The following is a 108,974-nucleotide window of genomic DNA, read 5'->3' as shown; positions in this document are numbered from 1 at the left end:
GTCGAGCAGGAGGCCCGCGAAGCTGTCCTCGCCCGTCACCGCGCCCACCAGGGCCAGGAGCAGCCCGTCCCGGCCGCGGCTGCGGCATGACACTCTCCGGAGGCGCCCTCAGCCACGTGCACAGGCTGTTCTGGGACGAGCTGGGCATGTGCGCCTGCGGGGACCCGGACACGGCCCGGGTCCTCGTCCGTGACCTCCTCGCCCTGGCCCCGTTCCACGAGCACCCCCGCGCCGAAGTAGTCGCGCTCATCGGCACCGAGGGCGCGTTCCACCTGGTGCTGACCATGCTCGAGAACGTCGGCCTCATCGACCACGGGTTCACGCTCAACGGATCGTGGCTGACCGACAAGGGCCGGTGGTACCTGCAGGCGCTGCAGCAGATCGACGACTGGTCGGTGATCGACGCCGACGGCATCGGCTCCCCGGAGCACGAGTGCACCGACGCGTGCTGGACCGCGGCGGTTTCCGCCCAGCCACCGCTGTAACGAACTCCGGCGGCCGACGTACTACAGGGTGCGGCCGGCTCTCCTCCGTGGCGGAGCCGGACTGAGACTCCGACGCAGGACGCGGGACCGATGGCTGGTCACCGGGTCTGCGCCGGTTGGCCCGCGGTTTGGCCGGGGTCTGGGCATGGGCCCCGGCCAGACCGCGACACAAGCGCCCGGCGCGCTGCACCGTCCCGGTCATGTCCCGCACGCCGCCCCCGCCGCCCCCGCGCTCCCGCGTGGTCCCTCCGGCCCGTGAGCTGCGGAACGGACGTCAGCCCGGCGTCACCTCCCGCGACGCCGCGAACGTCGCCGACATCCTGCTCAGGGCGCCCGCCAGCGCCCGCCGCCACGCCTTCAAGCACGAGATCACCGGCCGGGAGCGCCCCCACGTCCTGCGGGAAGTCCAGCGGGCCACCGGCTCCCTGTACGGACTCTGGCACGACACCCCGTCCGGGTTCATCGAAGACGTGTTGGGGGAGTCCATCTGGAGCCGGCAGCGCGACATCGTCGACGCCGTCCCGTTCCACAAGCGGATCGCGGTCCCCGCCGGCTTCGGTGTCGGCAAGACCTGGATCGCGGGCCGCCTGGTCGCGTGGGCCGGGGCCGTGAACCCGCCCGGGACCATGGTCATCGTCACCACCGCGACCCGCTTCCGGCAGGTCCGCAACCAGCTCTGGCCACACATCCGCAAGACCGTCGCCCGCGCAGGCCTCCCCGGATACTGCGACACCACGCAGTGGAAGATCCCCGACGAGTGGGGCAACGACGTCATCGTCGCCTACGGCTTCACCGCCCCCGAGGGCGACGAGGCCGCCATGCAGGGCATCCACGGCACGCCCAAGCTCCTCATCGTCGTCGACGAGGCCGGAGGTATCGCCCGCGGCATCGGCAACGGCACGAACAACTTGCTGACCGGTGACGCCCGCATGCTGGCGATCGGCAACCCAGCGATGGATGACCCGCGGAGCTGGTTCGAGACCCTCTGCGAGGAAGGCGAAGACCCGGAGGAACCGTCGACGGTCACGATCCCCATCGCCACGTTCGACAGCCCCGCGATCACCAAGGAGCGCGTCCCCTACTGCAACGATTGCGCCACCGGAGTGCCGGCGCACTCGCTCGCGACGCACCTGCCCGACATGGACTGGGTCAACCGCACGGTCCGCGAGTACGGCGACGACCACCCGTACGTGATCGCGAAGGTCCACGCGCGGTTCCCCAAGGGCGGCGGCAACCTGGCCATCCCGACCACCTGGGTCGAGGACGCCCAGAACAACGACGACCCCACCGGTCCCGGCTGGCACCGCCTGTGCGACCTCGGCCTCGAGGGAGAGACCGCCACCCACACCGTGCGGGAAGGCTCCTGGATCCGCCTCGGCGTCGACGTCGCCGCTGACGGAGGCGATGAGTTCACCATCTACCGCGTCGTCGGCGACGCCGTCGAGCACCGCCACCACTCCAGCGGCGCCGACAACGCCAACCAGGTCAAGGTCGCCGAGAAGATCCTCGACGAGATCAAACAGGCGCAGCGCCTGGCCAAGGCGATCGGCTCCCACCACCCGGTGCGCGTCAAGATCGACAAGAACGGCATCGGCCACGGCGCGACGAGCATGCTCGAGGTATGGGGCGAGAACGGCACCCACAAGGCGCAGATCGTCGGCGTCATGGTGTCGGAGTCCCCGCTGCAGGACGACCCGGGCGCCATCATGCGGCCGTACCGCAAACGCGACGAGATGTGGCTCGCCACGCGCGCGCTGCTCCAGCCCGACCCGTCGACGGGCACCGGCCGGCTCCGCCTGCGCGTCGACCGCCACGCCGGCATCCAGCTCTCCACGCCGAAGCTGCTGTCGAACACCGGCGGCTACACCCAGATCGAGTCGAAGAAGGTCATGAAGGCCCGCGGCATGAAAAGCCCCGACCGCGCCGAAGCCGTGCTCCTGGCCCTGTACGAGCCCGAGCCGATCAACCCGCCGCGCCGCCGAGGCCTGCTGAACTAGCGCGCGTCCACCGACTGGACCAGGTCGCAACTCCCGCGCCCACTACATCACTTCCAACAGGTGTACACCCCGGGCCCGCAAAACGGCTGCAAAGCAGGCACACTCTAGGGCTATGAGTCCGTCCGCCCCCCTCCTGGCCGGCGCCCAAGCCGACCGCCCGACGCCCGCCGCGCTGACCGCCGTGCCCTCGCCCGCCACGGCCCTCACCGAGCTGGAGCGCGTCCTCGACGTGTTCCGCACGGTCAACCGCACCGCCAAGGACGTCGTCTCGGACTCCCGCCTGCAGCAGCTCGAATGGGTCGCCACGGAACTGGCCCTCGCCCTACCCCTCGGCCTCACCGAGACCGCCGGCGACTCCCTGGCCGAACTCCTCGCGCCCGCGGCCGTCGACGCCTACCTCCTCCTCGGCCGCGGCGGGCACCTGCGCAGCATGCCCACCGTCTCCACCGACCCCACCAGCGTCGCCGCGTCCGAGCGCATCCGGATCTACTGCCTCGAGGCGCTCGCCCGCCAGGCGAAGCTCCCGTTCGAGACGCCCGCCGTACCGCCGAGCACGCCCCGCCCGACGGTCTCCCCGCAGTTCGCCGAAATGATCACCAAATACCTGGAGGCCGAGGCCGGCAAGTGGCCGTCAGACCGCCGCCCCGACGCCATCGTGCGCGGCCTGGCCATGTGGAGCGTCATGCGCGACACCCTGCCCCGCCTGGGCGAGCTGGAGTCGATGCGCCTGTCCGACCTCGTCCTGACCGACGACACCCGCACGCTGCGCATCATCCGGCAGCCACAGGGCGGACTGCGCGGCCGGATGCCGGAGCCCGAGACCGTGCACCTCAGCGAGGACACCGCCACCCACCTGGCCGAGTGGCTCAAGCTCCGCAAGGTCCTGATCCCCCGCCTGGGCGGGGGCGTGCCCACCCACCTGTGGCTGTCGGTCTACCCCAACCCCGACTCCGGCGTCCCGATCCACCGCCGCGGCATCTCCCGCTGGTACAAGAAGATCGCCGACGCCATCCAGGTCCAGCAGGACGCCCAGGACGTCCCGGAGCACGAACTGGCCCCGACCCGCTGGGAGACGATGCGCCGCACGCTCCTCGCACAGCGCCAGGCAGCCCGAGAACGCGCCTGACGGCCGCCAGGGCGCTGATACCGTCCCCGCATGACCGTTGCCCACGCTCAGGCCCTGGCAGTGCCCCTCACGGCCGCCCAGCAGGACCAGGTGCAGCGCGCCGCAGCGACCGCCGGAAAGAGCGTCGAGGAGTTCATGCTCACCGCGGTCCTCGACGCCGCACAGGATCCGTTCCTCGCCGCCCTCGAGCAGGCCGTCGATACCCTCGTCGCCCGGGACACCGCCCCCATCCGGCACGACTACGCGGCCGACGACGCCCCGTAACGATCGAGTCCGCGTTCCGCACCAGGTCGGCAACGACCGCCGGACATGCCGCATTCGGCCATCAAAGTGCCCACGTGCAAACACTGATGGACTTCTTTCACCGGCACACCGCGTACGCGGACAAGGTCTTCGACCTGGTCAACGCCGGCATCATCGCGCTCATCACGTGGGGACTGACCAAGCGCGCCCAGATCCGCTCCGACCGTGAAGCAGAGAAGGCGCTCCTACGCGTCCAGGCCGATGCGCTGACGATCGCGGCCGGAGACCTGCAGGGAGCCGAAGCGGCCGGCTATCTCCTCTGGGATCGGCCGCTTGAGCAACTCCGGACCATCTTCCTGGCGGGCTTGATCGGGCAGGGACGGCTATTCGGGAAGGGCGGGAGATCCGATTGGCCTGGCATCGCGGCCGGCCTGAGTGATGCCGGAGAGTTCATCGGCAGGGAGCGCCTGGCCGGGAAACAGTTCGCGATGACGCTTCGTGAGCCCGTGATGCGCCTCGCTACAGCCGCTGCGCCCCTGGTACGGCACTCGGACACCGCGGTTGCCACCGCCGCCCAGAAAGTTGTCGCCGTAGCAATCGACACCAAGGACAAGAGGCGCAAGACGCGGATGGACGAGGCGCTCGAGGAGTTCAACCGAGCCGTTCGCAGGTACCTGGAGCCCAGCCCCACCTTGTGGGCCCGGATCCGTAGGCGCACCGAGACAGAGACATCCGCCTGATCACGGGAACACAGAAGGGCCCGATACCGACGGGGGGCAGTATCGGGCCCGCCGTTCACCGTAGCGCGGGAACGACTGTCCTGTGCCAACTACCCTCGCTCCGCTGCCGCGCCCTGAGTGTCAGTGGTGCCCCGTAGGCTCCGCCACATGGGTACCTCTGACAACGAGTACAGGGACTACGACCGTCGCGCCGGCGCCGTCCTGGTCAACCTCTACAACCACTCGAAGGCCGGTGGCGCACACGCCGGAGAAACGGTCACCGCGCCGTACCAGGATCTGCTGGACGCCGCGGAGGCCACATTCCGGTCGGGCATGGAGAGCGGCGACGTGGAGAAGGCCGTGCAGGGCTGGAACGAACTCACCGAGGTGACGGCCCACATCGCGCACGCCAACGCCCGAATCGGCACGCTCCTGTTGGCCACCGCTGTGAACTACCTGGAAGAGACCCCCGAGAACCTGATCGAGCAGGTGTACGTGGAGCTCGAGAAGAACCGCTCCTGACACACAGAAGTGAAACCCGAGGGGCCGCCATCCTGCGATGGCGGCCCCTTGCTGTGACGGTCGGCGGCACCTGCGGCAACTACGCGTCGGCATCCTTCGCATGAAGGGCGCGTTCAGCCGTACGTGCCTGCTCCTGCGCCTCGCGGAGCTGCTCCTTCACCGCGTCCAGCTCATTGCGCAGCTCGTCGACCCGGGTCTCCTGGCCCTCCAGCCGCTTGGTGGTGCGCTCCAGCTCGGACTGCAGGCCGGCACGGACCACCTCGGCCGCATCCTTCGCCGCGCTCACCATGGCCTCAGCGTCCCGGCGTGCCTGCCGCGCGGCCTCATCGGCGGCGCGGGCCCGCTCGTTGGCCTCCTCGGCCTTCGCCTGTGCCTCGTCGACCCGGGCCGCCGCGGACGTCTGCGCGTCCTCCAGCGTTCGGGTCATCTCCGCGACCTGGCGCTCCGCCTCGACCTGCGCCTGCGCTGCGCGGTCCTCGGCCGCCCGGACTTCCTCAGCCGTGAGCGCCCGGATCGCGGCGATCTCGTCGGCCGCGCCCTGGCGGGCAGCGTTGACGTGCACTTCAGTGTCCCGGTTGGCCTGCTCGACGCGCCGCGCGGCGTCCGCGCGCGCCTCCACCACGGAGGCCTGCGCCGCGGCAACCTGCATGTCGGCTGCGGAGGTGATCCGCTCGGTCTCGGCGGCAAACTCCGTGCGGGCGGCCTCCAGCTCCTCCAACATCTGCTCGGCGGCCTGGTCGGCGGCGTCCTTCTCGTTCTCGGCCGCTTCCTTCGCCTGATCTGCGGTGATCCGGCGAGTGCGTTCCTGGTCGGCGCGGGCTTCGGCCTGCGCGACCCGGGTGTGGGCTTCGCTCTCCACCGCCAGCACCTGGGCCTCGGCCGCCTCCGGGTCCGTGACGGTCTGCAGGAGACCGACGTAGCGCTCGAGGTCGGCGCGCAACCCGTCGACCTTGAGGATCACCTGTTCACGAACGTTGACCGCGTCGGCCGCGGAGGCAGTGACGGGCTTGTCGGGGACCAGCTCCTCCACGGCGCCGGCCTTGCCCGCGGACTCGGCCCGACGCTTGGCCCGCCAGGCGGTGCCGGCGTTGTGGTCGTCGCGGGCACAGTATTCCGGCGCCGGCCCCGGGGCAGAGGGGTCCTTCTTCGGCTCTCGCGGTTCCCCGCATCCAGGGAACTTGCACGTCACCTGTGCCGCGCTCGCCCCGGCCGGAGCTTCGGGGGTGGGATCGCTCATGAACTTCGCTCTCCTGGTCGCTGGGGAAGTTCGGTGCCCGAGTTGTACCACATGGATTCGATCCCATTGCATCGCATCACATCTCATCACTGTGATGAGTTGGGATGAGATGTGATGCGATGGGTTGTGCGGCATCCCCGGGACACAAAAACCGCCAGGGACGGTGTCCCTGGCGGGTGTTGGAGACGTCCAACATGGGAGGTCAGGGACGCGCTCCACGAGGGAGCGTCGTCCGTCGGCGGCGCGGCTGTGGAGCTGCGTCGTTCCGTTCGAGAGTCACCTCCTGGTCGTCGACGTCGCGGGCACCACCCGGCCGCGCCTCCAGCAACAGCACCTCCATGTAGACCCGGGCGCCCGGCCCCCGCTTGTTCGGCACCACCGCCACGTTGCCGACCACCACCTCGCCCGAGGCCTGCAGCGCCCGCTCCACCGCAGCCGCGGTCCGCTCCGCCTTGCCCGGGTCGGAGTCCATGAGCCGAATCTGCGACATCAGATCCCCACCTCCGCGGTCGTACGCCGGCGGCCCTGACCCAAGTCCGGTTTGCCGTGCCCGTCTTCGACCCAACGTGCCCGCTCCCACACCGGCTCGGTGCCCTCCGCGATCCGCTGCAGGAGCGCGGCCACGGTGTGGGCGTCGTCGACGGCGGACGCGCTGCGATCCCAGGCGATCGTCCGGATACCGGGCTCGTGGCCCCTGGGCTCGTCGGCGACGGTGGACCACTCATCGCGGGTCCAGGCGAACCAGTGCCGCCACAGGCGCGAGACGTAGGCCGCTTTCTCGCTGCTCTCGCGGTACGGGCTCAACCAGGAGTGGAGGTGGGCGCGTGCACTGCTCAGGTGCTCTCCAGGCGGCGTGACGAGCATGTGCGGGTAGCGGCTGACCGGCCCCATGTCGGTCTCGTGGACGATGCGCTGGCCATCGAGGAGAGCGTCGAGCCGGTCGAGTACGGCCCCACGCTCCACCGTGCCGTACGCCCCGGCCGGGCCCGCGTGCAGCAGCTCCTGGTCGTGGACACGGAGCACGGCGACGGTCTCCGGCTGCGCGTACTCGCCGGGGCCGCCCGCCACCACGACGAGCGCCGCGGCGGGACTGGTGACGATCTCGTGGGCGAACTGCTGGGCACTGGCGTGGTTGGCGTACAGCGCCGCGGCGTACGAGCAGGGCTCGCACCAGCGTCCCCGGCCCAGGGCGTAGTCCCGCTCCGTGCTGCAGCGGCGGCACACGTACTGCAGCGCGCGGGCACGGTCCAGGACCTCGCGCTGCGCCGGCGAGCACGCGCGCTTCTCCACCGCCTCGTCCAGCGGATACAGAGGCGCGTAGGAGTTCCCGTGGTACAGCACCTGCCCGACCGGCGCACCGCCCGGCTTACGTGCCGGGTCCAGGCCTGCGAGCTGCGTCTTGGTGAACAGACCGGCCGGCACGTCAGCCCAGTTGGTGTAGCGCGGCAGTCCAGGGAGCGGTGAAACGTAGGCAGGCACGACAACCTCCAACGGTGAAATCGACTCACCCATATTTAGCCCGCTCCCCGGCGGAAATTCAAGTTATTCAGAACCGCCGCAGGTCGGAATTTGCAGGCCATTAGAAGTGTGCGCGCGAGCCGGAATACTTCTAAGAACGTTCTTACAATTCTCCGGCCTCCGTCGCATCCGGCCGCAGCCAGGGCCCGAAATTTTCCAGCGCCTCCCGGACGATCCGCGGCACTGGAAAGACCTTGTCCACCAGGGCGTCCCGCAGCTCCTGGTCCTCGTCCGACAGATCTAGGCGAGCGAAGGTCAGCCCTCGGTCCTCGAGTTCGGCGAGCGGCCCCTCGCTGACCCGGTACGACGCGGCCCGCATCCTAAGTAGCAGGTCAGACGGCACATCGTAGGCACGCTTCACCAACGTGCCGACGTAGTTCCTGCTCGGCCATCGGCCCGACAGGCTCATGAACTCCTCCTCCCGAGTGGTCAGTGGCGGCCACGGGCCGGCGAGGTCCGGCTCGCTCAGCCGCTGCTCGACCGCGCGCGCCACCAGCACGCCAAGAGGCGGCCACAGCTCACGGCACTGACGCCGAGCCTCCAGCCGAGCATCGACGGGCCGCATTCCCTGGTCCGCCAATTCCCAGGCGCGCTCACTTGCCGCCCGAGAACCCTTCTTCCGGATTGCCGAAAGGCGCGCCGCATGCCTGGCGTCAATGAAAACCGCGTACCTAACTGTGTCCATTACTTACCTCAATTGTAAGAACGTTCTTTCAAATGTTTTGCCGAGGTTGGTGTGTCGTAGGCGAGTGAGAACATCATGCGCGCAGTGCCACAACGTCTCTTCCATCGGCGCTGCAAGAGATGAGAGGCGCACTCGTGGATCACCGCAAGGAATGCCCGCTCTACCCTGTGCACTGGCTCAGGCACGCGGTCGCTGCTGCAGGCCGCGCAACGCAGGACCCGCCAGAGCCGTTCGCCGACAAGGTCTCCGCAGAGGCACTCGTGGACGCCCTCGCGCACTTCGCAGAGTTGAGCGACTGGGAAAGCGTCACGCTGAAGGACATCGCTGTCCACGCCACGTTGATGGACACGCCCACCAATCGCGAGCGCTTCGCGGCGCAATGCCGCTGCCGTAAGGAGGAGTAGCAGTCTGGCTATGCCGGGAGCCCGTCGGAGGTACCGTCGTCGTCCTAGCCGGCGGCCTCCGAGGCTTCATCCAGATTCTCGGGTCCGGCTTGCGGATCTTCGCTGTGGTCGTTCATGAGGGGGCTGTCCTCTCGGGGGCGTACACGGGGATCTTGCTGAACGGGTCGTGCTTGGCGTCCTTGACGGGGCGGACATAGTCGCGGCGCGGGATGGGCGAGCCCTTGGCCCAGCGTCCGGCCTCCTCGAGTTCCTGGTCCGTGGCTTCGGCTTGGGCAAGGTCGGTGGCGCCGCCGGCACGCAGACCGTGGGACGTCACCGGCTGCCCGTTGGTGACCAGCCCGGCCGCTGCGAACCAATGCTTCACCCGCTCGTTGACGACGTGGCCGCGCAGGTAGTCCTCGCGATTGGTAGCCCGAGTGCGTGGCGCGAGCTTCCCGTTTTTCAGCAGGTGCCGGAACAGAGGACCGGTGGTAACGCCTTGTGCCGCGAGATGGGCGAGCCAACGTCGCATCCTGGGAACCAGGTTGAGGTCCGGCCGGTCGTGGAGCGTGATCGTCTGCTCCTCGGTCTTGTGCGTCTTGTCCGCGACCAGCCACACCACGATTCGGTCGTCGAGGACCTTGATGTCCTCGATGTCGAGGTCGACGTCTTCGATGCTTCGCCCGAGGAAGCGATAGCCGAACGCGAACATAGCGGCGTCGCGGATGCCGATCGCCCGGCCGTCTTCCTCGGCCTTGAGCATCATCGGCACCAGGTACGGCATGGTGATGGGGAACGCCTGCTTCCTCCGACTGGCCCGCTTGTTCTTCCGCCGGTAAGCCGCGAGGAGCTGCAGGTACAGGCTGTTGTCCGGCTGCTTGCCCGCAGGCATCGACGTCCGGATCAGGCTCATGTAGTTCCGGATCGTCGACACCTTGAGGTTGCGGTCCATCAGGTGTTGGCCGTACTCCGTGAACGTCGCTGTCGTGCACGGTTTGGCCACCCGCCCGTGCTTCGCACACCAAGCCTCGAATAGGCGCATGGCGGTCTTCCTGGGCGGGGACTCATCGCCACTGCTCTCCTTGAGCGCCGCGGCGGTCTTCTCCGATACGTACAGGTCTCGGTCGGTGTACCTCGGGCCCTGGTCAGCCTCGGTCGGAAGGGCCTGCCCGGGGCGCAGCACGGTGTGCTGGTCGACGAGCGGGCGCCCAGCCGGCATGGGGGCAGTAGGCGCCAGTTCGCCGTCATCGACAAGCTCGGCGTCGACGACCTCGTCGTCGTCCGGGGTCATCACCGCCTTGCTGCTGCTCATGCCGGGGCAGCTTCCTTCTTGGCGGCCCTGTCGAACGACTGCCGGTAGATGTCGAGCAGCATGCCGACCCTAAAGATCAGCTCGTCCGGTGTGGTGTTGGGCGGCATCTGGCCTTCGGTGAGCTGCCTTGCCTGATGCAGGATGGAGCCCAAATTGGGCTGTGTCTTGCTGTAGAGCAGCACGGAAGCGTTCTTGTTCCGGGGAATGCTCGTCGGGAAGTGGCCGACGTCGTGAGCGGCCAGTTCCCTCTCGATTCCCTCGACGATGCGCGCGCCTGCAGCACGCGCGCCGGCCAGGGCGAGCAGCTCGCTGACGTTCCACACGACGTATCCGCCGGAGACACTCAGCATCTCGGGAAGGTTGTCCCATGCGGTTGCGGTCATCGCTCTACTCCTGGGTCGACGGGGGAGGGTTTGGTAAGTGGCACGAATTTGAGGCCGCAGGAGAAGCAGACGCCTACGTCCTCGAGCCGGTCGCTGGCAGTGGCAGCGCCGAGCACGACCACCTTTGCGTAGTCTCGCGACTCATCTCTGCAGATGGGGCAGTCGTCCAGCCCACCGTTATCCACGCCCAGAACGTCGATCAGGTAGTGGGTTGCCAGCTCTGTCGGGGCGTCCCATTTGGCGTTGCAGAACCGACAGCGAAGGTCTGGCTCTCCGACCACTATGGCCATCTGCCTACACGCCGGACAGTGCACCGTGCGGTCGGCGAACTCTCCGACCTCAGCGGCCACGCCATGCATGCGGTCCTTGACGAGGGATTCGATGCGACCGAGGCGTTCCCGGATGCTGTGCATGGTCTGGTCATACTCTTCGCCGAACTGGCTTGAGGCCTCTCGGTCATAAACGAAGCGCTCAATGAAGTCCAGAAGGAAGTTGAGCACGTCGATGGCCTGGCCCTCGATCGCGTACGCCGTGTCCCTATGCCCATAGTGGGTGAAAGCGTTCCTCGTTTTGCCAAGCTTGGTGATGGCTTGGCGGTCAGCCTCGCGGAGGTCGATCCCGGCGATGCCGCTGAGGCGTTCGATGGTCCCGTCCAGGGTCGCGCTGGAAAAGCCGCCGGTGTCAAAGGCCGCTTTAGTCGCCTTCGCCGGGTTGGCAAAGACCAAGCTCCAATGCACTCGAGCAAGCCGAGCCTTAAGCAGCACCTCAGTGGCCGCGTGCAGATGCAGCACTGCGTACTTGAGGTCTCGGTCTCCTGGTGGCGTGTCCTGCGTTAGGTGCGTCACCGCGCTGAGGAGGTAGTCCATCCCGTTACGCACAGGACGAAATTCGACCTCGGGTCGACGTCCCGTCTCCGGCCCGTACGCTGAAGCGTGTCCCTGACGTCCAGCGGGCATCCCCTCTTTCATCGTTCGTCTCCGCTCAGGTCGGCGGTGCCGAACGGGTCGAGGCGCTTGGTCACTGCGATCCAGCTCCCGTCGCGCCGCTGGTACTCCTTGTTCGCGGTCACGTGCCAGCGCACGGGCTTGTCCTGGCCGGCGACGAGGACCATCAGGTACTGGCCCGACGTGTCGACGATCTCGCCCTCCAGGCCGTCGCTGCGGATGTGCCCGCCGATTGCCACGCGCACGCCGTGGCGTTCCTCGAGTGTGTAGTAGCTGCGGATGCGCTCGAGGTCGGCCGTCCGGCGCTGCTGCTCCCAGTACTCGTCTTCCATGCGGTCCTCGCTGATCGGGGGGCTGTCGAAGGCCGTGATGAGGGCCTGGCCGGGCGCTTCCGGGTTCTCGCCTTCCTGGCACAGCGTCTCGGACCAAGCTCGGAGGTCGGTAAGGCTGTCGTGCATCAGGCGGAGGCCTTCCGGTTGACGAGGACGGGGCCGAAGCCGAGCCAGGTGGGGGCGAGGGTGCGCGGGGTTTGCCCGGTCATCGTGGCAGCGGTCCGGATGATGCGGCGGATTCCCTCACGGCGGTCCTCCGGGCTGCGCTCCCCGGCCTGGACGTCGGCGAGAACGGGACGCAGGGCGTAGGCCTGGACGCGGATACGGCCACGCTCGGAGTGCGCGGCATGACGGTCGCCGATGTGCAGCCAGTCCGACGCGTCCAGCCCTGCACCGAGGGCGAGTTGATCGATGCGGTCGCCGAGTGGCTGACCGCCAGCGGTCCAGGCGTACCAGATCCGGGCGCCGCCGTCGGCGCGGTGGAACACGATCCACAGGAACGTCTCGGGCGGATGGTCGTCCAGGAGGCTGTCGACGACGGCCCGCTGCACGGGGGTGGGGTCGCTGCTCGGGGCGACGATGAGCGGCGCATCGAGAGTGCTCGTCCCGGTCACGGTCGCGACTCCGACGACTTGCGCGGCAACTCTTCGCATGACGGCATGTACTCCCCCTGGGGCGTCGGTTGGTGACGGGCACTAGATTACCGACAACAATCACAGTTGTTGTCGGCTACCGCTGGTAACATCGGTACAGTCTTTTTCGAGGGCGGAGAGCACCGCCCGACACCCGAAGCGAAGGGACCGCCCCATGGGCTTTGTGAGCCGCATGGCCGCCGAGGCTCTGGACACCGCAGCCTTGAAGCTCCACACCCGCGGCACGGAAGTTGCGGGCAAGGTCGGGGGCTTCGTCGGGGACGTCGTCGCGAACGCAACCCTCTCGCCCCTGCGCAACCGCATCGACGAGGACTGCACCAACTGCGCCAAGGGGCTCTGCAAGAAGTACTGATCTTCCTCGCCCCGCCCGTCACCCGGCCGGCGGGGCGGTCGTCGTTCCCCACCCAGGACTCGGAAGGACCAGACACATGGCACGGAAGTGGGCCCTCACGGCGGAGAGCCGCACGGGCGACAGGGTCAACGTCATCACCGGCGAGCCCAAGGACACCGTCACCGTCTACGACGAGGCCGACCTCAACCGCCGCGTCGCGGCGGCCGAGACGGATCCGCGCAACCTCGACGTCACCGTTCGCGAGATCCACTGATGGCCGCCGGGGACGAGGCGACACAGGAGGCCGGCCGCGCCCTGGCCGATGCTGCCGCCGCCATCAGGGAGCACGGACCGCTCAGCCCGCAGGCCACCCAGGCGCTCCGGGCCGGAGCGTTCACCGAGATCAACGCCCGCGCTGCAGGCGCCACCTCGGCGGACATCGCCGACGCCATCACCAACGCCCAGAGCTGACGTTTGCCTGTCCTCGTCCGGCGCAGCACGGCCGGGCGGGGGCAGGGAGCCGGAGCAGTGAAGGCCCCCCGCGACACCCCCGGCGGAGAGCACCGCCGGATCCCACCCGAAGGAAGGACACCGCCATGGCGGACCAGCCGCGTTCCCGGAAGACCACTGCTGCCCTGGTCGCGCTCGGTCTGCTGACCGTGGCGTTCCCCGGCATCATGCTGCCGCTGGTCGGCGCCCTCGTCGCCACGGTCGTCGCGGTGGTGGGCTGGGTCATCGGGAACTTCTCCCTCGCGTGCGCCCTCGCAGCCGGTGCCCTCCTGGCCTACGCCTTCCCCATGACCCTTCGGCGTGTGGGGCGTTGGCTATCCCGGGCGTGGGTCGCTTCGGTCACTGCGGTGTTCCCGAAGGCCATCTGACAGCGGGCCGTTCGATCCGTTCGATTCTTCGCCCAGAACGATTCTCCGCTCAACCGACACGACAGGACTACCCGTGCCCGAGACCACAGCCCCCCGTGCAGAAGCCTCCTCTTCTGACCGCGGCCCCAGCGTGACGGTCCCCGTCGACGCCCTGCTCCGATCAACAGTCCTCGACGCTGCTCAACCTCTGGCCTCTGCCCTGGCCGCTCTGTACGGCAGCCCGTTGTGGGCGAAGGCCTCGGACGGGACGAGCATCACCTACTCCGACGGAGGCGTGAAGGTCGTTGCGCCCAAGCACCTCCCGGACGACCAGCGAGAGACCGTCTACGGGCACTTCATCGACGCATTCCAGGCCGCTGGCTGGGGGTTCTCGACCAGACTGAACAGCACCCTGACCTACCGGGTCAGCGTGAGCTTCAACCACCCGACCCTCCTCACCCGCTGACCACACCGCCCCTCGCCGCACGTAGGAGAACCGCGATGTCCGAAGCCCAGTTCGCCGTGATCGTGACCCGCCCCGGCCATGACACCGTCCGCATCGGCCCCTTCGACTTCCGGCACCAGGCCGAGCACGCCACCTGGGACTTCCGGAGCCAGCTCCGCAACACCACCCACCCGGACGGCACCACGATCGACTTCGGCCCGTACGACGAGTCGCTGCCGCACACCTCCCGCACCCCGCGGGACGCCATGGAGTTGGCGCTGCTGATGGACAGCGAGCCCGACGGGGACGGGACCGGCTCGAACTTCCCGGACCTCTTCTCCCGGCTCCACGCGGAGGCCGGCTACGAGGAGGCCGCCCGCCTGTGGAAGAACGCCTGCTCGCTGTACGACTCGTTGCAGGCGGAGGACGTCGAGGTCTGACCGCCAGGACAGGACCGTAAGGCGCCCGATGTGGCGCTATCTCCGGCGGAGAGCACCGCTGGGACTCACCCGAATGGAAGGAACGCCATGCAATCTCGCACGTCCACTGTCCTGGGCACGGTCGCGGCAGGCCTGCTGCTGGCCGGCTGCGCGCACTACCCGGTGGGCCCGTCTGGGAAGGTCGTCGACAAGGACAAGGACTATGTCACCGTCGGGAAGGTCACGAAGACCGAGTATTACCTGACCGTGCGGAAGGCGGACGGCACCGAGCAGCAGTTCCGGGTGGCCAGCAACCACTACGACCGGTGCTTCCGGAACTCGACCTACCCGGCGTGCACCGCGCGCAAGGACCGCGGCTGATGGTGCGCATCACCGCGGCGGAGTACAAGGCGCTGCTGGCCCGTCGGTCGGGGGCGACTGCTTCCCGGCCGGCCGCGGCCGTGAAGCCGAAGAAGGCCCGGGTGCAGGCGCACCCGGGCCTCCCGTCCGTCCCTGAGCCGCCCGACGTGGAGCAGCTCCTCGTCGGCCTGGCCGGCGTCGGCCGTACCTGGACGCTCCTCATGCCGTACCGCGTGGAGCTGCTGACCAGCAACCAGCGCCTGCACCACATGGCCGTGCACCGGCTGCGGTCGGCGCTCCGTGAGGACGCGGCCAAGGTGGCAACGGCGATGCGGCTGCCCCGGCTGGAGCGCGCGGCCGTCTTCTACGTGCTGCACCCACGCCCGGTGAACCGCAAGCGCGACCCGGGCAACTGGGCCCCGACCGCGAAGGCTTACGTCGACGGCTTGGTCACGGACGGCAAGCTGCTGCCGGACGACAGCCACGAGCACCTGCTGGGTCCGAACCCCGTCATGGGGTCGCCCGTCACGACCGGCTACGCCCGCATGACGATGGTCATCGCCGAACTCACCTAACCCTGTGACCTGCAACGACGGCGCAGGTGTAACAGAAATCGAGTTTCGACGTACTGGAGATGGGGGCTCGGTGCCCTCACGACAAAACTGCGCTAGGAGATGCCCCTCCGTGAGCACCATCAACCTGCAGGTCTACGAGCCTGACGGGACGCCCGTCCCTCCGACCGTCAGCCGCGACTGGATCGTGCGGCAGACCCTGGCCGCGTTCGAGCGCGGCAACCACTACGTCGGCCCGGACGCGCTGGACATCCACCTGGCCGACATCGTCGACCAGGCCGCCTGCTCCCTCCTGCGGGACCAGTGGAAGGACGACTTCCCGGTCGCGGCGTACGGCGCCCTGCTGCAGACCATTGCCGCGTTGCGCGCAGTCCTCGGCTACGCGCCATCCCCGACGGCCGTCGACGTCAACGACTGGGCGCGCAGCATCCGCGACGCCTCGAAGGAAGCGGTCGCCGGCCAGCCCGCGGACATCCACGAAGTGCAGATCACCGAGGGCCCACACCGTGGCGTCGTCCTGGCGCTGTGGGGGCCGAAGACGGCGACCCCCGCATCCCTGGCCGGCCCGCAGCTCACGCTGGAACTGCCGATCGTGCGCGGATCCAGCGACAACCTCGAGTTCGGCACCGCCTACTACGTGCGGGCGAAGCGTCCGCCGCACCCCGAGAGCCCTCAGCTGTGGCGATACACGCTCGACCGCGTCCGGGAAGCGCCAGCGGAGGGCATGCGCCCGCACATCCCCGTCCCAGGTACCGAGGAGAGCCAGAAGTGACGACGATGACCACGGGGACGCGCGTTGTGGCTGTCTGCGCCGCGGACAAGGCCGTCGTCCTCTTGTACGGCCGCGGCGTGTACGCCGGCGACTTCCCGAGGCCAGGCTCCGGCAACTGGAGCGTCGAGGACCGCGCCCTGGCGGAAGCCACCATCCGGGAGAGCGACGCCGCCGGCCGGACCCTGGAGGCGACGCGCGAGATCAACGCTCAACTCGTCGCCAGAGGCGAGTCAACGCAGGCTGACGCGGACGCACGGATAGCCAACGCCGAAGTCCACTTCGCGAAGTCGATTGCCGAGCGCGCCGAGGACCTCCTGAGGGGCATGGACCTCAACCCGCGCATCGACCTCGACGCTGGCGGCAGTGTGTGGGGCTGCGAGTGCTGGTGGATGCCTGAGGAGGAGTTCGAGGCCTTCGTACAGGGCCGGACGATCGAGCCGGTGCCGTTTCCACGACGGGCCGGTGAGTGATGGCAACGCTGTCCCCTGTCCGACCGTCGCAGGCCGCGGACGCCGCCCTCGACATGACCTGGGAGACACACCGCCGGTTCCGGCACGGCGCGTTCTCCAAGGCCTGCCCGACCTGTCGGGTTGAGGCCGGGGAGCTGTGCCAGGCCCGCCGTAGCGTGTGCCCGGCCCGCAGGGACGCGTACCGCCAGGAGCAGCAGGCGACCGCCCTGGTCCCCCTCCTCGTGGGGCGTGCCCGATGAGGAGGGGGACCGATAACCCGGCGGGTCTGGTCTACGTCCGGCTGCGGCCGGACGTTGCGGAGGACCTGGTGCTGTCCGTCGGGTTCCCCGTCTTCCCGCCGCCGCTCCCGGGCTGGTCCGTGCGCGTGCGCCGCCAGGTGCCGTGCCCGGCCTGCGGCATGGGGCTTCTCGCCAACACGTGGTCGCTGGGTTCAGGGGCCGCCGTCGTGGGCTCAAGCTGTTTCCGGCACGCGTTCGTCACCCCGCTGCCGGCGTTTCTGCGGCCGGAGGTGGGAAGTTGAGCGCGCTCGCTGTCGAGGCCGCGGCCGTTCCCCCACTGTGGGCCGGCCGGTTGGTGGTGCGCGCCCCCGGCCGCCGGATGCTGCACGTTGCCGTCGAGGGGGCCGTGGCACCCGCGCTGGCTGCGTTCACCGTGCCCCTGGAGTGCTGCCAGGACGTCGAGCGCGCTCCGGGGGTTCGGCCCTGGGACGGGCCCGTGGACGAGGCGAGCATCTGCCCGCCCTGCCTGCGGTCGCTCCGGGGCGAGCCAGAGCCCGAACCGCCCAAGCTCGTTCCCGCCGGCGTTGCCGAGACGCTGCCGGAGCCCGAGGAGGCGCCGGACTCCCGCGGCCGACGGTTGCGGGCGGTCCCGGACCTGCCGACGTACACCCCGGCCGTTCTGCCCGCCTGGCACCGCGGCCGTCCGATCACCTGGTCGCCGTGGAAGAAGGCCCCGGTCATCATCCACCTCTCGGCCCCGTGCGAGTGGTGCGGGGACCTGGGCCCCTGCGAGATGGCCGGAGGTCACCAGGGACACGTGAAGTCCCGCACGGACCCCCTGCGCCGGTACGTCGCCTACCGCTGCCCGCACTGCCAAGAGATGACCGCGTACGAGCAGGTCGGCACGGACCTCAAGGAGATCGCCCACCACAAGTCGCGTGCCCCCAAGGGCAGCGGGAGGAACCGATGACCGACCAGTCCCCACGGCACCCGGTAACCGTCACCTTCGACGTCTCCAAGCCGGTCTGCGTCACCGACCTGGCCACACTCGCCACCGTCGCGCAGGAACTCGCCCACCGCCTTGATGCGGGCACCCTCTTCCTCGGCCAGCAGGTCGTCGACGCGGGCGACCGGTTCACGTTCACCCTCACCGGCACCATCCCGCCTGCACCGGACGAGGACGACCCGTTGACGTACGACATCGGCGTCGCCGAGCACGCCGAGCCCATCGCCCATCACCGCGTCTGACCCACCAGCACCACGAAGGACAGCACCAATGCCCACCTGCACCGCACCCGAGCCCACGACGGACCCCCTCGACCAGATCCTCCACGACGAGATCGCGCTCGTCGTGTGCGGCCGGCGTGAGGGCAAGATGCGCTCCTGCGCACGCTGCGACATCAAAGCCCGAAGCCTCATACAGAGCGCCCAGGCCGACCGGCCCAAGCGCACACAGCGGATCGCGTCGATGATCTGCGGCTCCGAAGTCGGTGGCGCCTGCGACGCCTGCAACGCCAAGGCCAAGGAAATCCTGCAGCTTCTCGGGCTGGAGACCGCATGAACGACAACGACCCCGAGAACCGTTACGGGGTTCCCGACGAGGTCCGCGGCCTGCTCAGTCCCGACGATGTCCGCGAAGTGCTGATCGGCGAGGTCTCCGGACAGGCCCTGCACAAGCGCCTGTCCGGAGAGACGGGAGCGCACGTCATCATGGGAGCGCTCAGCGATACAGCCATCCAGGCCGTGATCGTCCCGCCGCCGCCGACCATCTCCATCCGCGGGACCGACGGCCAACCGCTCATCAGCGTCCATCCCGACGGCCGTCACGAGTTCGGGGAGAACTACGAGCCCGACGACGCGGCCAAAGGGTTCTGGGAGGCCGTAGAGCGCTTCGCACCATCCCCGATGGTCTGGCAGTTCGGCGCACCCCTCACAGCCACCATCAACGCCGAGCTGGCCCGCGGCGAGGCCGCCGACAAGCTGCTCCACAACACGCAGCGCGTCCACGAGGCGGTGCACGCCGCACTCGGCGAGACCCGGCACTGCCCGATGTGCGACCACGCCGCGGAGGCCCGCGCGCTCCTGGAACGGAAGACGCTGTGACCGGCCCCACCGTGCGGACCATCGCCATGAAGGTGGCCCTGCCGGCAGACCTCGCCCGCGAGTGGTTCGGCGTCGACCCGCCCCCGGCCCGACCCGAGCCACTCCCGCCACGCGTGCGGCAACTGATAGCCGCCGCCCGCCCGTTGCTCTCTACACCCCCACCGGCCACACCGGTACAGTGATCGCATAACTGAACAGCCCCTCGGCGGAGAGCACCGCCGGGACCAACCCGAACGAAGGAACCACGGATGCCCTCGCGTACTCCGGCCGCTCCCTGCCGCCGTCTCCCCACGCCCGCCTCGGCGAGGTGAGGTGACGTGACCACAGCAGGATTCACGCCGCCTCGTCACGTCACCTCACCCATCACCAAGACCCCCTCCAAGGGGCGCGCGCTCCGCGCCGCCTCCAGCGTCGGGAACGCGTCGGTCGCCGTGGGCAAGGCCGTATGCCGGGTGTGCGGCCGGCTGCGCTACGAGTTGGCCCCGGCCGCGGCCACGTTCGGGCTCACCTCGCTGTCCTGGCTCCACCACGCCGCCGGCGTCTCGCTGCTCGAGCACGGCGTGTACGGCCTGGCAACCCTCGCGGCCAGTGGCCTGACGTTGGCCGGGCTGAAATTCAAGAGCAAGGCCGCCACCCACCTGGGCATCGGCGGTGCCGTCATGGCCGTCGACACGTGGATCGGCGCCTGGAACGGCCCGTCCATGCCCTCCCTCATCACGGGCGGAGTCGTCCTCATCGGCTCGTACGCGGTCTACGTGCCGTGGCTGGTCAAGGCCCGGCACGAGCGGATCGCCCTGCAGCTCAAGGCCGCGAAGACCGGCGCCATGCCCGAGGGCCTGGGCGTCAACGTCACCCAGGCCGGCGTGACGGGCGACACCAAGGAGGAGACCGCGCTGCGCCGCGGCCTGGTCGCCCTCGGCATCCCCGCACAGGACGTCTCGCAGATCGTGTTCACCGACACCGGCTGGCACGCCCTGGTGACACTGCCGGCCGGGAAGAACACGAGCGCGGAGGCCGTCATCGCCCGGCAGACGCAGCTCGAGGCGAACATGGGCATCGTCGGCACCCTGCGGCTGTCCGTCGGTGCGCAGGCCAACCACCTGATCGTGCGGGTGCAGACCCGCGACCCGCTGGCGGAGACGATCCCGTGGCCCGGTCCGGCCATCACGTCGTGCGCGGAGTGGCTCCCCCTCGGCATGAACCCCGACGGCACCGTGTTCGGGTACGACCCGCTGTACAACCACGTCCTGGTGGCGGGCGCGACGGACAACGGGAAGTCCGGTGTTCTGAACGTCATCCTCGGCAACCTCGCGGCCTGCAAGGATGCGGCGCTGCTCCTCGTCGACATGAAGCCCGGCGCGGTGGAGCTTGGCTCCTGGTCGTCGTGCGCGCGCGCCCTGGCGGACACCCCGGACAAGGCCGCGGCCCTGTTCGACTACGTCCGGCGGGAGATCAAGGAGCGAGGCGAGCTGATGTCGCAGTGGCGCCGTGAGACCGGCGTCCCGGTCCGCAAGTGGGACCCGACCAAGCACGGTCGCCCCGCGCTGTTCATCGTGATCGACGAGCTTGCGGAGCTGATCCGTCGCGCCCCGGAACTGGCCAAGGAACTGGAGTCGCTGAAGCAGATCGCCCGATTCTGCGCGGTCCAGTTCATCGAGGCGACGCAGTCCCCGTCGGCAAGGGTGTTCGGCGACTCCACCGACGCGCGTCAGCAGTACCAGGTGCGCATCGGCCTGGGCGTGACCGAGTCCGTGGCCACGAACCTCATCCTCGGCGCGGGCGCGCACGGTGAGGGATGGCGTCTCACCGACCTGGACATGCCGGGGAAGCTGATGATCGCCTCCCGCGACAAGGACCACCAGAAGCCGATGGAGCGGCGCGGCTACTACCCGTCCGACGCGGACATCGCTGCGACCGTTGCCCGGTACGGCGGGGTCAGCGCGGACGGCGTGCTCATTGAGCCGTCCGCGCCCGTCGACGACCCGGGCCCGCGCGGTGGCGGCCCCGGCGGCGGCACGCCCGTGCCCGTCCCGGACGCGCCCGCCGCCCGGCCGGTGCTGCTGCGCGCTGTACCGACGTACCCCGACGGCTCCCGCATCCCGGACAACCGGCTGGAGCTGTGGGAGGCGCTTCGAGAGGCGGGGGCCGAGGGCCTGACGCTGCAGGAGGCCGTCGCGCAGGGCATCGCCGGGCACCGCACGAGCGTGCAGGGCCCGGTCTCGCAGTGGGTCGCGCAGGGCTGGGTCGACGACTCCGGCAAGCGCGGCCAGGCCAAGACCTACGTGCTGACCGCGACCGCCCACATCCCCGTCCCCGCCACCACAACCGCCACCGAGGAGGACGCATGTCCGGCCAGCCTGTGACCCCGACCCGCGTGTTCCCGGCCGCGGGGCACGTCCCGTACGTCGACGACGTGAACGACCCGATCGTCCATGTCCCGGACCCCTACAACCCGAACCTGTTCATTTCGGTGCGCAGGTCCTCGCTCATGCCGACCGCCCCGACGCCGCCGCGCGAGCCGCAGCCCCTCATCGACCCCCTCGCCGCCCGCATGCTCGGCGGAGGCGTCGGGGCCGGGGCCGCGGGCTGGGGCGCCGGGCAGCTCCTCATCGGTGCCAGCCAGCTCGTCAGCGCGGTCGCCGGCGCGGGCAGCGCGGTCTTCGCGATTGCGCTACTGCTGCTCGTCGCCAAGCTCGCGCCCTCGATCGGCAGCGGGAAGCAGGGGAAGACCGTCAACATCACGAACCACAACCGGCTGTGGGGCAGGTCCTCCACCCGAGCGTGACCGTGACATGCGAGAGGGGCCCCAACCGGTCGGCTGGGGCCCCTCTCGCATGTCCGGCAGGGCATCCAGGTGATAGGGCCCTCCCCCGGTCAGGGAGAGGGCCCCAGGCCCGGCTAGCGGTGCGTCATCCACCACACGAGGAGGACCAGGGCGTAGTCCCCCGCGCGGTGAGAAGCGCCGGTAAAAGCGGCCCGGATCATGTCCTCGCGGTGCTTCTGTACGCGCTTGCGAATGCGGGACGACTGCCTGCGCAGCCATTCCTGCAGCCGGTATTGCAGCAGCGTCCAAAGGTTGCGCACGTGCAACCGTGTGCGCTTATATTGCTCGAAGTTCACTGATTGTCACTCTCCTAGGAGATCGGATCGGTGGGCAGAGACGAAGGAAGGTCTGGTCAGGTCAACCGGTCGCGAGCCGGCTGACTGGGCCTTTCTTCGTGAAGCATGAGCCTAGGCGATGACCAGGCCCGTTACGGCATCTGATGGCTGTTCACCATCGACGCAGTGAAGCAGGGTTGGCGGCCCCTTTCTTTACTCGCCACCTCCAAACGACCTGGGTAAATCCGAGGTCACGCACCTCTCCGCGAACGCGTTTAGAGCAGTTCTCTGGGGCCTGTGACTCTTCTCACGTCCCACGGCAAAAGCCCTGAGAAAAACACTGGGCGCTACGGTTTGGCCATGGATAACCAGGTGCCTTACGTAGGCGGCCCCTTCGACGGCGGCCACACCGCCGACACGTTCATCGACAGCGTCGAGATCCGCCGAGGCGGGAGCAACGAGTCCGGCCGGTACGTTCTCAGCACAGACACAGACGGCTCACAGGCTTACAACTGGGAGCCCTCCCAGTAGGCTCGCCCAGCGCCCAACATTGGCGGGTGCATGGGGATTTGGGGCGGGGAGCCATGACAACGACGACACGACGGACATCACTTGCGTTCCACTGGATCAGCGAGGACCCAACCGGACACCAGACGACAGCCCCGTGGCTGATCCTGGGGGATGACGGCCTGCAGGACACGCCGCCGGCCCGGTACTGGCCCAGGGCCGTGCGCGCGGCCGGCATCAACCCCAGCTCGGACGACCTGGTGTACCAGCCGAAGCGCGCGCGTGCCGTCCTTGGCGAGAACACGGTCACCGTGCACCTGAACGACGTGCGGACGACCGCCGCGGTGCCGGCCGAATGGTCCAAGCTCGTCCTGGAGCAGCTCCGCGTCATCCTGGTCGTGGCCTACGAGCCGCTCTCCAAGAGCACACCGATCCCGGACCTGGTCGCTCAGCTCATGGCGAGTCAACGGTGCGTCGGCGCGGTCATCGAGGCGGTCAAGCCCCGGCTCTGAGCACCCTGAACGCACGTAGCGCCGCTCCGCAGGTCTCGACCTCCTGCAGAGCGGCGCTGTGCAATTCTGCCCTGCTGGGCGTGGCCGCGGCTACCGCTTCCACGAGCAGGCCCGCACGGTGCGCCTACGCCAGCCGCATGTGGTACAGCATGAGCAGCGCTGCGGCGGCGTTGGAGGCCTTCACCTCTCCGCGCATGACGAGGTCCGGGATGTCCTTGAGCGGAACCCACTCGCGGCGCTCAGACTCGAATGCGTCTTCCGGGTCGCCAACGTAGTCGGCGCCCTCAGCCCAGTAGATGTGATGACGGGCGTCCGAGAGTCCGTTGGAGGGCTCGACGGTCATCAGGTGCCGGAGCGGGCCGGGGCGCCACCCGGTCTCTTCGAGCATCTCGCGGGCGGCTGCCGCCTCGATGTCCTCGCCGTCCTCAACAACGCCGGCGGGCAGCTCCCAACCCCAGGAGTCGGGGATGAAGCGATGCCGCCAAAGGAGCAGCACTTCATTGTTCTCGTTGACGGCCGTGGCCAGGGCCACGGGTCGCTGCCGGATCAGATAGTGGTCCAGGTGCCGGCCGTCAGGCAGCTCCACGTCGGCGAGGTTCACCCGTAGCCACGGGTTCTCGTACACGGTGTGCTCGCCCAGGTTCTTCCATACGGACACGGCCCTGCCGCCTTTCGTGCTCGTCGTCCCGGCAGTATTCCAGCCAGGGCTACAGAGGCACGCGCAAGGTCTCCTCGATGAGTTCCGCGGCGTCCCGCGCATCCCGGCCGCCACTGCCGGCCAGCGTCTTGCGGACGGACACCAGCCGGTCACGTAGCCGGTGGGACTCCATACCGCGTGCCTCCTCCACCATCCTGACTGCTGTGGCGGAGGCCAATTCCACTTCGCCTCCTCGGACCTGCGCGGTTGTGAGGGTCGCCAGGCGGTGAACACGGCCGCGCGCGTGCGCCTGCATGCGGACGGCCTCGAGCGCATACTCCTGCGCGGGCGTCGTGTCCCCGAGGCTCATCAGAGCTTCGGCAAGCTGCGCCTCTACAAGTCCGGGCTGGACGTACCCGGTCTCGGCAGGTTCGTTGTCTCTGCTGATCGTCTGCGCGGCTTGCTCGGCGAGGCGCATGCAGCGGTGGGCACTTGCGTCGTCTCCCATACGGGCAAAGGCCTTGGCCTGCATGGCGTAGATGTCGGTGGCGAGGGCGGGTGAGATGTGCGGACCGGCCGTTCGCAGGCCCGCCTCGGCGAAGGCAACGGCCTGCCGGTACTCGCGCATGAAGATCGACTGGTTCACCAGGAGCGCGACGACGTAGCCACCGAACGCGCAGTCCCCACTGGCCTTGGCCAGGCGTAGCGCCTGGTGGAAGTACCGCTGAGCGAGGCCTTGGGCGTTGCTGTCGTAGCTGCAGATCCCAGCGACCGCGACCAGGCCCCCGACGGCGCGGTAGAGGGTGCGGCCAGTGGCGTCGGAGTACGACCCCCGGAGCAGAGGGGCCGTCTCCGCGTTGAGGAACCGGACGACGCGGGCCCTGGTCGCAACCCCGCCCGCCTTTCGGTACATCTGCTCGTAGTGGGTTCGCGCCGAGCGGAGAACCTCGACGTCCGACTGTCCGACCCTATGCGTGCCGAGCCTCGACACGTCGGTGTCCTCGGGCGGGTTCTCCCACTCCCATACCGGGGCCACGGCCGGAAGGCCCGTTATGGCTGCCGCCTGCTGCACTCCGGGCCGCTGATGCTGGTCTCCGCGCCATAAGGCCGTCGATCGATCGATGAAGCCGGTCAGTTCGCTGCTGGTGGTCATGGCGGCGCTGGCCTGGCCCATGCCGATGTCGTCATGGGTGATGGGCCGCTGCAGTCGTTCGCTGAGGACGTCGCAGATCAGATCAGGCGTGATGCCGCGTGGCCGTTGGCCGTTGAGCCAGCGGATAACGGAGGCGTGGTCGTAGCGCGTGGCCTTCCCACGCGCCTGCGCAGCCTGGTTGACCCGCGCGGCAAGCCCGGCACGAGACATGCCTGCCTCGTCCATCAGCGCGTCAAGCAGGGTGTTTGGCTCCATATTGCCCCCGAATCGCGTCTGCTCATGAGCGTAGCGAAACCGGATTCACACAGTGTGTGAATCGGCTACTCCTCCTCCAATCCAGCACACACTCCCGCTCACTGGTCCGTGCCGAAACCCTTGCACTCGGAAGGCCGCGGAGCGGCACAGCACCCCTACTCGACCTAGGGATCGCCATGAGCAGAACTCTGCCCGTCGAGGGCCAGGACACCGAGGAATTCCGAGAGCTTGCCCGGCTTGTACGCGCCCTCGTGACCGGAGCCGACTGCACGCTGCAGCCCGCGGGTGACTCGTGGGACATCGTCCTGACCACGTACAGGGCAGCCGGCGAACGGGCCATCCGGTGGATGGACCGCTACCACATCGGTGGCTGCGGCCCGGTCATCGCGCACAGGGACTCGCTGATGTGGCTGGTCCCGCCGGGCACCGTTCACAGGTGGATGCACGAGCGGGGAACCTGCTTCGGCGGACCCTTCCAGATCCCGGTGCCCCCGCCGGGCGCCCGGAGAGGCCCCGGCCCGCACTGGCGGATGCCACTGCGCAGTGACCACCTGGTGGACCCGCTGCTGCTGAAGCACGCCCTCGATCGGTTCGAACTGGCCCCTCCGGAGCCTGCGCTGCTTCAGGGCGCTGAACCGCCCGTCTCCAGGTGACAGCGGTGACGCCGACCGTGGAGCTTCCCGCCCTGCACGAGACCGACACAGCGCTGTTGGACAGCCGCCCGTGGGCCCTTGGCTGGTGCCTGCTGTGCCGCATCCACGACGTGCCTGTCACGACCGTTGTGTCGGTTTACCAGGGCGGCACAGCGGTCCCCATGGGCAAGTGCCGCGGCTGCGTCGGCGAGAGCCTGCGCCTGCAGCGCGCGAGCGCCGAGGTCCTCCACCCAAGCCTGCCGTACTGCCCGACCCTTCCTCCTCACGACAGCCACGAAGGAGATTCCCCCACATGACCGCGACCGCTTTAGCGACCCCGCGCCCCGCGTCCCGAGCTGCCGAGCGGCCCCACCCCCGCCCGGACCGCGTCACCGGATTCCTCAACCTGCTCTGGCTCCTCGGCAGCGTGGCCACCGTGCCCTTGCTCGGCCTGGTCGTGCTGTCCGCGCAGGACAGTCCGCCGCCGTACGCCTCCGCGCCCGACACGGCGCTCGTCGAGGCGTAGCGCCCACATGCCGCCGTCTTGCGCGCAGGCGAGGAAGCTGCGCGCAAGACGGCCTTCCACCCCCCGGTCCGGCCGTACTCCTTGGCAGGTGGACAGCCGGACCGGGGCCCATGACCCTCCGGCGACACCAAAGCTCCTTCCCACCCTGGGGAGGAAACCCCGCCCTTTCATCTCCCGGGGGCGGTCGGCCCGCCAGTGAAGAAGGACCGGGTCAAGCACGACACCTGCCGCGTAGGCCGGCCCCCGAATCGACGGCCTACGCGGCAGGGCTCACGGCCTCGTCCATCGAGGTGGAGAAGTCAGCCAGAAGGGGGACAGCCATGAGGTTTGGCAATTGCGGCTGCTGGACCGTGCTGGCCTCACCCTCTTGCTTCGGGTTCCTGGCACTGCTCGCGATGCTCATCGGCGGCGGCGCCCTCCTCGACCTCGTCGGACGCTGAACGCTGCCTCGCAGGCAGCACGCGCACCCCGAACGCATCTTCCCTGCTCACAAAGGAGTGATCCGCGTGCAATTCCGCAAGATGCACGGCGCTGGGAACGACTTCATAGTGATCTCCGGCCCCGCTGCGACCCAGGAGGCCGACTGGCCAGCCGTGGCCCGACGGTTGTGCAACAGACGCACCGGCATCGGCGCCGACGGCCTGGTCCTCAGTGCCCTCATCGACACCGCCTCACCCGCGCTCGAGGTCCGCTGCATCAACGCCGACGGCTCCACAGCCACCATGTGCGGCAACGCGCTTCGCTGTTCCGCTTGGTGCGCCGAACAGGACTACGGCATCCGCGAGATGAGCCTCCTCATGGCCGGCGTCAAGCACAAGGCGAGCATCGCTGCCGACGGCGTGTGGGTCACAGCCGAGGTCGGTGACGTCACGCTCCGCCGGGTATCGGCCGTGTTCAACGGGAGGCCGTTCTGGTTTGACGAGGCACACACCGGCACCGAGCACGTCGTCGGCATCGTCGATGACGTCGACGGCGTCGACGCCGTGGCGTGCGGACGCCTGATCCGCCACCACGAGGACCTGGCCCCGCTGGGCACGAACGTGAACTTCGTCCAGTCGGCCGGCGAGCAGGCCTTGAAAATCCGCACCTACGAGCGCGGTGTGGAGGCCGAGACCCTCTCCTGCGGCAGCGGAGCGGTCGCAGCAGTTGTGATTGCAACCCGCCGCGGTCTCGTCGCTGACCGCCAGGTCATCGTGCACAACCGTTCCGGGACACCGCTCATGGTGCGCCCGTACGACTCCCGCCGCGGCCAGACGTACTGGATCGGCGGCCCCGTCACCCACACCTATTGGGGGGAACTCGTATGAGCAGCAAGCACATCTCTCACCTCGACCGCCCGGCCGTAACCCGTGACGCGGAGACGCTGCGCGCCTGGTTCGAGGACAACAAGGCGCTGAAGGTCGCCCTCGTCTACGGAGGCCTGTCCGCGGAGGACCGGCTCTATATCGATCAGAGTCCCACCGAGCAGCTTTCGGTTACGGCCCTGGCGGAAACCCTGGCGAGCGTCGGCGCCCAGTTCCGCATCCTCAACCCCTGCGACCAGACGTTCATCCGGGAACTCACCGAGTACGACGTCGCCCTGTCCAACCTGCACGGACCCTACGGGGAGGACGGGCGGCTCCAGGGACTGCTCGACTACCTGCGCATTCCGTTCTGCGGCTCCGGCGTGGCCGCCTCGGCGACCGCCGCGGACAAGGTGCTGTGCAAACAGACGATGAAGGGACTCGGCGTACCCACGCCACCGTGGACAGTGTGGCGGCACGACACGGAGGTGCCGTGGCAAGGCCGGCCGGTGATGGTCAAGCCGGCCCTCGGCGGATCCAGCGTCGGCATGCACTTGGTCCGCGAGGCTGACCAGCTCGTGCCCGCCCTCGAAGACGCCTGGGCAACCGACCCATCCCCGGTCCTGGTCGAGGACTACATGGCCGGCCACCCAGTGACGGTCGGCCTGCTCGAGCTGCCCAGCGGCGTCCTGGCGTTTCCTCCTCTGCTGACCCTGGTCCACGACGGCGACTACTACGACGCCGCGTCGAAGCTCGACGCCGCGGCACAGGGAACCGTCTCCGTGGAACCCGCCGGCTTCCCCAGGCCGGTGCTGGAAGCCCTCATCGGACACGCCCGGACCCTGTGGGATGGGCTGGGGTGCCGTGGCGCGGCCCGCGTCGACTTCATCGTCGCCCCTGACGGCGACCTGCACGCGCTCGAGGTGAACACCACGCCCGGCATGTCCCGAGACTCCAACTTCGTGACGGGCGGTCGACTGTGCGGCTTGAGTCGTGACGATCTCGTACGCGCGTTCCTCCACGAAGCGCTGACCCGCCCCGCGTACTCTGTGCCCCTACCGACTCCGGTATTCGGCACTTCCACGGTCCAGCCGGAGCACGCCGTATGACGCCATAGGAGTCCGCTGCTGTGCCCCACGCCCACGACGTGCCCATGTGCCGCCAGCTCATCCCGCTCGAGGAATGGGATGCTCACGGAGGATGGATACTCGGGGACCGGCTGGAATGGTCCAATCGGGCGTGCGGCATGGCAGCGCTCCGGATGATCCTCCTCGCCTACACCGGGCAGGCCCCCACGGTCACGGAGTTGCTGCACCTGGCCGTCAAGCACGAGGTGATGACGCCGAACGGCGCGCTCCACGCAGGGCTGGCCAACCTGGCGGCCGACTACGGCGTGCCCGGCCGCGCAGAGGCCGTCGACGCCACGGAACTCATTGACCGCTTGACCGACGCCCCGCTCATCATCTCGGTGACCGAGCAGCTCCCTGACGACGGCCGCACCGGCGGGCATCTGATCGTGGCCCGCGGCTACGACGACGTCGGCAACGAGCCGGGCATCCTTTTCCGGGACCCATCGTTCTGGGGCCAGAGCAACGACCGAGCCCCCCTCAGCCGCCTGGCCGCCTCCTACTCCGGGCGCGCCATTCTCTTCCCGACGCTCAGCGCATAAGGACCGGAATGACCGAGCAGAAGTCGCCCCAGCCCCGCCGCACGATCGCCGTACTGGGCGAGATGTACGAACTCGGCGACGAGGCCCCAGCTGCACACTTCGGCGTTGGCCGCATGGCGGGCGAGTACGGCATCGACTTCGTCATCGCCGTCGGGGGCGAGCTGGCCAAACAGCTTGCGCTGGGCGCCGCCGACGCGGGCGTGGACGCCGCTATCGTCGCCGACAATGAGACCGCCACGGAACTACTCAACAAGATGATTCAGCCGAACGACATTGTGCTGTGCAAGGGCAGCCGTGGCGGGATGCGTTGGCAGATCGCACAGGCACTCACAGGCCAGGAAATCACCGGCATCCTCCACTGATGGGCTCGATCCTGCCGCGCTCCCCACGACCTTCCCGGGGCACGCGGCAGACGTCTGTGTGGGCCAGGGTGTAACAGAATGCGCTGCTTGACGTTCTGGGGGTGAAGGGGGGCGACGCTTACGTCAACCCCGTGCAGCAGCTCGGAGGAACGGTGACTACCGCGACAGCCCTTGCGACCGCCACGTCCCACCTGCAGGAGAGCCTCTTCTCGTGGCTCGAGCCGGAACCGCTCCCTGCCGCGGAGGAACCGCCGCCCGCCGTAGAGGAGACGACTGCGCCTCCCACGGAGGAAGCACCCCCGCCGCCCAAGGACTTGTCGCACAAGTGGATCGTGGCCGCCGAGATGGAGGTGACTCCGCGGATCGCCTCCATCGCCGACTTCCGCGGCTCCTTCAAGACCACCGAGGGACAGCGCGTCGACGCGCTCGAGGTGTACTGCAAGGACTGCCGCCGCCCGTACGACGAAGTCAAGGGCGACGACTGCGAGGCGAGGATCGACAACAGACATCTGATCGGTGGCGATCAGAGCGTCCGCGCAAAGCGGAAGGTCCCCACCCCTCCGCCCAGCGCCAAGCTCATTCCCGGCGGCCGGATCTCCCGCCAGGGCGTCGCCGCGTACGTGGCCGGAGTGTCCCGCCCCCGCTGAGGACGCGACACTAACGCGCCGCGCTGTTCATGGTGCGGCCGTGACTACTCAGCGAACCCCCCGGGCCCTGGTCCGCGAAGCGGCCGGGCTGTTCCTCACCGCGCTCGGCGCGCTCGGCGTCCTGGCCGCGCTGGGCGCACTGCACTGGGCCGCGGGCGCGGTTGCGGCCCTGACCGGCCTGATTACCGCAGGGCTGCTCATCCGCCGGCCCCCGGGTGGACCGTGGGCGCGCAGGCTCGGCACGGGGGCCGCCATCACCGGGTACGCCGGCCTGACCGCCTGCGCGTTCGCGCTGTGCACCCCGCTCGGCTGGCTCGGCACGGCGCTGGCCGTTGCCGGTGGCGGCATCTGGCTCGCCAGCGGTGACGACAAAGGGGCCGCGTGATGCCCCGACAGTTCCTGCCCGCGCTCCGCGGGCTCCTCGGACCTTGGGGGACGACCGCCGCGGACGCTGCTCCCTTGCCCGTGGAGACCAAGACGTTCGCGGCCACGCCGTACGTGTCAATGACGTACGCCGGTGTCACCAGTGTGTGGGGTACCGAGGGCCGCGCCGACGGCTGGGATCTCGACCGAGTCATTACCGAGGGTTATGAGCGGTCCATCTGGACTTTCAAGGCCGTCGAGGCGATCAGCAAGCACGCTGGCACGCTGCCCATCGAGATCGGCCGTGGCGGTGATGAGCGGCGTTTCGACGAGACGCTGGATGACCACCCGATCCTGCGTCTCCTCAACGGGCGAGCCAATCCGCTTGAGACTGGTGATGTCTTCAAGAAGCGTGTGAGCGCTCAGCTCCTGCTCAGCAAGCCTGGTGTTTTCATTGAGAAGACGTTCAGCCGCGGCGGCACCCTAAACCGGCTCGATCTCCTGCCGCCGAACCGTGTCCGGCCCATCGCGGACCAGCGATACGGCAACTACATCACGCACTTCGAGTTGACCGAACGCAACGGTGCCGTGCGCGAGCTTGAGCTTAAGCACGTCATCTGGCTGCGGGACCCGCATCCCACGGATCCGTTCTGCGGAATCACGCCGCTCGAGGCTGCGGGCCTTTCGATCGACCTGGATGTCAAGGCCCGCACCTACAACATCAGTTTCATCGACAATGACGGCAGACCGGGCGGCATCGTCGGGATCGACGCCGACGGCATCCCCGCTGGAGAGCTGGAGCGCATTCAGCGACGCCTCACCCGCGGAGCCCACCACGCCGGAGAGATGACCGTCGTCGGCACCGGCCCCGGCGGCGTTGCGTACGTTGACACCTCCGCCCGGCCCCGCGAGATGGCGTACGAGACGCTGGCCGACACCTCCAAGGGCGAGATCCTGGCCGCATTCGGTGTGCCCGAGAGCATCGCCGGCAACGCGTCCGAACGCACTTACGCCAACGCGGACCGCGAAGAGTGGAACTTCTGGGACCACACCGAACTGCCGCACCTGTCTCTGTTCGCGTCGGGCTTCGACCAGGAACTCGACGACGGCTGGAAGATCCGGTTCGACACCTCCCGCGTACAGGCACTCGAATTTCCGCGACGCCAGGAGCGCGAGGAAGCCCGCAAGGAGTGGGAAGCCGGACTCATCACCATCGACGAGTACCGGAAGGTCGCCGGCCGAGATCCCTTCAACACGCCACAGTCACGCGCACTGTGGATCAGCCCCCAGAAGGCTCCCGTGCCCGCAAACGACGCCGACGCCGTGGCCCTGGGCCTCAAGGAGCCTGCGGCACCCGCGATCGGACAGGCAGACACCCGGGCTCTACCGCCAGGCGGTGACTCCGCCGCCGCGGCGGTCACCGACGCCCGCACCCTCGGCCCCGGCGCCACCGCCGCAGGAGACGTCGCTGCCGCCCGCGCCCAGGCGGCTCTCCCCGCAGGCACCGGAACGGCGGCAGGCGCCGTCGCCCAGGCCCGCGCAGACACCGCCCCGACAGCCCCCGGCCCGGCAGCAGCCGATGTCGCTGCCGCCCGCACGACCCACAACACCGCCGAGCCCGGAGACGCCGCAGCAGACGTCGCCGCAGCCCGAGGCGGCATCGAGCACAAGGCGCTACCAGGCAACGAGGACGAGGACGGGTTCGAGGTTACCGATGGCGACTTCGACGCCCTCTCCACGGCCGTAGAAGATGCCCTCACGGCGCTTCTGGCCCGGCAGGAGGGCGTCATCGTCGCCCGTCTGCGTGCGCCCAAGACCCGCAAGCGCACCCGCTTCTGGCAGCCGGAGAACGAGAACGACACCCGCGGCGGCGACGCCGACATCGACGGTGACCGCGTCGTCAGCGTCAGCCGATGGGCAGAGGAGACCACCAACACCCTGACGCCGATCCTGCAGGAAGCCGCGACCATCACCGCCCGCCGAATCGGCCAAGCCCTGACGGGCAGCCCCGCGGTTCCTCCGGCCGCAGTAGCTGCCGCACTGGTCACCGCCTCCTACGCAGGCCAGGCAGTCGCCACACTCCTTGCCGAGCTTGCGCAGGTCCTGCAGGACGCCCAGGACAACAATCCGAACCTGGACATCGACACCCTCGTGCACACCGTGGGCGGCTTCTACAACGCTGCCGCCCCCGACTTGGTCGCCCGAATCGCCGAGATGTGCGCCGTGTCGACCATCAACGGCGCTGCCGACGCCGCCGCCGAGTCCGCCGGCCCCGACGTCGTCCGCACCTGGGTCACCCGACAGGACGCCCGCGTACGACCCGCACACAAGGCGCTGCAGGGCACCACGCTGCCCGTCGGCAGCCCCTACGAAGTGGACGGCTTCACCCTGCGCTACCCCGGCGACCCGTTCGCGCCGATCGCCCTGACCATCAACTGCCGTTGCAGACTCCACTACCGAACCGAGGAGTAACCCAACATGTGGCCCGCCATCTGGATCGCCTGGACCATCGCGTTCGCCCTGTTCGAGGGCATCGCCATAGCCAACAAGCGCAACGGAGACACCCTGTCGGAGAACTTCCGCGGGTTGTTCCACACCCGCACCAGCAAGGTCGGCCGTGCGATCTTCACGGTCGGCTGGCTGGGTTTCGCCGGCTGGTTCGCCCTGCACATCCTGACCGAGACGATGTGAGGCCATGTCGCACCTGCCCACACTGACCCCCGCCGACTTCGGCACGGGGACCTGCGGCCGGGAACCCGCCGGGGGCGGCACACCGTGCGGTGCGCCCGCCACCTGGCACGTCGGCTGGCTGCGCAACGAGGAGGGAGGCCTGCGCAACTCCCTGGCCTGCGATGCGCACATGGCTGAGGCCCGGGACCAGTTCGTGTACCGGGGCCGTCACCGCGTCAGCGCCGACTGCGGGATGCCCGGCACCGTGTGGATGACCGGCCGGTGCGGGGTCCTCAAGGCGGAGTGATACCGGAAGGCCCCGCCGACCGCACGAGCTTCTGGGCGGCAGACGTGCGGGCGCGGGGCGCCTCCAGCGTCGACCGGGCTCCTGCAGCGACGCCAGACCCGGCAACGGACCGCAGCGTACGGGAAATCCAGCACGCGACGTTAGCCGTGCCCGGTGTGCATGGTCCGCGCCATGGTGATTGCACAGGCTGAGTCGGACCTGAGTCGCGTCGAGTTCAAAGCGCAGCGGCCTTGGAACGCTGCCCTGCACCCCCGGGACTCAAAGGGACGGTTTATTGAGACGGGCGGCACCGTGCGGCTGTGGGGCGGCAAGCTCGCCCGCGTCGTCCGCGCGCTGCCGCACGACCGCATCCTCGTCCAGGACCAGGCCGACGACGGCACGTACAGCGGGCCCCGGCACACCACCAGCGCCAGGTGGGTCACCATGGTCGCCCGGCCCGACGGCACCGCGCCCACCGAGGACGAGCACAAGGTCGCCGAAGAGGACGTACGGCGCGACGAGGACCCGAACCGCGGCAACGGCGCGTCCCACGACGACGACGGCGACCCCACCACCCCGAACGAGCCGCACGACGTCGACGACCAGGGCCGCCCGATCGGCGACGACCACGGCGACGGCCCGGACGCGGCCGACGACCAGCCGGAGACCGCCGACGGCGCGCACCCGGTCAACGTCGACGCGCTGTCGAACCGGCCCAACGCGCAGGGTGCCCGCTACGCCGACACCGCGGCGGTCCGCTCCCACTTCCTGCAGCTTGCCGACGCCGACGGCACGAGCCCGGAGATGGGCGCGTTCCTGCGGCACGTTGCACACGACGATGCCCTGCAGATCACCCCGTCCGGCCGGTACGCGATCCTCCGCGATGACCAGAGCGGCCAGTGGTACCTGACCGCGACCGGCACCGGGCAGCGCATCAACACCGCCGGCGACTTCGCCAGCGTCCAGGACGCCGGCCAGTTCGCCACGCACCTGGACGACACTGCCCGCAGCGAGCAGGGCGAGACGTTCGACTTCTCCGACCCCGCCCTCGACAGTGCGGCCCGTTCCTGGCGCTCCGCCCAGGGCGAGAACATCCAGACCGCGATCGTCCGGGCCCGCCGCGACTTCGACGCCGCCCAGGCCGCGCCCGCACCGGCCCGGAAGCGCGCCGCCGCCCGGCCCGCCGCCCGCCCCGGGCAGCGCTTCACGACTCTCCAGGACGTACGCCACCACTGGGGCACCCTCATCGAGGAGATGCAGCCCCACCAGGACGACCCGCAGGCCCGCAAGGTCACCCAGCACCTCACCGAACTGTCCGCCGCCCCTCGCCTCAAGCTCGCCGGCAACGGCCAGTTCGTCATCCGGCAGAACCCCCGCGGTGGCTGGGAGCTGGTCACCACCGGCCGCGGCGTGCCGATGCCGCAGACCTTCGCCCGGCAGCGCGACGCCAAGGAGTTCGCCGACGCGTTCATCGGCACGGTCAAGGGGCAGGACGGCACACCGCTCGACCTGTCCGACCGCGACGTCCGGCCGCGGACGTGGCGCTCCGACGAGGACCTGAACCTGGAGCAGGTGTGGACGCGCGCCCGCACCCAGTGGGACCGCGAGCACGGCAATGACACCTCCGCGCAGCAGCGCCCCGCGGTCGCCGAGTTCCGCGGGCGGCCCGACCCCGCCAGCCAGGACACCGCGGACCTGACCCGCGAACACGAGGAGCTGGAGAAGGGCCGCACGTCGTACGAGCCCGACGCGATCCGCACCGCCCGCAGGGAGCGTCTCGACGCGGTCGCCGCCGAGCTGGACAAGCGCCGCGAGGCCACTGCGGGCGATGCCGCTCCGGACAGTGTCACCCTCAGCCCTGACGAGATGTCCGATCAGCTCGACTCCGTCCGCACCGAGGGGTCCCGGGCCCCGTCCTCGATGACGGACCAGGAACTGTCGGACGAGATGGTCGATCTGATGGGCCGCGAGATGGCGGACGGTGGCCTGTCCGGCATCGACCGCACCCGCATGGCCGTGCTGCAGGCGGAGACCGACCGGCGGGCCGGCCGAACCCCGCAGACGCAGGAGCGGCCGAAGCCCCCGGCGCCCGAGCCGGAGGGCATGTTCGACGTCCCCGCGGGCCCGGACAGCACGCCCGTGCCTGCGGCGGACCCGAACAACCCTGGCGATGTCCCCGACGACCCCCTCGGCACGCCCGACATGTTCGCCGACCACGAGGGCCGCGACACCAGTGGCCTGCGGTCGGTGCAGATGCGCAGCCCCGCCAACTTCGAGGCCGGGGACCGCTTCGTCGACGCCGACGGCCGCACCCACACCGTCGCGGAGAAGCCCGTCCGTACCGGCCGTGGCCGTATCCGCGTGGTCGACGAGGACGGCGGGGAGCACTTCCTCAGCCCTGACACGGAGCTGCGCGTTCTGCACCCGGACGAGGCCGCGCCCGAAGCGCCGCAGGCACCGGACGCCGCCCCGATCGGGCAGACGCCGCCGGAAGGCATGACCGACGGCGACATCGACGCGGAGCTGGAGGCCCTCGAGGCGTGGCGCCAGCGGCACATCGTGCCGGGCGGGGAGGGCCCGCGCCTGCCGATGCCGCAGGCACGCACGGCCGTGTTCGACATCGGTAATCGTCGTACTCGGCTCATGGATGAGGCCCGCAAGCGGGCCAACGAGCGCCGACGGGCCGACGAGCGGCGCAGGGAGGCGCAGGAGAAGGCGGAAGCCCTCACGCGGGCGGACGTCGGTGCCCGCAACCCCGATGGAAGCTACCCGGTGTCCGTCGACGGCGCCGACGTCGGCACCGTCCAGCAGTCCCATGGCCGGTGGGGCTACACCCACGCCGACGGCGGTACGTCCGGCTTGGTGCACTCCAGCCGGGGCGATGCCGTGGCAGGCCTCGTCCGGGGCCACGACTTCCGGCGCCAGCAGGCGGACCGGCAGGCACAGCAGAACCAGGCCCGTGAGGAGACCCCCGACGGGTGGTCGCTCGGCGACCGCGCCGACCTCAGCGAGAACGACGTCATCCGGGTGCCGATCACGCAGACCGACCGGGACGGCAGACCGTACCCCGTCGGCTGGAGAGACCCGGTCCGCGTCCGCGGGGTGAACCGCACCAGCAACGGGTCGATGGTCGTGTCCGTCGAGAACCTCGACGGCTCCCAGTCGGACCTGAGCCCTGTCATGCTGAGCCGCCCCGACGACACGTTCGCGTGGGCCAGCGACCGTACCCACCCGGAGCCCACACCGCGGTGGCGGCACGAACTGCGCGCCCGCATGGCCGACATCGGCGACGACATCGCGACCCTGCAGCGCACGGAAGGCCTGGACGACCCGGAACGCATCCAGCGCCTGCAGGACCTCATCCAGCACGTGGAGCGGGGCGACAGCGACGACCTGCAGGGCGACCTGCGCCGCATCCGCGACGAGACGGCGTGGCTCGAGGAGCAGTTCGACAACCCGGACCTGCCGTACGAGACCCGCAGCCGTAAGTCGTGGGCGACCGCGGCGCACCGGAAGGCCGAAGCTGCGCTCGCGCACCCGGATTTCCAGCACGGCAACGACGAGAGCCGACCCGACGGGCCCGACGGCGCCCCGGACACTGGCCAGCCGGACGTCAACGCCCCTGACGCGCCGGGCGACCACAGCGACGAGCAGCAGAACACCCCCGACGAGGGGGACTCGGAGACCGCCCCGCAGAACGATCAGCAGGACAACACCGAGGACAACGGCGACGGACAGCACTCCCGTGACCGCAACGCCCCGGACGAGGGCGGAGACGCTCCCGGCGACGGCAGCGCCGATCTGCCGAACACGCCGGACACCGCCAGCACCGACAACCCGGACGACGGCAACGACGAGAACCGCGACGAGGAGCAGCAGAACGACGACGACCGTCGACGGCGCCGGCGACGCCGCGGCGGGCAGGGCGGCGGCCCGGGAGGCGGTGGACCCGGCGGTCCCGGCGGCCCCGGCCTGCCCCGACTGAGCCTGCCCCACGGGGACGGAACCCCAGCGGGCGCCGGAGGCGACGGCACCAGGTCGTCAACGGGACGTGCCCACGGCAGCGCGGACGCCCTGCGCGACGCCTGGCAGAACGGCGACGGCCTGGAGCCCGACGAGGTCACCCCGGAACGCCGCGCGTACCTGGCGCACCTCGCCGCGAACGACCAGCTGACCCTGTCGCCCGGCGGCGGCATCGTCACCTGGCCCGAGGACCACAACGGCGGCCAGGAGTGGCACTTTGCGGTGGCCCGCAACGGGGCCCCGCTGACCGGCATCACCTACCGCACCGACGACCCCGAGCAGGCCCGCGCGCTCGCCGGCCGCTTCGAGCAGATCACGGACGTCAACGGCCGGCCGGTGGACTGGCAGCAGCCCATGACCCGCGGCTTCGTCGCGTCCTGGCGTGCTCCGGCCCCTGGCGAGCGGCGCCGGTACAACCTGCCGCAGGCCTTGGCCGCTGTGCAGCGGGAGTTCGAGCAGGAGCAGCCGCCGGCGGCACCCGGCAGCGGTGAGACTGCGGACGTCGTCGAACCGACGCCGGGCACCCAGCACATCACGCTGCCCGACGACCTCACTGACATGTCCGACGAGGATCTGGCCGACGCCTGGAGCGAGGGCCTGTCGGACGACGATCAGGCGCGCGTCATGGCCGAGATGGACCGCCGCGACGACGCCGACCAGCGCATCCGCCAGGCCGTCCCTGACTCCCCGCCGGAGAACGCCGAGCAGGAGCAGCAGCGCGCCGACGCCATGGACGCAGCGCTCCAGTTCGACGGCACCGACGTCGTACGGCCCGAGGAAGGCAGCGCGCACATCACGCTGCCCGACGACCTCACTGACATGTCCGACCAGGACCTGGCCGACGCCTGGAGCGAGGGCCTGTCCGATGACGACCAGATGCGCGTCATGGCCGAGATGGACCGCCGCGACGACATCGACCGGCAGATGCGCGACGCCATCCCGGACACCCCGCCGCAGAGCGCCGCGGAGGAGCTGCGCCGTGCCGAGACCATGGACCGGCTCATCGGCTTCAACGGCACCGACGTCGTCCGGCCGGCGCCCGTCAGCGAGTCCCGGCTGCGTACCGCCTTCAACGACCTGGACGAGACCCGGTTCCGTGCGGCGTACGAGGCCACGGGCGGCCGAATGCTCAGCCCGGAGGGCGAGCAGGCCGGCATCAGCGAGCGCGACGTGTTCTCCCGCAGCCTGGGCCCGATCGACCAGGTGAAGCGGTATTTCAGTCCCGAACTGCAGGAGTGGTTCGACAGCAACGGCGGGCGCATGACGTACCGCCAGTACCAGAGCCGTGAGCAGAACCGGCAGCTTGCCGCCGAGTTCGTCAGCATCGACGAGGCCCGGTTCCTGGCCGCGGAAGAGTTCACCCGCGGACACATGCTCAGCCGGGAGGGCGAGGCGGCCGGCGCCGGGCACCGGGACGTGTTCTCCGGCGGCAGCATGTCCGCCTTCGGCCGGTGGGAGCGCTACGCCAGCGAGGAACTCCGCGAGTGGTTCGACAACAACGGCGGGCGCCTGTCCTTCAACGCCTTCAAGGAGCGGCGCCGCCGGGACGACCAGGCCGCGCGACAGCAGCACGAGGAGGAGCAGACCGCCCAGCGTGAGGCCGACGCCCGGGACGCCGCGTCTGCGCGGCAGGCGTGGGAGGCGCAGAGCGAGGCCTGGGCCGAGCAGCAGCAGGCCGACGGGTACAGCATCGAGGCGGCCCCGGCCGACCTGCAGCCCGGCGACGAGATCACCTTCCCCGTGGCGGCCCGCCGCGCTGAAGGCACCGTCACCGAGGGCGCCCCGTACGTCGCGACCGCGCACGCCACCGTCACCGGCGACGGGGCGGCCGTGCCGGGCAGCGACCCGGCGGTCTACCGGTACCCCGTCGACGGGACCTTCACCGACCCCAACGGCGACCCCGGCCCCGTGAGCGAAGCCAGCTTGGACCTGGGCGTCGTGCGCCGCCGCCCCCGCCCCGGAGAGAGCACCGACAGCACGCCCGACCGCGAGGACCACGCACCGGACGACGCTGCAGGCGCCGACAGCCCGCTGGCGGAGACCCCGCAGAGCGATCCGGTCCCGGCCGTGCCCGACGCCGAGCCGGACGCGCCGCCCGTTCCGGCACCGGCCGACGACGAGGCACCCGCCGAAGCGCCCGCGCCCAGCCCTGACCCGGTCCCCGGGCCGCCGCCGGAGCCGATCGACGGGCAGCCCGCGCAGTGGGCCCGCGTCCGAGACCTGCAGCCCGGCGACGTGGTCCGCATGGAGGGAGCCACCAGGCGGGGCCGCCCCGTCACCCGGGCCGGGCACGTGTACCTGGCACCCGTCGAGGTCGAGGTGACCCGGGCCGGCCGCACCGAGAGCATGTGGCGCACCTGGGTCACCGAGCACCCCGACGGCAGCGGGCAGAGCGGCAACATCTTCACCTCGCTGAACGCGACCGCGGCCCGCGCGGAAGCACCTGACGACACCGTTCCCGGGACCCCGACGACCGGGGCCCAGAGCAGCATTGCCACCGGGGACCTGCCCGACACGATCCCCACCGACCACAGCGGCCGGGGTTTGTTCCCCGGCAGCACGGTCACCCGCTCCGGCGGCGACGAGGGAACCGTCACCGGCGCCACCGACAGCACCGTCACCGTCCACTGGACGGACGGGGACACCGAAACCGGCCTGTCCCCGTCCTCTATGACCGTCACCGACAGCCAGCGTCCCGACGGCTGGACCGCCGCCGGCCAGCACGTCCGGCCGGGGCAGCTCGTCAGCGACGACGACGGCTCCCTCCTCGGCCTGGTCGACGCCGTCGACGGCGACCGCGTCACCGTCGCCGCCGGCGAAGGCACGGTCAGCCGCAGCGCCGCAGACCTCCGGGTGACGGGCGAAGTCCGCGACGAGACCCCGGAGACGGCCCCGGTCACCGGCATCGACGACCCGACCGCCGCAGAACTCGGCGAAGGCGACGTCGTGGTCCTGGACCTCGACGGCCGCCCCGTCACCGCAGCCATCACCAGCCCACCCCACCGCGACGGCGACCGCATCACCATCGAATACGCCGACACCACCACCGGGGAGGTCGGCGAACTCGACGTCGACGCCACCGCAACCGTGCCGCGCGCGCAGGGCGGCGACGGCGCCCCGCACCTGACCACGGCCGACGCCCCCGCCCCGGCCGAGGACATCACCGTCCACGAACCGGCCCCGGTCATCGAGCCCGTGACCGGCCCGACGGTGGACCCGGTCATGTCCGCCGCCGACCGTGACGTCGTCGACGACCACGCACACGGCCCGGACGACAACCCGGACGCGCAGCAGGCCGCCGCCCGAATCAGCAACGACCTTCCCGTCACCCCCGAGCAGGCCTCGGCCCTCGCCGAGCAACTGCGGGCGTCCGCCGACCCGTCTGAGGCCTGGGGACGCGCAGCACTGCGCGCGGCCGACGCCCTCGACCAGGCAGCAGGACAGACCCCGCCGCCCGGCCTCACCCGCCCGCAGCCGTCGAACGCCGCGCAGCTCGCCGACGGCGACACCGTCGCCATGGTCGACGACCGCGACGGCCAGGTCCGGGTCTTCCGCGTCCTCGATGCCGAGGACGGCCCCGGCGGTGTCCGTAGCCTCCTCCTCGAGGACGAGAACCAGCAGTGGAGACGCCGGATCGTGCACGGCGCAATGCCCGTATGGCAGCTCCCCGAAGCCCGCCCGGAGACCGCCACGACACCCGACCCCGCTCCTCCGGCCGCTCCCGCCGCCCCGGAGGCTCCGACAGCGCCCGTATCAGCACCCGCCCCGGAGGCTCCGACAGCGCCCGTCGAGCAAGCCCTCCCGAGCGGCCTCCGCATCGGCGACGTCATCGACGCCCCCACCTCCCGCGGCACCCGCCGCCTGACGGTCATCACCGCGCCCCAGCGCAACGGCTGGCAGACCCAGTTCGTCGGAGTCGACGACGCCGGCAACGTGTACGACTTCGGCCTGCCCAACGGCCGCACCGTCGACGTGCACGAGCGGAACCAGCCCACCCCGGCACTCCCGTCCACTGGCACGCCCCGCGACCCCAACCCGGCGCCCACCGCGCCGGCCGACCAGATCGTCGCCGACCACGCCCGCGCGGTCGCTGCACGCATCATCAACGAGGCCATCAGGGGCACCGAACAGCCCACCGACATCCATGCCCTCCGGGAGCAGATCGCGCAGCGCCTCACCGCCGAGGCCCTGCGCAACGCCAGGAACTCGGTGCGGCAGCAGGCGAACCGCGCCCTCGACAGTGCCGGCGTCACCGGAGACGCCCGCACCGCCGCGCAGCGCGCCCTTCGCCAGACCCGCCAGGACGCCCACACCGCGACCGTGCGGGCCGCTCTGAGAACCATCAACGACCTCGAGCCGCTCCCCGGAGAGAGCAACGAGGACCTGGCCCAACGCGCGGCCGACCTGCTGCGCCTGATCCCCGACCAGATCCCCTCCCGCCCCGGCGCTGCCAGCGGAAGCACCGACAGCGGCATCACGCAGGCCGTCACCGGACACACCGACGACGCCCTGAACGCAGTCGTGGAGCAGCTCCAGGCCGCAGGCCTCGACGCCGGCGACGCCAACCAGATCGCACGGCTCCTGACCGGGCACCTCGACGGCTCCCGGCAGGCCACCGCCCGCCGGATCGCCCAACGAGTCGCCGCAGCCTCACCCGCGGCCGGCGAGCAGCCCGGCATGCTGGCCCGGATCGTCGCGCTCCTGGTCCGTCTTGGGAAGCGCCTTGTCGAGCAGGTCAAGGCCGCCGGGCAGAAGATCGCCGAAAAGTGGCGGGACAGCCGTGAGCGCCTGGCCCGCCTGCGGGCGTTCCTCGGGCGGCTCGCGCGCCGTGTCCGGCACTGGCCCGAGTCCCGGCGCCTGGCCCGCCTGGACGCCGCCGTGGACCTCCCCGACGTCGAGGGCGAGTCGCTGGCCGCCCGCGTGTCCCACTGGGCGGGACTGATGCCCGATCCCGGCCGCTTCGGACAGGCGCAGCGGCGCGTCACCTGGTGGCGGCCGACAACGTGGGGACGGCTGGCCGCCGGGCGTCTCCCAGGCCGCAGCGACCGCATCCAGTGGTCCCCGGACCGCGCGGCCGACGGCGGACCCGGCCTGACCGCGCTGCGGCACATGGCTGCCCTGCGCGCGGCCGGCGGCGACGTCGACCGGGACGTGACCCGCCGCCTGGCCGCCGCGCTCGGTGACGACTTCGGCGGGGACCCGCACGGCGCCCTGCAGCACGCAGACGACTACGTCGCCTCAACCGAACAGCGGCTGGTCAACCTGCAATCCGCACGGACCGGCGCCACCATCCAGGACCCAGACCTGGAGCTGGAGATCGACGCGGCCCGGTTCGAGGCGGCGACCGCCCGGCGCGAGTGGGAGGACCTGCGGTCCCGGTACGCCGCGGCGGTGCCCGACGCGGTCGCCGAGGCTCTTGCCGAGATCCGCGACATCGGCCCGGAAGGCAACGCGGGCATCGTGTTCGGGGCGGACAGCACCCCCGATGCCGAACAGGCTGCACGGGGCGTACAGCGCCTCTTGCCGCGGTCCTGGCTGGCGGTGCCCGCCGCCCGCCGTCTGACCGCCGTAGACGGCGACGCAGGCCGCTACGAGCCCGGGACGCAGCGGGCCACGATCGCCGACCTGGCCGACGGCGGCGTGAGCACCGCCGCGCACGCCCTGGGGCAGCACTTCGCCGAGCACGTCGACGACCTGGACGCGGCGCAGCGCGTGTTCTGGTTCACCCAGACCCACACCGGGCGCCCGGGTGCCCGCCGCATGAACCGCAGCATGCTGAGCCGGATCCTGCGCAGGCAGCAGACGCAGCCGGAGACCGGCGACAGCCTCGCCCGGTCCGTGCAGGCGATGTTCAACGGTGACTGGTACTTGGACGACGACCTGCGAGCGTTCCTCCTCGGACTGCTCGCCACGCGATAGGAGAGACGCAATGCCCTTCACCGTTACCGGTACGTTCGACGACGGCGCGGCCTACACGGTGCAGGTCACCGGGCAGGCCGACCGCCCGGTGGCGGGGTCGCGCCGCGCCGCGGCCCTGGTTGACCTTCACCAGGGCCGCCCCGTCTCCCTGTCGCCGACGGGCCCCCTGCGGGCCGTCGCGCCGGAGGACGAGGCGACCGTCCTCGCGGTTCTGCGGGAGCACACCAACGTCGTCGACGAGGGCGCGGGCGCGCCCCGAACCCCCCGGATTCCTTAGCGAGAGGCGACCTGCCCAATTGGGCAGGTCGCCTCCTGAGGCCAGAAATGGCGGGTTCGGCAAACCGCTTGCAACTTCGCATCACATGATGCAAAGTCGTGAGCAGTCGAACTCCGAGGGGAGACCATGAGCACGGACAGCGAACGGTGGGACATCGGCCAAGTCGCCGCCTACCTCGGCATCAAGGTGCCGTCCGCCCACGGCCAGTTGTCCCGCATGGGCATCAAGCGGATCGGCGTCGACGACACCGGCCCCAGGATTCGTGCCCTGTACGACGCGGACGAGGTGCGGGCGGCCCACGCCGCCCGCCCCGGCCGCGGGGCCAGGACCGACCTTGCCGGCCATGACTCCTGCTGACCGCGGGGGCCCCCGCCCACGCCAGGACGCAAACCGTGCGCGCTGTCCATGCTCGCCCCGTGACGAGATACGGATTCGCCATCAAGGCGCTCCCGAAGGGCAGCAGCAAGCCCCCCTTCGGGAAAGACAAGCCCGACGACGAGGAGCTGCTCGAGGACCCCGCGGCAGCACCACAGGACGCAGCGGCCACCGAGCCGCCCGCGGACACCCCCGCCGCCCCGTCCGCGCCGCAGCCGGACGACACCGCGGGGGCCCCGGCCGACGACACCGCCGCCAACGACGTGCCGGCACCGACCGACGACACCCGCCCTTGGTCCGGCGACATGTACGACGAGGGCGACGAGACCGACCCGGCCCAGGCGTACGCGGCCTACACCGGCAGCAACGGCGAGGAGGCGTGGCTCGACCAGGCGCCGGACGGCACACTGACCGGGTGGGTCCGCGACTCCACCGGCCAGGTCTGGCGGTACAGCGACGTCGACGCCTGGGCGATCGACGTCGACGACGCGCAGATGACCCGCACCCACAGCAGCACAGACGGCACCGACGCCGGCAGCACCGCGCCCAGCGGCAGCGGCCAGCAAGACCAAATGTTTCCGCCCCTGTAAGGAGCTGACCAGTGCAGATGAACCGCCAGTCCTACCTGGCCGTCCTCAACGAGGGCAAAGCCGCCTTCACCTCCGGAGACCCCTCCGACGCCTGCCCGTACGACCGTCTCGGCGACGCGGAGCAGCAGTTCGGCTACCGGTACTGGAACCGCGGCTGGGCAGAGGCACGCACGATCGCGGAGGCCTCGGAGCCGGAGCCCGCCACCACGACGGGACAGTAAGCGGCCTCGAACGGCACGGTGCCCGGCGGCCCACTGTCCACCGCCGGAGGATCCCGCCGTGCCGACCGCTGCTCCACCCACCAGACCCGCACGTCCCAGCACCACCCAGCGAGGCACCAGCCGGGCAATCTACGCCGTCACAGGCGTGGTCGACGAGGTCAACGACCTCATCCTGCCCGGCGCCTTCACACGCACCCTGGCCTCACGCCCGGTCAAGACCATCTGGCACCACGGGTGGAAAGACCCCGTCGGCGTCGTGACCGCAGTCGAGGAGTGGCCCCCCGGGGACCCCCGATTCGCCGAACTCGACGACTTTCCTGACTGGCCGGCCGAGGCCGGCGCCCTCGTCGCCAGCGTGGCCTACAACATGCACACCCAGCAGGGCCGCGACGCCTACTGGCAGGTCAAGCAGTGGCACGAGCACAAGCAGGCAGCATTTTCCATCGGCTACAGCGTGCCCGCCGCCAGCGCGACGCGCCGCAGTGACGGCGTTCGTGTCATCCACGACCTGGATCTTTTCGAGGTCAGCCCCGTCCTGCACGGCGCGCACCCCATGACCCGCTCGCTCGAGGTCAAGTCCAACCCCGCCACGGCCGGGCTGGAGTACAAGTCGACGAAGGCCCCCGTCATCGAGTTGGGGCCCGAGACGCTCGCGGGCATCAAGGTCGCCGGACTCGTCGTCAAGGCCGCCGACACCGGCCGTGTCCTGATGATCCAGCGCGCCCTCGTCGACGACGACCCGGCAGCCGGCACATGGGAGTGGCCAGGCGGGCACCTGGAGGACGGGGAGGACGCGCTCGCCGCAGCCCTGCGCGAGTGGCACGAGGAGACCGGATCCACGCTGCCCGGCACCGCGACGGTCGTGGGGTCCTGGACCGCGCCGAACGGCATCTACCGCGGGTACATCACCATCGTCCCCACCGAGGACTCGCTGCGCATCAACGTGCCGCACGACCAGCGCCGCGTGCCCAACCCGGACGACCCCGACGGGAAACTGACCGAGGTCACCGCGTGGTGGCCGATCACGGCGCTGCCGGACATGCCAGCACTGCGCGATGCCTGCCGGAACACCCCGTGGTCACTCCTGGCCGAGGCGACGCTGCCCGCTGCCGCCCCTGCCGACAGCGAGCCGTCCGCCGCAGCCTCCGAGTTCGCCGCCAAGGTCATGGCGACCTACCAGGCCATGAACGGGCAAGGCGCGGAGAGCAAGGGACTCCACCCCTTCCAGCAGTCCGCAGAATCCAACGCGGGGAACTGCACGTGCGGCATGGCGAGGGAGTCCGCCGTGCACCCGCACACCTTCACCAAGAGCCTCGGGTCGCCCCAGTGCGTCTGCTCCCGTCCCGCGACCGACCCGATCCACACGGACACCACCGAGGTGAAGTCGGCGCACCAGGCCGTCGCTGCGGCCCGCGCAGGCCTTGAGAACAAGTCGATCCCGCCCACGTCGGCCCGCGCCATCGTCGCCGAAGCCAAGAGCCGTCCCACACCCGCCCCGGAGGCCTCCGTGACCACCCCGCAGCCCATGCCCGAGTCGTACGAGCAGCTCCGCAGCCGGATCTCCGACAGCGTCCGCGAACTCCTCGGCGGAGACGACCAGACGTGGGCGTGCGTGGAGAGCACCTACCCCGACCGCGTCATCGTCTCCGTGTACTCCGAGGGGCCCGGCCCGTCGAACGCGACCTTCTCCGTGCCGTACAAGGCGACCGCCAGCGCCATCATCCTCGGCACGCCCGAGCCGGTCGAGCTGGTCACGGTCGTCGTGCCCCTCGGGTCCAGCGACCGCCGCGAGGCGACCGGCGGGGAGGACATCGACGCCCGGGTCGTCCAGCCCACCGTGGACGCCCTCACCGACGCCACCGCGCGGATCTCCTCCACCACGGCGCAGCCGGAGCAGCTCGAGGAAGTACGCGAGACCGTCCAGCGCCTCATCGCGGCCCTGTCCACCAAGGGCCTGGAGGTGACCCCCAAGGCCGACCAGCCCAAGCCGCAGCCGTCGGCCACGGTCCCAGACGGCCTGGCCCTGTGGGACGAGTTCACGTTCGACGAGGACGACACCGACGCCCCCTCCGACCCCTCGGACGCGGGCGCGGCCGACGACACGGAGGACCCGGCACAGGCCCCCGAGAACACCCCCCGCAAGGAGCCGGAGCAGAAGGGGTTGGTCCTCCTCGACATCGCCGAAGTGGAAGCCGCCCTTGCCGCAATGCAGGGCTGAGTCGCGCGACTCAGCTACCACTTCGGCCGCCCGCAGCATCTCCGCAAATTCACGACGCAACAAGAAAACCGCAGGTCAAACCCTATGCGCTGCCCGCTCTGAACGCACTGAGCGGGCAGCGCGCGACGTTAACCCATCTCCCCTTCTTCCATACGCCTCGCGTTGAGGCGTCCCGGTGCTGGCCGGGCGAGCGACGCACGTCAACCGCCCCCAGCACAGGGAGAACGAACAGTGTCCGACAACAGCAGGATCAAGGAACTGCAGGGCCACCTCCAGGCGAAGCGGGACGAGGCCGAGCGCGTCGCCCAGACCTTCAAGACGGAGGAGAAGAGCTTCGTCATCTCCACCGAGCAGGCCGCAGAGTTCAAGAAGCTCTCGGCCGAGGCGATGGAGATCAAGGCGCTCATCGACGCCGAGCAGGGCCTGGCCCAGGTCCAGCAGTACCTCGACACCCCGGACGCCCCGCCGGCCGCGGCCATGCACTACGGCCAGCCGCACAGCGGCGTCGAGGAGAAGTCGCTCGGCGACCTGTTCGTCGACTCCGACGGCTACAAGCGCGCCGCCGCGGCCAACTTCAAGGAGCGCCCGTACGTCCGGGCAGACCTGGAAGGCAAGTCCATCTTCAGCATGGCCGCAGGCTCGGTCACCCACCAGGTGCTGGGCTCCGCGCAGAACCTCGGCATCGCGGAGCGCGCGTTCCGCAAGATGCACATCCGCGACCTGTTCCCCAAGTCGTCCACCAAGCAGGCCGTCTTGTACGGCGCCCGCGAGACGGGCTGGACGAACAACGCGAAGCAGGTCAAGGAGCGGTACGCCGCGGACGGCACCTCGCCGGCCACTGGCACCGACACCGACGTCTACGGCCGGTCGCCGCGCTCCAAGCTGTCCCTGGTGCCGGTGATGTATCCGGTCGCGGAGATTTCGCACCTCCTCGACAGCCACAAGAACATCCTCGCCGACGAGCCTCGGCTCAAGACCTTCATTAACACCAGGATGATCGAAGGCGTGAAGTACGCCGAGGACTGGGATCTGCTGCACAGCGTCGGCGACGGCCAGTCCCTCACCGGCATCTTCAACACCCCTGGTGTCCAGCAGTACGCCGGCCTGGCCAGCGACAAGTACAGCGTCCAGATCCGCCGCAGCATCACCAAGGCCCTGCTCGCCGAGTACGAGCCGACCGGCATCGTCATTTCCCCGACCATGTGGGAAGGCGTCGAGGTCGAAGAGGACGACAACGGCGCATTCCGCGTCGCGGTCGCCGTCGCGATCGGCGCCGAGAAGCGCGTGTGGCGCCTCAACGTCGTCGAGACCACGGCCATGTCGGACAGCAACTTCCTCGTGGGCGCCTTCGGCCTGGGCGCGCAGCTCCACGACCGCGAGTCTGTCAGCGTCACCGTCTCCAGCGAGAACGCCGACAACTACGAGCGCGGCCTGATCACTTTCAGGGGTGACGAGCGCGTGGCACTTGAGGTCCCGCGACCGGAGAGTTTCGTCATCGGCACCTGGACCACGCCGACCGGCGGCTGATCCGTCCCGGAGTGAGGGGGCGTACCCGTGCTGCGGGGCGCCCCCTCCACGCAAGACCATCACGACGACGGAGGACCACGGTGATCGAGAAGCAACTCACGGGCCTTGCGGCGGACTTGGCATCCCTGGCCACGCAGCCCCCGGCGAACAAGGGGCCACGGTGCAGCGTCGGGGTCCTCCTGGAGCGCGTCGACGAGCCCACGGCCGAGGCGCTCCGCTCCGCCCTCGACGCCCCGGACATCACTGCACGAGCCATCGCTGACGCCCTCAGCCGCCACGGGGACGCCATCACTGCTTTCACGGTCGCCCGGCACCGGCGACGCGGCGAGTCCAACGGGTGCAGGTGCCCGCGATGACCCTCACCACCGATCTGCAGGAACTCCTCGAGCCCACCGGCGGCCTGCAGGCGCAGCCCCACCAGGTGCAGCGCCCGCAGGCCTCCACGCCCCGCGGCTGGGAGACCGGTGTCCGGTACGAGCCGAGCGGCACCATGGTCGTCACCACCCCGGCCACCGAGCAGCCGCCCAACAGCGAAGCCGACTGGCGGGAACGCGTCGAGGCGCTCGGCCTGGCCATCCCCGACGGATTCCGTGTCCGCCTGGTCGAGGCCCGCCACGACCCGGCCGCCTGGCACCGCGACGCCCAGGGCGACGACGCGGTGACCCGGGCCGTGTGGCGCTGCCGCTACGTCATCGAGCCGGCCACCCCCGCGTGGATGTCCGCCGACGACGTCGACGCCCTGGTCCGCGACGCCATGCGGCGGCGCCGAAAGCCCCGTACTGCAGTCGACACCGCCGAGCGCGCACTGGTCGTCGTCTACGCCGACGCGCAGGCCGGGAAGGTCGGCCGCGACGGCGGCACGCCCGAACTGGTCGCCCGCGTCGCCGAACGGTTCGACCGGCTCGACGACCACATCCGCGACCTGAAGGCCGTCGGCCGGGGCCCCAGCGCCGCCTACTGGATGGACGCCGGCGACTGTGTGGAGAATTACGAGAACACCGCGCAGCAGGCGTACACCAACGACTTGACCATGACCGAGATGATCCGCGTGCACCGCAGGATCACATTCGAGGGCTTGGACCGGCTTGCCGGACGCTTCGACCGCGTCGTCGCTGCGACGTGCGGCTCCAACCACGGCCGTGTCCGCCGCGGACGTGAGGCAGTGGGACCGCCCAGCGACGACTGGGGCCTTGAGGTCATGTCCCAGGTTGCCGACGCGTACGCACGCAACGCCGACGCCTACGGGCACGTGTCGTTCGTCGTGCCGGAAACCTGGCGCGAAACGGTGAGCCTCGACGTCGCCGGCACCATCGTCGGCCTGGCCCACGGCCACCAATACGCGCGCCCCGACAAGGCCGGGGACTGGTGGAGAGGGCAGACGTTCGGCCGGCAGCCCGTTGCCGACGCCGCGGTCCTCGTCACAGGCCACTTCCACCACTTCCGGGCGCAGCAGATGGGCCACGGCCGCCTGTGGATTCAGGCCCCCACCCTCGACAACGGCAGCGACTGGTACACCGTCCGCTCCGGCGAGGTGTCCACGTCCGGGCTCCTGGTGCTCAGCGTCGGCCCGGACGGCTGGGACGACCTCCGCATCCTCTAGAAAGGCACCCACCGTGTCCTACGGCTGCCGCCTCCACGGGCCGAACTGCCGCGTGGTGTGGGGCTACGACCAGGCCCACACCGACAGCCAGCGGCCATACACCATCGACGAACTGGCCGACCGCGAGGAGGGCCCGCACTTCTACGCGTACCCCTCTTACCAGGAGTACCAGGAGGGGTTCCGGCTGTGGCGGGCGCTGCGCTGGGACAGCCGGCTGACCTACACCGAAGGGCTGCTGGCCACAGCAGTGAGGCTGGCCCCCTACGCCGCGAACCTCAGCTCGACCCTTGGGAACAAAGGGCACGAGCCCACCTGCCCAATTGGGCAGGTCCTCTCGGACGTCGCCGGACTCCCCGAAGGCACCACTGCCATGGCTGCCCAACTCTGCAACTGCACGCGGTAGGACGCGACCCAAACCGCATCCGCCCTGCACCCTTCACCGACCACCACCCGAAGGAGAGATCGCCATGGGTATCTACCTGGCCAACGGCACCCGCGTCACCAAGGCCGCGTTCCCGACGACCACCGTTGCGGACCCGGAGAAGGTCATCACCCAGGACCTGTACAGCACCCGCCCGTACACCCCCGTCGGCGACGTCCGGCCCGAGGGCTCGATCAAGACCATCGCCTACAAGGCCGGCGCCGTGGTGCGCCAGTCCGAGATCGACAAGCTGTTCCCGCCCGCGACGATCGACACGGTCAGCCCGTCCGGGGGAACCACCGCCGGCGGTACAGCGGTCACCATCACCGGCACCAACCTCGACGGCGTGTCCGCAGTGAACTTCGGGGCGACACCGGGCACGAACCTGGTCATCGTCTCCGCGACGAAGCTGACCGTGAACGCCCCGGCGAACGCCGCCGGAGCGAAGGACGTCGTCCTGGTCGACGACGCCGGCAACATCACCAAGACCGGCGGTTTCCTCTACGCCTGATCTGCGCCCACCCCGCAGGGCCCCCAGCAGAAGGACGTGCTGGGGGCCCTCCGCGCGCAGCACGAGACGTAAGGACGGTGTGCCGTGCAGGGTGCGCGCTGAACGGACCACCAGCCCGAGAGGGAGCCACTCATGGCCGCCACCACCCGCTCCACCCGCAAGACCCCCGCCGCCAAGACGGACCCGACGGAGGCCCCCGCCGCGCCGGCGACCGCCGACGTCGCACCGCTGGAGCCCCCGACCGCGGACGACCCCACGGCCACGTCCGGCGCCGTCACCGAGCAGGCCGCACCCGCGACCGAGGACGACACCGCGACCGAGGAGACTCCCGCGCCGACCGTTGCCGCACCGCAGGCCCCCGACGTCGCCCCGCTGGAGCCCCCGGCCGTTCACGCGGCCCCCAAACCGCCCGCGGAGCCCCCGCACGTGAGCCCGACCGAGGTCATCCCCGACGTCCTCTCGGACATCATCCTCGACGACGCCACCAAGGAGCCCCCGGCCGACCCGGAGGCAGTCTTCCAGCCCGTCACGCCCTACGGATCCACCCTCGTGTGCACCGTGCGCCTGGTCGAGCGGGTGTACCTCGGCCCGCACAGCACCCCGGTCGAGCGGCTGCTCCAGCCCAGGGGCGCGCACGTCTCCGAGTCCATCGCCGCCCGCATCCGTGAGCGCCTCGTCGCCCAGGCGGCCGAGGCCGACACCGAGCAGTAAGGAGGGGTGGGGTGTCGGCCTTCGACTTCCAGCCCATGTACGGCGGGGCGCACTACGACCCGGAACCGGCCGGGGGCCAGGTGACCCGCCTGGACCTGTACGCGACGCCCGACCGGAGCGGCACTGCGGTCGCCACAGCGGGCCCCGCTGCCCGGCTGGGCGCCGGGAAGTACCGCTTCGTGCTGCCCGACGTGCCACCCGGCCGGTACTGGGCAACGGCGACCTTCACCCCGACCGAGGGCGCCCAGCCCGTCACAGACGCCTCGCTGCGGCTGGATCTGCCCAACGGGCTGGGCCTCGTCACCTCCCCGGAAGCGGTCGCCGACGAACTGGGCGTCCCGCTTCCCCTCACCCCGGAGCAGCGCACCGCGCTGGAGACAGCCATCCGCAAGGCGCAGGCCGACGTGGTGGGCTACCTCCACCGCCCCGTCGTCCCGCGCATCGTCACACTGCGCGCCGTCACACCGATCTGGGCGGGAGACCTCTCCGACCCGGAGGCCTGGCCGCTTCCCGACCAGGACGACCAGGTCGCGGTCCTCGCCTACCGGGCCCAGGCCGGCGGCACCTACGACGTCGACTTCCTCGTCGGTCTCAACGGATCCGCAGAGGAGTCCATCGTCCGGTACGTCACCACGCACGCGGCGGAGTCCGAGCGGGAACGGCCCGGCGGCGTCGGAGCCGCGGGCCGCCGGGTGTCGTCGGTCAGCGCCGAAGGACAGTCGCTGTCGTACGAGACCGCCCCGGCCGCCGGGCAAGCCGGCGCACCCCCCACGATCGATTCCCTGTCGGGTCTGCGCCGTCGCCTCTACGCCCCCCAGAGCCACCCCGCACGTGCACCGTGGCCGTACTCCTCCGGCCGCTACCGCCGCTTCTGACCGAGGAAGGAGCACGCCGTGGCCGTCGTCCTCCCGAACGCCGTCCTGACCGTCTACGTCCTGGAGCACCCGTGGGTGCGCGACGCCAACGGCGTGCCCGTCCCACCGAACCCGAACGAGAAGCCGGCCCCGCGGGGCACCTGGCCCGGGTCGGCCCTCGAGCAGCCCGACGAGAGCTGGTCGCTGCGGTTGGACCCCGCCGCGTGGCCGGTCAAGCCCGGTGACACCGTCACCGACGAAACGGGCCGGGCCTGGACGCTCACTGAGACCCGCAACCACACAGTGCTCGGCTGCCCGGCTGTCGACTACGTCGAGGCCAAGGCATCCCTCAACCCGCCGGAGATCCCCTGATGGCGAAGTTCAAGCCCGCCCAAGGCCTTGAGCAGGCCATGGCGCAGATGCTGGCCCCGCACGTCTACCGCATCGCCCAGCAGGTCGAGGTCGAGGCGAAGCGGCTGGCGCCGCCCGTCAAACGGTGGGTGACGATGGCCGATGACAGGGTCCGCCCGACCCATGTGCAAGCGCAGGGCCAGGAGGTCCCCGGGAACCTCCGCTTCGAGATCAACTCCATGAGCTGGGACCGCCGGCACCGAGGCCTCGGCAAGTACACGTACATGATGGAGCCCCGCGATCAGTCGTCCCGTGCGGTCGCGAACATCAAGAACTGCCGGTGCACCACTGCGATCGACCCGGACGGCATCGCCCGGAACATCACCACCGGTCAGCCCGTCGTCAGCGGCAAGAAGGTCACGGTCACCGTCACCGCTCAGGCCAAGGGCATCGTGGAGGCCGAGGTCGGCACCGTGTACCCGGGCAACCTCGTTGCGGACGGCGCCCACTTCATGGCCCGCGCTGCCGCTCTCGTCGCGTCCCGTCGCTGAGGGCGCGACACAAGCCGCCGCGCCGCCCACAGTGCCCGTCATGACTACGCCCAAGAAGACCCCCGCCACCGCCGAGACGCCCACCGCGCCCGCCGACGCGGTCACAGCCGTCACCACGACCGAGGCCCGGCCGGAGGAGACCCCGACCGTCACCGTCCCGGCCGCCGTGGTCGGGCCGACCCTGTCCGTCGACGTCGACCCGGTGACCGTCGTCCTGGCGCACCACCTGCGCATCGACGGAACCGAGTACAAGCCGGGCGACGAGGTCCTCGTCAACCCGGACTTCGCCCGCCACCTGCGCACGCAGGGCTACGCCAACCGCGCCTGATGATCGAGCCGAACATCGCGGACGCCGACCCGGTGTCCGAACTCGTCGCCTGGCTCCAGCAGAGCCCCGAGGCCGCCGAAGCACTCGGCGGCCCCGGCCGCGTGTCCGGGACCCGTGAAGCGCCGTGGCCGCACCTCCTCGTCGGCCACGGCCCCGGCGGGGACTTCCGCCGTCTGCAGTGGGCGACCGAACCGGAGGTGACGCTCGAGGTGTACGGCGACCCCGGCGGCTGGCCCGGCAAGGCCGAACTGCGCCGCATCCTGCTGCTCTGCGCCAAGGCCGCCATCGCTCGCGTCGAGGCACCCCACGTGCCCGGCCGACCGGTCATCAGCGGCATCAAGCCCTCGGGGGTGCTGCTGTGGTCGCCGCTCATCGACGGGCAGCCGCGCTGGCTGATGAACCTCTCCGTGACGCTGCATCCGTGAGGACGCGACGCTAACCAGAGCGCCTCCCCATGGTGTCCGGGCCCTGCACCCGAGCAGCATGGAGAGCCCCCTCATGACCAAGATTCTTGTCCCGGCCATCACTCGCGTGTGGCTGGCCGCGGTCGGTACCGAGGCGCCCGAGGACGCCACGGTTGCGATGCCCGCGGGCTGGTACAGCGTGGGCCTGACCACCGAGGACAGCCTCAAGTTCAACAGCGAGCCGACGTTCGAGCAGGTCAAGTCCGCTCAGTCGTCGTACCCCACCCGCACCTTCCAGACCGGCGACGCGGCAACGATCGAGGTCGACCTGCAGGACTGGTCCGGCCCGAACTTCAAGGCGGTCTACGGCGGCGGAACCATCTCCGCCATCACCCCCGCCGGCGGCGGCCCGAAGCACTACAAGTTCACCCCTCCCCGGATCGGCTCCCGCTCCGAGGTCGCGGCCTGCATCGAGGTCGTCGACGGCGGCAGGCACTACCGCTACATCGTGCCCCGCACGATGCAGATGGAAGGCGTCTCGAAGGACCTCGCCAAGACCAAGGAGGTCGTCCTGCCCCTGCGCCTGGCCGTGCAGGGCGGCGACGACGTCGACGCGTGGTACGTGGTCACGGACGACCCGGAGTTCCAGCCCTCGGCGCCGACGATCACCGCGGTGAACCCGACGACCGGAGCAATCGCGGGCGGCACGCAGGTCACCATCACCGGCACGAACCTGGGCGGCGCCACCAGCGTCAAGTTCGGCACCGCGGAGGGCACCGGGCTGGTCGCAACCGATGACGACCAGATCTCGGTCATCAGCCCGGCTGGCGCCTCCGGAGCCAAGGACATCGTCGTCACCACCGCGGGCGGTACCGCCACCAAGGTCGGCGGATTCACCTACGCCTGACGGGCCGCGTACGGCCGTCCCCACGCCGCCCGAGCCGGGGCGGCCGTACGCCGCGACACAAGCCCCGCAGCGCTGCCACTGTCCGCGCGCTGCCGCACCACCGCGACTCAGCCACGCATAGAGAGGTCACGCCGTGACGTACTTCATCGACCTGGACGCCGCACGCCGCGAAGTCCGGTTCCCCGACGGCATCCCCGTGCTCTTCGGGGGTGAGCAGTTCATCTTCCCGGCCGAGCTGCCGGCCGACGCCCTGGACCCGATCCTGTCGGACGAACTCGACCTGGTCGGCCTGCTCGGAGAGATCCTGGAGTCGTCCGATGGCGACGCCGGCGTCGAGGAGATCGTGAAGGGCTTGTTCCGCCGGCCGTCCCTGCCGCGGAAGTTCCTCGCCGCGGTGCGACAGACCTTCCAGAGCCTCCTCGGGGCCGATCAGCACAAGCTGTTCCTCGAGCAGCGGCCGTTCATCGGCGACTACGTCCGCCTGACCGTCGCCCTGTCCAAGGTCTACGGGGTCGAGCTGGGAAAGCTTTTCAGGTCGGACGACTCCTCCGAGAACGCTTCGGAGACGTCGAGTCCGACCTCTCCCGATTCCACAACGGACTCGACGCCCGAGGCGCCTGGCGACAGCCAGGAGAGCCCGGATTCATCGGTCTGAGGCGGCTGATCTCGTACATCGACGGTCTACCCGAGGACTCCCGCGTGCGCTCCAGCCCCATCGACGGCTGGACGAGCCAGCTGGAGCTCCTGGCCCAGATCGTCGAGGAAGTCAGCATCCTCTCGGCCGAACGACGGCGTGAGGAGCCGAAGACCGTTCCCCGTCCATCCAGCACCGTCGCCCGCGCGGCACGTCGGACCCAGTCCCGGACATCCGTCGCCGCGCAGGCGGTTCCGACACAGGAGGCCCCGCGTCTGACCGGTCACCGGCAGATGCTCATGGCCGCCATGCAGAAGGGAATGGTCCGAAGTGGCTGAGGGCCTGCAGGCCGGCCGCCTCGACGTGCCGGTCATTGCCGACCTCGCGGGTTTCGCCGAGCGGCTCCGCACGCAGATCGAGGCGGCGGCCGAGGGCCTGGCCGCCAAGGTGAAAGTCGAGATCGACGACACCGGGCTGCGCGAGAAGCTCGAGGCCGTCGTGGAAGCGGCATCCCGTGGTGTCGCAGCGACCATCCACGTCAACGTCGACGACGCCCGGGTCCGCACGCAGATCGAGGAGATCCGGCAGCGCGTCGCCAACGCCGACGTCGACCTACCCATCCGGCCGGACGGCGACGCCGACCGGTCGTCCTCCGGCGGACTCCTCGGCGGTCTGCGGCGTCTCATCGCCGGCGTCCAGACAGAGGCCGACCGTAACCCCGTCAGTGTGCCCATCAAGGTGAAGGCACCCAAGGGCCGCGGCGGCTCCCTGCGCATGCTCGGCATGGGCGCTCTGGCATCCCTGGCCGAACCCGCCGTGGCGCTCGTGGGGCAGTACGGTGCCGCGCTGACCGCACTGGTGTCGTCGGCAGCTCCCGCGGTCGGAGTCCTCGGCGCGATCCCCGGCCTGATCGCGGCGGCAGGCACCGCGGTGATCGGCACCAAGGTCGCGTTCTCCGGTTTCGGGGAGGCCTTGAAGCAGAACATTCAGATGTACGACCAGGTCGCGGCCGGCGTGAAGCGGACGAAGGCCCAGGAGCAGGCCCTCGATGCGTCCATGGACAAGCTGTCGAAGTCCGCCCGCAAGACCGTCGTCACCATCGCCGACCTGAGCGACGGGTGGCGCAAAATGCGCCAGTCCGTACAGGAGCGGTTCTTCTCGAAGATCGCGGACGACGTCAAGCCGCTGTCCAACGCAGTGCTGCCCCTCCTGAAAGACATGCTCGGCGACAGCGCCAGCCAGATGGGTTCGCTCATCAAGCGCGGCGCGAAGTTCATGCAATCCGGACCGTTCCGCAAGGACTTCAAGACGATCGCGGGCTCGAACTCCCGCGTCATCGGGAACCTGGCCGACAGCGTCGGCAACCTCGGCCACATGGTGCTGGACTTCCTTGTCGCGAGCGGCCCGTTCGTGCAGCGCGTCGGACAGGGCGTGGAGCGCCTGACGCGGTGGGGCCGCGCATCGGTCCAGGCCGGGCGGGAAACCGGCTCCCTGGCCACGTTCCTCGACCACGCCGGCGACAAGGCCTCCCAGCTCGGCCGGTCCACGATGAACCTGATCAAGGGCATCGGCGGCATCGGCAAGGCAGGTCAGGACTCCGGGAACCTCCTCCTCGACGGATTCGAGGCAGCCACCCAGCGCTTCAACCGGTGGGCGAACAGCAAGGCCGGGCAGGCGGGGATCGCCCAGTTCTTCGCGGGCGCCGGGCCCGCCTTCCACGAACTCAACATGCTCGTCGGCGACTTCGTGCGAGGCCTGGGCCGGGCCGCGAAAGACGGCGGCGTCACCGAACTGATCCGGCAGATCCGCACCGAACTGATGCCCGCGGTCGGCACCTTCCTCAACGCGGTCGGGCACAGCATCGGCCCCACGGTCGTCAGCCTCGTGTCGAACCTGGCGACCGCGATCGGCAACCTGTCCGCGGCCGGCGGAGGCCTCGGCGTGCTCCTGTCCGCCCTCAACGGCGTGGCGTCCGTCTTCAACACGCTCATGCGCGTGATCCCGGGCGCCAACACCACCCTCGCGGTGTTCCTGGGCACTCTGCTCGCCCTCAAGGTCGTCTCCACCGTCGGCACCATGATCCGGGGGTTCGGCACGTCGGTGGCCGCCGCAGGCACCTCCGTGGCGTCCCTGGGCGGCGTCATGCGCACCCAGCTCGGCCCCGGCCAGCTTGGGCCGCAGGCCACGCTGTGGCAGCGCATGGGCGGCTCCTACCGGGCGGCTGCGCAGGAAGGCGGCCGGCTGTCCGGAACCCTGCGCGGAGTCGGGGCAGCGAACCGCGTGGCCACCCGCGCCATCGGTGGCATGACGACCGCACTGGGCGGGCCCCTCGGCCTGGCCATCGCCGGAGTCACCATCGGTCTCGGTCTCCTGGCGTCCAAGCAGGAAGCCGCGGCCCGCGCCACCAAGGCGCACGAGGACCGCGTGAACTCCCTGTCGCAGGCCCTCGCACAGTCCGGCGGCGCCATCGACGCCAACGTCCGCGCCGCGGCGGCGCAGATCCTGCAGGACACGGAGCTGGCCGACGGCAAGGGCAAGTTGATCGACATGATGGCCAAGGCCGGGATCTCCCTCGGAGACCTGACCAGCGCCTACCTGGGGCAGGGCAAGACGCTCGAGGACCTGCAGAAGGAACTGCAGGCGACCGCGGACGCCCACAAGGACTGGATGGTCACCTCTGCGGGTGCCAGCCAGACCTGGGACGACGAGGGCCTGGCCGCGATCCGCGCGAAGAACGCCCTCAGCGCGGTCCGCGGCGAACTGGAGAAGGGCCAGGCCAAGCAGAAGCAGCTCGCCGACGCCGCCAACCAGGCCGGGACCACGGGCACGGACTCCTACAGCCGCCTGTCGGCCGCCGTCCAGGGATTCAGCGACAAGACCCAGTCTGCGGACACGCGCGTCGACAACCTCAAGCGGGCCCTGGACGCCCTCACCGGCAACACCCAGTCGTTCCACGACGCCGAGGCGCAGCTCAACTCGGTGATGCTGCAGATCGACGACACCATGAAGGGCAACATCGAGAAGGCCGACGGCTGGGGCAAGAAGCTGATCGGCAACGACAAGCTGGTCAACACCTCCACCCGCAACGGCCAGACCCTCAACACGCAGCTCAACGACCTCCGCGACGGGATGCTCAATGTCGCGACGCGCGCCCAGGAGGCAGCGGAGAAGGGTCTGCTGCCGATGTCGACGGCGATGAACCAGAGCCAGGCCGCGATGGAGAAGGCCCGCGCGAAGGCCATCCAGCTCGCCAAGGACATGGGCATCCCCGAGACCCAGGCGAAGGCCCTCGCCGACCAGATGGGGTTCATCCCGGACACCGTCACCACGCTGGTGACCACCCAGGGCATGCCGAAGGCGACCGCTGACTTCCTGGCGCTGCGTGGCGACATCGAGGGACTACCCCCCGGCAAGACCCTCGAGATCAAGGCTCCGACGGCCGAGGTGCGGCGGCAGCTCGAGGCCGTGGGAATCACGGTCGTCAACATCCCGGGGAGCAAGGACATCGCGATCGCAGCCCCGACGAAGGCTGCCCGCGCGAACATCGCGGCCCTGGCCGCGGACATCGCCAACGCGCCGAACAAGAAGAGCGTCACGGTCAGCGCGATCGTGAAGAAGGCCGCCGGCGAACTCAAGAACGTGCAGGACAAGGTCACGAGCCTGCCCGCGGGCAAGTCCATCGACGTCAAGGCGCCGACGAAGACCGCCACGCAGGCACTGAAGGATCTCGGCTTCAAGATCAAGACGGTGGACGGGACCAACGGGAAGGTGGTCCGGATCACCGCCCCCAACAAGACGCCGCTCCAGCAGGTCCAGTCGATCCAGAACAAGATCAACAACCTGACCGGGCGAACCGTCACCGTCACCATCCGGTACACCACGCAGGGCCAGCCCTACGTGTCCGGCAACGCGGACGGCGGCGTGAAGCAGTTCGTCAACGGCGGCATTAACGGCATCGGACGAGGCGTGAAGCGGTTCGCGGCCGGCGCGGAGCAGCACATCGCACAGGTCGCGCGGTCCGGGGAGATGCGCCTGTGGGCCGAGCCCGAGACGTACCCCGGAGAGGCGTACATCCCGCTCGCCCCGTCCAAGCGCAAGCGCTCCGCGGCCATCCTCGACTGGGTCGCCCAATACTTCGGCGGCACCGTCGTCTACCCCCAGAAAGCACTGGCGACGTTCGCGAACGGCGCCGTGTCCCTGGGCCGGAGCATGTCCGCGGCAAACAAGACCAGGTCGGCCACCGCGATGGGCAATGCGCCCCTGGTGGGCGGCGATCTCAACATGACCATGACGGCCGAACCGACGTCCCCGAGCAAGGCTCTGCAGGACACCATGTTCGCGCTGCGCAACATCCGACTCGGCGGAGATGGTGGCTGATGCAGAACGGCGACTGGAACCTGGGCTACTTCGCGTTCGGGCAGTACAACGGGGCAGCCCTGACGTTCGGCCAGGTGAAGTCAGGCATCTACTGCCTCAGCGAGCCCGACACCACCTTCGCAGACGGCGAGTACGGCGACGCCGTCCTGCCCGGCGAGGACGGCGTACGGTTCGGCCGCGACTACCAGCGGAACGGCACCGTGACGTTCGAACTCGGTGTGGACACCGTCGACGCACCCGTCGACCGGCACTTCCCGCCGGCGTGGACCAAGGCGGGCGTGCTGATCGGCGACTGGCCCGACGACCCCGCGATCCTCAAGAAGCTCAAGGCCACCGGCAACCCGTGGTCGTGGAACGAGGACGGCCTGAACATGCTGCGGCAGGTGTGGCGGGCCGACGCCGTGCGGTTCGGCAGCACGAGCCGCCTGGGCTGGCTGTCGCACATGGTCGCCGGCCACAGCCGCCGCCTCTACGGACGACCGCGGAAGTTCTCGGTGTCCCACTCCCGGCTGACCCGGCAGGGCTACACCCCCGTCGTGGCGACCTTCGACGCCGTCGATGACCGCTTCTACGACGACGTCGCCAAGTACGCCGAGATGTGGGACCGGGTACCCGGCACCGTCCCTCCGCGGCCGGGCCGCCCGGCCCCGCCCGCCGCGCCGTCCAAGAAGTCCGCCGCCGTGTCCAGCGCGGGCCGCACGCCGTCCTGGGCGGTCATCACGATCACCGGGCCGTGCCTCAACCCGAAGGTCACCCTCGGCTCCTGGTGGACCGTGGAGCTGTCCACGCTCATCGCCGACGGGGAGTCCGTCGTCATCGACGCCCGGCCATGGGAGCGCACGGCGCTCCTGGTCAAGGCCAACGGCTCCAAGGTGTCCGTCGCCGACAAGCTGACCCGGGCCTCACCGCGGCTGGCGGAGCTGATCGTCCCGCCGGGCAACTGGACCGCGACGATGGCGCACACCAAACTGCCGGCGCTCCCCGGCACGGGCCCCACCGTCGAGGTCTCGTGGCGGGACGCGTTCACCTGGTGGTGAGGCCGCGACACTAACCGGCCGCGCAGCTCATCCTCCGACCCGCGATCACGTCGGGACGGAAGGAGCGGCACATGGCATGGGACGGCGTGCCCTGGTTCGTGGAGAGCACCGCTGCGAGCGAGGAGACCCTACGGCTGGTGGTCGAGGCCGCGGCCGGCGGCGGTGAGGGCATCATCGGGCCGGCCGATCTCCTCGTCACCGCGCTGGATGTTCCCGGCACGAGTGTCGAGGTCGGCATCGGGGCCATGGTGGCGCGCAAGCGCGGCGGCGCGGTCGGGCAGGCGTACGCGGCGCGCATGCCGACCCCGGAGACCGTCGACATCGCCGCGACAGGAGCGGACGGCCCTCGCTCGGACCTGATCATCGCCCGCGTCGAGGACCCCTTCGGCGGCGAGAACTGGCCCCAACCGGAGGACCCCACCGTCGGGCCGTACGTTTTCACCCGGGTCCTGACCGACGTGCCGCCCGGCACGCGCAGCGTCCAGGACGTGCTCCCCGGTTCCACGGCCGTCACCCTGGCCCGCGTTGACGTACCGGCGTCGACGAGCATCATCACGCCGGTCATGGTCACAGACCTGCGGCAGATAGCGGCCCCCCGCACCCAGACCAGCCGCCGCTACCTGCACAGCGCCTGGGCCACCCCCGACGACGTCGGCCCGGTCGTCGACGTCTGGGAAGACTTCCCGCTCGGCGCCCGCTGGCAGGAACGCATCCCGGAGTGGGCCACCCACGTCGAGGTGCACGCCGACCTGACGGGGCTGCTCCACCCGGACACGACCGAGGCCCGCGGCACGCTGCGCGTCATCCTCGACGAGCAGTTCGGCGCGCCCATCCCGTTCCTCACCACGCACGCCGGCCGCCACAGCGCGGTGGCGGGCAACAGGTTCGCCATCGCCCCGGAAGACCGCGGGCAGATCCTCCCGATCGCCGTGCAGGGCAAGGGCACGGCCGGGAAGACCGGTGTGCTGCGCGCTGACGACGGCACGGTCCTGACGCTGGAAGTGACCTACTCGCAGGCCCCGGTGATCGCCTGATGACGCGCGTAGGCAGCGGATGGCGGTTCATCGCGCAGCGGACCGCCACCGGAGACTTCCTCGACTGGGATGTGCCCTTCGTCCCGGACGGCCCGCCGCGGCGGGAGCTGAACGGGCCCGGGTCGATGGTCGGCACGATCGCGCCCGAGTACATGCGGCTGATGGCCAAGCCGGACGGACTGCCCGTCATCACCGAGTGGGCGACGACCCTGTACGCCGAGTACGCCGGCAACATCCGCTGGGGCGGGATCGTCACGCGCGTCTCGTACCAGGGCCAGGCCATGAAGCTCGAATGCACCGGCTTCAGCGCCTACCCCAACGGCATGCCGTTCCAAGGGAGCAGCATCCAGTCCGGCGTCGCCATCCCGCAGAAGTACGCATACGAGGGCAAAGACAAGAACCACGACGGGTACATCGACGGCACTTCCCCGAAGAAGAAGATGCCGCCGCGCCCGAAGGACAAGATCACCGCCCGGTGGGACTCGTACGACGTCGTCCGGCACATCTGGGCTCACCTGCAGTCCTTCAACGGCGGCAACCTCGGCCTGGTCGTCGACGGCCACGACTCCGGGCACCTCCTGGGCGCCTCGAACGGCACCGACCCGTGGGAGCTGCACTGGTGGGACACCCCTGACTGCGGCCAGACCATCTCCGACGTCATGAGTCAGGCCGGGGCCGACTACATCGAGCGGCACCAGTGGGACGGCACCCGGGAGAAAGTCCTCCACTTCCTCGACCTGGGCAACCCGCGACACCTCGGCCGCTCACGCTCTGACCTGCGCTTCGCCACCGGCGAGAACATCATCGAGACCGCCACCCCCACAGGACAGGGCGAGTGGTTCGCGAACCAGATCTACGTGCTGGGCAAGGGCGTCGGATCAAAGACCGCCCGCGTCCGCGTGATCTACGACGACAAGCGGCTGCGCCGGGCCCGCGTCAGCGCACTCAAGACCACGAGCAGCGCCGCAACCCTCACCGCCTACGGCCAGTCCCAGCGGGCGCGTCACAGCCAGATGCTCACCGTCCCGTCGATCGCGGTGAAGCACCACCCCAACGCAGCCCTGGGGTCCTGGGCTCTGGGCGACCTGATCCTCCTGCAGCTCGAGGTGCCGTGGATCGGCGACGTCGTCGTCTGGCACCGCATCGTCGCCGAGGAGATCGACCCGGCGGCCGGCACCGCAGTTCTCACCCTCACCCGTGCCGACTACTACGGCTGATCAAGGAGCGTCCCCATGGCTACGTCATTCCAGCTCGACGAGCGCGAGCGCACCAAGCCCCTGGCGGCCTACCTCGCGGGGCTGGAGCGCCGCATCCAGGACCTGGAGCGCGCCAACCCACTCACGAACGCCGCCCTCGACGGCGGATCCATAGAGGTGTACGACGACGACGGGTCTTTGCAGCTCGTCATCGGAGACCAGCCCGATGGCACCACAGGCGTCGTCCACGTCAACGGCCCACCCCCACCCGTCCCGACCACGCCGATGCTGACATCCGTCCTCGGCGGTGTCGCCGCAATGTGGGACGGCGGCTTCACGGACTCGGACGTCGCCCCGCTGGACTTCTCCCGGATCGAGGTGCACGCCTCCGCGTCCCCCGGGTTCGAGCCGACCGCAGTCACCCAGGTCGGATCGATCGAATCACCCCGCACCGGGACCTGCGTCGTGCCGACGGAAGGCCCGGTGTACGTCCGCTTCCTGGCCCGGAACCTGTCCGGGACCGCAAGCGACCCGTCTGAGCAGGCGGGCCCCCTGGGGCCGGCCAAGGTCGTGGCGGACGACGTCCTCGACGGCATCATCACCGACGTCAAACTCGCCGACGAGGCAGTGACAGCCGGGAAGATCGCTCTGGGCGCGGTCAGCAGTACGGCCATCGCTGACGGCGCGATCCTCGAAGAGAAGTTGCACGAGGGCGCGGTCACGGTTGGCAAGCTCGCCGACGGTGCAGTCACCGACCTCAAGATCGCCGAAGACGCGGTCACCGAAGGAAAGATCGCCCTCGGCGCGGTCAGCTCGGTCGCCATCGCCGACGGGGCGATCCTTGAGGACAAGCTGTCCGATCTCGCGGTCTCACTGGACAAACTCCAGGACAACTCCGTGGGCGCCGGGAAGATCGCCGCGGACGCGGTCACCGCCCGCGAGATCAAGGCTGGGGCCGTCACCGCGTCGGAGATCGCCGCCGGAGCCATCACCACGGACAAGCTGACCGTCGTCGGCGGCAGCAGCGGCAACGTGCTCAGCGACCCGTCGTTCGAGGGCAATTACACCGCGGCGCTCGTGGCCACCAACCAGGCGTTCTCGGTCGACTCGACCAAGGGCAACGGCAGCGCCAAGTCCCTCAAGGTCAACGCCGCGGCGGGCACGCCCACCACCCGCACGCTGGCCCTCTGCACGGTCCCTGTCGCTGCCGGCGACGTGCTCAACATCGCCATCGACTACCAGGCGTCCGCGGACTACACCACGCCCGGCGCCATCGTGAAGTTCTACGCCCGCTGGGAGGACTCCTCCGGCGTGGCCATCGGCTTCGGGTCGGCCCAGACCACCACGCCCGTCCTGGGGTCCACCTGGCAGCGCCTGAGCGTCATCTCGACCGCGCCCGCGAACACCGTCAAGGCCACGATCTGCGTTGAGTCCTTCCAGGCGCAGTCCGGCACGCTGTGGTTCGACAACGCTTCGGTCCGCCCGGTGTTCGGCGGGACGCAGATCGCCGACGGTGCGATCACCACGGCGAAGATGGTCGCGGGCACCATCAACGGCGACCGCATCACGGCCAACACCCTCAGCGCCGACAAGATCGTCAGCAAGTCCATCACGGCCCTGCAGATCTTCGGCGGCGCCATCACCGCCACCGAGCTGGCGGCGAACGCCGTCACGGCGGCCGCCATCGCTGCCGGCGCCATCACCACGGACAAGCTGGTCGTGAGTGGCGGCGCCAACATGTTGAGCGATCCGAGTTTTGAGGGCACCTACTCCGCGGCCCTGGTCGCCGCTGCGAACTCCTCGTTCATCACGATCGACAGCACCGGCAACGGCAGTGGCAAGTCCCTCAAGTTCGACATGACGAGCGGGTCCGCCACGACCCGGAACCTCCAACTCTCTGCGTTCCCGCTGGCAGCCGGTGATCAGCTCTACCTCGCCGTGGACTACCTGGCATCGTCCGGGTTCGGCCCGGCCGGCGGCTTCCCGCAGATCTATGCCCGGTTCGAGAACAGCACCGGCGGGATCATCGCGTTCGGCTCGGTGGTGGCGAGTTCTCCGGTCCTCGGGGCGTGGACGCGGATCTCCGGCACGGTGACGGCACCTGCGAACACGGTCAGGGCCTACATCTACGTCGAGGTCAAGACGGCCTCTGCGGGCACCGTGAACTTCGACAACGCCGCATGCAGGCCCGTACTCCCCGGCACGCAGATCGCCGACGGTGCGATCACCACGCAAAAAATGATCGCAAATTCAATCAATGGTGACCGAATCACCGCAAATTCTCTTAGCGCGGACAAGATTGTCGCCCTCAGCATCACCGGCGCGCAGATCAAGGCCCTTGAGATCACCGGTGACAAGATCGCTGCCAACGCCATCAAGGCCGGGCACCTGGACGCCGGATCCGTCACCGCCGTCGCGCTGTCCGCCACCGCCATCGACGGTAAGACCATCACCGGTGTGATCGTCATCGGTGGGACTGTCCGCACCGCTGACACCGGTAACCGTGTGGAGATGACCAGCGACACGACGAGCGGTCGGTCGATCGGCAGAGTCTCCTTCTACACCGAAGTCTCCACAGACACCCCCGGCAGCATCACCGCACAGGGGCCCGCCGACGGCGGCCGGCGGGGGCTGATGGGTATCGCTCCCGGCTACTCCGGCGGCAACCCGGCGCCCTGGTGGAAGCTTTCCTACGAGGCCGAAGGCATCCCACCGAAAACCAGGTTCGACGTCAACGCCGACACCACGTACGTAAATGCCCTCAACGCGTCCTCCGTCCGCGCAGGAAACATCGCGAGCGGCCGAGTCACCATCACCGTCACAGCTGCGAACACTCCCACGTCCGGGCAGGTGTCAGGTCTCAACCTGACAGGCGGCCCCTTCCGCGTCGTCGCCACGCCGGCCACCTCGACAGCAGGCACAACCCTGCTGGGCTGGGGCGTCACCAATCAAACCGCGACCGGATTCACTGTGTGGGTGACCCGGTCGAATGCCACACAAACCCTTGTGAATGTGGATTGGGTCGTGATCGCAGAATGATTCCTCTTCCCCTTGAGCCCGGAACCTTTTATCGCGCCACCGCGATATGCCGCACAGAGAGCTGCCCCAACCTGGGCGAGACCATGGTGTGCGAGCGGATGTACAGCAACGACGGCATCCACTTCACGATCACCTGCGGTCTGTGCAGCGTGGACGGGGACATCGTCAGCGCTGTGAAACTCGACCCCCAGCCGCCCATGGAGTAGCCAGCGGCCAGCCGGGCACTACCGGCCCGGCCAGCACGCGACGCAAGACCACGTCGGCCCTCAGTGTGCGAAGTGCGGGGAGCCGCGGACCTCAATCGGTCCCGGCTCCCGCGCACCCCCACCTGTTCCCGACCTGAGGAGGCGCCATGGACTGGCTCGGCCCTCTGGCGCCCTACATCAAGACCGTGCTCGGCACCCTCGGCGCACTCGCCGGCGCGTGGCTGGTCTACCGGCAGACCAACAAGCAGACCGACGCCCAGGAGCGCACCGCCAAGGCACAGACCGAGGCCGACGCCGACGCCATCGAGGCACAGACCTACGTCGACGCGATGAACACGGTCACGTCCGGCTTCACCGCCCTCCTGGACCAGCAGCGGCAGACCCTCGAACTGCGGCAGCGCGAACACGAGCGGGAACGCGAGCACATGGCCGGCCGGATCGGAGCCCTTGAGGGCAAGCACGCCGATCTCGAGCGCAAGGTCGAGCACCTGCAGGAGCAGCAGCGGGCCGACCGACGCTGGAAGGCGGTTGCGATCGAGTACATCCGTGACCTGTGGGAGACGATCCGGGACCTGGGGCACGTCCCGCCGGCCGCGCCAGAGGAGATCAGCCCCGACCTCGAGGCGCCCCGCCCGCAGGCCTGAGCACGCGACACAAGCCACCCGCGCCGTGCACTGTCCGCGTGTCCGTCACCTCCAGAAGGGCTGGTTCACCCATGTCTCCGATTCTCGAATCCATCACCAACGGCGCCCAGGTCGGAGCGCTGCTCCCGCTCGCCACCGCGGTCGTACAGCGCCCCGCCTGGCCCGCCCGCATCAAGCAGGTCGTCGCAGTCGTCATCGCCCTGGTCGCCGCGGTCGCCACGGTGGCCGCGACCGGCGGCTGGGGACAGTTCGAGCACGGCAAGCTGACCCTCGCGACCGTGCTGGCCGTCCTGGCTGCCTCCCAGACCACGTACGACCTCGTGTGGAAGCCGACCAAGCTGGCCCCGGCCATCGAGGACGCGACCACACCGAAGGGCGCCCAGCGGGCCGGATAACGGCTGCTCAGGCCCGTTGGCCCTTAACCAGCGGGTATCATCCGCGAAGAGGTGGCCGTGCCGCTGCACCGCAAGGTGCGGCGCCGACTGCGTTGAGATCGCCCATCAGGTTGGCTTAGAAACGGTGCGCCGTGTTCCTTCGGCCAGGGTGACCGGCTTCGGCTGGTAACACCTGATGACCAGCATCGAGTCCACTGGGTGCGTGCAGAGCACTCAGGGCCGGGGAGCGGTTGCTCCTGCGCTGATCCGGCACACGCAGTCACCCGCTACGCGGGGCGCGGCCACCTCGTTCCGTATCCGCAGGGGTACCCGAACACGCACCACGGCCTGAGAGCAGAGGGCCGCCCGAAGAAGAGGAGTGCACACCGCATGGCTGAAGCGCAGCAGACGGCGGCCGAGATCAAGCGCCTGTCGGCCATGTCGCCGGACGCCTTCATGCGCACCGTCGCCCACTACGCCACCGGCGGCACGGACAGGCGCTGTCCCCGCGACGTCCAGGGCCAGGCCCTCGCCTCCCCGCAGCTCGCCCCGCAAGCGCTCGAGGCACTGGAGACCGCCGTCCGGCAGGTGCGGTCGTTCCTGCCTCGCGAGGAAGGGGAGAGCAAGCGCGCGCACCAGGCCCGTCTCGCGCCCTTCCGGGCCCGCCTCCAAGCCGGCATGTCCCCGCTGCAGGACGTCGTCGACGACCTGGCCCACGACGAGGCGAAGGCGCTCGCTGCCCTCGACGATGCCACGTTCACCCGCCGGTGGACTGGGTTCATCCTCGACGCCCCCGGCGGTGGTCCGGTGCCCCGCCGCGTGCAAGGCCTCGCGTTTCGGTCACCGCGAGTAGCGGCCAGAGCGGAAGTGGAGTGCCTGCTGATGCTCGAGGACCCGGGCCAGTTCATGCCGCCGGGCGACGCCGGCGAGAGCCGCAAGGCACATGAGGCGCGCGTCGTTGCCTTCCGCCGACGGGTGTCCACCGAAGTGCGTTTCCTGCAGTACGCCACCCAGTACGCCGAGGCGCGCCTCGGCCGGATGCCGACCGCGCCGAATCACCGGGCGCAGGCGCTCCGGCTCCTGGGCGAGGCCCACCCCAAGGAGCTGCTGCAGCTTCTGCGGGAGGTCCGGGAAGGCGCGCGCGCGGACAAGGACGAGGCGCGCCGCGAGACCCGCATGATTCGCCGCGCGGCACGAAGCGCGCCATAGCGCGCGCCTCTTCACCCGAGGAACCGACTCAAGGGCGCGCCCAACGGCGCGCCCTTCTTCGTGTCCGGGCGCGCTTCCCCCGCGCGGCAGGCGCGCCCGTACGCGCGCACGGGGAAGGCCTGACGCGCGCCCGCAGGCGCGCCATCGACGTCGCTGCCGGGCGCGCCCGCGCGGCAGGTGACCGTGGCGCCCGCGCGCCCGCGCGGCCCGGCTGGCGCGGCTGACCGGTCCGCGCGGCATGGCGCGCTTTCGGCGCGCGCGCCCGAGAAATCGCAGGTAGACACAGCGCGCGCCCGCGCGGCGGGGACGCGCGCGGGTGAGGCGCGCCTCCAGGAAGGGGCCACGGCGCGGCGCGCCTGCCCCTGGTCGCGCCCGCGCGCCATCACTGATCTGCCGGCGCGCGGCGCGGCACAGCGCGCGGCCGGATGGCGCGCTGCGGTGGGCGCGCGGCGCGCCTGGATCGATGGGCGCGCGCGGATCCGGGGCGCGCGATGGCGCGGTCAGGTGGCGCGCCGCGGCGCGGATGGCGCGCGCTCCATGGTGATCGGCAGGCGCGCGGGGACGGCGCGCGGCGCGCCTCGACGCGCGGCGCGGCATGGCGCGGGCGCGCCTTGCCGGGTGACGTGACGTGATGCGGGGCGCGCCTGCAGGAGGGTCGGAGGCGCGCCCCGCGCGGTCCCGGGGCGCGTCACCTCACGTCACCTCAGCGCGTCACGCTCGTGGGCGGCGCGTCGTCGAGGAACGCCGCGAACCGTTTCGCGAACGACAGGTCTGGGATCGGCGCGCTCCGGTAGTAGGTGGCGAGCGCCTTCTCCTCGGCCTCCTCGAGCGTCTTGATCACCTCCGGCCGGTGCGCCAACAGGTGGTCCCGGAGGGTGCTCATCCCGGGTTCTCCGTGCTCTGAGATCGGCCCAAGGTGCTCACCCACAGTGAGGAACAGCACGCGCGCCTGAACGTTGGCCTCGACCATGAGCGCCTCGACAGCCAGAGTCTCGGCTCTGTTCCGGCGCCGTCGTGCGGCAGGCGGCGGCGCCGGCGGCAGGTCCTGCGGCTCCTCGGCCTCACTGACGTCGGCCGGTTCTTCGCCGGCCGGGGGCTCCGGCTCGCCTTCCGGGTCCGGCGGGGGCGGGGTGGTGCTCTCGTCCGGCGGTTCCGGCTCGGCGTGCTCCTGGCGCTGCCCGTCGTCCTCGGGGTGCTCGTGCCCGTCCTCCTCCGCTCCGGGCGGGGGCAGCGTGCTGCCGGTGGTCGGCGCCTCCTTCTGCCCGGCGCCGTCCCAGGTGCCGGTCTTCGCCGCTGCCTTCCCCTTGATGTACTTCAGCGAGCGAGTGATCAGGGCGTCCGCGCTCATCTCGCCCCAGGCCGTGCGCGTGATGACCCGGGCCAGCGTGCGGCTACCCCACTCCTCCCGGTAGGACAGCAGCACCTTCTCCGGGTCGAGCGGGTCCGTGAGGGCCCGACGGATGAACTCCGCGGCCTCCTCCCCGGTCGGCGGCTTCTCCTCATCCACGCTCGGTTCCTGCCGAGGGCGCTGGGTCTGCTGCGGCTCCTGTCGGGCGTGCTGGGTGACCTCTGGCCGGGGCGGCTCGACAGTGGTCTCCGGCTCCTCCAGATACGCGTCCGGCCGAAGTTCGTGGCTCGCCCGGGTTGCCACTGCCTCCGTGAAGCCGAGACGTCGCAGCAGGGCGTCGATGCTGAACCCCTCGAACCGCGTGGTCTCCCCGGGCTTCACGTTCCAGTGCAGGGTGCGGACACCGGTCAGCCACGCCTCGCCAAGGGTGTGCAACTCGACGATGGCGTCGACGGCCGCGGGAAGGTTTCGCTCCGCCTTGACCTTGCGCGTCTTCTCCCGGGTGGGCTTGTCGTTCTCAAAAGCCGTGACGATCTCCTGGCGCGCGAGGAGCACCACCGGGCCAGCGTGCTGGCGAAGCAGCCAGAGGACCTCTCCCCACCGGTCCTTGGCCCGGTTCCACAGGTCGGCATCGACGATCACCACGTCGTCCAGGGAGGGCGGCCGGCGCTTGTTCTCCTGCGCCTTGCGGATGGCGCGTCGACGGGCGTACAGGGCCTGTTCGTCGCTGAGCATGTCCCAGAGGTTCGACATGCCGTCGAGGACGATCATGTTCGGCTTGCCGTTGACGGGCGGCTGGGCCACGGCAGCACGGATCGCGTCGAGGATGTCCTGGTACGAACCGTCATGGGGAACGATCTCGTAGTGGGCCCCGGGCACGCGGCCGTAGTAGTCGGCGGTGCCCTCGCTGCCACCGATTTCGATCCAGTAGCCCATGCCTATCAGGTCGGAGCCCGTACCGAGAGCGGCCTCGTAGCTCTTGCCGGACTTCTCCGGCCCGGTCAGCAGGATCATGGGCGGGTTCGGAAGCCCTGTGGGTCTCCGAAATGCGCGCTGGCGCAGAGGCGCGAGAATGCGAGGCATGGCGGATGGTGTTCCTTCGGTTTGGGTCCCCGAGTTGCTCATCCCGGGATGGTGCGTCTGCGAGACCCTTAAGCTCTCGCCAATCGCACCGCTGTACCATCCTACCGGTATGCGGCCCCAGGTCAACGCCTGTTGAGTAGGTCAGTCACAGGGGTTTCAGACGTCGGGTCGGTGTCTTCCTGGTGCCGTGCGTACCAGGCATCCAAATCCTCCGCGCCCTCGGCCGCGGCCGTCATCTGGTCCTCGGGCATCGCCTGCCAGTCGGCCACCGATTCGGCGTACTCGCCTTCCACGGTGCCCGGGTCACGGCGGCTCAGGGGTTCGGCGATCTCGGGCCACGGCGTGCCGGCCAAGGCTTCCGCCATGACGGTGTAGTCGACGAAGTCGGCCGCCAGCTTGCGTAGGCGCCTGGCAGCGATGAGGCGTTCGGCAGGGCTCATGTCCGCAGCGGTGATGCCGACGGCCTGGCGGGCGAGGTCGGACAGGTCGCGGGCGGTTCGGGCGGCGGTGATCCGGGCGAGGATCTCCGGTGTCATGGCTGGGTCCGATCATGCAGGCGGCGGGCACCCTGGGTGGGCGCCCGCCGCGACTGTATGGGTAGGGGCAGGATGCCTTACGGCTGTCCCGCCATCACGTCTTCGACCGTGAAGTTGGCGGGCAGGGCCCGGCCCGTCTCCGCGGCGTACTGGGAGAGCAGCCGGCGGCGGACCTTGCGGCCGTTCTGGGCCGTCTGCGCCATGGCCCGGCCGATGGCAGCCCCGGTCAGGTCCCCGGTGTTGAAGCGCTCCGCGTCGCCGGCGTGGATCGCGTCCTTGACCATGGCGTAGACGCCCGCCTCGGTGAGCGGGGTCGGTCCGCCAGTGGGGGTCGGGCTCGGAGCGGGCACCGGTGCCGGCGCGGGAGCTGCGGCCGGAGCAGGGGCGGGGGCAGGGAGGGTCGCGGTCACTGCGCGGGGCTGCGGCTGGGCGGCCGGGACGGCAGCAAGCGGCTTGGGCTGAGCGGGAATGGCCACCGTCACCGGCACCGGTGCCGGTGCCGGAAGCGGGCTCATGCCGGGCAGCTCGATACCGGCCGCGGCCAGGCCCGCCGCGGCTGTGTCGGCCAGCGGGATGCCGTTGCGCGCCAGGCGCAGCGGGAGCACGGACGCCACGGGAGCCTTGCGCCGCCAGGCACGGCCGAACTTACCCCGCAGTTGGGCCTCGTAGACGAGCCGCTCCTGCTCGAGCTGCAGGACATCGTCGTACGACGCCAGCTCCCACAGCTTCATGCGCCGCCACATGGCGAACGTCGACCCCGGCGCCAGCAGCCAGCGCGCCATACGGACCTTGTCCAGGCGGCGGCGCCGGCCGGTCGCGGCGCCGATCCGCACGGCGTAGATGTGGGCGGCGATCTCGGAGACCCCGACCCACAGCAGCGACATCGACCCGTGCGCGACCTTCGCCCACAGGGACTCGCCGGAAGCGACGTTCAGGGCGCAGGTGATCAGGCTCAGGCCCCAGGCCACGAACCGCACCCACGCGAGCGTCATGTCCATACGGATCAGGAAGAGGTACGCCAGCGTGAACACGGGGATGGCCGAGTCGATGGCGGTGGGGAGCACCCACGGCTCGTCAAAGCCCCACTGTGCGGCCTTGGCGGAGACGGCGTCGAACGAGGCGTAGAAACCGAGTCCGCCGACGGCGGCCCCGCCCAGCGCGGTCAGCGCGGCGCCAAAGCGCTCCCATTTGGTGAGCGGCGGTACGCCGGAATCCGTGACCGACTTCGGCTTGCTTCCCTTTCGAGCACGGGGGAAAGACAGCTTCGGCAAGACCATTCCTTCCGTTCGGGTCCTCCCGGGCGGCTTATGCTCATGGCCTCCCGAGTCGACCAAACGATATATGGTCCTGCCTCCGCAGTGCCTGGCTGTTGCTCACACCCCAGTAGTTTCGGCGGTATTCGGCTGCATTGTCGGGCGGAGGCCGGCGGCGGTCTTCATGATCCTCTTGCCGTCGGAGTGGTCATGCACGGCGCGGACGATGCAGTCATGCCAGGACCGCAGTCCCCGCAGCTCCCGTTCCAGTTCGGCAATCCGGCCCTGGGCCTTGGTGAGCTGCGTCTCGACCGAGGGGCACGAGCACTCGTCGATGTCGGGGTTGTCGACGCGGGCCATGCAGCCGGGCACGAGGTACCGGCCGCCGTGCTCGTCCTCCCACCATGTGCAGAAGGTCTGGCTCATCACCAGTCCAGAGGCTTGGCCGGCTTGCGCCGGTCCGGTCCGGTGATCTTGACCAGGTGCGCGCGGGATTCGAGACGGGACAACAGGCGCTCGCCGAGGATGTCGACGACTCCCATGCCGGGGTGCTCTGGGGTGCGGCGGCTGCGCAGGTTCGTTGAGAGCGCCGTGGCGCGGCCGGCACCGAGCCGTGCGTCGATCAGCTCGGAGGTCTTTTCCCGGACGAACGGGGTGGCGAAGGCGTCCATCTCGCCGCCGAGTTCGTCGAGGATCAGGAGGTCCGCCTCGACGTGGTCCTTGCGGACGCGGTACGCCGAGATGTTGTCGGGGCGGCCGTCGGAGCGGAAGTACGACAGGTACGTGGAGTGCTTGACGAACCTGACGAGAAGTCCGGTCTCGCTGGCCTCGTTGCCCAGCGCCGCAAGGGCGGTGGTCTTCCCTGTGCCGATGTTGCCCGGCACGATCATGTTCAGGACTTCGGGCCGGGCCCGGCGCTTTTTGGCTTCCACGAGGGAGCCCATCCAGGCCCGCAGCGTGTTCGGCTTCTGGTTCGGGTCGAGGTCGTCGAGCCGGAACCGCAGGTACTCGTCCTGTGCGGCCTCACGCATGCTGTTGATCCAGATGTTCTTGCGGGCGCGGGCCTGCGGAACCGAGACGTCTTCCCACAGACCGTCCTCGGGTTCCTGCTGGGCGGGGACGCCGAGCTGGGACAGGTCCGCGCCGCCGCGGCGCAGCGCGTCGAGGACGCGGTCGGTGAGTTCGACCAGGGGCTTCGGCTCCCGTGCCTTCGGGATGGGCATGTCGTCGATCGCGGCCGTCATCGGGTTCGCTCTCCTCTCGGTCAGTCCGTGATAACGCCGAAGGTGGCGTCGTCGCTGTCGTCTGCGGTCGTGCTGGGGGTGCTGCCGGGCGGCGTGGTGGCCTGGTCGCCCCAGGTCGCGGAGTCGCTGTACGGGACGCGGCCGTCGCGCGGCCGGGGCCCGATGCCCTTCGTGATGAAGGCGAGCGCGTCCTGCCACTGCTGGGCGCTGGGCCAGTGCTTACGGGCGTGCTGCAGGGCCTTTGCGCACTCCTGCTTGGTGTAGCCCTTCTCCAGGGCGTTGCGGACCTGATTGCGCATGGCGACGAACCCGCCGCGTTGGCCGACGTACTTGCCGAAGTGCTTCTCGGCGTGCCCCCACCACCAGTCCGCGACCTCGTCGGCCGCCTCGTCGAGGGCCTTCTCCTCCTCGGACTTCTCCTTGGCGGGCTTCTTCTTCGCGGCGGTCTTCTTGGCCGCGGCCTTCTTCGCGGCGGGGGGCGCGGCCGGCGCCGCCGCGGGGGACTCCTGCTCCTCGGTCTCTTCCTGCTCCTCGGTCTCGGCCTGGTCCTCGTCGGCCGGGGCCTGCTCGGTGGCATTGCCGGGGGTGAGCTCGAAGCCGTCGGAGCCGAGCGTGCCGTCCGGGTACTTGACCAGGAACGTTCCGTCCTCCTGCTCGATGACCGGGACGGCCTTCCCGCCGAAAGTGACGAAGTCGGCGGCCCACTGTTCGACCGGGTACTCCGACACCGCGGTACCCATCGACTGAGTGCCGTCTCGGAAGCGCCGCCGCTCCAGCCGGTAGTAGCCGTACTCCGCGAGTTCTCGCAGTGCCTTGCGGATGGCGTCGCGTCCTTCGCGGCCCTCGCCGTGGCTGAGTTGTTCGGAGCGGACCTGCCAGTCCTCGACCTGGTCCAGCAGGTACGTCAGCAACCCCAGTGCCCGGTAGGACAGGCGCAGGTCCCGGACGGTGGTGGAGTCGATGTGGACGTAGTGGCGGCGCCGGTTGACGCGGACACCGGTGCGGTTGATCGGTCGGCGGCTCATGCGGCCTCACGCACCTCGGTGGCGTCCTCGATCAGACGGACGTAGGTGTGCCAGGTCTTGCGGCCGGAGGAGCCTGTCTCGTAGACCCGTTCCCTCTCGATCAGTGACTTGTCGACGAGCTGCGTCAGCGGGCCTCGGGCCTGGTGGGGGGTGATGCGGCACTCGGCGGCGACCTTCGGGATCGCGGTCCACTCGCCGGTGGTGGTCAGGACGAGTGCGCAGTACAGCCGGAACGCCCGGTCGGATATGCCGGAGGCAAGGGCTGGTTGAAGCTCCGCGTGCTGGGTGGTGTTCATCGTGTGGTGGTCCCTCGGGGGAGGGGCCCGGCCGCCAGGGGGCCGGGCCCGGGGCGGGTCGGCTAGGCGGTCTCGGCGGCGGGCTGCGGCCCGCTTGTGAGTTCCGGCCTGGCCCGCAGCAGGTAGTTGAGATCCCCGCGCTGAACCGCCTTCAACAGCCGGATACGGCCCGCGTCCTTCTCCGCCCAGGTCCACGTGACGGTGCCGGTGGGCTGCCCGCCCGGCTCGTACCGGAGGCCGTGGATGACCTCACCGGTGCGGCTGTCGATGATGGTGCCCGTCTCCTCGTCCCGCTTGGCGTACTTGAGGACTCCGGCCTCCCACGACGCTCTGCGCCGGATGATGACCTCGATGCCGTCGTGGGCCTCGGCGTACGCGTCGAACACCTTCTCGTCGTCGACGACGAACCGCGGGTTGGTCGTGTTGACCTTGTACGTGCCGATCAGTTCGTCGCCGACCCTGATCGCCAGGTGCGTCTGACCGCTCTCGAAGGCCTCGCTCAGGCGCTCGAGGGGGGCGTTGACGTGCGGCTGGATGGTGCCGTTGTTCTGGTCCTTGAGCATGCGGGCGACCGCCCCGAGCAGGCCGAGCTGGTCGAGGGGCAACTCGGCAGGCTGCTCGGCCTGGGTGCCGTCGGTGGCGTGGTTCGCCATCGGTGTTCCTTCCTTCCCCGGACGCCAAGGCCCGGGTTTTGGGTCATCCCGGGCGGGGTGTCTCGGAGGCGCCGTACCTGTAGCTACGACAGCGGCCGAAATTTGTTACACCTAGGCCCAGGTGGCTGGGTCGCTCTCCCAACCGAAACGAATAGTACAGCAATGAGAGGCGCGTGGGGAGAGGGCGACGTAAGAGGCTCCGACCCTTAACTTCACGCCCGGTTCTGCCACTTCCGGTGACGTCACCGGCGGCGACAGAACCCCGGCGCCGTCCCCTCCGGAAGGGGGCGGCATCGGCACGGCGGCAGGGGAAGACCGGCCATGACGGCATGCCCCGCTTGCGAGGCGGGGCGCCGCGGTAGGAGTCCGCGGGCTCGCAGCCTTCCCCTGTCGCCGACACCGACGTATGGGAGAGGACCGCACCGTGACCGAGACGATCGCCAGGCCGCCGCGCTTCATCGACTACGTGCCGCTCACCGACCTGACGCCGGCACCACGCAACCCGAAGCGGCACGAGCTGGAGCTGCTCATCGATGCGATCCGCATGCACGGCCTGGTCGAGGTCCCCGTCGCCGACGAGCGCACCCAGTGCGTGCTCCACGGCCACGGCCGCCGTGAAGCGTTGATCGAGATGCAGGCGCGCGGCATGGCGCTGCCCGGCGGCGTGGTCCTGGACAACGACGGCGGATGGCTCGTACCGCTCCTGCGCGGCTGGTCCTCCCGCAACGACGCCGAGGCCGAGGCCCTGGCCATCAAGCTCAACCGCCTCCCCGGGCAGGGCGGCTGGGACCCTCGGGAGTTCGCCGAGGTCCTGGAGGACCTGGCCACCAAGGACGCCGAACTGTTCGACAGCCTGGCCATCCCGCACGACGAGATCGACGACCTGCTGCGCCAGGTCGACCCGGAGACCCTGCCCGGAGGCGGCCGGGAAGACGAGCCGGCCACCTTGCACCTGCCCGACGACGGCGCTGCCGGCGACGACGGGCTCAGCCCCGACGACGACGGCCGCGCCGCCCACACCACGTGCCCGGCCTGCGGGCACATGTTCTCCAACGGCCGCTGACCCCTCCCAGAGGTCCCCCCATGTCCACACGCCGCAAGCCCCACCGGAAGGACCGCCACAAGCCCGCCGGCGGGCGCCCACGCCTGCTCTCCGACGAGGTCGAGGCGCGCCTTGTCACGGCCTCCCGCACCGGTGTGGCCGTCGAACTGGCCGCGGAGATGGCCGGGGTGTCCCGCAGCAGTTTCCTGGCGTGGATGGCGCGTGGCCGCGCCGAGGTCGAGGCCCGCGAGTCGGGCGCCGACCCGGACCCGGACGAGGACGAGTACGCGGCCCTGTACGAGAAAGTCCGCACCGCGCGCGCGACCGCCGCGACCCGGGCCATGGCCAACATTCGCCGCGTCGCGGACGGCGGGATCGTCACCAAGGTCGTCACCCGTCGCTACCGCGACCCGGTCACCAGCGAGGTCGTCGAGGAGGTCACCGAGGACCGCACGGCCCCGGACTGGCGCGCCGATGCGTGGTACCTCGAGCGGCAGCACCGCGAGCACTACGGCAAGGACGCGGTCATCGCGCTGGAGATCACGGGCCTGGGCGGGGCGGCCACTTCGGATGACGCGCCGGTTGACCTGCTCGCGCTCGGCGAACGGCTGGAGAAGTCGCTGTTCGCGGTCGAGTTCCCCGAGCTGGAGGACGGCAGCGTCGTCGACGCCGAGGTTGTCGACGGCTGACCGCGGGCAGCGCGCGACGTTAACCACCTGCGCCCTGCACGGTGCCCTCCCTGATCACCCAACCCGGGAGGGCACCACCATGGTCACCATCATTTCCCGTTCCCAGTGGGGCGCCGAGCCCTGGAACGGCAGCCCGTCTCACATCGACCTGTCGCAGCGCACCGAGTTCTTCGTCCACTACGACGGTGCCACCCACATCACCCGCACCGGCAACGACATCCCGAAGGCCATCGAGCGCGAGCACCTGAACAAGGGCTGGGCGGGCATCGGCTACAACTTCGTCGTCGACCAGGCCGGCAACGCCTACGAGGGCCGCGGCTGGAACCTGCAGGGCGCGCACTGCCCCGACCACAACATCTCCGGCATCGGCGTGCAGATCGCCATCGGCGGCGACCAGGAGCCCAGCGCCGCGGCCCTGGCGACGTGCCGCGCGCTGTACGACCTGGCGTGCGAGAAGACCGGCCACAAGCTCGCCAAGAAGGGCCACAAGGACGGCTTCGCGACCGACTGCCCCGGCAAGATCCTGTACGCCTGGGTGAAGGCGGGCATGCCGGCCGGGGACCACGTCGAGCCCCCGCACCCGGGCGGCGGCACCGGCTCGGGCGGCGGGGCCACCACCCCGGCCCGCTACCAGGTCACCATCAACGGCCTGGTCTACGGCTACGGCGCCCACGGCGACCACGTGACCAAGCTCGGGCAGGCCCTGGTCCACAAGGGCTTCGGCAAGCACTACAAGTCCGGCCCCGGCCCGGACTGGTCCGACGCCGACACCCTCAACTACGCCGACTACCAGCACAGCCTCGGGCTCACCGGCTCGGATGCGGACGGCGTCCCCGGCGAGACGTCCCTCAAGAAGCTTCTCGGCACCCTGCCCAGCAAGGCCGTGAAGCCCCGCCCGCCGTTCCCCGGCGCCAGCTTCTTCGGCCCCGGCAAGAACAACGCCCACGTCACCCAGCTCGGACAGCAGCTCGTCAAGAAGGGCTACGGCGACCACTACAGCAAGGGCCCCGGCCCGAAGTGGACCGACTCCGACCGGCAGGCCGTCCGGGCATTTCAACTCGACCACGCGGAGCTGCGCGGCGACGCCGACGGCATCCCCGGCCCGAAGACCTGGGCGCTGCTGTTCTCCTGACCCATCCGGCCGGCCCGCACCCGCGGGCCGGCCGCTCTCACGAAAGGCCCGCCCGTGGCAGGCGAGACCGTCATCACCGTCGTCGGCAACCTCGTCGACGACCCCGAACTCCGCTTCACCCCCTCCGGCGCCGCGGTGGCGAAGTTCCGCGTCGCCTCCACCCCCCGCACGTTCGACCGGCAGACCAACGAGTGGAAGGACGGCGAGGCGCTGTTCCTCACCTGCTCGGTCTGGCGGCAGGCCGCGGAGAACGTCGCCGAGTCCCTCCGCAAGGGCATGCGCGTCATCGTGCAGGGACGGCTCAAGCAGCGGACGTACGACGACCGCCACGGCGTCAAGCGCACCGTCTACGAGTTGGACGTCGACGAGGTCGGCGCCAGCCTGCGCAGCGCGACCGCCACGATCAACCGGGTCAGTGGCACGTCCCGCCCGGCCGGCGGCGCGCCGCAGAGCGGTACGTGCGGCGGCGACCCGTGGGCGACGGACGGGGAAGAGCCGCCGTTCTGACCGCGGCACGCGACGACGAAGGGGCCCCCGGATCAAGCCGGGGGCCCCTTCGGGGTTTTCAGCAGGCGACCGTCCACGCGGATGCCAGGATCAGCAGGTCGTCGACGCCGTCGGGATCGTCCGGGACAGGCGTTCCGTCGCCCGGCTGCTCGGTCGTGGGGCTGTCGGGGGCGGGATCGGTCGGCGCCGGGTCCTCGGGGGCCGGATCGCTCGGTGTCTCGCCTCCGGGCGTGCCCGGGTCGTCCGGGACGGGGTCCGTCGGTGTCGTCGGGTCCGTGGGCGTCGGGTCGCCCGGCGTGCCGGGGTCCGTGGGCGTACCCGGATCGGTGGGCGTGCCCGGGTCCGTGGGCGTCGGCGGGAGACTCGGGTCCGAGGTGGCAGGCGGCGTGGTGGGCTCCGTCGGCGTCGACGGGGTGCTCGGGTCCGACGTGGCCGGGGGGCTGCTCGGCGTCTGCGCGGGCGGCGTCGACGGAGGCCGCGGGTCCGCGGTCGCCGGCGGGGTGCTGGGCTCCGTCGGCACGGTCGGAGGGGTCGGCTCGGTCGGAAGCACGACAGGGATCGTCACCGGCTCCGTCGGCGGATCGGCCGGGAGCGTGGCAACCGGCGGCAGGTCGATACCGACCGCGATGGCCACGATGTCGTCCGGGTCGTCCCACGGCATGCCATACGGCTGGTCCGGCAGCAGACCGAGCACCATCCGGGCCGCCACCACCCGCGGGGCGACCGGCGCGGCAGTGTCGTACCCGGCGAACATGGCGTCCACGTCGGTCTGGTCCAGGCCCAGCGTGCCCAGCGTGAGCGCGGCAAGGCGCGGCGGGAGCGGCGCCTCACCGCCCATGCCACGCGCGTTGTTCTGGCTGGCCGCATCGTCGATGAGGTCGCCGTACTCCTTGATCCGCGTGGCGTCGGTGCCCCACAGCACGTACCGGCCGTGCTGCTGCAGGTGCGGGCTCAGCTCCTTCGTCGCCCTCTGCCGCACCCACGTGTCGGCGTTGTCGGGGTCGAAGAACACCCGCAGGTTGATCCGCTCCTGGCCGTACGAGAACACGAAGATCGTGTTGTCGGGGCCGGCCGCGGCCCGGGTCGACATCACCATGCCGTCCGCGTCGGTGCACTCTGCCTCGAGCATGGTGATCGGGCGGCAATCTATGTCGTTCGCCAGCGCAAAGGCCGTGAACTTGGGCCCGGTGAACGGGTTGTCCGCGTCGTCGGGGGCCTGCGGTGTCGGGGTCGGCGTGACGTCAGGAGCAGTCGCCTGCGCGTCGCTGGCCGGTGCGACGTCGAATCCGGTGTACCGGCCCAGGGCCCAACTCGCGGCCAGCGCGGGCAACAGCGCCGCGGCGATGATGGCCTGACGCCGGAGCCGCTTGGGCTGCGCCGGGGGCGCGACCACGACCGGTGCGGCGGGCGGGGCCTTGTCGACGCTGGGGACCGGCAGGTCGTAGACGCCGAGGAGGTCATCGAAGTCCTTGAACTCCGGGCACTTCTCCCGGACGAGCCTTTCCGCGTTCTCCAGGGTGATGTCGGGCAGCACGTTGCGGACGTGCCGCACGGCCGTGGAGAAGCTCTGCGGGCGCAGGAACAGGGAGTGAACGCCCTTGTGAAGGGTGTGCGCGCCGTCGACAGGCCACTGGCCGACGAAGATTTCGAGGGACGACTCGGTCATCTGTGGGAGTCCTTGGAGCGCCGCTCGAGTATCGCGGCGAACTGGGACCGGGCCTCTTCCAGGCGCGCGGGGCTGATCTCCTCGATGTCGGAGACCACGAGCCGGCCGCCGCCGGGCAGCTCCGCCTCCTGGCGGTGAAGCTCGGTCTCCTCCAGGCCGTCGCTGCTGCCGGCGTCGTCGCGGGACGTCTGCGGATTCATGGAGCGCCGGAACGCGAGGAGCATGGCGTCTTGGGTCTGCTTGGTGCGGGCAGCGCTGCTGCGGACCGTCGGGCCGGCAAGGGCTCCGGCCACGGCAAGCAGGCTCCGGGTTTCCTCGTCGTGCGGTATCGGGCCGCCGCTGAGGGCCCGCTCCAGGCGTTCTGATACCTGGTTATCGTTGCGTCGCAACATGATGCGGGGCCCTCTCCCGTGCAGCTTCCACCCGAACGCCATCCACTGTGCTTCTGTCCTCGGCCCTGCCCACCGCGACGGTCAGCAAATGCTCGATCAGCTCGGTGGAGGATTCCCCCTCGGGGAGTACCTCGCGGAGCCTGCGCAGAGACCGTACCGTGAGTGTCCTCACGGCCCCCTCGGTCTTGCCCATAATTGCGGCGGTATCCGCCGGTGTGCATCCGGCGGTGAACCTTAGCCGGATGCATTCCGCCTGTTCGGGCCGCAGTTTATCCATGTGGCTGCGAACCGCCTGGGCCAGGGCGCGCTGCTCGGCGTACTGGTGCGGGGTGATGCCGGGCCGCGGCTGGTCCAACTGCAGGTTGTCGGGCTGCAAAAGCTCGACCGGGCGGCGCTGCTGCGCGCGCAGGTGGTCGTAGCAGGTGTTGCGGGTGATGGTCATCATCCAGGCCATCAGGTTGGTGCCCGGGGTGTAGCGGTCCATGTTCTGGGAGATCTTCATCCAGACCTCCTGCGCGACGTCCTCGGCCGAGTGTGCGTCGTGGATGTACATGCTCACCCACTTCACGACCGTGGGGCTCATGCGTGCGAAGAAGACGGTGATGGCCTCCTCGGCGTCGGGCCCCTTGGCCGCTGCACGGGCGAAGAGTGCTTCGTTGTCCTCTGAACTTTTGGTCACGGCGTCAGGCCCCCCATGTGCCGGTAGTGCGCCGGCTTTGCGGTGTCGGACGGGCCAGTGACCTGATCAGGGCCGTGGAGGATCGTCTTCCGCAGTGGCGCGCTGGCAGCATAACCGGCATGCCCGGGTTCTGGGTTGGCGGGGGAAGGGGTGGACCACTCTTATCGCTGTACTGTAACGTTTTCGGCTTGGCAGCCCTGGCCGGGAGAGCAACTCGGCCGCCCCGAAGCGAAGGAGCACCCGATGGACACGGCCGCACCCGCCGGCGCGAGAGCGATCGACGAGGCCTTGATGCGCTTCCCTTACGGGCAGTGGATCGAGATGCCGGATGCGGCCCGGCACGTCCGTGAGCAAGGGTTGCCGGGGAAGGTGCTGACGACGGTGGTGCGCACCGGCCGGCGCCGCGGTGTGCTGCTGGTGCGCCGGACCGAGGGTGCCAGCCTCGTCAAGCGGATCCACCTGGGGCCGTACAGACCAGGTGCCGCAAGCGCTCTCTGATCATTCTGTTAACGGGCCAGGGCCCATCTTTCCCCTGCTGGCTCCCGGCACCCGGCACGGCCTTGCGGGCACAAGAGCAGCTAGGGAGACTGGGGCCCTGGCCCGTTAACAACCATGATGTCCGCTCCTGTTCGCGCCGCCTTGCCCTGGGTAGGAACCCCGTCGTGCCCGACATGTTCGCCGCCACAACACAGCAGCTCAGCCAGCACATCCGCGCCGCCCGGGACCGAGGCGACCGGGGCGCCGAGCGCCAGGCGCTCGAGGAGCTGCGCGCCGCGTACACCCTCCTGGGCAACCGGCAGGCCGGCACGCTCGAGGAACAGAACGCGTACATCATCGGCCGGCGCCTGGGCACCCTCCCCGCCGTGCTGCAGGAACTCGGCATCGACGACCTGCCGGCCCCGGACAGCAACCGCCCTCCCCCCGCCCGGGACGACGACACCGCGGCCCGCATGGCGGAGCACTTCGCACACATCGGTGGCGGCGACGACGAGCACGAGGGCCGCTTCGTCGTCGGCCACCGCCCCGAGGACAACATGCGTGACCACGGCAAGCTCCTCGCGCACGCCGTCATCGACAGCACCGACGGCAAACCGGTCGCCTGGTACTCCACCCGCGACCTGGCCGAGACCGTCGCCGGCACCGCCAACCGCCTGCGCGAAGCAGGCTGACCGCCCGCCCCGGACATCCCGGGGCGGGCGGCGCCGTTCACCGACCGGTGCCGCACAGGAAGCACGAGGTGCCCTTCACGAACCGGTCCCCGTGGTCCGGGCACGACTCGAACTCCACCTCGTCCGGCCGCACCTCGCACTCCCGGCAGGCCTCACCCGACGGCACGAACTTGCTGCACAGCGGGCACTTCACCCAGCCGCGGCACTGCGGGCAGAGGCCCGACCCGTGGCCGTCGAGAACCGGGTCCCGGCACTCCTGGCACTCCTCGAACCGCGTACGGCGGCGCACCATCGTGTCCAGGCCCTCACCCGACGCCATCGCGTCCGGGAGCCAGACCCCCGAGGCCTTGCTGTCCTCGTACCGCTCCCAGTACCCGGCCCCGCCCTCCGGGCTGCGCGGCTCAGGCATAGCCACAGGCTGCGGCACCGGGGTCACCGCGAGGTCCTGCAGGCGCCTGGAGATCACCGCGCCCACCGACCGGGTGCTCGGCGGCAGGGGCCGCAGCAACGCGGTCAGGATCATCTCCCGCGGCCACTGACTGGCGAGCAGCCCGTCGACCATCGCGGCCTGGTCCGCAAGGACCTTCCCGGTCAGCAGCAGCTCCGGCCGCTCGTAGCCGAGGCCCAGCAGCAGCTCCACTCCCCGAGTCCGCTCGACGACGTTCGTCTGCTGCTGGCGCGTACGGATCTGGGCGGGCTGGCCGTCCATCTCTCCGTCCGTGCCCAGGGGAGATTGCTGCGTGGAACCTACGGAGGGACGGGGGGGTTCTGTGGTGCGGGTTACTGGGGAGGGTTGGGTGACTTCAAGTCGCCCCTCCTCGGACTTGTAGTCACCCCTGTCCGGACTTGAAGTCGCCGGGTGACTTGAAGTCACCCCTTCGGCGGGGTTATCCACAGGGGTGACTACAAGTCGCCCCTCCGTCTCGGAGGTGCCCCGGGGTGGGGTGACTACAAGTCGCCCCACCCCATTACTGCTGGTGGGCGCTCTGTCGTCGTCCGTCTTGGGCTTCGCCTTCGGCTTCGGCTTGCCCTTGTCCGCGCGCTCCTTCTTCGGCGGGGCCGGAGCGATGGGCGGCCGGTTCTCCGGGGTCAGCGGTGGCCGACCGACGCGGACGCGGAAGGTGTTCGTACGCTCGATGGAGCGGAACCAGTCGTACGGGACGAGAAGGTCGTACACCTGGGGCTGCTTGCCCTTAGGGATGTAGGCGGCTGCTCGCTGGTCGCCAAGGGCAATCAGCTTTCGCTCCTCCATCGCTGCAAGAGCACGCTGAACAGTCCGCTCGCTGATCTTGGCGTAGCTGGCGATGGTCGGAACCGAGGGGAAGGCGTTGCAGCCGTCTTCGTCGGCTTTTTCCGCGAGGCACACCAACGTGCCCCATTCGTTGATGTCCGCCGTGGGCGCGTCCTTCATCGCCCACAGGATCGGGTCGAGACTCACAATGGCTCTCTCTGGCTGATAAGGGTCAGAGAGGCAGAGAAGCGTGCAAGGGCAATATCACAGGTGGGCGCGGAAACGGGTGCTCCGTGCCGACTACCTGTATGCTCAGTCGCAAGCAGTCCCTGCCCCCCTTTGGCGAGGAATCCGGGTAGGAAGTCGGGGTGTCAACCGGGCGAGGTTGGCGCCCCTTCTGCATGTCTGGCGTTACTTTCGGTGGTGTCGATCACACCTTACACCTCAGTCTTCCAAGCGGTAGGATCGAACTCATGACGACACCGAGGACTGCAGCGCCCAGGGAGAAGGTCTCCATCACGTTGCCGCCAGACCTTGTGCAGCGCGCTCGCGCGGCCAGCAACGGCAACCTGTCCGACTTCGCGGCCCGCGCGCTCGAGGAGAAGCTCCTCAGCGACGGGATGGAGGAGTACGCCCGTCTCCGCGACCAGGATTCGATCGACGATGTCTTCGAGGCAGCCGAGGCGGACGCTGCGTGACCGGTATCCAGCGGGGATCGGTATGGACCATCCCCACGGTCGGGCGTGAGCGCACCGTCCTGGTCATCGAGAACACGTCCGTGATTCGGCTGCACCCGGGTGGCATCATCTGCGCCCTGGTCCAGGAGGCGGAGGATGCGCGGGACACCCTCGTCACGGTGCCGATCACCTCTCCGGTGCAGGGTGTCGTCATGGCGCCGGACATCAGCTCGTTCCGCCCGCAGCGGTTCGAGGAAGGCAAGCTGCGCGGGTACCTCTCCGCTGAGGACATGGAGAGGGTCGAGCGCGCGGTGCGCGCCGTCCTGGAGCTGTAGGAGTCGCCGATGTCCGCCCCCGCCGGCCTGACCGGACGGGGGCGTTGTCATCTGTGCACCGGCACGGCGGCCCAGGTGATCCGGCCGCCGTTGTCGCCCGGGTACTGGCCGACGTCCTCGGCCAGGCGGTGGACGAGATAGAGGCCGGGCTCCTCCTCGGGGGCGGGGAGGTCGCAGTCCATGTCGCGGACCGAGACGGTGACGTGTGCCCCGTCGAAGACGACCTCGGCCACCAGGTCGACGCTGGCCTTGTGGCGGGCGGTGACGTCGACGAGTTCGCGGAGCACGGCCTGGACGTCTGCGCAGACGTCGTCGCGGTCCGGCAGCTCATCGAGGAACGTCGGCAGCGACATCGCCACCATGGCCACGGCCTGCTCCATCGCCTGCACCGGGGTCCATTCGGGCCCGATGGTGAGGGAGATGGAGCTTTCCGCACCGTTCATCCAGCGGTCCAGGTCCGGTTGTTCCGTTATGTGGTTGGGTGAGGGCCGACCGTAGGGGGCGGCATCGGAGACGGTCACGGGCACCATTCCATCTGATGTTCGAATTTCCGGTGGAACGGGTAGCTAGCTGACCGGCGCGGAACGGACGCCGGGCGATCGAGGGGGCGGAACACAGGTGTCTCCGGACGAGACCGAAGGCGCCGGTTCCGGTGACCATCAAAGTGGGTCAGCTCACGATCGTCAAACCATCCGTGGTGCCCGAAAGGATGTTTCAAACGATCGTTGTCGGTCGGCTAGTGTGGGGCTCTCTCCCACCTGCCAAGGAAGATCACCCGTGAGTGCTGAACCTGCCAAGGCAGCGACATTCGCTGCCAGGCTCAATCTGCTGTTTGAAGCCTCCGCCCCGGAAGACGCCGACCAACCGGGGCGAATCGTCGAGTACACGAACAAGCAAGTCGCCGACGAGATCAACCGCCGTCACGGCGAAGGAACGATCACCGCCGAGTACATCCGCCGCCTCCGCAAGGAGGGTGGGCCGAACCCGACCGAGCCCTACATGGCGGTCCTGGCCGACTTCTTCAAGGTCCCGCTGGACGCCTTCAAGATCTCCGGCGAGCCGAGCGAGATCGCAGCCAAGGTGATGAACGAGGCGCAACGGTTCGTCGACTCCCGGCGCCGACAGCAGCAAGAGGACCGCGAGCCCAACGAGACGCTGGCCGTACTCGCGCGCAGTGCGCGCCGGCTGTCACCGCGAGGGCAGGAACGCGCCGCCCGCTACGTGAACCAGCTCGAACAACTCGAGCGGATGGAGTCCGACGCGGGCGCATCCTCCGACAACGACTGACTCCCCCCCCCCCACAAGGTAACGACCGGTGATCCAGCGTCCTGATCGAGAGATCTACCAAGCCCTCGAGGCGTTCCCCGTCCCCGAACCGCTCACGGTCGAGACGCTTTTCTCGGCGATGCAAGAGCGCTACCCGCGCCCATTGGAACTGTGGCGCGGGAAGCCCTCACCCATCCCCGGCCTCCACGCGAACGCGCTGTGGATGACCAGGCCGCAGCACGACAGCGATGTCATCTGGCTCGACCCTGCGCTCACCGGCCTCGCTGCCGTGCACAGCCTCGCCCACGAGCTGGGCCACATCCAGCTCGACCACAAGCCGTTGGTCCTGCCGGCCACGCCCGTGGCCGACGAGGACACGTACGAGTTCCTCAGCCCGGAATTCCTGGGCGGCTGTCTCCTCGGCCGCACCCGCTCCCAGGAAGGGCCGGCCGATCCGCACTACCAGCGGATCGAGGACCAGGCGGAGAACTTCGCTTTCCTCCTGCGCCGCCGCGCCGCGGCGCAGGCCCACAACAGCCGCTACCAGGCAGACCCCCTGCTGGACCGGCTGCACAACAGTCTCTGACCGTCCCTCCTGCAGTTGGACAGCCACCGTGACCCAGAACGACCTCATCGACCTCGCGACGACCATCCCTCTCTGGATAGTCGTCGCCATCCGCGTCCTTGCGAGACCCAAGAACGCCGGGCAGCGGGCCATCCTCAACACTTTCGCCGCCCTGGCGGTCGGGGCCCTGCTGCGCCTGTCCCTGCTGAACGACCTCTTGGTCCGCCTGACCGGGATCAACGACTTCGCTGTCCTGCCCAAGCACTTGATGGTGATGCTGGCGTGCACGCTCCTCGTCGGCTGGGTGGAGTCCGTCGTCCCGCCCCGCGACCCGGAGCCGGCCTGGCGGCGTTGGACGACCCTCAAGCCCCGCATGACCCTGTTCGCGCTGACCGGCGCGGGCGCCATCGCGACGTTCCCGCTCGCGCAGCCGTCGATCAACGCTCCTGACGGGTCGCACGACTTCGCGTCCGCCCAGTTCGGGGACCTGGCCGGGTCCCTGCACCTGTCGTTCTACTTGTTGCCGATGGGCATCGCGCTGTCCACCGCGGCGCTGCTGTGCCTCATCGCGGCGGCCCGCACTGACGACATGCTCCTGCGGGCGTGCATGCGCCTGATGGCGGCCGGCGCTGCCGCCGGAGCCGCCTACCCCGTGTACCGGACGACGTTCCTCCTGTGCGGCCTCCTCGGATGGGACTACCCGCTCTCCGAGGGACAGTTCAATCTCGGCGGCAGCCTCATCCAGATGGTGACGATCCTGCTCGTCATCGCCGGCAGCTCCGTCCGCGCCGTCGACCTCATCCTGCGCACCGTCCGCTACCGGCGCCTGATCGTCGCGCTCCGCCCCCTGTGGCAGGAACTCGTCTCGGTCCTCCCGCCGGACACGATCCTGCGGCACTTCAAGGCGGGCACCTCCCCGACCAGCGACCGCCGCCAACTGCGCGACCTGTACGGGCGCCTCGACGAACGCGTCGTGGAAATCTCCGACGCCACCTTCGAACTCCTCCCCTGGATCGCCCACGACCTGCCCGCCCGTGCTCTGGCCGCGGCCCGCGCCGCAGGCCTGCACGGCGCGGACGCCCGCGCCGCCCGCGAGGCCATCTGCCTGCGCGTCGCCCGCCTGCGCGCCGTCGACGGCGAGCCCTACGCCCCGCGGCCCGCGATCACCCTGCTGTCCCTGCAGCACGACCTCACCGCCAACGCCGCCTGGCTGGCCCGGGTCGCCGAGCACTACACCTCCCCGCGCCTGACCCACGCCGTGAACACCCTCGCGCACCTCAGCACACCCCAGGAAGTCGCAGCATGAGCACCACCACCGCCCCGGCCCCCACCGGCGAGGAGAACCGCATAGCCCGGCTGATCACCGATCGCCTCGAGCCGGCGAACGTCATCGTCCTGGTGAGCGTCGGCGTCGGACTCGCCCAGGACAACATCCTCACCGGGCTCCTGTGGGCCCTGGAGTCCATCGTTTTCGCCGCCGCGATCCCCGTCGCGTACATCAAGTACGGCATCAAGCGCGGCCAGTGGGGCGACAGGCACGTCACCCAGCGACAGCGCCGCCTGCTGCTCATCCCCGTCATCATGGCGTCCGTCGGCATCGGCATCGGCGGCATGCTCTGGCTCGACGCCCCCCGCCAGATGCTGGCCCTGACGATCGGCATGCTCGCCACCCTGGCGATGCTGCTGCCCATCACCGCTTTCTGGAAAATCAGCGTGCACACGTCCGTGGCGACCGGGGCCCTGGCGATGCTCGCCATCGTCTACGGCCCGCTGGTTTGGCTCGCACTGCCTATCGTCGCGGTCATCGCCTGGTCCCGCGTCGCCCTGCGCGAGCACACCCTCGCCCAGACCATCGCCGGAGCTGCCGGCGGCGCCCTCGTGGCCGGCGTGGTGTTCGCCGCGCTCAGCACATGACGTAAGGCCCGGCGGGTCCGTACACCGCCGGGCCATGACGACCACTCACGAAGCACCCGCGACCCAGCGCCCTCGCCACATCGGATTCATCGCCGACGGGCACCGGCGCTGGGCCCGCGCCCACGGCCTCACCCTGGCAGCCGGCTTCCGGCACGGCACCGCTGTCATGCACCAGGTCCTCGCCCACTGCCGCACCCTGGACCTCGAGACCGCCAGCATTTTCCTGATGTCGGTCCGCAACTTCCAGCGCCCCGACGACCAGGTCGTCGCGCTCGTCGACGTCATGGTGGACCTCCTCGACACCGAGGCCCGCGAGTCCACCGGCCCGATCCGCGTCCTGTCGACGTTCGGGGGCACCCAGGTCATTCCCGGCCGCCTCGGGGCCGCGATCCGCCGGGCAGAGGCAGCGACCGCCGACCGGCCCGGTATGACCGTCTGCTTCGGCATTGGCTACGACGGGCGCGCCGACATCCACCAGGCCGTCGCCCGCGCGCTGCTGGCACCCGAGTTCGACGACCGCGAGGTCCTCCCCGTGGACCGCTACCTGACGACCGCGGGCCTGCCCAATCCCGACCTGATCGTTCGTACCTCCGGCGAACGCCGCCTGTCCGGGTTCCTGCTGCACCAGGCCGCGGACGCCACGCTGCATTTCGATGACCGCTACTGGCCGGACTACGACGCGCAGGCCCTGGACGAAGCGCTCGCCGTGCACGCCGCGCAGCACCTGACGTTCGGTCGGTGATCGGACCTGCCCAATTGGGCAGGTCCCCGGGGCCCCGTACGAGTGACGGGCGGGGCCCTATCACGTGCCGCATCCCGTACCGATACGGGCGGCCTGCCGGAATCGGGACGGCGGTGTGACTATCGTCCCTCCCATGACAGATACCACCGCGGCGCCCGCGATCGGCGCCCAGCCGACCGGCGGCCCCCAGCCGCCCAAGGAGACAGAACAGGAGCGACGGGAACGCGTCCGCGCGGACCTCGAGCAGCACCGACCCAGCACGTGCCGCATCACCGCCATGTGCAACCAGAAGGGCGGCGTCGGCAAGACCACGACAACCATCAACGTCGGTGGCGCTCTTGTCGAGCAAGTCCCGCGCGTTCTTCTCGTCGACGGTGACCCTCAGTGCAACCTCACCGAAGGCTTCCGCATCAAGCCGCCTGGCCCGAACGACCTGACGCAGGCGAGGGTCGTGGTGGACGCGCTCGATCCGATCCCGCTGATCCGCGAGACGAAGGTGCCGGGGCTCTACATCCTCCCGGCGAGCCTCGACATGGCCGGCCTGTCCAGCGACCTCCGCGAGACGGGAACCGGCCTGACGCTGTACCGCAACATGCTGGACAAGTTGCGGGAGTTCTTCGACCGCATCCTCGTGGACCAGCGGCCCGCGCTCGATCTGGACACGGATTCCCAACTCGCCGGGTCGGACGAGGCGATGATAATGACCGACGTCGACGAGTGGGCCATGAAGGGGCTCACCCGGCAGCTCGCCCAGCACCAGAAGGTCATGTCGCGCTCCCAGCGAGACGACTTCGAGGTCTTGGGCCTGGTCATCGGCCGTATCCAGAAGCCCATGGGCAACTTCGACGCCGAGGTGTACAGGCTGCTGCAGAACCACCCGCGGGTGCGCTGCCTCGGCGAGGTTCCCGTTCGTGCCGCAGATCTGAAGGAGGCCCGCAACGTGGGGCTGCCCGTGACGCACTACAAGAAGACGGCGCGCACTGACACCGCCGACTTCTTCCGTGGGATCGCCGTGCAGGCAGGGATGGTGAAGGCCGCATGACCGGCACGACCTTCGACCTCGGGTGGGGCGACGAGGAGGAGCCCGAGAGGACCGCGGACACCCTCACGGCCGTTGACGTCACCCGTGACAACCAGCGTCACCAGGCGCAGGCCGCGGCCGTCGCGGAAGCCGTCGAGGCGGCCCGGCCGGGCCTGCACCACGTTCCTGACCCGGTGCTGCCGGCCAGCGACGGTGCCCTCACCCCGGAGGAGGAGGAGCGGTACGCGCGGTGCATCGCCGGCGTCGACCTGGGCAACGAGGCATGGTTCATCCAGGGCAAGGCATTGGACACGATCGCCACCGGCCGGCTGTTCCGCGCCTCGCCCCACAAGCTGGAGCCGGGCCGCTGCTACGAGACGATCGAGGAGTGGGCCGAGGTCGAGAAGGGCATCTCCTACGGCGGCCTCGCCAAGTTGCGCGCAGCGTGGCCCCTGGGCGAAGTCCTGGCGGCCCGCGGCTACCAGCCGAATCCGGGCCAGGTCCGTGAACTGGTCCCGGTGAAGAACTCCAGGAGCCTGGGCTTCAACGCGGCCGTCGCACTGTACGTCCTCGCCGCGGAGCAAGTCGGCAGGGAGAGGGTGACCGCCCTTCAGCTGAAGGGGATGGTCAAGTCGCTGCCGCCCGGCCTGGTGGTCGAGGAGGACGACGACGTCGACGCGCTGGCGAAGACCATCGACGGCGTCCTCGTCGACCAGGTGCTGGAGAAGGCCCCGGCGGCCATCCCGACGGAGGTCCGGCGCGCCGTCGACCGGCGCGCCGTCGAGCTGGCCGACGTCCTGGACCGCGGCCGTATCTCCCGCAGCGAGGTGCAGCTCCACCTCCTGCAGGCGTTCGCCGACCCGACGGACACCACGGTGTTCGACGCGGTCCTGGCCCGGATGAAGAAGCCGGAGCGCAAGAAGAAGGGGTGATCCCCCGGACAGCACGGAGGCCCGACCAGGCGAATTGGTCGGGCCTCCGTCGTGCACGGGGTCACACGATCCGCAGCATACGGCACGGCAACGTGCCTGGCGGGTTATGCCTGTTGAGCGTCATCGCGCGGTTGCTCGGCCTCCGTTGCCGGTTCACGCACCAGATCGGTGAGCGGCATCTGCATGGCATCGGCAATGGCCAGCAGCTTGTCGAGGAGGATCCCGGACCGTCCGCTCTCGAGGGCGACGACCGTACGGGGAGAGACGCCGGCAGCGTGGGCCAGGTCCTCCTGCGACAGGTTCCGCCACAGGCGCGCGTCCCGCACATGACCAGCAACGACCTGGTGAAACCGGTCGTAGCGGGCGGGGTCGGGGAGCACACGACCACGGTCACGGAACCAAGATCAAACTGTCACGGCAAACGGATGCGGATTGATTGATCTTGGTCACAGGTGTTCTAATCGAGCCGCCCGTGGGAGAGAACGGGTCAAGCGGGGCCCTGACGTGCTACGTCGGGGCCCTGTCCGGGTGCGCCGATAGGCTGCCCGGCATGGGAGACAACCCGCGCCGCATCAACGAGCCGGCCGCCGCGCACGGCGTCCACACCACCCCGCCCGTGACCGGCCTGCGGGCTCAGTCGGCCCAGCTCATCGGGCACGAGGTCATCATCGCGATCCAGCCCGACACGATCGCCCTCGTCGGCACCGACGGCTCGCTGCAGACCGCAGACGCGATGGAGACCACCATCAAGGCCAACGGCGGACAGCCCCTGCAGCTCCCGACCGCTTTCGCCTCCGCCCCGGCTCCCGGCTGGACCGCGACGCTGAACACGGCCACCGACGAGCTGCTGATCCACCTCCCCGGCGGGCATGCCCTCTACGACGGCACCATGCCGACCACGCTGCAGTGGCGCACCTCGGTCAAGGCGGCCCGCAGTGTCGTGCTGATCACCGGCCCGTTCGCCACCCTCAACGACGTCGAGCCGATGATCCTCGCGGGCCGCGCACACTGGACGCGCATCCCGATCCGCCTGACCTAGCGGTGGAACCGGCGGGCGTGCGCACCCGGCCCGTCCGACATGGCCGTGTAGCAGTCGCTGTCGCAGGCCAGCCCCAGGGACGCCAGCATCCAACCGGCCGGCGCCTCCGTAGTCCCGCAGTTCGCGCAGTGCTTCGCCCCGTCCGCCGGGCACGGCACATTGCCCACCGCCGGCCGCGGGGCCGGCCGGTACGGCTCCGGCGACCACACGTACCGCTGGTACTCCCAGCGGGCATCTCCCAGGACGTAGAACCGGCCGCCGCGGTCGTCGTCCTCGACGTGCCCGCCGTACGCGGCCACTTCCCACCACGTCGCGTCCCGACCGTCCGACAGGACCGCGGACACCTCCTCCAGACGCATCCGCTCACGCCCGCCCAGACTCTTGTCGTACAGCTCCCGCCGCACCGGCGTCCCCACGACCGTCAGCGACTCGACACGGCGCTGCATCTCCTCGGCCGCCGCCTTCTCCGCAGCCTCCTTCGCCCGCCGCTTCTCGGCGGCCGTCGCCTTACGGGCCGCCGCCCGCTGCTGCTTCGCCTTCTCCGCGGCGCGCGCCTTGTCGGCCTCGGCCCGGCGAGCGGCCTCCGCCGCCTCGTGCTCGGCGAGTGTCATCTGCCCCTCGCACCCGCCCTTGTGGCGCGTCTCCCACCGGCCGTCGCCCTCACGGACCATCACCACCGCGGCGGTGCCCGGGGCGACCTCCACACCGCACAGACCGCACGGCGTTCCCACGTCGGCCGGCCGGGTCGGGCACAGGCGCCGGTGCTCGATCTCGACGTCCTCGCCGCGGCCGACGATCACCCCGCCGGACTTGAGCAGCGGGGCCGCACACCACCGGCACGGCCCCGGCTTGAGGTTCGGCCGCCCCGGACCGGGGTCCACCTCGGCCACGGCCTGGCCGTCGACGGGCGGATGCGCCGCCAGGTGTTTGCGGAGCTGCGCGCGGGTGGCCGCCCCCATGGCGGACTTCGAGGTCTTGAACACCCGGGACCACAAGGCCTTGAGCGCGCCGTCCTCCTGGACCACGGACAGCGTCAGGGCGGCATCCAGCAACGCGTACCGCTTTCCGCCGAGGTAGGGGTCCGCCCAGCCGGTCACGGTGTGGTCGACGACCAGGAGCAGCGCCCCGGCCTGCGTGGTGATTGTCGCCCCGTGCCCGACCTCGGGACCGACGACCGTGGCCATGCCCTCGGCGGTCTCGTCCAGCCCTGTCAGGACCTTCCGCCACGACCGGTACACATCCGCGGTGTCCGGAACGGTGGGCACGGTGACGTGCACTCTCGACTGCGGGGACGACGTGACCATGGTGAGGCTTCCCTTCGGTTCGGGTGGCGTCGGCGGTGGCTCTCCACCAACACGCGAAATGGTACAGCAGTAAGACTTGATTGGGGGGCGGTTCGCCGAAAATGCCGACGCGGCGCCCCGGCCACCGACCGGGACGCTGCGCCGTGTTCGGGTCAGGCCATCTCCATGCCGGCGTAGCACGAGGAGTGAACCCAGCCCTCCGCCACGGGGTAGCCGCAGAAGCACTCGCCCTCGACCGCGGGACGGCCCCTCATGCGCCGTGACAGCGCCTGCATCAGCTCGGTGCGGGATATCCACCCCCGCTCGCTGACAAGCTCCAGGAGCGCGTCCACAGAGCGCGTCGCAGCGTCCCAGGCAACGTCCCCGGACGGGTCCGGCCCGCGGGTCGCATCCCATGCGAGCTGCGTGCCTACCTCGTCCTCCTGGCGCACGATGAAGCCGTAGATCCGGCTGCAGTACACCGGGTCCAGCTCATCGAGGTGCCAGATCGTACGCTGATCGTCCTGCCAGTACGCCGACTGAAACAGGAGATCCGCCCAGCGGTCGACGGGCTGCCGGCGGCCGTTCACGATCGTGAAGCAGCCGTCAAACTCCTGCTCTGCGGCAAGCACGGTCACTGTTCCTTCTGCCGGGTGCCGCAGTAGATGCAGGCGATCGGGGAGTCGGACAGCGCGCCCCTCTTCATGAAGTGGCCGCCGACGTCGCCGTCGATCACGTTGCGGGGGCACCCGTCCGGCCCGGCCGCCGCCGCGAGTACGGCGTCTGCGTCGGCCTGGCTGGTGATACCGATGGCGCGCAGCGTCCCGCACGGCCATGGCTTCTGCTCGAGGCCGTGGTCTTTGCCCGCGCACTCTGGCCCGTGGCCGTTGCAGGCCTTCGGCGGGGCGCAGCACCCGTGCGTGGGGTTGCCGATCTTCGGATGCTGCTCGAGCAGCGCGGCCTTGAGCTGGACCTCCGCCAACCGGGCGCCCTCGGCGCGGGCCTCGGTCCGGGTCGAGGCCTCGTGGGCGTCGAGCATCGCCGTGGCCTCGTCGTGCGAGACGGGGCCGCCGGCGAACGGCGCGACCAGGTGGTTGAAGATCCTGCGACGGGTGTCGGCGTGCGACGTCCGCGGGTGGTCGGGGCACGGCTTCCCCGTGACGAGGGATCGGCCGCACGTGCCGGGCGCAACGACGGTCTTCTGCCGCTCGGTGAGTTCGTCGTACGACGGGTGCGCCTCGGCGGCCACTGTGTCGGCCTGCTCGTCGAGGACCAGGGCGGCGCGCAGGAGGCCTTCCCGGTGTTGGGCGGGCACGGTGTCCGGCAGGCCCTGCTCGACGCCGCGGAGGTGGCGTACGGACTTGCGCAACGCGGGGACGTCGCTGGGGTCGAACGTGGCGGGCATGGAAGTCCTTCCATCAATGGGAGTGAGTAGATGCCGGGACACCTCTGGGAACGCCGAGGTCCGGCAGGTTGTGACAGAACGGGGCCCGGGGCGCCCGGCGGCGCCCCGGGGAGCTGCTAGGCGTCGGGGTCGTGCCGGTCGACGATCGCGTCGACGTCGATGTCATCGAGCAGCGCCGCGAAGTCCAGGCGGCCGTCCTCGTCGCGCGGGTAGTCGTCGAACTCGCCCGGCTCGGGCTCGGCCGGCCCGATGAACTCGTTGCCGCACAGGGACACGTCACCGGGGAGCGCGTCGTTGATCGCCTGCCGGTACTCGGCCCGCATCTGGTCCAGCGCACCGGTGTCGATAACGCGCTGCCGCCATTCCGGGGTGCCGGTGCCGAGGACGTCGTCGACTTCGCTGTCGGGGCTGCTGGCGTGGCTGTTCACCAGGCTGCACCAGGTGCCGTAGGGGCGGGTCGCGGTCATGGCGGGGTCCTCTCGTTCGCTGGGTGGCGGGCCGGTGCTCTCCGGCCCGGGGCGGGGCGCCCGCGCGGTGGGGCGCCCCGTGGAGCTGCCAGGGGTCAGGCGATCAGCGTGGTGAGCTGCGACCAGTCGGGCAGCGAGTTCAGCAGCCGGTTCCGCCACGCCATCGCGTAGCGGGGGCAGTTGGAGCAGCTCTGGTGTGTGCAGCCCGGCATCGGCTGGCGCATGGTCGCGTTGTAGGACCACGCAAGGGAGTCGGAGCTGTAGAGCAGGTGGGCGACCCGGCGCAGGCCCGTCACCTTGAAGCCCAGGCCGTGCAGGCGGATGCCCATGCTGGAGATCGTCTCGACGATGCGGACGGCTTCCTTGGTGCTCTGGCGTCGGCACACCGAGCCGAGACCGGCGACCGGCATCAGCGTGAGGTCCACGCCGACCTGGTCGTACAGGTCGATGCAGCGCAGGTAGTCGTCCAGCGTGAACCCCTGGATCACGGGCATCCACGGCAGTTCCGCGTCCAGCGTCATCAGGTTCATGAATGACGCGACCGTCTTGATCTGGTGGTCGTGGACCGTCAGCCCCGTCTGGGCCAGGATCTCGTCCTCGCACATCCAGTCCTGGATGGCGCAGGCGTCGAGCATGCCGATCTCGTCGGCGTACCGGCGGGCCGCCGCGGCGTAGTCGTACGGGGAGACCGTCCACGTGCCGTGCGTCGACAGCTCCGTGAAACCGCCGGAGTCGAGCATCCACGGCGTCACCGCCCGGGGCAGGGTGCTGCGGCCGTCGAGCCGGTGGTGGGACACGCACAGCGGGACGACCTTCTGGCCGAACTGGGCCTTGGCCAGCCAAGACGGCTGGTGCGTGCCCAGATACGTCCACCGGTCGATGTCGTAGTCCACCGGTCGGCCCGGGTCCGTCGGAGCGGCCCGGCGCATGGCTGCACCATCGGCAACGGGGGCGGGCAGGTCGAACAACGCGGCAGACACCACTGCGGTTCCTTCGGTTCGGGCGGCGTTGGCGGTGCTCTCCACCAACACTCCGAATAGTACAGCAATGAGTCCCGCGTGGCTACCGGTCGGACCCGCCCAACTGGGCATGGCGGAACGACCGGTGATCGACATAGCGTGTCCCCAGCACGAGGGGAGGGAACACATGAGCGACACTTCTTGGGCCGCGGGCGACAGCACCTGGGGCTTCGACCTCGGCTGGGAGTAGTCCCCAGCCACGTACGGCGCCCCCTGCCACGGCCCGGCAGGGGGCGCCGCGCTGTCACTCGGGCGGCAACAGCTCCCGCTCCGGCAGACAGATCTCGCACGGGTCCACCGCGTCCCGGACGCCGATCAGCGCCAGCACGGCCGCGTCCCGGTCCAGCTCGGTGCCCTCGGTGATCCAGCACCCGTCACGGTGCAGCACGCCCCGTCCGCGCCCGCCTTCCCCGCCGGCAGGCAGGTGCTGCATGTACCAGCCCGTCGCAGGATCCGTCAGCCATCCCGGGTCACCGGTGGTCACCTCGTGGATCTGCTGCCGCACCCGGCCCAACTGGGTCCGCAAGAACCTCCCGACGGGCTCGAGCCGGCCGCGGTCCGGCGGCAGCTCCTCGTGCGCGCCCGGCCGCGCGTGCTGCTGCAGGGCGCGGTCGAGCTGCAGGCTCAGGTACGTCTCGACGTCCCGTAGGCGCTCGAGGTCGGTCGGCAGGTCAGCGTGCATCCGTCCACCGTATGACCGGGCCCGACGAGAACGGCGCCCACCGCCCTCGTCGGGCCGGGGCGCCGCTCTCACCCGCCGGTGCTACTCGGCGTCGGGCAACTCGAGCAGATCCGCCGGCCACCCCTCGGGCAGGTTCGCGGCGAGGCGTTCCGTCAGCCACGCGGGCCGTTCCACCGTGCCGCGCAGACCGTGATTCCGCTGCTCGTGCCAGCCGACCGCCGTGATCCGCTGGCCCGGCTTCTGGGACTTGAGCCGTCGCGGCCCGATCACAGCGACGTACGCGCTCTCCCGGGTACCGCTGGGGGTTCCCTCGTCGCGGCGGAGGCTGACCTTCACCTGGGCCGGGATGACCACGCGGCCGGAGTCGGGGTCGACCAGGTCGTCGACGTCGGCCACGGGCACCACGATCGTGATGTCCGTGACCCGGGTGAAGGCCTTCGGCAGGAAGTGGATGTCGCTCATCACGCGCTCCCGGTCCGGTCGGCGGCCTCGCTGCCCGTCTCCGCGGCAGGCGGGGGCGCCAGGTCGCAGGGCCAGTTGACGGTCAAGGCCTCGTAGTAGATGCCGTTCGGGTCCGCGGTGGAGCAGGCCGGGCAGATCTGCTGCTCGCTGATGTGGGAGCAGGCCTCGACGTCGGACCGCTCCTCGCCCTCCTCGTCCCAGTAGTCCGGGCACTCGCGCTCGATGCAGTCCGCGGGGCCGCGCCACACGGTGATCGGCTTGTGGGCGTCGGACGCCGGCGCGGTTCCGGCCTTCGCCCGGCACTGCGGCCGAGCACGGCAGAACTTCATGGAGACGGCGTCGCCGTCCTCCTCGGAGCAGACGTCGCACACCTCCCCCATGGGGGCGTCCAGGCAGATGTAGACGTCCTGGGGGCTGCCCTGGTGGCGGTCCCACCACTCGTCGATCTCTGGGCTGTCGCGGTCCGGCTGGGGGCCGTGGGGGCAGTGTTCGCCTCCCGCCTCCCAGTACCAGGTGACAGGGGCGTGCACTTCGGCTTCGGCGGGGGCCGTCATGGCGTGCGGTCTCCTACAGCTCTCGGTGGACAGATTCGTATCAGGACAGCGGTGGTGCGATGTGCTCGGCCTCGACGGCATGCGTCGTGGTGGCCCGCACCAGGCGGAAACTCCGGTCGGGGGACTGACGGACCGAGCCGTCGTAGTCCTCCTGGGCGTCCTCGCGGTTGCCGTGAGGGCCGCCGTAGGTGCGCCAACTGCCGTTGCGCCACTGGGTCATCACGCGCCATGCCCGCTCGGCCGGGGCGGGCGGGTTGAGCAGCTCCGCGGCCTCCTCGGGGAGCACGTGCCGGCCGACGTACACCGCGACGGCCAGAGTGAGGGCGTGGACCAGGTCCTCCTCCCCGCCCGGCACGCCGAGCCGCACCGGGACGGTGTGCACGGTGTCCGCGATGACGGCGGCGAGCGGGCCGAGTTCGGACAGGTCGGGCTCGGTGGGGGTGTGGGTCACAGGTACTCCCTGATCAGGCGGCGGGGGCGGGGCGTGGCGGTGTGGGCCGCGGTCCGTTGTCCGGCGGAAGATGCTTGGCCTGCTGCTCGTTCCACTCGACCCAGCCGCACACCGCATCGTGGAGCTCGTCGAGGGCCGCCAGCACGCCCGCCGGGACGGACTCCCGCTGCAGGTTGTGCAGGGCGTGATGCCACTCGCCCAGTTCGTCCAGGAGGTCGCTGGCGATGCGGGCGGCGGGGTTCTCGTTGTAGGCGACAACGACGGCGTCCGGATCGTCGATGTCGCAGATGAACATGTAGGGCCGGTGCACGGACGGGTGCGGCGTGAAGTCCTGGGCGCTCACCAGATGACTCCCTTCGGGTGCGGGTTGAGCGAGTCAATGGGGGCGGCCGATCTCCCACAGGAACGTGATCTGGCAGTCGTCCGCGCCGCACGGCTCGGCGTCCTCGTCGCACGTGCACGCGGACTCGGCGACCGCCAGGGGCCGGGGCGGCGCGGGCGGCGCGTCGGGGTCGAGGCCTGCCGCGATGCAGCGGGCGCGGAGCTGCGCCGGCGTCGGCTGCTCCCACGGGTGCAGATCCCGGGACCCGACCTGCGCACCACCGCAGTGCCGGGGCTCATCGAGTCCGCACCACCGGCAGCCGTGGACGGCGACCTGCCGGATGCCGCTGTGGAACACTCCGCCGGCGGTGCGCAGGTGCAGGCCGCGCCGGTGCTTGTCCGCGTCGTGGTGGGCACCGACGCACTGGCACGGCCGCCCCGTGGCCTTGCACGCTGCCTCCGCGGCGCGCGCCCGGCGGCCGGCGGCCTCCGCCCGGCGTAGCTCCTCCGCGGTCTCGTACACGGGCATCAGTCGGTCCTCGCTTCCCACAACGGGCAGTCGATGACGGGGAATTTCGCGGGCTGCTCGCTGCTGGGACGGACACCGCAGGCCTCGGGCGAGTCCCAGCAGCCGCAGGGACGGCCGCCCTCGCAGGACGTGCCGGACTCCTCGGGCTCGTGGTGCTCGCACGTGACGCAGGAGCGGACGTCGGGATTGCGGAAGCAGCGGGCGACGTGGCGCTGAGCGGAGTCCTTCCGGGCCCGGGTCTTCCGGCAGTGCGGGCACTGGTAGCGGACCACGGCGACCGGGAGGACGACGGCGACGGCCAGGCGGGCGTCGTACCGGGCGGCGGCCTCGGCCTCGGCGCGCTGCCGGGCCACGGCCTCCCGGCAGCGCTCGTCAGGGCAGGCTTCCTGCGGGCCCTCGTGCGGGGTGACGCCGAGGAACGCGGCAGGGTCGGACACCTCGGCGAAGTGCCCCTCCCGGTCGCTCCAGGGCGAATCGGTGCTCAGCATCAGACCTCGTCCGCGATGGCGGCCGTGACCGCGGCGGCGAACTGCGGCAGCCGCGCGGTCAGCATCACGACGCGGACCGTCTCCGGCTCCTCGTCGCGGTCGCGCGGGCGGCGGTGGAACGTGAAGACGGTCCAGTCCTCGGCCGGCTGCTCCATCTCGACGCGGTCGCCGATGGGGTCGGCATGCTCGAACGGCGTTCGGGCGGTCAGGGCGGCGGTCAGGCGCTCGGCGTCGTCCACGGGCAGCCACACCGATATCTGCGGACCGCCGATGGTCCAGTCGGTGGCGGTCAGGTCTACGAACGGGTACGTGGTGAACCCGGTACGAAGCTCCGCGGTCACCTCTTGGCCCTGCGGGTCGATGTACTTGTACGGGCCGGGGGCGGTGATGGGATCCACGGCGGGTCTCCTGCTTCTTGGCTCAGTGGTGGGTCAGGGTGCCGGGGCGCACCGGTTACTGGCGCGCCCCGGGGCGGCGGTCAGCGGTACCAGTGGCCGAACTGGTTGCGGGCGGTCACGTACATCTCGGCGTGCTCCTCGTCGCGCCACTCGACCGGCGGCAGCGCGTAGCGGACGACCGCGCCGAACCGGCAGGTGGACAGGACGGTTCCGGGCCCGGTGCTGCCGACGTGCTGGATGGTGATCTCGTCACCGGCCATCAGCCCGAGATAGTCGGCGGTCGCCGTGGAGGCCTCGTCCCACCACGCGCGCCAGGCCTTCGGCCCGTACGCGGGCATCGGGAGCGGGCCGAAGACGTCGCCCGGCCGGTGGTCGACGTGCTCGGCCGACACGGTGCGGGGGCTGTAGAGGTGCCCTCGGTCGTAGGCGGCCGGCACGCTCGACACGGGCAGCTCCCCCAGGGCGAGCGGTGCACGGCGCTGCGGCGCGGCCTTCGCGGGGGCCACAACGTCGAGGTCGAACAGGGCGGTGGTCTGCACGGGGAGTCCTTGCGGCTGGATCGGGAAGGGGAGCGGCACCGCCGGGGCGCACCAACTGCTGGCGCGCCCCGGCGGCAGGCCCGGTCAGGGGCGGGTGCAGATGGCGCAGGCCTCGTCCTTGCAGCGCAGGCGGCGGCGGCCCTTGGGCAGGCACTCGGCGGCGATCCGCGGCGTGAAGTGCAGGTCCCGTTCCACCAGGTGCGGCAGGCCCGGACGGTCGGCGCGGAAGGACTCCAGCGCGGGCAGGTCGATGTACCCCCACTCACCCACCCAGTCGTCATTGCCGACCCGGGCCCAACCGAACGCCTCACCGGTGGCCGGGTCGAACTCGGCCACGTACCAGTCGCCCCAGGCCGCGAAGTAGTGCGCGTGGATCGTGGTGTGCTCGGCCGGGATGTCGTCGGTGGCGTACAGGACGGGGACGGCGGCCAACGCGGCCTCCGGCAGGTAGAAGGCGTGGCCCCGCTCCTCGCGGCGGACTTCGGGGGTGCGGGTGACGATCGGCTGAGCAGACACGGGTGGTGCTTCCTTTGCGGTGGTGCGGAGGGGGAAGGGTGCCGGGGCGCGTACGGCCGCGCCCCGGCGGAGGGGGGAGACCGGTCGGTCAGATGACGTCGGTGACGTCGTAGAAGGACGCCAGGCCTCGGGTGAAGCGCCCCAGGTCGAGGCGGAGGGTCGGGGCGGCGAACTCACCGCGCACCACGCCCTCGTACATCGCCTCACTGACAGCGCGGACGGTGGTGTCGATCGCGTAGTAGTCGAGCACCGACCAGTAGTCGACGGCGTACCGCACCACGCGGGTGACGGGGTCGATGTACGACGCGCACCGGATGATCAGGTCGGGGGTGCCGTCGGTCCCGTTGATGACCGACTCCCGCAGGGTCTTCCCGGCCAGCAGGTTAAAGCGGAAGGCCTCGATCTGCTCGGGCATGATGTCGGTGCGGCCGGTCGCGCTGAGGATGACGCGGGGCGGACCGAACTGCGCGTGCAGGGCGGGAAGCGGCTTGAGGGCTTCGGCGACGACAGTCATTGCGGGTGTCCTTCCTTCGGGCTGTTGGCGGTGCTCTCCACCAACAAGAGAAATAGTACAGCAGTGAGAGTTGTGTGGGTAGTGGGGCGCCGAAAATAGCCGTGATGAATCCCGCGAGGCCCGACCCTGTACCGTCCCGCGCCGCCCGACCTGGTGCGGCCGGGCGGCGCCGTGCCCGGGTCAGGCCTGCGCGGACGCCGGCGGCCACACCAGCAGGTGCATGGTGCGCGGCGTGACGGTGCTGGCCGACGCGACGTGGAAGACCTGCCACCCCGCCGCGCGGAGGGCCTCGGCGTAGCTGTCGAGCGCTGCATTGCGCGCGGTGCGCTCCTCGGCCCGGCGCTTGGCGTCCTTGCGGGCCTTGAGGGTCTCCTCGACCCACCCCTCGATCATGTACGACACCCGCACGCCCGTGTTGCCGTCGCCCGGCTCCGGGGTCACGAACGCCCCGTCGGCGCAGGAGCTGCCGGGGTTCGTGCTGAGCGCCGCCAGGGTCACCCCAGCGGTCCGGAGAGCGGAGAGAACGGCGCGGACGTCCTGGTCGTCGGCGAAGGGCGGCAGCGTGCCGGTCATGTCCGCGGCGGCCGGGCGCAGTTCGTGGACGCGGCAGGGACGGACACCCTCGCCGTACTCGTCGGTGCGTTCGGCGCGCACGTAGTAGTGCGGGCTGCCCCAGCTCACGACCGTGCCGGTGTACTCCCGGAACACCTGGTGGGTGCGCTTCTCGGGGTCGAAGCTGACCGGGCGGACGACGACGCGGTCACCGGGGGCGTACCGCTCGGCCTCGGGCTTGACGTCCATGTCGGCCTCGGCGGACGTGGCCGGGCGGAGCAGGACCTCACCGCGGTTGTCCTTGTAGACGATGCGGGCCTCGGAGTGCGCGGCGGACATGGTGCGGACGGCGCGCTTGCCCGGCTGCATCATCGCGTTGTTCATCTCGGCCAGGGCGTCGGCGGTGGGGATCCGCTCGGGGGTGCCGCCGTTCACGGTCCGCATGTGGAAGCCGTTGCCCTTGCGGCCGGTCGCGCTGCTCATCAAGAACTCCTTCATTCGGGTCCGCCGGCGGTGCTCTCCGCCAACACCTCAGATAGTACAGCAATGGGAGTGTGTTGGGTAGTGGCCCCTGTAAATCAGGAGAGATGCAGGCTTCGGGCTCGGTGCTGTACCGCAAGAACAGCGGAGCGCAACGCCGGACGCGTGAACGCCGGCCACCCGATGGGACAGGGCAGCCGGCGAAGCGGGCAGGGTCAGGCGAAGTCGCCCCGGCGCGCGGCGTACCGGCCGCGGGCCACCTGGGCATGCGCGACGTCCCGCGCCGAGTCGACGTCCAGAGCCCACACCGTCAACGCGTGCCCGCCCCGCAGGCTCTCGGCGTGCCGCCGCGCGAACCGGTGCGCCTCCTCACGGGCTGCGGCGTCCTCGGTCGAGAGAGCGGCGGCCCAGGACACCTCGGAGCGGTCCGGCGTCATGACAACCAGGTGCGGGCGGAAGTCGCTCACGCTGTGCGGACGGGTCGGCCCCAGCGCGGTGTCCCGGAGCTGTGCACGGGCCTCCGAGAGTATCCGGTCGATCTGCACACTGGCGCCGGGCTGCCCCTCACGCATCGGGTTCCGGCTGAACCAGGCCGCGGCCTTCTCCCGGACCGTGCTGAACTCCACTGGCCCGTACACACTCACCATCCGGCGCGCCCAGCGCTCCCGCTCGTTGTGCTTGAGAGTGGCGGCCTGCGCGGCGCCGGTGACCCACGACTGCGTACGGCGCAGCGCCACGGCCGCACACCCGGTGCCGAAGTAGCAGGCGTCACCATCCTCGTTCCCGTCAGCGTCGAGGGGGACCACCACAACCGTCCGCTTGAGCTTCTGACGGCCGCAGCAGTCGCAGGTGGTGACGTTGTCGGTGACACCCTTCATGACCCACTGAGACAGGACGGGGACGAGGTGAACTGCGGTGCTCATGACGTTCCTTCGCTTCGGGTGCGCCGGCGGTGCTCTCCACCAACACGCCCGATAGTACAGCAGTGAGAGCGGTTGGGGTAGTCGCCCAAGGGAATCAGGCACAACAGGAACGGCGGGGCCCGGCGCTGTACCCGCCGAACCCCGCCGCGCTCACCCGACCGTGCCGGACACGCCGGCGCGCACTGCCCTCTCACTGCCGAACGGCCCCTGCTCCTCGTCCCTCGTCGGATCGTTGGGCACGGCCCACCAGTCCCGGGGACCTCGCCGGACGACGCGGTACGTCCCTCGCATCTCCGGCTGCCGGGGAAGAGACAGCCACACCGCACGCCCGCGCTCCCACTCCTCGGTGCCGACTGCAGCAGCGATCTGCTCTCGGAGAGCACGGCGCCGGATGTGCGCGAACTGCACACCGCTCATCTGCTCCACCCGCACGGGCCAGTCCTTGAAAGCGTCCCGGTGAAGGTGGTCCTGGTAGGGCTTTGCGATCCACAGCGGCGAGCGGGAACGGTGGAAGTGGTGTACCTGGAGAACCACGCCACCGATCTCGACGTACTGCAGCTCCTGATACCGGCGCTGGCGGGGGGCCTCGCCGTAGATCGGGTTGGTGAAGCTCAGCCGGATGTCTTCGGCTCTCACGGGTGGCGCGTCCTCTCCTGGGGATGACGGACAGCATGCCGAGCGGCACAGACACCGGCGGCCGGCCTGCACGACAGGCAGCACACCAGGGGCCAACTGGACGCCCGACAGACGGGGTTTCTGGACTTTCTGGACCGTTCCATCGCGCGCGGGCGCGTATGGGCCGCAGACGGCCGCACAGGGCCGCCCCGGGGGTGGTGGGGCGGCCCTGGCCGGTCGTCAGAGTTCGCCGTGCTCGCCCATGACCTCGGCGAGCGTGAAGTCGGTCAGTTGGCTCGGGAACGCGGGGAGCTGCCGGGTGGTCTGGAATATGGCGCGCCACTCGGCCCGCAGCTCGGGGTCCATGCGCTCGGCCCAGCGGCGCAGGTCGAGGTAGACGACGCGGGCGCAGTCGTAGGGGACGCCGATGCGGTCGGCGTAGGCGTCGATGGCGGCGGCGCGGGCGATCTGGGCGGAGGCGAGTGCGCGGGCGGCGTAGCCGTCGGGGGCGGTGATGTCGAGGACGGTCAGGCAGTGGGCCCACACCAGGTCGTGGCGGACGCCGGCTCGCTCGTCGGCGTCGGCGGGCGGGATGACGACGTTGACGACCTTCCCGTCCTGGACGAGGGCGAAGAAGTCGCGGGCGGGCTTGGTGAGGGTGACGGCTGCGGTCATGGGGTTCCTCCGGTTCGGGTGGGCCCCGGTGCTCTCCGGGGCGGGGATGGGCGGCGGTGCGCCCTGCGCCTGCACCGGACGGGCCGGTGAGGGGGCGGGGCGCACCGCCCGCCGGGGTGGCGGGCGGTGCGGGCGGGGTCAGTCGCTGAAGTCGCCGAAGAGGATGCGCTCTGCCTCGCGGATGGCCAGGTAGGCGACGAAGTCGGCGCGGGCGAGTCCGGCGGCCTGGGCGGCGGTGTCCGCGTAGGTCTCGAACACGGTCAGCGGGTGCTCGGCGGGGAGCGCCATGATGTCGGCGCGCTGGAGCGCGAGTTCGGCGCTGTTGCCGGAGGCGCGGACGACGTCGATGACGGTTCGGCGGGGCGCGGCACCGGGGGCGGTGTACTGCTCGTCGTCGCAGATGACGAAGTACATGCCGATCTGGCGGGTGAGCTGGGGGCGGTACGTGGGTGCGATGTCCATCTCTTCCGGCGTGGCGGGGCTGTTCTTGGCGAGTGACACGGCCATGGCGCGGTTCCTTCGGTTCGGGTGTCCGGGGTGCTCTCCCCGGTGTCCGGCGGCTTGTTCCCGCCCGACATCTCCGATAGTACAGCAAGGAGAGTGAATGCGATAGTCCCCCCTGAAGCGCGCGCTATCCATGGGTGAACGGTTCCACCGAAGATCCAGCCAGTCTCACCGCTGTACTTTTCTGGCGGGGGTGTGTACGTTCGGTGCCACGCCAACCGGCGGCCCGGGAGAGCAACCCGGGCACCCGAACGAAGGAGCCACCGTGCGCATGCCGCGCCTCGCCGCCCCCGTCATCCTCGCCGCGACCCTGGTCGTCGCCCTCCTCGGCGCTCTCGCCACCCTCACCGGCAGCTCCCCGGCCGCGCCCGCCCCGGCAGCCGGCGTCTCCACCGTCCTGCCCGGCGACGACAACGGGGACGGCCGGATCGAGGAGGACGAGTCGGGCTTCAAGTGCGCCACGATGGGCAACGGCCACTGCGGCACGATCCGCGTGCGGGGCGACCTGCCCACCGGAACGGTCGTCGCGGTCCCCCTGGAGTGCCAGGGAGCCCCGGCCCGCGTGCTGACGCTGTGCGCGACGGTCGAGGCCCAGCACGCCTACACCTACCGCCCCCAGGGCGCGCGCAAGGCGGTCCACGTCGCCGCCGGGCCGGAGCTGCTCGCCACGATCGCCCGGGACGGACTCGGCGCGACCGACCGCGAGTTCGGCGAGGTGCTGGCCGGAGTCCACGCCGCGTACCTCGTCCACACCGGGCAGACCGCGCCGGAGTGCCGGGGCGCCGCAGACTTCACCGCGCTGTGCATGCTCGTCTACGGGCAGCCCGCGTACGGCTGGGACACCCCCGGCGGGGACCGCGTCGACAACCCGGCGGGCCCGGAGCAGATCCGCGACCTGGACGTGAAGCCCGCCGACGGCCCCGCGTTCGCCGCCGCGCTGCGCGCCCTGCGCGACGAGTACCGCCAGCACGCCGCCTGACGCTGCCCTGCCCGGCCTGACACGCTGAAACCGCCCCGGGGCGCACCGACCGCGCCCCGGGCCCCGCCCCGCCCGTCTGGAGACAGGAGAGCCCGCCGTGACCACCACCCCCGCCGCCGCCCCGGAGCCGACCGGCCGCGACTGGACGAAGTTCAACGCCGCAGACTTCGGCCTGGCCTACCGGGTGACTCGGCCCGTGCTGGCCATACCCGACGAGCTGGGCACCGAGGCGCTGTTCGGCGACGAGCCACAGGAGCGCCCGGAAACGCCGGCGCCTGTCGCCGACACCCTGTTCTGACCCGACCGGTTCGGTACAGCAAGGAGAGTGCGCGCCGGAGCGTGACAGCTCCGGCGCCTGGCCACTCACCTGCGGATTCTGAGATCTGTCGATCTTTCTTCGGTGGGGTGTTCCCATCGACAGACTCATTGCTGTACTATTGAGGTGTTGGCGGAGAGCACCGCCGACAACCCGAACCGAAGGAACACCCCATGTCTTCTGCCACCGCCCGCCGCGCCGCCGCCATCCTCCGCGACCGCGCCCGCGCCAACCGCGAGACCCGCACCGCCACCAAGACGGTCGCCGCCGGTCCCGCCCCGATGTCCGCGCACCTCCTCGCGGGCGGTGTCTCCCCGCTCACCGCGCACAGCTACTCGGCCGCCGTCACCAAGAAGGCCAAGGGCCTCGGCCGCACCGCCGAGCAGGGCACCACCGCCAAGAAGCGCCCCGGGAAGAAGGGCCTGACGGTCGCCCGCACCAACGACCTCGGCCGCAAGCGCCACCACCGCATCGTGCCGGTCGCCCTCTGGACGCGCGAGGACATCACCGCCGTCGCCCTGTCCGGCTACCGCCCGAAGAACGCCGAGGTGGCCGACTTCCTCGCCCGGATCGCCCTCGGCCGCCCCGCCGCCGCCCGCGCCGCCGCCTGACCCCCAGACAGCCGGGGCGCGGCACCCCCC

132 protein-coding genes and 1 pseudogene (1 of these 133 running past the window's edge) are annotated in these 108,974 nt (G+C 70.4%); 85 read left to right on the top strand and 48 right to left on the bottom strand.

Translation table 11 applies throughout. The features are described from left to right. The 7 genes from ACIP9H_RS34005 to ACIP9H_RS33975 all read left to right on the top strand — a co-directional run. Positions 1–90: the end of a hypothetical protein gene (locus ACIP9H_RS34005; RefSeq protein ID WP_401962887.1), read on the top strand. The gene continues 177 nt to the left of window position 1, outside the view; only the last 90 of its 267 coding nucleotides appear in the window; its start codon lies beyond the left edge, outside the window; the stop codon is at positions 88–90. After that, complete coding sequence (locus tag ACIP9H_RS34000; RefSeq protein WP_401962884.1) at positions 87–485, top strand: hypothetical protein; 399 nt, start codon at positions 87–89, stop codon at positions 483–485. Before ACIP9H_RS34005 ends, ACIP9H_RS34000 begins: the two co-directional genes overlap by 4 nt. Positions 486–685: 200 nt before the next feature. Then, positions 686–2,482 carry a hypothetical protein gene (locus ACIP9H_RS33995; RefSeq protein ID WP_401962882.1) on the top strand — a complete coding sequence of 599 codons (1,797 nt, stop codon included), beginning with the start codon at positions 686–688 and terminating at the stop codon, positions 2,480–2,482. A 112-nt stretch (positions 2,483–2,594) separates the two neighbouring features. Continuing rightward, positions 2,595–3,608 (top strand): hypothetical protein, encoded by a 1,014-nt coding sequence (locus tag ACIP9H_RS33990; RefSeq protein WP_401962879.1) that lies wholly within the window; start codon positions 2,595–2,597, stop codon positions 3,606–3,608. 30 nt (positions 3,609–3,638) lie between these two features. Next, positions 3,639–3,872, top strand: coding sequence for a DUF1778 domain-containing protein (locus ACIP9H_RS33985; RefSeq protein ID WP_401962876.1), 234 nt, complete (start codon positions 3,639–3,641; stop codon positions 3,870–3,872). A gap of 74 nt (positions 3,873–3,946) precedes the next feature. After that, on the top strand, positions 3,947–4,591 hold the full coding sequence (locus tag ACIP9H_RS33980; RefSeq protein WP_401962873.1) for a hypothetical protein: 645 nt from the start codon (positions 3,947–3,949) through the stop codon (positions 4,589–4,591). 147 nt (positions 4,592–4,738) lie between these two features. Further along, a complete protein-coding gene (locus tag ACIP9H_RS33975) occupies positions 4,739–5,092 on the top strand; it encodes a hypothetical protein (protein ID WP_401962870.1) in 354 nt (117 codons plus the stop codon). Positions 5,093–5,171: 79 nt separating this feature from the next. Here ACIP9H_RS33975 and ACIP9H_RS33970 read toward each other — a convergent pair whose 3' ends face one another. The 4 genes from ACIP9H_RS33970 to ACIP9H_RS33955 all read right to left on the bottom strand — a co-directional run bounded on the left by ACIP9H_RS33970 (position 5,172) and on the right by ACIP9H_RS33955 (position 8,346). Further along, on the bottom strand, positions 5,172–6,122 hold the full coding sequence (locus tag ACIP9H_RS33970; RefSeq protein WP_401962867.1) for a hypothetical protein: 951 nt from the start codon (positions 6,120–6,122) through the stop codon (positions 5,172–5,174). 409 nt (positions 6,123–6,531) lie between these two features. Further along, entirely contained in the window at positions 6,532–6,819 is a 288-nt protein-coding gene (locus tag ACIP9H_RS33965; RefSeq protein WP_401962865.1) for a hypothetical protein, read from the bottom strand. Continuing rightward, a complete protein-coding gene (locus ACIP9H_RS33960) occupies positions 6,819–7,808 on the bottom strand; it encodes a hypothetical protein (RefSeq protein WP_401962862.1) in 990 nt (329 codons plus the stop codon). The genes ACIP9H_RS33965 and ACIP9H_RS33960 overlap by 1 nt, the downstream gene beginning before the upstream one ends. Before the next feature lie 142 nt (positions 7,809–7,950). Beyond that, the gene (locus ACIP9H_RS33955; protein ID WP_401962859.1) at positions 7,951–8,346 is read right to left on the bottom strand and encodes a hypothetical protein; all 396 of its coding nucleotides are present in this window, start codon (positions 8,344–8,346) and stop codon (positions 7,951–7,953) included. A gap of 320 nt (positions 8,347–8,666) precedes the next feature. On the opposite strand from ACIP9H_RS33955, the gene ACIP9H_RS33950 reads away from it, so the two are divergent. After that, positions 8,667–8,936 (top strand): hypothetical protein, encoded by a 270-nt coding sequence (locus ACIP9H_RS33950; protein WP_401962856.1) that lies wholly within the window; start codon positions 8,667–8,669, stop codon positions 8,934–8,936. A gap of 112 nt (positions 8,937–9,048) precedes the next feature. On the opposite strand, the gene ACIP9H_RS33945 is transcribed toward ACIP9H_RS33950, so the two are convergent. The 5 genes from ACIP9H_RS33945 to ACIP9H_RS33925 form a co-directional block, all read right to left on the bottom strand. After that, positions 9,049–10,227 (bottom strand): tyrosine-type recombinase/integrase, encoded by a 1,179-nt coding sequence (locus ACIP9H_RS33945; RefSeq protein WP_401962853.1) that lies wholly within the window; start codon positions 10,225–10,227, stop codon positions 9,049–9,051. After that, positions 10,224–10,610, bottom strand: a complete 387-nt coding sequence (locus ACIP9H_RS33940; protein ID WP_401962850.1) for a hypothetical protein — start codon at positions 10,608–10,610, stop codon at positions 10,224–10,226. The genes ACIP9H_RS33945 and ACIP9H_RS33940 overlap by 4 nt, the downstream gene beginning before the upstream one ends. Next, positions 10,607–11,476, bottom strand: coding sequence for a hypothetical protein (locus ACIP9H_RS33935; RefSeq protein WP_401962847.1), 870 nt, complete (start codon positions 11,474–11,476; stop codon positions 10,607–10,609). The genes ACIP9H_RS33940 and ACIP9H_RS33935 overlap by 4 nt, the downstream gene beginning before the upstream one ends. A gap of 98 nt (positions 11,477–11,574) precedes the next feature. After that, entirely contained in the window at positions 11,575–12,012 is a 438-nt protein-coding gene (locus ACIP9H_RS33930) for a hypothetical protein (protein ID WP_401962844.1), read from the bottom strand. Then, positions 12,012–12,500: a hypothetical protein gene (locus ACIP9H_RS33925; protein ID WP_401962841.1), complete on the bottom strand. Its 489-nt coding sequence runs from the start codon at positions 12,498–12,500 to the stop codon at positions 12,012–12,014. Before ACIP9H_RS33925 ends, ACIP9H_RS33930 begins: the two co-directional genes overlap by 1 nt. Positions 12,501–12,693: 193 nt before the next feature. On the opposite strand from ACIP9H_RS33925, the gene ACIP9H_RS33920 reads away from it, so the two are divergent. The 16 genes from ACIP9H_RS33920 to ACIP9H_RS33845 all read left to right on the top strand — a co-directional run bounded on the left by ACIP9H_RS33920 (position 12,694) and on the right by ACIP9H_RS33845 (position 21,871). Next, positions 12,694–12,891 carry a hypothetical protein gene (locus ACIP9H_RS33920; protein WP_401962838.1) on the top strand — a complete coding sequence of 66 codons (198 nt, stop codon included), beginning with the start codon at positions 12,694–12,696 and terminating at the stop codon, positions 12,889–12,891. Positions 12,892–12,967: 76 nt separating this feature from the next. Then, positions 12,968–13,144, top strand: coding sequence for a hypothetical protein (locus ACIP9H_RS33915; RefSeq protein WP_401962836.1), 177 nt, complete (start codon positions 12,968–12,970; stop codon positions 13,142–13,144). Further along, on the top strand, positions 13,144–13,341 hold the full coding sequence (locus ACIP9H_RS33910; protein ID WP_401962833.1) for a hypothetical protein: 198 nt from the start codon (positions 13,144–13,146) through the stop codon (positions 13,339–13,341). Before ACIP9H_RS33915 ends, ACIP9H_RS33910 begins: the two co-directional genes overlap by 1 nt. A gap of 125 nt (positions 13,342–13,466) precedes the next feature. Beyond that, positions 13,467–13,748, top strand: coding sequence for a hypothetical protein (locus ACIP9H_RS33905; RefSeq protein ID WP_401962830.1), 282 nt, complete (start codon positions 13,467–13,469; stop codon positions 13,746–13,748). A 73-nt stretch (positions 13,749–13,821) separates the two neighbouring features. Beyond that, positions 13,822–14,193 (top strand): hypothetical protein, encoded by a 372-nt coding sequence (locus ACIP9H_RS33900; RefSeq protein ID WP_401962828.1) that lies wholly within the window; start codon positions 13,822–13,824, stop codon positions 14,191–14,193. A gap of 35 nt (positions 14,194–14,228) precedes the next feature. Then, the gene (locus ACIP9H_RS33895; RefSeq protein WP_401962826.1) at positions 14,229–14,612 is read left to right on the top strand and encodes a hypothetical protein; all 384 of its coding nucleotides are present in this window, start codon (positions 14,229–14,231) and stop codon (positions 14,610–14,612) included. A gap of 87 nt (positions 14,613–14,699) precedes the next feature. Beyond that, positions 14,700–14,972: a hypothetical protein gene (locus ACIP9H_RS33890; protein WP_401962824.1), complete on the top strand. Its 273-nt coding sequence runs from the start codon at positions 14,700–14,702 to the stop codon at positions 14,970–14,972. Next, positions 14,972–15,526, top strand: coding sequence for a hypothetical protein (locus tag ACIP9H_RS33885; protein WP_401962822.1), 555 nt, complete (start codon positions 14,972–14,974; stop codon positions 15,524–15,526). The genes ACIP9H_RS33890 and ACIP9H_RS33885 overlap by 1 nt, the downstream gene beginning before the upstream one ends. A gap of 109 nt (positions 15,527–15,635) precedes the next feature. After that, positions 15,636–16,295, top strand: a complete 660-nt coding sequence (locus tag ACIP9H_RS33880; RefSeq protein ID WP_401962820.1) for a hypothetical protein — start codon at positions 15,636–15,638, stop codon at positions 16,293–16,295. Beyond that, positions 16,292–16,765, top strand: a complete 474-nt coding sequence (locus ACIP9H_RS33875) for a hypothetical protein (RefSeq protein WP_401962818.1) — start codon at positions 16,292–16,294, stop codon at positions 16,763–16,765. The genes ACIP9H_RS33880 and ACIP9H_RS33875 overlap by 4 nt, the downstream gene beginning before the upstream one ends. 516 nt (positions 16,766–17,281) lie before the next feature. After that, positions 17,282–17,953, top strand: coding sequence for a hypothetical protein (locus tag ACIP9H_RS33870; protein WP_401962817.1), 672 nt, complete (start codon positions 17,282–17,284; stop codon positions 17,951–17,953). After that, on the top strand, positions 17,950–18,231 hold the full coding sequence (locus ACIP9H_RS33865; RefSeq protein WP_401962815.1) for a hypothetical protein: 282 nt from the start codon (positions 17,950–17,952) through the stop codon (positions 18,229–18,231). The genes ACIP9H_RS33870 and ACIP9H_RS33865 overlap by 4 nt, the downstream gene beginning before the upstream one ends. A 28-nt stretch (positions 18,232–18,259) precedes the next feature. After that, complete coding sequence (locus ACIP9H_RS33860; RefSeq protein WP_401962813.1) at positions 18,260–18,544, top strand: hypothetical protein; 285 nt, start codon at positions 18,260–18,262, stop codon at positions 18,542–18,544. Beyond that, the gene (locus ACIP9H_RS33855; RefSeq protein ID WP_401962810.1) at positions 18,541–19,086 is read left to right on the top strand and encodes a hypothetical protein; all 546 of its coding nucleotides are present in this window, start codon (positions 18,541–18,543) and stop codon (positions 19,084–19,086) included. The genes ACIP9H_RS33860 and ACIP9H_RS33855 overlap by 4 nt, the downstream gene beginning before the upstream one ends. Positions 19,087–19,403: 317 nt before the next feature. Further along, a complete protein-coding gene (locus ACIP9H_RS33850; RefSeq protein WP_401962807.1) occupies positions 19,404–21,449 on the top strand; it encodes an FtsK/SpoIIIE domain-containing protein in 2,046 nt (681 codons plus the stop codon). Next, positions 21,431–21,871: a hypothetical protein gene (locus ACIP9H_RS33845; RefSeq protein ID WP_401962805.1), complete on the top strand. Its 441-nt coding sequence runs from the start codon at positions 21,431–21,433 to the stop codon at positions 21,869–21,871. The genes ACIP9H_RS33850 and ACIP9H_RS33845 overlap by 19 nt, the downstream gene beginning before the upstream one ends. A gap of 113 nt (positions 21,872–21,984) precedes the next feature. On the opposite strand, the gene ACIP9H_RS33840 is transcribed toward ACIP9H_RS33845, so the two are convergent. After that, positions 21,985–22,206 (bottom strand): hypothetical protein, encoded by a 222-nt coding sequence (locus ACIP9H_RS33840; protein WP_401962802.1) that lies wholly within the window; start codon positions 22,204–22,206, stop codon positions 21,985–21,987. A gap of 339 nt (positions 22,207–22,545) precedes the next feature. Between ACIP9H_RS33840 and ACIP9H_RS33835 the strand changes: the two genes are divergently transcribed. Further along, the gene (locus ACIP9H_RS33835; RefSeq protein ID WP_401962799.1) at positions 22,546–22,716 is read left to right on the top strand and encodes a hypothetical protein; all 171 of its coding nucleotides are present in this window, start codon (positions 22,546–22,548) and stop codon (positions 22,714–22,716) included. A 53-nt stretch (positions 22,717–22,769) separates the two neighbouring features. Continuing rightward, the gene (locus ACIP9H_RS33830; RefSeq protein ID WP_401962797.1) at positions 22,770–23,204 is read left to right on the top strand and encodes a hypothetical protein; all 435 of its coding nucleotides are present in this window, start codon (positions 22,770–22,772) and stop codon (positions 23,202–23,204) included. A 124-nt stretch (positions 23,205–23,328) separates the two neighbouring features. Here ACIP9H_RS33830 and ACIP9H_RS33825 read toward each other — a convergent pair whose 3' ends face one another. Together ACIP9H_RS33825 and ACIP9H_RS33820 are read right to left on the bottom strand one after the other, a co-directional pair. Further along, positions 23,329–23,862: an NUDIX hydrolase gene (locus tag ACIP9H_RS33825; protein WP_401962791.1), complete on the bottom strand. Its 534-nt coding sequence runs from the start codon at positions 23,860–23,862 to the stop codon at positions 23,329–23,331. A gap of 49 nt (positions 23,863–23,911) precedes the next feature. Further along, positions 23,912–25,249, bottom strand: a complete 1,338-nt coding sequence (locus ACIP9H_RS33820) for a transcriptional regulator (protein ID WP_401962788.1) — start codon at positions 25,247–25,249, stop codon at positions 23,912–23,914. 176 nt (positions 25,250–25,425) lie between these two features. Here ACIP9H_RS33820 and ACIP9H_RS33815 point away from each other — a divergent pair, with 176 nt between their 5' ends. The 39 genes from ACIP9H_RS33815 (at position 25,426) to ACIP9H_RS33625 (ending at position 69,225) form a co-directional block, all read left to right on the top strand. Then, positions 25,426–25,902: a hypothetical protein gene (locus ACIP9H_RS33815; protein WP_401962785.1), complete on the top strand. Its 477-nt coding sequence runs from the start codon at positions 25,426–25,428 to the stop codon at positions 25,900–25,902. A gap of 5 nt (positions 25,903–25,907) precedes the next feature. After that, positions 25,908–26,198: a hypothetical protein gene (locus tag ACIP9H_RS33810; RefSeq protein WP_401962783.1), complete on the top strand. Its 291-nt coding sequence runs from the start codon at positions 25,908–25,910 to the stop codon at positions 26,196–26,198. Continuing rightward, entirely contained in the window at positions 26,195–26,407 is a 213-nt protein-coding gene (locus tag ACIP9H_RS33805; RefSeq protein WP_401962780.1) for a hypothetical protein, read from the top strand. Before ACIP9H_RS33810 ends, ACIP9H_RS33805 begins: the two co-directional genes overlap by 4 nt. A gap of 521 nt (positions 26,408–26,928) precedes the next feature. Further along, on the top strand, positions 26,929–27,714 hold the full coding sequence (gene dapF, locus ACIP9H_RS33800; protein ID WP_401962961.1) for a diaminopimelate epimerase: 786 nt from the start codon (positions 26,929–26,931) through the stop codon (positions 27,712–27,714). After that, complete coding sequence (locus ACIP9H_RS33795) at positions 27,711–28,799, top strand: ATP-grasp domain-containing protein (protein WP_401962777.1); 1,089 nt, start codon at positions 27,711–27,713, stop codon at positions 28,797–28,799. The genes dapF and ACIP9H_RS33795 overlap by 4 nt, the downstream gene beginning before the upstream one ends. Before the next feature lie 44 nt (positions 28,800–28,843). Further along, positions 28,844–29,359: a C39 family peptidase gene (locus tag ACIP9H_RS33790; RefSeq protein ID WP_401962959.1), complete on the top strand. Its 516-nt coding sequence runs from the start codon at positions 28,844–28,846 to the stop codon at positions 29,357–29,359. A gap of 8 nt (positions 29,360–29,367) precedes the next feature. Beyond that, positions 29,368–29,721: a glutamate ligase domain-containing protein gene (locus ACIP9H_RS33785; RefSeq protein ID WP_401962775.1), complete on the top strand. Its 354-nt coding sequence runs from the start codon at positions 29,368–29,370 to the stop codon at positions 29,719–29,721. A gap of 152 nt (positions 29,722–29,873) precedes the next feature. Continuing rightward, the gene (locus tag ACIP9H_RS33780) at positions 29,874–30,368 is read left to right on the top strand and encodes a hypothetical protein (protein WP_401962772.1); all 495 of its coding nucleotides are present in this window, start codon (positions 29,874–29,876) and stop codon (positions 30,366–30,368) included. A gap of 40 nt (positions 30,369–30,408) precedes the next feature. Continuing rightward, complete coding sequence (locus ACIP9H_RS33775; protein WP_401962769.1) at positions 30,409–30,753, top strand: hypothetical protein; 345 nt, start codon at positions 30,409–30,411, stop codon at positions 30,751–30,753. Between the two features lie 80 nt (positions 30,754–30,833). Continuing rightward, positions 30,834–33,203 (top strand): phage portal protein, encoded by a 2,370-nt coding sequence (locus ACIP9H_RS33770; protein ID WP_401962956.1) that lies wholly within the window; start codon positions 30,834–30,836, stop codon positions 33,201–33,203. A 6-nt stretch (positions 33,204–33,209) separates the two neighbouring features. Continuing rightward, on the top strand, positions 33,210–33,422 hold the full coding sequence (locus ACIP9H_RS33765; protein ID WP_401962766.1) for a hypothetical protein: 213 nt from the start codon (positions 33,210–33,212) through the stop codon (positions 33,420–33,422). A 4-nt stretch (positions 33,423–33,426) separates the two neighbouring features. Beyond that, positions 33,427–33,708 carry a hypothetical protein gene (locus ACIP9H_RS33760; protein WP_401962764.1) on the top strand — a complete coding sequence of 94 codons (282 nt, stop codon included), beginning with the start codon at positions 33,427–33,429 and terminating at the stop codon, positions 33,706–33,708. A 291-nt stretch (positions 33,709–33,999) separates the two neighbouring features. Further along, entirely contained in the window at positions 34,000–43,629 is a 9,630-nt protein-coding gene (locus ACIP9H_RS33755; protein WP_401962761.1) for a hypothetical protein, read from the top strand. A 10-nt stretch (positions 43,630–43,639) separates the two neighbouring features. Then, the gene (locus tag ACIP9H_RS33750; protein WP_401962758.1) at positions 43,640–43,906 is read left to right on the top strand and encodes a hypothetical protein; all 267 of its coding nucleotides are present in this window, start codon (positions 43,640–43,642) and stop codon (positions 43,904–43,906) included. A gap of 126 nt (positions 43,907–44,032) precedes the next feature. After that, entirely contained in the window at positions 44,033–44,263 is a 231-nt protein-coding gene (locus ACIP9H_RS33745) for a hypothetical protein (protein WP_401962755.1), read from the top strand. Positions 44,264–44,322: 59 nt separating this feature from the next. Then, the gene (locus ACIP9H_RS33740) at positions 44,323–44,871 is read left to right on the top strand and encodes a hypothetical protein (RefSeq protein ID WP_401962752.1); all 549 of its coding nucleotides are present in this window, start codon (positions 44,323–44,325) and stop codon (positions 44,869–44,871) included. 11 nt (positions 44,872–44,882) lie between these two features. Continuing rightward, positions 44,883–45,092: a hypothetical protein gene (locus ACIP9H_RS33735; RefSeq protein ID WP_401962750.1), complete on the top strand. Its 210-nt coding sequence runs from the start codon at positions 44,883–44,885 to the stop codon at positions 45,090–45,092. 145 nt (positions 45,093–45,237) lie between these two features. Then, the gene (locus ACIP9H_RS33730; protein ID WP_401962747.1) at positions 45,238–47,310 is read left to right on the top strand and encodes an NUDIX domain-containing protein; all 2,073 of its coding nucleotides are present in this window, start codon (positions 45,238–45,240) and stop codon (positions 47,308–47,310) included. 231 nt (positions 47,311–47,541) lie between these two features. Next, positions 47,542–48,837: a phage major capsid protein gene (locus ACIP9H_RS33725; RefSeq protein WP_401962745.1), complete on the top strand. Its 1,296-nt coding sequence runs from the start codon at positions 47,542–47,544 to the stop codon at positions 48,835–48,837. Positions 48,838–49,189: 352 nt separating this feature from the next. Then, on the top strand, positions 49,190–50,437 hold the full coding sequence (locus ACIP9H_RS33720) for a hypothetical protein (RefSeq protein WP_401962742.1): 1,248 nt from the start codon (positions 49,190–49,192) through the stop codon (positions 50,435–50,437). 13 nt (positions 50,438–50,450) lie between these two features. Continuing rightward, positions 50,451–50,840, top strand: coding sequence for a hypothetical protein (locus tag ACIP9H_RS33715; protein WP_401962739.1), 390 nt, complete (start codon positions 50,451–50,453; stop codon positions 50,838–50,840). 64 nt (positions 50,841–50,904) lie between these two features. Beyond that, positions 50,905–51,369 carry an IPT/TIG domain-containing protein gene (locus ACIP9H_RS33710; protein ID WP_401962736.1) on the top strand — a complete coding sequence of 155 codons (465 nt, stop codon included), beginning with the start codon at positions 50,905–50,907 and terminating at the stop codon, positions 51,367–51,369. A gap of 132 nt (positions 51,370–51,501) precedes the next feature. After that, positions 51,502–52,080 carry a hypothetical protein gene (locus ACIP9H_RS33705; RefSeq protein WP_401962735.1) on the top strand — a complete coding sequence of 193 codons (579 nt, stop codon included), beginning with the start codon at positions 51,502–51,504 and terminating at the stop codon, positions 52,078–52,080. An 11-nt stretch (positions 52,081–52,091) separates the two neighbouring features. Next, positions 52,092–52,955 (top strand): hypothetical protein, encoded by an 864-nt coding sequence (locus ACIP9H_RS33700; protein ID WP_401962732.1) that lies wholly within the window; start codon positions 52,092–52,094, stop codon positions 52,953–52,955. A gap of 18 nt (positions 52,956–52,973) precedes the next feature. Continuing rightward, on the top strand, positions 52,974–53,306 hold the full coding sequence (locus tag ACIP9H_RS33695; RefSeq protein WP_401962731.1) for a hypothetical protein: 333 nt from the start codon (positions 52,974–52,976) through the stop codon (positions 53,304–53,306). After that, the gene (locus tag ACIP9H_RS33690; protein ID WP_401962728.1) at positions 53,306–53,836 is read left to right on the top strand and encodes a hypothetical protein; all 531 of its coding nucleotides are present in this window, start codon (positions 53,306–53,308) and stop codon (positions 53,834–53,836) included. Before ACIP9H_RS33695 ends, ACIP9H_RS33690 begins: the two co-directional genes overlap by 1 nt. 40 nt (positions 53,837–53,876) lie before the next feature. Continuing rightward, entirely contained in the window at positions 53,877–54,164 is a 288-nt protein-coding gene (locus tag ACIP9H_RS33685; RefSeq protein WP_401962725.1) for a hypothetical protein, read from the top strand. Further along, positions 54,164–54,589, top strand: a complete 426-nt coding sequence (locus ACIP9H_RS33680; RefSeq protein ID WP_401962722.1) for a hypothetical protein — start codon at positions 54,164–54,166, stop codon at positions 54,587–54,589. Before ACIP9H_RS33685 ends, ACIP9H_RS33680 begins: the two co-directional genes overlap by 1 nt. 73 nt (positions 54,590–54,662) lie before the next feature. Continuing rightward, positions 54,663–55,475, top strand: a complete 813-nt coding sequence (locus ACIP9H_RS33675; RefSeq protein ID WP_401962719.1) for an IPT/TIG domain-containing protein — start codon at positions 54,663–54,665, stop codon at positions 55,473–55,475. Positions 55,476–55,608: 133 nt separating this feature from the next. After that, a complete protein-coding gene (locus tag ACIP9H_RS33670; protein WP_401962716.1) occupies positions 55,609–56,130 on the top strand; it encodes a hypothetical protein in 522 nt (173 codons plus the stop codon). Between the two features lie 44 nt (positions 56,131–56,174). Then, positions 56,175–56,447: a hypothetical protein gene (locus tag ACIP9H_RS33665; protein WP_401962713.1), complete on the top strand. Its 273-nt coding sequence runs from the start codon at positions 56,175–56,177 to the stop codon at positions 56,445–56,447. Then, positions 56,440–60,486 (top strand): hypothetical protein, encoded by a 4,047-nt coding sequence (locus ACIP9H_RS33660; RefSeq protein ID WP_401962710.1) that lies wholly within the window; start codon positions 56,440–56,442, stop codon positions 60,484–60,486. The genes ACIP9H_RS33665 and ACIP9H_RS33660 overlap by 8 nt, the downstream gene beginning before the upstream one ends. Continuing rightward, positions 60,486–61,523: a hypothetical protein gene (locus ACIP9H_RS33655; protein WP_401962707.1), complete on the top strand. Its 1,038-nt coding sequence runs from the start codon at positions 60,486–60,488 to the stop codon at positions 61,521–61,523. Before ACIP9H_RS33660 ends, ACIP9H_RS33655 begins: the two co-directional genes overlap by 1 nt. 71 nt (positions 61,524–61,594) lie before the next feature. Beyond that, on the top strand, positions 61,595–62,557 hold the full coding sequence (locus tag ACIP9H_RS33650) for a hypothetical protein (protein WP_401962704.1): 963 nt from the start codon (positions 61,595–61,597) through the stop codon (positions 62,555–62,557). Continuing rightward, positions 62,557–63,774: a hypothetical protein gene (locus tag ACIP9H_RS33645; RefSeq protein WP_401962701.1), complete on the top strand. Its 1,218-nt coding sequence runs from the start codon at positions 62,557–62,559 to the stop codon at positions 63,772–63,774. The genes ACIP9H_RS33650 and ACIP9H_RS33645 overlap by 1 nt, the downstream gene beginning before the upstream one ends. Positions 63,775–63,789: 15 nt before the next feature. Continuing rightward, complete coding sequence (locus ACIP9H_RS33640) at positions 63,790–66,792, top strand: hypothetical protein (protein ID WP_401962698.1); 3,003 nt, start codon at positions 63,790–63,792, stop codon at positions 66,790–66,792. 352 nt (positions 66,793–67,144) lie between these two features. Then, positions 67,145–67,642, top strand: a complete 498-nt coding sequence (locus ACIP9H_RS33635; protein WP_401962695.1) for a hypothetical protein — start codon at positions 67,145–67,147, stop codon at positions 67,640–67,642. A gap of 71 nt (positions 67,643–67,713) precedes the next feature. Further along, entirely contained in the window at positions 67,714–68,037 is a 324-nt protein-coding gene (locus ACIP9H_RS33630) for a hypothetical protein (RefSeq protein ID WP_401962693.1), read from the top strand. Positions 68,038–68,406: 369 nt separating this feature from the next. Further along, positions 68,407–69,225: a hypothetical protein gene (locus tag ACIP9H_RS33625; protein WP_401962691.1), complete on the top strand. Its 819-nt coding sequence runs from the start codon at positions 68,407–68,409 to the stop codon at positions 69,223–69,225. Between the two features lie 703 nt (positions 69,226–69,928). Here the strand turns inward: ACIP9H_RS33625 and ACIP9H_RS33620 are convergent. The 8 genes from ACIP9H_RS33620 to ACIP9H_RS33585 form a co-directional block, all read right to left on the bottom strand. Further along, the gene (locus tag ACIP9H_RS33620; RefSeq protein WP_401962688.1) at positions 69,929–71,698 is read right to left on the bottom strand and encodes a hypothetical protein; all 1,770 of its coding nucleotides are present in this window, start codon (positions 71,696–71,698) and stop codon (positions 69,929–69,931) included. An 80-nt stretch (positions 71,699–71,778) separates the two neighbouring features. Further along, positions 71,779–72,192, bottom strand: coding sequence for a hypothetical protein (locus tag ACIP9H_RS33615; RefSeq protein WP_401962685.1), 414 nt, complete (start codon positions 72,190–72,192; stop codon positions 71,779–71,781). 77 nt (positions 72,193–72,269) lie between these two features. Further along, positions 72,270–73,463 carry a DUF2637 domain-containing protein gene (locus ACIP9H_RS33610; RefSeq protein ID WP_401962683.1) on the bottom strand — a complete coding sequence of 398 codons (1,194 nt, stop codon included), beginning with the start codon at positions 73,461–73,463 and terminating at the stop codon, positions 72,270–72,272. A 102-nt stretch (positions 73,464–73,565) separates the two neighbouring features. After that, entirely contained in the window at positions 73,566–73,871 is a 306-nt protein-coding gene (locus tag ACIP9H_RS33605; RefSeq protein WP_401962681.1) for a hypothetical protein, read from the bottom strand. After that, complete coding sequence (locus tag ACIP9H_RS33600) at positions 73,871–74,689, bottom strand: ATP-binding protein (protein WP_401962680.1); 819 nt, start codon at positions 74,687–74,689, stop codon at positions 73,871–73,873. Before ACIP9H_RS33600 ends, ACIP9H_RS33605 begins: the two co-directional genes overlap by 1 nt. Before the next feature lie 20 nt (positions 74,690–74,709). Next, a complete protein-coding gene (locus ACIP9H_RS33595; protein ID WP_401962679.1) occupies positions 74,710–75,714 on the bottom strand; it encodes a hypothetical protein in 1,005 nt (334 codons plus the stop codon). Beyond that, positions 75,711–76,010 carry a hypothetical protein gene (locus ACIP9H_RS33590; protein WP_401962676.1) on the bottom strand — a complete coding sequence of 100 codons (300 nt, stop codon included), beginning with the start codon at positions 76,008–76,010 and terminating at the stop codon, positions 75,711–75,713. Before ACIP9H_RS33590 ends, ACIP9H_RS33595 begins: the two co-directional genes overlap by 4 nt. Positions 76,011–76,072: 62 nt before the next feature. After that, positions 76,073–76,663, bottom strand: coding sequence for a hypothetical protein (locus ACIP9H_RS33585; RefSeq protein ID WP_401962675.1), 591 nt, complete (start codon positions 76,661–76,663; stop codon positions 76,073–76,075). 424 nt (positions 76,664–77,087) lie between these two features. On the opposite strand from ACIP9H_RS33585, the gene ACIP9H_RS33580 reads away from it, so the two are divergent. From ACIP9H_RS33580 to ACIP9H_RS33565, 4 genes are all read left to right on the top strand, one after another. After that, entirely contained in the window at positions 77,088–77,726 is a 639-nt protein-coding gene (locus ACIP9H_RS33580; protein WP_401962672.1) for a hypothetical protein, read from the top strand. A gap of 20 nt (positions 77,727–77,746) precedes the next feature. Continuing rightward, positions 77,747–78,394 carry a hypothetical protein gene (locus ACIP9H_RS33575; RefSeq protein ID WP_401962669.1) on the top strand — a complete coding sequence of 216 codons (648 nt, stop codon included), beginning with the start codon at positions 77,747–77,749 and terminating at the stop codon, positions 78,392–78,394. 79 nt (positions 78,395–78,473) lie between these two features. Continuing rightward, positions 78,474–79,526: a peptidoglycan-binding protein gene (locus tag ACIP9H_RS33570; protein ID WP_401962666.1), complete on the top strand. Its 1,053-nt coding sequence runs from the start codon at positions 78,474–78,476 to the stop codon at positions 79,524–79,526. Between the two features lie 54 nt (positions 79,527–79,580). Next, positions 79,581–80,033, top strand: coding sequence for a single-stranded DNA-binding protein (locus tag ACIP9H_RS33565; protein WP_401962664.1), 453 nt, complete (start codon positions 79,581–79,583; stop codon positions 80,031–80,033). A 58-nt stretch (positions 80,034–80,091) separates the two neighbouring features. On the opposite strand, the gene ACIP9H_RS33560 is transcribed toward ACIP9H_RS33565, so the two are convergent. The 3 genes from ACIP9H_RS33560 to ACIP9H_RS33550 all read right to left on the bottom strand — a co-directional run bounded on the left by ACIP9H_RS33560 (position 80,092) and on the right by ACIP9H_RS33550 (position 82,770). After that, entirely contained in the window at positions 80,092–81,699 is a 1,608-nt protein-coding gene (locus ACIP9H_RS33560; RefSeq protein ID WP_401962661.1) for a hypothetical protein, read from the bottom strand. Next, on the bottom strand, positions 81,696–81,992 hold the full coding sequence (locus ACIP9H_RS33555; RefSeq protein WP_401962659.1) for a hypothetical protein: 297 nt from the start codon (positions 81,990–81,992) through the stop codon (positions 81,696–81,698). The genes ACIP9H_RS33560 and ACIP9H_RS33555 overlap by 4 nt, the downstream gene beginning before the upstream one ends. 79 nt (positions 81,993–82,071) lie before the next feature. Continuing rightward, positions 82,072–82,770 (bottom strand): RNA polymerase sigma factor, encoded by a 699-nt coding sequence (locus ACIP9H_RS33550; RefSeq protein WP_401962657.1) that lies wholly within the window; start codon positions 82,768–82,770, stop codon positions 82,072–82,074. Between the two features lie 243 nt (positions 82,771–83,013). Between ACIP9H_RS33550 and ACIP9H_RS33545 the strand changes: the two genes are divergently transcribed. Then, positions 83,014–83,268, top strand: coding sequence for a hypothetical protein (locus ACIP9H_RS33545; RefSeq protein ID WP_401962655.1), 255 nt, complete (start codon positions 83,014–83,016; stop codon positions 83,266–83,268). 164 nt (positions 83,269–83,432) lie between these two features. Further along, on the top strand, positions 83,433–83,939 hold the full coding sequence (locus ACIP9H_RS33540) for a hypothetical protein (protein ID WP_401962653.1): 507 nt from the start codon (positions 83,433–83,435) through the stop codon (positions 83,937–83,939). Between the two features lie 37 nt (positions 83,940–83,976). Here the strand turns inward: ACIP9H_RS33540 and ACIP9H_RS33535 are convergent, their stop codons facing one another. Then, on the bottom strand, positions 83,977–84,648 hold the full coding sequence (locus tag ACIP9H_RS33535; protein ID WP_401962963.1) for a hypothetical protein: 672 nt from the start codon (positions 84,646–84,648) through the stop codon (positions 83,977–83,979). A gap of 534 nt (positions 84,649–85,182) precedes the next feature. Further along, a pseudogene (locus ACIP9H_RS33530) lies at positions 85,183–85,350 on the bottom strand (helix-turn-helix domain-containing protein); the annotation flags it as partial. Between the two features lie 293 nt (positions 85,351–85,643). On the opposite strand from ACIP9H_RS33530, the gene ACIP9H_RS33525 reads away from it, so the two are divergent. Together ACIP9H_RS33525 and ACIP9H_RS33520 are read left to right on the top strand one after the other, a co-directional pair. Continuing rightward, positions 85,644–85,868 carry a hypothetical protein gene (locus tag ACIP9H_RS33525; RefSeq protein ID WP_401962651.1) on the top strand — a complete coding sequence of 75 codons (225 nt, stop codon included), beginning with the start codon at positions 85,644–85,646 and terminating at the stop codon, positions 85,866–85,868. Further along, complete coding sequence (locus tag ACIP9H_RS33520; protein ID WP_401962649.1) at positions 85,865–86,182, top strand: type II toxin-antitoxin system PemK/MazF family toxin; 318 nt, start codon at positions 85,865–85,867, stop codon at positions 86,180–86,182. Before ACIP9H_RS33525 ends, ACIP9H_RS33520 begins: the two co-directional genes overlap by 4 nt. Before the next feature lie 47 nt (positions 86,183–86,229). Here ACIP9H_RS33520 and ACIP9H_RS33515 read toward each other — a convergent pair whose 3' ends face one another. Then, positions 86,230–86,703 (bottom strand): hypothetical protein, encoded by a 474-nt coding sequence (locus ACIP9H_RS33515; RefSeq protein ID WP_401962647.1) that lies wholly within the window; start codon positions 86,701–86,703, stop codon positions 86,230–86,232. Positions 86,704–86,959: 256 nt separating this feature from the next. On the opposite strand from ACIP9H_RS33515, the gene ACIP9H_RS33510 reads away from it, so the two are divergent. The 7 genes from ACIP9H_RS33510 (at position 86,960) to ACIP9H_RS33480 (ending at position 92,622) form a co-directional block, all read left to right on the top strand. Next, positions 86,960–87,469, top strand: coding sequence for a hypothetical protein (locus tag ACIP9H_RS33510; RefSeq protein ID WP_401962645.1), 510 nt, complete (start codon positions 86,960–86,962; stop codon positions 87,467–87,469). A gap of 28 nt (positions 87,470–87,497) precedes the next feature. Then, positions 87,498–88,034, top strand: coding sequence for a hypothetical protein (locus tag ACIP9H_RS33505; RefSeq protein WP_401962643.1), 537 nt, complete (start codon positions 87,498–87,500; stop codon positions 88,032–88,034). A 28-nt stretch (positions 88,035–88,062) separates the two neighbouring features. Next, positions 88,063–89,319 (top strand): MAB_1171c family putative transporter, encoded by a 1,257-nt coding sequence (locus ACIP9H_RS33500; RefSeq protein ID WP_401962641.1) that lies wholly within the window; start codon positions 88,063–88,065, stop codon positions 89,317–89,319. Further along, complete coding sequence (locus tag ACIP9H_RS33495) at positions 89,316–89,927, top strand: hypothetical protein (protein WP_401962640.1); 612 nt, start codon at positions 89,316–89,318, stop codon at positions 89,925–89,927. Before ACIP9H_RS33500 ends, ACIP9H_RS33495 begins: the two co-directional genes overlap by 4 nt. A gap of 34 nt (positions 89,928–89,961) precedes the next feature. After that, positions 89,962–90,669, top strand: coding sequence for a polyprenyl diphosphate synthase (uppS, locus tag ACIP9H_RS33490; protein ID WP_401962637.1), 708 nt, complete (start codon positions 89,962–89,964; stop codon positions 90,667–90,669). A 133-nt stretch (positions 90,670–90,802) separates the two neighbouring features. Continuing rightward, positions 90,803–91,711, top strand: coding sequence for a ParA family protein (locus ACIP9H_RS33485; RefSeq protein WP_401962634.1), 909 nt, complete (start codon positions 90,803–90,805; stop codon positions 91,709–91,711). Beyond that, the gene (locus tag ACIP9H_RS33480; protein ID WP_401962632.1) at positions 91,708–92,622 is read left to right on the top strand and encodes a hypothetical protein; all 915 of its coding nucleotides are present in this window, start codon (positions 91,708–91,710) and stop codon (positions 92,620–92,622) included. The genes ACIP9H_RS33485 and ACIP9H_RS33480 overlap by 4 nt, the downstream gene beginning before the upstream one ends. Before the next feature lie 104 nt (positions 92,623–92,726). Here the strand turns inward: ACIP9H_RS33480 and ACIP9H_RS33475 are convergent, their stop codons facing one another. After that, complete coding sequence (locus tag ACIP9H_RS33475) at positions 92,727–93,002, bottom strand: helix-turn-helix domain-containing protein (protein WP_401962629.1); 276 nt, start codon at positions 93,000–93,002, stop codon at positions 92,727–92,729. A 170-nt stretch (positions 93,003–93,172) separates the two neighbouring features. Here ACIP9H_RS33475 and ACIP9H_RS33470 point away from each other — a divergent pair, with 170 nt between their 5' ends. After that, on the top strand, positions 93,173–93,661 hold the full coding sequence (locus ACIP9H_RS33470) for a hypothetical protein (protein WP_401962627.1): 489 nt from the start codon (positions 93,173–93,175) through the stop codon (positions 93,659–93,661). Here the strand turns inward: ACIP9H_RS33470 and ACIP9H_RS33465 are convergent. From ACIP9H_RS33465 to ACIP9H_RS33445, 5 genes are all read right to left on the bottom strand, one after another. Then, entirely contained in the window at positions 93,658–94,965 is a 1,308-nt protein-coding gene (locus ACIP9H_RS33465; protein WP_401962625.1) for a hypothetical protein, read from the bottom strand. The two genes, ACIP9H_RS33470 and ACIP9H_RS33465, sit on opposite strands and share 4 nt — an antisense overlap. Before the next feature lie 152 nt (positions 94,966–95,117). Further along, positions 95,118–95,576: a hypothetical protein gene (locus ACIP9H_RS33460; protein ID WP_401962622.1), complete on the bottom strand. Its 459-nt coding sequence runs from the start codon at positions 95,574–95,576 to the stop codon at positions 95,118–95,120. Between the two features lie 2 nt (positions 95,577–95,578). Continuing rightward, positions 95,579–96,349: a hypothetical protein gene (locus ACIP9H_RS33455; RefSeq protein ID WP_401962620.1), complete on the bottom strand. Its 771-nt coding sequence runs from the start codon at positions 96,347–96,349 to the stop codon at positions 95,579–95,581. Positions 96,350–96,465: 116 nt separating this feature from the next. After that, complete coding sequence (locus ACIP9H_RS33450; RefSeq protein WP_401962617.1) at positions 96,466–96,816, bottom strand: hypothetical protein; 351 nt, start codon at positions 96,814–96,816, stop codon at positions 96,466–96,468. A 95-nt stretch (positions 96,817–96,911) separates the two neighbouring features. Beyond that, complete coding sequence (locus ACIP9H_RS33445; RefSeq protein WP_401962614.1) at positions 96,912–97,796, bottom strand: hypothetical protein; 885 nt, start codon at positions 97,794–97,796, stop codon at positions 96,912–96,914. A gap of 67 nt (positions 97,797–97,863) precedes the next feature. Here ACIP9H_RS33445 and ACIP9H_RS33440 point away from each other — a divergent pair, with 67 nt between their 5' ends. Continuing rightward, on the top strand, positions 97,864–98,025 hold the full coding sequence (locus tag ACIP9H_RS33440; RefSeq protein WP_401962611.1) for a hypothetical protein: 162 nt from the start codon (positions 97,864–97,866) through the stop codon (positions 98,023–98,025). A gap of 54 nt (positions 98,026–98,079) precedes the next feature. Here ACIP9H_RS33440 and ACIP9H_RS33435 read toward each other — a convergent pair whose 3' ends face one another. The 16 genes from ACIP9H_RS33435 to ACIP9H_RS33360 form a co-directional block, all read right to left on the bottom strand. After that, complete coding sequence (locus tag ACIP9H_RS33435) at positions 98,080–98,517, bottom strand: DUF6233 domain-containing protein (RefSeq protein WP_401962608.1); 438 nt, start codon at positions 98,515–98,517, stop codon at positions 98,080–98,082. 81 nt (positions 98,518–98,598) lie between these two features. Beyond that, a complete protein-coding gene (locus ACIP9H_RS33430) occupies positions 98,599–98,979 on the bottom strand; it encodes a hypothetical protein (protein ID WP_401962605.1) in 381 nt (126 codons plus the stop codon). Then, positions 98,979–99,533: a hypothetical protein gene (locus ACIP9H_RS33425; protein WP_401962602.1), complete on the bottom strand. Its 555-nt coding sequence runs from the start codon at positions 99,531–99,533 to the stop codon at positions 98,979–98,981. Before ACIP9H_RS33425 ends, ACIP9H_RS33430 begins: the two co-directional genes overlap by 1 nt. A gap of 40 nt (positions 99,534–99,573) precedes the next feature. Beyond that, positions 99,574–99,984 carry a hypothetical protein gene (locus ACIP9H_RS33420; protein ID WP_401962599.1) on the bottom strand — a complete coding sequence of 137 codons (411 nt, stop codon included), beginning with the start codon at positions 99,982–99,984 and terminating at the stop codon, positions 99,574–99,576. 13 nt (positions 99,985–99,997) lie between these two features. Then, positions 99,998–100,327 carry a hypothetical protein gene (locus tag ACIP9H_RS33415; RefSeq protein ID WP_401962596.1) on the bottom strand — a complete coding sequence of 110 codons (330 nt, stop codon included), beginning with the start codon at positions 100,325–100,327 and terminating at the stop codon, positions 99,998–100,000. A gap of 33 nt (positions 100,328–100,360) precedes the next feature. After that, complete coding sequence (locus tag ACIP9H_RS33410; protein ID WP_401962594.1) at positions 100,361–100,834, bottom strand: hypothetical protein; 474 nt, start codon at positions 100,832–100,834, stop codon at positions 100,361–100,363. Further along, on the bottom strand, positions 100,834–101,322 hold the full coding sequence (locus tag ACIP9H_RS33405; RefSeq protein WP_401962592.1) for a hypothetical protein: 489 nt from the start codon (positions 101,320–101,322) through the stop codon (positions 100,834–100,836). The genes ACIP9H_RS33410 and ACIP9H_RS33405 overlap by 1 nt, the downstream gene beginning before the upstream one ends. Then, positions 101,322–101,720 carry a hypothetical protein gene (locus ACIP9H_RS33400; protein ID WP_401962589.1) on the bottom strand — a complete coding sequence of 133 codons (399 nt, stop codon included), beginning with the start codon at positions 101,718–101,720 and terminating at the stop codon, positions 101,322–101,324. Before ACIP9H_RS33400 ends, ACIP9H_RS33405 begins: the two co-directional genes overlap by 1 nt. Before the next feature lie 80 nt (positions 101,721–101,800). Beyond that, positions 101,801–102,259 carry a hypothetical protein gene (locus ACIP9H_RS33395; protein ID WP_401962587.1) on the bottom strand — a complete coding sequence of 153 codons (459 nt, stop codon included), beginning with the start codon at positions 102,257–102,259 and terminating at the stop codon, positions 101,801–101,803. Between the two features lie 84 nt (positions 102,260–102,343). Beyond that, entirely contained in the window at positions 102,344–102,775 is a 432-nt protein-coding gene (locus ACIP9H_RS33390) for a hypothetical protein (RefSeq protein WP_401962585.1), read from the bottom strand. A gap of 88 nt (positions 102,776–102,863) precedes the next feature. Next, the gene (locus ACIP9H_RS33385; RefSeq protein WP_401962582.1) at positions 102,864–103,289 is read right to left on the bottom strand and encodes a hypothetical protein; all 426 of its coding nucleotides are present in this window, start codon (positions 103,287–103,289) and stop codon (positions 102,864–102,866) included. Between the two features lie 180 nt (positions 103,290–103,469). Continuing rightward, complete coding sequence (locus ACIP9H_RS33380; protein ID WP_401962580.1) at positions 103,470–104,324, bottom strand: hypothetical protein; 855 nt, start codon at positions 104,322–104,324, stop codon at positions 103,470–103,472. A gap of 212 nt (positions 104,325–104,536) precedes the next feature. Further along, the gene (locus ACIP9H_RS33375; protein ID WP_401962577.1) at positions 104,537–105,244 is read right to left on the bottom strand and encodes a hypothetical protein; all 708 of its coding nucleotides are present in this window, start codon (positions 105,242–105,244) and stop codon (positions 104,537–104,539) included. A 150-nt stretch (positions 105,245–105,394) separates the two neighbouring features. Continuing rightward, positions 105,395–105,880, bottom strand: coding sequence for a hypothetical protein (locus tag ACIP9H_RS33370; RefSeq protein WP_401962574.1), 486 nt, complete (start codon positions 105,878–105,880; stop codon positions 105,395–105,397). Positions 105,881–106,099: 219 nt separating this feature from the next. Continuing rightward, positions 106,100–106,534, bottom strand: coding sequence for a hypothetical protein (locus tag ACIP9H_RS33365; RefSeq protein ID WP_401962571.1), 435 nt, complete (start codon positions 106,532–106,534; stop codon positions 106,100–106,102). 138 nt (positions 106,535–106,672) lie between these two features. After that, complete coding sequence (locus tag ACIP9H_RS33360; protein WP_401962569.1) at positions 106,673–107,041, bottom strand: hypothetical protein; 369 nt, start codon at positions 107,039–107,041, stop codon at positions 106,673–106,675. Positions 107,042–107,303: 262 nt separating this feature from the next. Between ACIP9H_RS33360 and ACIP9H_RS33355 the strand changes: the two genes are divergently transcribed. From ACIP9H_RS33355 to ACIP9H_RS33345, 3 genes are all read left to right on the top strand, one after another. After that, positions 107,304–108,017, top strand: coding sequence for a hypothetical protein (locus ACIP9H_RS33355; protein WP_401962566.1), 714 nt, complete (start codon positions 107,304–107,306; stop codon positions 108,015–108,017). 97 nt (positions 108,018–108,114) lie between these two features. Continuing rightward, positions 108,115–108,315, top strand: coding sequence for a hypothetical protein (locus ACIP9H_RS33350; protein WP_401962563.1), 201 nt, complete (start codon positions 108,115–108,117; stop codon positions 108,313–108,315). Between the two features lie 191 nt (positions 108,316–108,506). Beyond that, positions 108,507–108,944 carry a hypothetical protein gene (locus tag ACIP9H_RS33345; RefSeq protein ID WP_401962561.1) on the top strand — a complete coding sequence of 146 codons (438 nt, stop codon included), beginning with the start codon at positions 108,507–108,509 and terminating at the stop codon, positions 108,942–108,944. The last annotated feature ends 30 nt before the right edge of the window (positions 108,945–108,974 follow it).

Origin of the sequence: Streptomyces sp. NPDC088732 (genome assembly GCF_044751205.1) — a bacterium.
Lineage (GTDB): Bacteria > Actinomycetota > Actinomycetes > Streptomycetales > Streptomycetaceae > Actinacidiphila.
Note: the sequence above shows the minus strand (reverse complement) of the source record. Positions and strands in the feature narration are given on the sequence as shown.

What these genes read in the sequence shown, in the direction of transcription:
- ACIP9H_RS33595 (WP_401962679.1), bottom strand. Translation starts at nt 75,714, where the DNA reads ATGAGCCGCCGACCGATCAACCGCACCGGTGTCCGCGTCAACCGGCGC.
- ACIP9H_RS33425 (WP_401962602.1), bottom strand. Translation starts at nt 99,533, where the DNA reads ATGACGGCCCCCGCCGAAGCCGAAGTGCACGCCCCTGTCACCTGGTAC.
- ACIP9H_RS33570 (WP_401962666.1), top strand. Translation starts at nt 78,474, where the DNA reads ATGGTCACCATCATTTCCCGTTCCCAGTGGGGCGCCGAGCCCTGGAAC.
- uppS (WP_401962637.1), top strand. Translation starts at nt 89,962, where the DNA reads ATGACGACCACTCACGAAGCACCCGCGACCCAGCGCCCTCGCCACATC.
- ACIP9H_RS33435 (WP_401962608.1), bottom strand. Translation starts at nt 98,517, where the DNA reads ATGCACGCTGACCTGCCGACCGACCTCGAGCGCCTACGGGACGTCGAG.
- ACIP9H_RS33430 (WP_401962605.1), bottom strand. Translation starts at nt 98,979, where the DNA reads ATGAGCGACATCCACTTCCTGCCGAAGGCCTTCACCCGGGTCACGGAC.
- ACIP9H_RS33920 (WP_401962838.1), top strand. Translation starts at nt 12,694, where the DNA reads ATGGGCTTTGTGAGCCGCATGGCCGCCGAGGCTCTGGACACCGCAGCC.
- ACIP9H_RS33360 (WP_401962569.1), bottom strand. Translation starts at nt 107,041, where the DNA reads ATGGCCGTGTCACTCGCCAAGAACAGCCCCGCCACGCCGGAAGAGATG.
- ACIP9H_RS33795 (WP_401962777.1), top strand. Translation starts at nt 27,711, where the DNA reads ATGAGCAGCAAGCACATCTCTCACCTCGACCGCCCGGCCGTAACCCGT.
- ACIP9H_RS33965 (WP_401962865.1), bottom strand. Translation starts at nt 6,819, where the DNA reads ATGTCGCAGATTCGGCTCATGGACTCCGACCCGGGCAAGGCGGAGCGG.
- ACIP9H_RS33745 (WP_401962755.1), top strand. Translation starts at nt 44,033, where the DNA reads ATGAGCACGGACAGCGAACGGTGGGACATCGGCCAAGTCGCCGCCTAC.
- ACIP9H_RS33995 (WP_401962882.1), top strand. Translation starts at nt 686, where the DNA reads ATGTCCCGCACGCCGCCCCCGCCGCCCCCGCGCTCCCGCGTGGTCCCT.
- ACIP9H_RS33545 (WP_401962655.1), top strand. Translation starts at nt 83,014, where the DNA reads ATGGACACGGCCGCACCCGCCGGCGCGAGAGCGATCGACGAGGCCTTG.
- ACIP9H_RS33835 (WP_401962799.1), top strand. Translation starts at nt 22,546, where the DNA reads ATGGATAACCAGGTGCCTTACGTAGGCGGCCCCTTCGACGGCGGCCAC.
- ACIP9H_RS33845 (WP_401962805.1), top strand. Translation starts at nt 21,431, where the DNA reads ATGTCCGGCCAGCCTGTGACCCCGACCCGCGTGTTCCCGGCCGCGGGG.
- ACIP9H_RS33760 (WP_401962764.1), top strand. Translation starts at nt 33,427, where the DNA reads ATGTCGCACCTGCCCACACTGACCCCCGCCGACTTCGGCACGGGGACC.
- ACIP9H_RS33930 (WP_401962844.1), bottom strand. Translation starts at nt 12,012, where the DNA reads ATGCACGACAGCCTTACCGACCTCCGAGCTTGGTCCGAGACGCTGTGC.
- ACIP9H_RS33605 (WP_401962681.1), bottom strand. Translation starts at nt 73,871, where the DNA reads ATGAGCCAGACCTTCTGCACATGGTGGGAGGACGAGCACGGCGGCCGG.
- ACIP9H_RS33560 (WP_401962661.1), bottom strand. Translation starts at nt 81,699, where the DNA reads ATGACCGAGTCGTCCCTCGAAATCTTCGTCGGCCAGTGGCCTGTCGAC.
- ACIP9H_RS33910 (WP_401962833.1), top strand. Translation starts at nt 13,144, where the DNA reads ATGGCCGCCGGGGACGAGGCGACACAGGAGGCCGGCCGCGCCCTGGCC.
- ACIP9H_RS33685 (WP_401962725.1), top strand. Translation starts at nt 53,877, where the DNA reads ATGACTACGCCCAAGAAGACCCCCGCCACCGCCGAGACGCCCACCGCG.
- ACIP9H_RS33345 (WP_401962561.1), top strand. Translation starts at nt 108,507, where the DNA reads ATGTCTTCTGCCACCGCCCGCCGCGCCGCCGCCATCCTCCGCGACCGC.
- ACIP9H_RS33675 (WP_401962719.1), top strand. Translation starts at nt 54,663, where the DNA reads ATGACCAAGATTCTTGTCCCGGCCATCACTCGCGTGTGGCTGGCCGCG.
- ACIP9H_RS33905 (WP_401962830.1), top strand. Translation starts at nt 13,467, where the DNA reads ATGGCGGACCAGCCGCGTTCCCGGAAGACCACTGCTGCCCTGGTCGCG.
- ACIP9H_RS33620 (WP_401962688.1), bottom strand. Translation starts at nt 71,698, where the DNA reads ATGAGCAACTCGGGGACCCAAACCGAAGGAACACCATCCGCCATGCCT.
- ACIP9H_RS33945 (WP_401962853.1), bottom strand. Translation starts at nt 10,227, where the DNA reads ATGAGCAGCAGCAAGGCGGTGATGACCCCGGACGACGACGAGGTCGTC.
- ACIP9H_RS33585 (WP_401962675.1), bottom strand. Translation starts at nt 76,663, where the DNA reads ATGGCGAACCACGCCACCGACGGCACCCAGGCCGAGCAGCCTGCCGAG.
- ACIP9H_RS33790 (WP_401962959.1), top strand. Translation starts at nt 28,844, where the DNA reads ATGTGCCGCCAGCTCATCCCGCTCGAGGAATGGGATGCTCACGGAGGA.
- ACIP9H_RS33440 (WP_401962611.1), top strand. Translation starts at nt 97,864, where the DNA reads ATGAGTCCCGCGTGGCTACCGGTCGGACCCGCCCAACTGGGCATGGCG.
- ACIP9H_RS33380 (WP_401962580.1), bottom strand. Translation starts at nt 104,324, where the DNA reads ATGAGCAGCGCGACCGGCCGCAAGGGCAACGGCTTCCACATGCGGACC.
- ACIP9H_RS33935 (WP_401962847.1), bottom strand. Translation starts at nt 11,476, where the DNA reads ATGGACTACCTCCTCAGCGCGGTGACGCACCTAACGCAGGACACGCCA.
- ACIP9H_RS33720 (WP_401962742.1), top strand. Translation starts at nt 49,190, where the DNA reads ATGACCCTCACCACCGATCTGCAGGAACTCCTCGAGCCCACCGGCGGC.
- ACIP9H_RS33590 (WP_401962676.1), bottom strand. Translation starts at nt 76,010, where the DNA reads ATGAACACCACCCAGCACGCGGAGCTTCAACCAGCCCTTGCCTCCGGC.
- ACIP9H_RS33600 (WP_401962680.1), bottom strand. Translation starts at nt 74,689, where the DNA reads ATGACGGCCGCGATCGACGACATGCCCATCCCGAAGGCACGGGAGCCG.
- ACIP9H_RS34000 (WP_401962884.1), top strand. Translation starts at nt 87, where the DNA reads ATGACACTCTCCGGAGGCGCCCTCAGCCACGTGCACAGGCTGTTCTGG.
- ACIP9H_RS33975 (WP_401962870.1), top strand. Translation starts at nt 4,739, where the DNA reads ATGGGTACCTCTGACAACGAGTACAGGGACTACGACCGTCGCGCCGGC.
- ACIP9H_RS33495 (WP_401962640.1), top strand. Translation starts at nt 89,316, where the DNA reads ATGAGCACCACCACCGCCCCGGCCCCCACCGGCGAGGAGAACCGCATA.
- ACIP9H_RS33635 (WP_401962695.1), top strand. Translation starts at nt 67,145, where the DNA reads ATGGACTGGCTCGGCCCTCTGGCGCCCTACATCAAGACCGTGCTCGGC.
- ACIP9H_RS33645 (WP_401962701.1), top strand. Translation starts at nt 62,557, where the DNA reads ATGACGCGCGTAGGCAGCGGATGGCGGTTCATCGCGCAGCGGACCGCC.
- ACIP9H_RS33470 (WP_401962627.1), top strand. Translation starts at nt 93,173, where the DNA reads ATGGGAGACAACCCGCGCCGCATCAACGAGCCGGCCGCCGCGCACGGC.
- ACIP9H_RS33990 (WP_401962879.1), top strand. Translation starts at nt 2,595, where the DNA reads ATGAGTCCGTCCGCCCCCCTCCTGGCCGGCGCCCAAGCCGACCGCCCG.
- ACIP9H_RS33525 (WP_401962651.1), top strand. Translation starts at nt 85,644, where the DNA reads ATGACGACACCGAGGACTGCAGCGCCCAGGGAGAAGGTCTCCATCACG.
- ACIP9H_RS33405 (WP_401962592.1), bottom strand. Translation starts at nt 101,322, where the DNA reads ATGCTGAGCACCGATTCGCCCTGGAGCGACCGGGAGGGGCACTTCGCC.
- ACIP9H_RS33915 (WP_401962836.1), top strand. Translation starts at nt 12,968, where the DNA reads ATGGCACGGAAGTGGGCCCTCACGGCGGAGAGCCGCACGGGCGACAGG.
- ACIP9H_RS33895 (WP_401962826.1), top strand. Translation starts at nt 14,229, where the DNA reads ATGTCCGAAGCCCAGTTCGCCGTGATCGTGACCCGCCCCGGCCATGAC.
- ACIP9H_RS33985 (WP_401962876.1), top strand. Translation starts at nt 3,639, where the DNA reads ATGACCGTTGCCCACGCTCAGGCCCTGGCAGTGCCCCTCACGGCCGCC.
- ACIP9H_RS33455 (WP_401962620.1), bottom strand. Translation starts at nt 96,349, where the DNA reads ATGCCCGCCACGTTCGACCCCAGCGACGTCCCCGCGTTGCGCAAGTCC.
- ACIP9H_RS33890 (WP_401962824.1), top strand. Translation starts at nt 14,700, where the DNA reads ATGCAATCTCGCACGTCCACTGTCCTGGGCACGGTCGCGGCAGGCCTG.
- ACIP9H_RS33465 (WP_401962625.1), bottom strand. Translation starts at nt 94,965, where the DNA reads ATGGTCACGTCGTCCCCGCAGTCGAGAGTGCACGTCACCGTGCCCACC.
- ACIP9H_RS33385 (WP_401962582.1), bottom strand. Translation starts at nt 103,289, where the DNA reads ATGACTGTCGTCGCCGAAGCCCTCAAGCCGCTTCCCGCCCTGCACGCG.
- ACIP9H_RS33710 (WP_401962736.1), top strand. Translation starts at nt 50,905, where the DNA reads ATGGGTATCTACCTGGCCAACGGCACCCGCGTCACCAAGGCCGCGTTC.
- ACIP9H_RS33855 (WP_401962810.1), top strand. Translation starts at nt 18,541, where the DNA reads ATGAACGACAACGACCCCGAGAACCGTTACGGGGTTCCCGACGAGGTC.
- ACIP9H_RS33805 (WP_401962780.1), top strand. Translation starts at nt 26,195, where the DNA reads ATGACCGCGACCGCTTTAGCGACCCCGCGCCCCGCGTCCCGAGCTGCC.
- ACIP9H_RS33765 (WP_401962766.1), top strand. Translation starts at nt 33,210, where the DNA reads ATGTGGCCCGCCATCTGGATCGCCTGGACCATCGCGTTCGCCCTGTTC.
- ACIP9H_RS33750 (WP_401962758.1), top strand. Translation starts at nt 43,640, where the DNA reads ATGCCCTTCACCGTTACCGGTACGTTCGACGACGGCGCGGCCTACACG.
- ACIP9H_RS33485 (WP_401962634.1), top strand. Translation starts at nt 90,803, where the DNA reads ATGACAGATACCACCGCGGCGCCCGCGATCGGCGCCCAGCCGACCGGC.
- ACIP9H_RS33480 (WP_401962632.1), top strand. Translation starts at nt 91,708, where the DNA reads ATGACCGGCACGACCTTCGACCTCGGGTGGGGCGACGAGGAGGAGCCC.
- ACIP9H_RS33705 (WP_401962735.1), top strand. Translation starts at nt 51,502, where the DNA reads ATGGCCGCCACCACCCGCTCCACCCGCAAGACCCCCGCCGCCAAGACG.
- ACIP9H_RS33815 (WP_401962785.1), top strand. Translation starts at nt 25,426, where the DNA reads ATGAGCAGAACTCTGCCCGTCGAGGGCCAGGACACCGAGGAATTCCGA.
- ACIP9H_RS33830 (WP_401962797.1), top strand. Translation starts at nt 22,770, where the DNA reads ATGACAACGACGACACGACGGACATCACTTGCGTTCCACTGGATCAGC.
- ACIP9H_RS33640 (WP_401962698.1), top strand. Translation starts at nt 63,790, where the DNA reads ATGGCTACGTCATTCCAGCTCGACGAGCGCGAGCGCACCAAGCCCCTG.
- ACIP9H_RS33820 (WP_401962788.1), bottom strand. Translation starts at nt 25,249, where the DNA reads ATGGAGCCAAACACCCTGCTTGACGCGCTGATGGACGAGGCAGGCATG.
- ACIP9H_RS33865 (WP_401962815.1), top strand. Translation starts at nt 17,950, where the DNA reads ATGACCGACCAGTCCCCACGGCACCCGGTAACCGTCACCTTCGACGTC.
- dapF (WP_401962961.1), top strand. Translation starts at nt 26,929, where the DNA reads ATGCACGGCGCTGGGAACGACTTCATAGTGATCTCCGGCCCCGCTGCG.
- ACIP9H_RS33940 (WP_401962850.1), bottom strand. Translation starts at nt 10,610, where the DNA reads ATGACCGCAACCGCATGGGACAACCTTCCCGAGATGCTGAGTGTCTCC.
- ACIP9H_RS33535 (WP_401962963.1), bottom strand. Translation starts at nt 84,648, where the DNA reads ATGGACGGCCAGCCCGCCCAGATCCGTACGCGCCAGCAGCAGACGAAC.
- ACIP9H_RS33575 (WP_401962669.1), top strand. Translation starts at nt 77,747, where the DNA reads ATGTCCACACGCCGCAAGCCCCACCGGAAGGACCGCCACAAGCCCGCC.
- ACIP9H_RS33365 (WP_401962571.1), bottom strand. Translation starts at nt 106,534, where the DNA reads ATGACCGCAGCCGTCACCCTCACCAAGCCCGCCCGCGACTTCTTCGCC.
- ACIP9H_RS33630 (WP_401962693.1), top strand. Translation starts at nt 67,714, where the DNA reads ATGTCTCCGATTCTCGAATCCATCACCAACGGCGCCCAGGTCGGAGCG.
- ACIP9H_RS33410 (WP_401962594.1), bottom strand. Translation starts at nt 100,834, where the DNA reads ATGCCCGTGTACGAGACCGCGGAGGAGCTACGCCGGGCGGAGGCCGCC.
- ACIP9H_RS33785 (WP_401962775.1), top strand. Translation starts at nt 29,368, where the DNA reads ATGACCGAGCAGAAGTCGCCCCAGCCCCGCCGCACGATCGCCGTACTG.
- ACIP9H_RS33690 (WP_401962728.1), top strand. Translation starts at nt 53,306, where the DNA reads ATGGCGAAGTTCAAGCCCGCCCAAGGCCTTGAGCAGGCCATGGCGCAG.
- ACIP9H_RS33860 (WP_401962813.1), top strand. Translation starts at nt 18,260, where the DNA reads ATGCCCACCTGCACCGCACCCGAGCCCACGACGGACCCCCTCGACCAG.
- ACIP9H_RS33680 (WP_401962722.1), top strand. Translation starts at nt 54,164, where the DNA reads ATGATCGAGCCGAACATCGCGGACGCCGACCCGGTGTCCGAACTCGTC.
- ACIP9H_RS33375 (WP_401962577.1), bottom strand. Translation starts at nt 105,244, where the DNA reads ATGAGCACCGCAGTTCACCTCGTCCCCGTCCTGTCTCAGTGGGTCATG.
- ACIP9H_RS33615 (WP_401962685.1), bottom strand. Translation starts at nt 72,192, where the DNA reads ATGACACCGGAGATCCTCGCCCGGATCACCGCCGCCCGAACCGCCCGC.
- ACIP9H_RS33650 (WP_401962704.1), top strand. Translation starts at nt 61,595, where the DNA reads ATGGCATGGGACGGCGTGCCCTGGTTCGTGGAGAGCACCGCTGCGAGC.
- ACIP9H_RS33655 (WP_401962707.1), top strand. Translation starts at nt 60,486, where the DNA reads ATGCAGAACGGCGACTGGAACCTGGGCTACTTCGCGTTCGGGCAGTAC.
- ACIP9H_RS33450 (WP_401962617.1), bottom strand. Translation starts at nt 96,816, where the DNA reads ATGACCGCGACCCGCCCCTACGGCACCTGGTGCAGCCTGGTGAACAGC.
- ACIP9H_RS33885 (WP_401962822.1), top strand. Translation starts at nt 14,972, where the DNA reads ATGGTGCGCATCACCGCGGCGGAGTACAAGGCGCTGCTGGCCCGTCGG.
- ACIP9H_RS33625 (WP_401962691.1), top strand. Translation starts at nt 68,407, where the DNA reads ATGGCTGAAGCGCAGCAGACGGCGGCCGAGATCAAGCGCCTGTCGGCC.